This is a genomic window from Pseudacidovorax sp. DMC4, assembly GCF_056314265.1.
Map to the genome: position 1 here is coordinate 278506 of NZ_JBQUYR010000003.1, position 108176 is coordinate 386681.

Sequence of the window (108176 nt, forward strand, 5' to 3'; positions counted from 1 at the left end):
TGGTGGTGGTCGACAGCCAGCGGATGCCGGCCCGGCGCATCATGGCCTCGGCCTCGCTCACCTCGTAGCGGCAGTTCTCGATGCTGGCGTAACGCGAATTGGGCCGCCGCTCGTTGCGGATCTCGGCCAGCCGCTCGGGCTGGATGGTCAGCCCGAAGATTTTCTTGCGGAAGGCGATCAGCGCCGGCGGCAACTGCCGGCGGTCGAAGTCCTCGGGGATCAGCGGATAGTTGGCCGCCTTCAACCCGTGCTGCATGGCCAGGTAGAGCGAGGTCGGCGTCTTGCCGCTGCGGCTCACGCCCACGAGGATGACGTCCGCCGCCTCCAGATCCGCATGGCTCTGGCCATCGTCGTGCTGCAGACTGAAGTCGATGGCGGCGATGCGGTCGTGGTATTCCTTGCTCTTGCTGATGTCCGAGAAGCGGCCGATGCGGTGGTTGGACTTCATCGCCAGCTCGATCTCCAGCGGCCGCACGAAGGTGCCGAAGAGGTCGAGCAGCATGCCCTTGCAGCCGGTCTCGATCACCTCCAGCACCTCCATGTTGGCCAGGGTGGTGAAGACGATGGGCCGATAGCCTTCGAGCTCGGCCGTGTGATTGATCTGCCGCACCGCCTGGTGGGCCTTGTCGACCGTGTCGGTGAAGGGCATGCGCACGTGGCGTGCCTTGAGTTCGAACTGGTTGAGCACGGCATTGCCGAAGGTCTCGGCGGTGATGCCGGTGCCGTCCGAAACGAAGAAAACGGTGCGCTTGTGCATGGGGGCGGCCTGTAGTTTCTGTCCTGCGGCGGCGGTCCGGACCGCCGCCTACAATCCCGCAGATTATCGGCGCGTGCCCTCCGCGCGCCGCACCCGCATCCCTTCCCATGCAGTCGCCCCGCGCACCCAGAGCAAGAAGAACGATCGCGCCCGGCTGCCTGCTGCATGGAACGCACCGCTTTTTAAACTCCGGAGTCTTCCCATGTCTGCCCTGTTCGAAGCGACCGCCCTGGTCGTGCCCTTCGAAAACCTGAGGATGAGCGATGTCGAGGCCGTTGGCGGCAAGAACGCCAGCCTCGGCGAGATGATTTCCCAGCTGCCCGAGGGCGTGCGCGTGCCCACCGGCTTCGCCACCACCGCCCATGCCTTCCGCGAGTTCCTCGCGCACGAAGGCCTGACGCAGCGCATCAGCCAGCGCCTGGCTACCCTGGACATCGAGGACGTGCGCGCCCTGGCCGCCGCCGGCGCCGAGATCCGCGGCTGGATCGAGGCGCAGCCCTTCCCCGCCGACCTCGAAAGGGCCGTGCGCGAGCACTTCGCCAAGCTGAGCGCGGGCAATGACCAAGCCAGCTTCGCGGTGCGTTCCTCGGCCACTGCCGAGGATCTCCCCGACGCTTCCTTCGCCGGCCAGCAGGAGACCTTCCTGAACGTCGTCGGCATCGAGGACGTGCTGCACAAGATGAAGGAGGTGTTCGCCTCTCTCTACAACGACCGTGCCATCAGCTACCGCGTCCACAAGGGCTTTGCCCACGACGTGGTGGCCCTGTCGGCCGGCGTACAGCGCATGGTCCGCTCCGACCTGGGTGCCGCAGGCGTGATGTTCACCATCGACACCGAATCGGGCTTCGACCAGGTCGTCTTCATCACCTCCAGCTACGGTCTGGGTGAGACGGTGGTGCAGGGCGCCGTCAACCCCGACGAGTTCTACGTCCACAAGCCGATGCTCGAAGCCGGCAAACGCGCGGTGATCCGCCGCAACCTGGGCTCCAAGCTGATCCAGATGGAATTCGCCACGCCCGAGGAGAAGAAGGCCTCGGGCAAGCTGGTCAAGACCACCGACGTCAAGACCGAACTGCGCAACCGCTATTCGCTGACCGATGCCGAGGTGGAGCAACTGGCGAAGTACGCCATGGTCATCGAGAAGCACTACGGCCGCCCGATGGACATCGAGTGGGGCAAGGACGGCACCGACGGCCAGCTCTACATCCTGCAGGCCCGTCCCGAGACGGTGAAGAGCCAGCAGCAGGGCAAGGTCGAGCAGCGCTTCAAGCTCAAGGGCAAGAGTGCCGTGCTGGCGGAAGGCCGCGCCATCGGCCAGAAGATCGGGACCGGCCCCGTGCGCCTGGTGCACAGCATCAGCGAGATGGACAAGGTGCAGGCCGGCGACGTGCTGGTCACCGACATGACCGACCCCAACTGGGAGCCGGTGATGAAGCGCGCCAGCGCCATCGTCACCAACCGCGGCGGCCGCACCTGCCATGCGGCGATCATCGCGCGCGAACTGGGCATTCCGGCCGTTGTGGGCTGCGGCGACGCCACCAGCCTGCTCAAGGACGGCACGCTGGTCACCGTGAGCTGCGCTGAGGGCGACACCGGCCACATCTACGACGGCCTGCTGGAGACCGAGGTCACCGAGGTCCAGCGCGGCGAGATGCCCAAGATCCCGACCAAGATCATGATGAACGTGGGCAACCCGCAGCTCGCCTTCGACTTCGCCCAGCTGCCCAACGAAGGCGTGGGCCTGGCGCGGCTGGAATTCATCATCAACAACAACATCGGCGTGCATCCCAAGGCCATCCTGGACTATCCGCAGGTCGATCCCGACCTGAAGAAGGCCGTGGAATCGGTGGCCCGCGGCCATGCCTCGCCCAAGGCCTTCTACGTCGACAAGGTGGCCGAGGGCGTGGCCACCATCGCGGCGGCCTTCTGGCCCAAGCCGGTGATCGTGCGCCTGTCGGACTTTAAGTCCAACGAGTACCGCAAGCTGATCGGTGGCAGCCGCTACGAGCCGGAGGAAGAGAACCCCATGCTGGGCTTCCGCGGCGCGGCGCGCTACATCAGCGCCGAGTTCGGCGAGGCCTTCGCCATGGAGTGCGAGGCGCTCAAGCGCGTGCGCAACGAGATGGGCCTGACCAACGTGCAGATCATGGTGCCCTTCGTGCGCACGCTGAAGCAGGCCGAGCGCGTGACCACGCTGCTGGGCGAGCACGGCCTCAAGCGCGGCGAGAACGAGCTCAAGATCATCATGATGTGCGAGGTTCCCAGCAACGCCATCCTGGCGGACGAGTTCCTGCAGTACTTCGACGGCTTCTCGATCGGCTCGAACGACCTGACGCAGCTCACCCTGGGCCTGGACCGCGATTCCGGCCTGGAACTGCTGGCGGCGGACTTCGACGAACGCGACCCGGCGGTGCAGGCCATGCTGTCGCGCGCCATCGAGGCCTGCAAGAAGCAGGGCAAGTACGTGGGCATCTGCGGCCAGGGCCCCAGTGACCATCCCGACTTCGCCCTGTGGCTGGCGGACCAGGGCATCGCATCGATCTCGCTCAACCCGGACAGCGTGATCGAGACTTGGCAGCGACTGGCGCAGCGCTGATCGCAGCCTTCAGCGCTGCGAGACCGACCCGGCATGTCGCCGGGACGGACGCACATTGAAAAGGGCGGCCCGTCTGTGCGGGCCGCCTTTGTCTTTGCAGGTTCTGGAACTAAGCTGGCGAGGTTGGCCTGTTCCGGTATATACTCGTGGGCTTTCCCTTGCCACACTGCCTGGACGCGGCGGGTGGCTTTTCTGGACCTCGCGCATGCGCGCCTGGTCCGCAAACCCCCAAGGAGTGTCATGCGTCACTACGAAATCATTCTGCTGATCCATCCGGATCAAAGCGAGCAGGTTCCGGCCATGCTGGAGCGTTACAAGGGCATGATCGCCGCCGGCAACGGCAAGGTGCATCGTGTCGAAGACTGGGGCCGCCGCCAGCTGGCCTACCAGATCAACAAGCTGAACAAGGCCCACTACCTGTGCGTCAACATCGAGGCCGACCAGGCCGTGATGTCCGAACTGGAGCATGCCTTCAAGTTCAACGACGCCGTGCTGCGCCACCTGACCGTGCTGAAGAAGAAGGCCGACACCGGCCCCTCCTCGATGATGAAGACCGTCGAGCGCGAGGAAGCCCGCAAGGCCCAGCAGGCCGAGTACGCCGCCAACAACAGCAGCAACTGATGTGGCTGCGCCTGCGGCGGCCAACCATCTGCTCCTGACGGCCTGCATCGAAGAGATCGCCGCCTTGCGTTTCACCCCGGCCGGGCTCCCGGCCATCGACCTGCGGCTCGACCATGAGTCGACCCAGGACGAAGCCGGACAGACCCGGCAGGTGAAGGCGGCACTCAAGGCAGTGGCCTTTGGCGCAGTGGCCGAGCGGCTCGCGCGGCAGGCGCTGGGCAGCCAGTGGCGGTTCCAGGGTTTCCTGGCCAACCCCCGCAACGGCAAGCACCCGGTGCTCCACGTCACGGATTTTCAGCAAGATTAATTTTCGACAGAGGTCCCTCCATGGCCACGTTCAAGAAATTCAACAAGGACAAGCGTCCGAAGCGCAACACCCAGTCGCTGCTGTTCAAGCGCAAGCGTTTCTGCCGCTTCACCGTCGCCGGTGTCGAAGAGATCGACTACAAGGACATCGACACCCTGCGCGACTTCGTTGGCGAGAACGGCAAGATCGTCCCCGCCCGCCTGACCGGCACCCGCGCCATCTACCAGCGTCAGCTGAACACCGCGATCAAGCGCGCCCGCTTCCTCGCGATGCTGCCGTACAGCGACCAGCACCGCGTCTGAGCCGGAAGGAGTACATCCCATGCAAGTCATTCTTCTGGACAAGATCGTCAACCTCGGTGCGCTTGGCGACATCGTCAAGGTCAAGGACGGTTACGCCCGCAACTTCCTGATCCCCACCGGCCGTGCCCGCCGCGCCACCGAATCGGCCAAGGCCGAGTTCGAAGCCAAGCGTGTCGAGCTGGAAAAGGCTGCCGCCGCCAAGCTGGCTGAAGCCCAGTCCCAAGGTGAGAAGCTGTCTGGCTCCACCGTCAAGCTGACCCAGAAGGCCGGCGTCGATGGCCGCCTGTTCGGCTCGGTGACCAACCACGACATCGCCGACGAACTGAAGAAGTCCGGCTACGACGTGGCCAAGTCGCAGGTCCGCCTGCCCAACGGCCCGATCAAGACCGTTGGCGACACCACGGTGAGCGTGGCCCTGCACACGGACGTGGTCGTCGAGATCACCGTCACGGTCTACGGCGAAACCGCCTGATCCCCCTGCGAACGGCCGGCGGATTTCCGCTCGCCTTCACATCCCAAGGCCGCCTCCGGGCGGCCTTCTCATTGGCGCACCGGCCAGTTGTCCCGGCCTGCGCACCGGAAGCCCACGGGTTGTCCCCAGACTTATCCCGTGACTCGGCTGCCATGGCGGCCTAGCATCGCCGCCTGCACTGCACGCCATGTCCGCTGTCTTTTCTCCCTTTGCTCCCAACGATCCTTCCGGTGACCGCCAGGTGGCGCAGCTGCGCGTGCCGCCGAACTCGGTGGAAGCCGAATCCAGCGTGCTGGGCGGCCTGCTGCTCGACAACAGCGCCTGGGACCGCGTGGGCGACCTGCTCACCGATGGCGACTTCTACCGTCACGAGCACAAGCTGATCTTTGGCGCCGTCGGCCAGCTGATCAACGGCAACAAGCCGGCGGACGTGATCACGGTGCACGAGCACCTGCAGAACCTCGGGCAGTCCGAGGAAACGGGCGGCTTGGCCTACCTCAACTCGCTGGCCCAATTCGTGCCCAGCGCGAGCAACATCCGCCGCTACGCCGAGATCGTGCGCGAGCGGGCAGTGCTGCGAAAGCTGATCTCCGCCGCCGACGAGATCTCCACCGCCGCCTTCAATCCGCAGGGCAAGGCCGTCGACAAGATCCTGGACGAGGCCGAGCAGAAGATCTTCAACATCGGCGAAGAGGGCTCGCGCAACAAGCAGGGCTTCCACAGCATGGACTCGCTGGTGGTCGAGCTGCTGGATCGCGTGACCGAGATGGCCGACAACCCCAACGACATCACTGGGGTGCCGACCGGCTTCTACGACTTCGACCGCATGACCTCGGGCATGCAGGCTGGCGACATGATCGTGCTGGCAGCGCGCCCGTCCATGGGCAAGACCTCGCTGGCCATCAACATCGCCGAGCACGTGGCGCTCAACGAGGGCTTGCCGGTGGCGGTGTTCTCGATGGAAATGGGTGCCGCTCAGCTGGCCATCCGTATCGTGGGCTCCATCGGCCGCATCGACCAGGGGCACCTGCGCACAGGCAAGCTGACCGACGAGGAATGGCCGCGCCTGACCGAGGCCATCGAGAAGCTGCGTAACATCTCGCTGCACATCGATGAGACCCCGGGCCTGTCCACGAGCGAGTTGCGTGCCAATGCGCGACGCCTCGCGCGCCAGTGCGGCCAACTGGGCCTGATCGTGGTCGACTACCTGCAGCTGATGAGCGTGTCGGGCGGCATGGCCGACGAGAACCGCGCGACGGCCGTGGGCGAGATCTCGCGTGGCCTCAAGATGCTGGCCAAGGAACTCAAGTGCCCGGTGATCGCGTTGTCGCAGTTGTCGCGCGGCGTGGAAAGCCGCACTGACAAGCGTCCGATGATGAGCGACCTGCGCGAATCGGGCGCCATCGAGCAGGATGCGGACGTGATCATGTTCATCTACCGCGACGACTACTACAACAAGGACTCCAAGGAGCCCGGCGTCGCCGAAGTGATCATCGCCAAGCAGCGGAACGGCCCGACCGGCACGGTGAAGCTGGCCTTCCTGAAGCCGTTGACCAAGTTCGAGAACCTGGCAGGCGGCTTCGGGGGCGATGACTTCTGAGTAGGAGCGACCGCCGACTCGCTGGTGAATGCGCACGTCGGGAGGTCGGCGTGGCTGGAGGCGCTCCCGATGCTGCATATGCGGCGCGCCGTCGTGGCAATCGGCACGCTCTATTTCTTGAACGTCGCCGGTCGGCCGCTCAGATGCTGCGGTCGTCCGCGCAGTTGGCTTCGATCCGGCGGCGCAGGTCGGCCAGTGTGCGACCGGGCTCGTCCCTGAAGCCTTCCTCCAGCATCCGCGCATCGCGGATCCGGTCCATGCGGAAGGCGCGGAAGTCCTGCCTCAGCTCGCACCAGGCGGCCAGCGTCCAGACCTTGCCCCAATAGAAGCAGCCCAGCGGACGCACCTGGCGCTCGCTGGGCTTGCCGCCCTCGTCGCGATAGTCGAGCCAGAGCTTGCGGCGCGCCTGCGCCGCCTCGCGCAAGGTGCGCAGGTGGATCCGGGTCACGTCGTCCAGGGCAATGGCAGGCGCGTACAGCGCGAGCGATTCGGCGGCCGCCCGCGCCGTTGGCGGCAGCACCGACAGGATCTTGCCCAACGCACTGTCTATGTTGTCGCCCAGCGCCGGATCGACCCAGCTTTGGGCCAGCCGTGCCGCAGCCACCAGCGCCCGGGCCTCGTCCTGCGTGAACATCAGCGGCGGCAGATCGAAACCCTGGCCCAGCCGGTAGCCGATGCCCGCTTCGCCCTCGAGTGGCACACCTTGGCGCTGCAGGTCGGCGATGTCGCGGTAGACGGTGCGCTCCGACACCTCCAGCCGCCCGGCCAGGAAGGCGGCGGTGGTCAGCCGACGGCCGCGGATCAGTTGGACGATCTGGAACAGGCGGTCGGCACGGCGCATGGGGCAAACGGATCAGGTGGGATCGGCGGTGGGAAGGCGGGCCTGCATGGCGGCGGCGATACGTCGCATGTCGTCCGCGCCGATTTCGAACAGGCCGAAGCGCAGCTTATAGCCCCATCCGCGGCGGTCTCGGGTGAAGTCCAGCTGGTCCACCAAGCCGGCGATGGGCACCTCGCAGGCCTCGGCATAGTGCACGTCGCGCCGCCAGGGCACGAAGCCACCGCCCATGTCGGCCTGGTAGGGGGCCGACGGCGCCACCGTGCCCACCGAGACGAAGGCCTGCAGCCGGTCACGCGCGCCGAAGCGCTCGGCGGGCGCGTAGTAGGCCACGCAGTCGCCCGCCGCCAGGCGCCGCAGCGGCGCGCCGCGGCCATGGCAGACCTGCATGAAGCCGGCGGGCCGGTGATCGCGGCCCAGGCGGGCATGTTCGGCGCTGGCCACGGCGATCCAGTGGCGGGCCGGCCGGGCGGACGCGCTGCACGGCGGCATGAGCAGGCCGAAAGGTGGGGGCGGCACGGCGTCAGTCCAGGGCATGCAGACCGACCACATTGCCCTCGGGATCGCGCACCAGGGCGAAATAGCCGATGCCGGGGGCGATGAGCGTGCGCGGCGTGACGACCTGGCCGCCGGCTTGCATGGCGCGGTCGAGCGCGCCTTGCACGCCTGGCTCGCAGTCGAGGTAGACGACGGTGCCGCCTTCGGCCGGACGATGCCCCTCGCGGCGCACCAGGCAGCCGCCCGCGCCGGGCTTGTCGTGGGCGAACACGGCCATGGTGTCGCCGCCCATGTCCTCCGTGCCGCGCATCGCGCGGTCGAGCATGCGTTCGTAGAAGCGCTGGGCAGCAGCAAGGTCGGTGACGGGGATCTCGAACCAGGTGTTGGCGTTGCGCATGGAAAGCTCCTTTCGGTGGTGATGAACAGGAGCGTGATGCTGCGCCGGGGCTCCTGACAGCGTGTTGTCAGGAGGCCGGCGGTGGTACGCGTTCGGCCGGTGAGCGCCCAGGAAAAAGCCCGCGCGGCCTGGCGGCGGCGCGGGCAGTGACGACGATGCGGCCGTCGATGGACGAGCGTCAGAGCACGTCGCTGGCGAAGTCGGCCAGCCGCGAGCGCTCGCCGCGCGCCAGCGTGATGTGGCCGCTGTGCGGCCAGCCCTTGAAGCGGTCGACCGCGAAGGTGAGGCCCGAGGAGCCTTCGGTCAGGTAGGGCGTGTCGATCTGCGCGAGGTTGCCCATGCAGATGATCTTGGTGCCCGGGCCGGCGCGGGTGATCAGCGTCTTCATCTGCTTGGGCGTCAGGTTCTGCGCCTCGTCGATGATCACGTACTTGTTGAGGAAGGTGCGGCCGCGCATGAAGTTCATGCTCTTGATCTTGATCTTGGAGCGGATCAGTTCATTGGTGGCCGCACGGCCCCATTCGCCGGCGCCGCCGTTTTCGCCCTTGGCCAGGAACTCCAGGTTGTCGTCCAGGGCGCCCATCCAGGGGCCCATCTTCTCCTCCTCGGTACCGGGCAGGAAGCCGATGTCCTCGCCCACGCTCACGGTGGCGCGGGTCATGATGATCTCGGTGTAGCGCCTGTCGTCGAGCACCTGCGTCAGGCCCGAGGCCAGGGCCATCAGCGTCTTGCCCGTGCCAGCGGTGCCGGTCAGGGTGACGAAGTCGATGTCCGGGTCCATGAGCAGGTTCATGGCGAAGTTCTGTTCGCGGTTGCGCGTGGTCACGCCCCAGACGGCGTTCTTGCCCGAGCTGTAGTCCTTCAGCGTCTTGAGCACCGCCGTCTTGTCGCGCACCTCGGTCACACGGGCGTACATGCTCGGCTCGCCGGGGGCTTCGAAGTAGACGAACTGGTTGATGTAGAGGCTGGGCACCAGCGGCCCCGTGATGCGGTAGAAGGTGCTGCTGCCCGACTGCCAGCTTTCCACCGCCTTGCTCTGGCGCGTCCAGAAGTCGGCCGGCAGCGCGAGCGAGCCCGAATACAGCAGGTCGCCGTCCTCGAGCGCCTTGTCGTTCTGGTAGTCGTCGGCGGCCAGGCCCAGGGCGCGCGCCTTGACGCGCATGTTGATGTCCTTGGACACCAGCACCACCTCGCGCCGGTCCGCGCCCTTGTTCTTCTCGTGCAGCGCGCGCAGGGCCTGCACCACACCCAGGATCTGGTTGTCCGCCTTGCCCTGGGGCAGGCTGGTGGGCAACTGGTAATCGAGCGGCTGGGTCTGGAAGAACAGCCGGCCACCCGCTTCCTTGTGGCCGGTGGTGTCGAGCTTGAGCCCCTCGCTCATGTCGGCGCCCTGCGCGGCGGCCAGGGCGTCGAGCGTGCGGCTGGCCTGGCGGCCATTGCGCGCGACTTCGGTCGTGCCTTTCTTGTGGCCGTCCAGTTCCTCCAGCACGATCATCGGCAGGTAGATGTCGTGCTCCTCGAAGCGGAACAGACAGGTCGGGTCGTGCAGCAGCACGTTGGTGTCGAGCACGAACAGGCGCTTGGGGCCGGTCTTTTTCACGCTGCGCTTGCGGCGATCCTGGGCCGGCTCCTCGGCGGCACGGCTGGCCAGGGGTGCCGGGGGCAGCGGGGCGACGACCGGCTCCGCCAGGCGAGCCGTGATCGGCGCCGCGACGGGCGCGAGCGCCACGGCTGGCGAGGCGCCGCCTGCATCGGGCAACTGGCGGTCGTCGAACAGCGTGGGGGATTCTTTCCGCGCGTCCGTCTGCCGTTCAGCCGAAGTACGGCGCGCCTTGGGGGCGGCGCGCGCCGGTGCGTCGAGCGCTTCCGGCGAAAGCAGGGCTGCACGCTTGGTCGGGGCGGGGGGCAGGGGCATGGAGGAACAGGCTCGCTGAAAAGTCGCGCGCAAAGGCGCAGGGGCCGAAAAACGAAAAAGCCGCCTGGAGACCAGGGCGGCTTCTTTCGGGGGATGCTGTCGTCGGGCTCAACGGCATGGGGCCATTATGCACACCGACCGGGCTCCCTCTCGTGACGGACGGCGCCGCTTGGCGATGACCGTCACCAGGGCGTCAGGCGGCCTTCTTGAGCGCCTTGACTTCCTTGAGGACCTCGTCCACATGGCCGGGCACCTTGAGTCCGCGCCATTCGGCCTTGAGCACGCCGTCGGGGCCGATCAGGAAGGTGCTGCGCTCGATGCCCTTGACCTTCTTGCCATACATGATCTTGTTCTTGACCACGCCGAACATGTGGCACATCTTTTCTTCGGTGTCGGCGATTAGTTCGAAGGGCAGCTCGAGCTTGGCCTTGAACTCGTCATGGGACTTCATGTTGTCGCGCGACACCCCGAAGACCACCGCGCCGGCCTTCACGAAATCCTTGTAGTGGTCGCGGAACTGCATGGCCTCGGTGGTGCAGCCGGGCGTGTTGTCCTTGGGGTAGAAGTACAGCACGACGGTCTGGCCGATGTGGGACGTGTTCGAGACCTTGATTCCGCCGGTGGCGCTGGCATCGAATTCGGGAATGGGTTTGTTGACAACGATCGCCATGAAACTTGTAATCTCCGCTCTGGGTTCCCGAGAAATGACGCGAAACCGGGATCCCTTGATGCAACGTGGTTGCGTTCCACGACGCAAGCATGTGCAAATTCTTCGAGGGAACGCGGTCCGGTCTGCAACCGCAGATTTTATCCCGATTGCCAATCAGCGGATAGCCGTCCGTGCTTCCAAAAGGAGGGCGGCGACCACATGGCGTCCTTCGCCGGCCAGGATGTTGTAGGTGCGGCAGGCGGCGGCGGTGTCCATGGTCTCCACCCCGGTGCCCGCCGCGATCAGCGGGGCAAGCCATGCAGGCTTGGGAAAACGGATCCGCTCCCCGCTGCCGAAGATCACCACCTCCGCCTTCAACTCGGCCAGCTGTGCGAAGTGCGCGGGCGTCAGCGCCTCGAACCGGTCGCAGGGCCAGTCGAAACGCTCGTCGCGCGAGCCGACGACCACGCTCGCATCCACCCGCTGACCATTGATGGCCACCCATCCAGGCCCCGTCGCGGTGACGGTCTGGACGTCGTGTTTGTCGGGCTGGAGCTTCATCGGGAGGGGGCTTTCATCTGTGTTCCAATTGTAGGTTTCCCCTTTTGGCGGGCCCCTCGGAGGGACTTTGAAAGCGATCAAGAAATCGGCCAAGCTGGCCCATGTGCTGTACGACATCCGCGGTCCCATCATGGACGCGGCCAAGCAGATGGAGGAAGAGGGCCAGAAGATCATCAAGCTGAACATCGGCAACCTTGCGCCCTTCGGCTTCGATGCGCCCGAAGAGGTGCAGCAGGACATGATCCGCCACCTGCCGGCGTCGGCGGGCTATTCCGACAGCAAGGGCATCTTCGCCGCACGCAAGGCGGTGATGCACTACACCCAGCAGCAGGGCATCGCGGGCGTCACGCTCGAGGACATCTACCTGGGCAATGGCGCCAGCGAGCTGATCGCGATGGCCACCAACGCGCTACTGGACGACGGCGACGAACTGCTGCTGCCCGCGCCCGACTATCCGCTGTGGACGGCGGTCACCAGCCTGTCGGGGGGCAAGCCGGTCCACTACCTGTGCGACGAGGCCAACCAGTGGATGCCCGACCTGGACGACATCCGCGCCAAGATCACGCCGCGCACCAAGGGCATCGTGGTCATCAACCCCAACAACCCGACGGGTGTCGTCTACAGCGACGCGTTGCTCAAGGGCCTGGTCGAGATCGCCCGCGAGCACGAGCTGGTGCTGCTGGCCGACGAGGTCTACGACAAGGTGCTGTACGACGGCGTCAAGCACACGGCGCTGGGCAGCCTGTCCACCGACGTGCTGACGCTGACCTTCAACTCGCTGTCCAAGAGCTACCGCTCCTGCGGTTACCGCGCGGGCTGGATGGTGGTGTCCGGCGACAAGCGCGCCGCCAGCGACTACATCGAAGGCCTGAACATGCTGGCCAACATGAAGCTGTGCTCCAACGTGCCGGGCCAGTGGGCCATCCAGACGGCGCTGGGCGGCTATCAAAGCATCAACGAGCTGGTCGGCCCCGGTGGCCGGCTGCGCCGCCAGCGCGACCTAGCCTATGACCTGATCACCTCGATCCCCGGCGTGAGCTGCGTCAAGCCGCAGGCGGCGCTGTACATGTTCCCGCGGCTCGACCCCAAGGTCTATCCCATCGCGGACGACCGGCAGTTCTTCCTCGAACTGCTCAAGGAAACCCGCGTGATGCTGGTGCAGGGCACCGGCTTCAACTTCCCCGACCAGCAGCACTTCCGCATCGTCTTCCTGCCGCACGAGGACGACCTGCGAGAGGCCATCGCCCGCATCGAACGCTTCCTTGCGCGCTACCGCCAGCGCCACGCCTGATTCCCGAGCATCCCGATTGACTGACGAGTGATCCGCTATGACGACTGAATCCATGAAACCCATCCAGGTCGGCCTGCTCGGCATCGGCACCGTGGGCAGCGGCACCTTCGAAGTGCTGCGCCGCAACCAGGAAGAGATCCGCCGCCGCGCCGGCCGCGGCATCGAGATCGCGATGGTGGCCGACCTCGACACCGAGCGTGCCCGACGCGTGGTGGGCGACGGCGTGAAGGTGGTGGGCGACGCCCGCGAGGTGATCGCCAATCCCGAGATCGACATCGTGATCGAGCTGATCGGCGGCTACGGCATCGCCAAGGCGCTGGTGCTCGAGGCCATCGCGGCCGGCAAGCACGTGGTCACCGCCAACAAGGCCCTGCTGGCCGTGCATGGCACCGAGATCTTCGCGGCCGCCCACCAGCGCGGCGTGATGGTGGCCTTCGAGGCCGCAGTGGCCGGCGGCATCCCGATCATCAAGGCGCTGCGCGAGGGCCTGACGGCCAACCGCATCGAGTGGATCGCCGGCATCATCAACGGCACCACCAACTTCATCCTGTCGGAGATGCGGGACAAGGGCCTGGACTTCGGCACCGTGCTCAAGGAAGCACAGCGCCTGGGCTATGCCGAGGCCGACCCCACCTTCGACATCGAAGGCGTGGACGCCGCCCACAAGCTCACGCTGATGAGTGCCATCGCCTTCGGCGTGCCTGTGCAGTTCGACAAGGCCTATGTCGAAGGCATCACGCAGCTGGCCGCGCAGGACATCAAGTACGCCGAGCAACTGGGTTACCGCATCAAGCTGCTGGGCGTGACGCGCCGGACGGCCAAGGGCATCGAGCTGCGCGTGCACCCCACCCTGGTGCCGACCAAGCGGCTGCTGGCCAATGTGGAGGGCGCCATGAACGCCGTGGTCGTGCACGGCGACGCCGTCGGTACCACGCTGTACTACGGCAAGGGCGCGGGCAGCGAGCCCACGGCCAGCGCCGTGATCGCCGACCTGGTGGACATCACCCGCCTGCATTCGGCCGACGTGCAGCACCGCGTGCCGTACCTCGCCTTCCATCCGCAGTCGATGAGCGACCTGCCCGTGCTGCCCATGAGCGAGGTCACCAGCAGCTACTACCTGCGCCTGCGCGTCGCCGACCAGGCCGGCGTGCTCGCCAAGGTGACGGGCCTGCTGGCCACCGCTGGCATCAGCATCGACGCCGTGCTGCAGCGCGAGGCTGAAGATGTGGGCGGGGAAGGTTCGACCGACACCGACCTGATCATCCTGACGCACGACGCGCGTGAAGGCGCCGTCGACAGCGTGATCGCCGAGCTGCAGGCGCTGCCCACGGTGCTGGCGCCGGTGGTGCGCCTGCGCAAGGAAGAGCTGCGCTGACCACGACGCGATGAACTACCTCTCCACCCGAGGCGACCCGACGCCCCGCAAGTTCTGCGAGATCCTGCTCGAAGGCCTGGCCCCCGACGGCGGCCTGTACCTGCCCGAGCGCTATCCGCAGGTCGATGCCACCATGCTGGCGCGCTGGCGCACGCTGGCCTACCACGAACTGGCCTTCGAGATCCTGTCGCTCTACATCGACGACATCCCGGCCGACGACCTGCGCACCCTGTGCGCGAAGACGTATACCGAAGAGGTCTTCGGCACGGCCGACATCACGCCGCTGCGCGAACTGGAAGACGGCGTCTACCTTGAAGGGCTGTCCAACGGCCCCACGCTCGCCTTCAAGGACATGGCGATGCAACTGCTGGGCAATCTGTTCGAGTACGAACTGGGTCGCCGCGGCGAACAACTGAACATCCTGGGCGCGACCAGCGGCGACACCGGCAGCGCGGCCGAGTACGCCATGAAGGGCAAGAGGGGCGTGCGCGTCTTCATGACCTCGCCCGACGGCCGGATGAGCCCCTTTCAGCAGGCGCAGATGTTCAGCCTGCAGGACGCCAACATCCACAACATCGCCATCACCGGCGTGTTCGACGATTGCCAGGACATCGTCAAGGCGGTGAGCAACGACCTGGTCTTCAAGCGCCAATACCGCATCGGCACTGTCAACTCGATCAACTGGGCGCGGCTGCTGGCCCAGGTCGTCTACTACTTCAAAGGCTGGATCGAGGCCACGGGACCGCAGGGCGGCGAGGTGAGCTTCACCGTGCCTTCCGGCAACTTCGGCAACGTCTGCGCCGGCCACGTGGCACGCATGATGGGCCTGCCGATCCGCAAGCTGGTCGTGGCCACCAACGAGAACGACGTGCTCGACGAGTTCTTCCGCACCGGCGTCTACCGCGTGCGCGGCGCGGCCGACACGCACGAGACCTCCAGCCCGTCCATGGACATCAGCAAGGCCAGCAACTTCGAGCGCTTCGTCTTCGACCTGCTGGGCCGCGACGGTGCGCGCACCAAGGCGCTGTTCCAGGACGCGCTGGCGCGCGAAGGCCGCTTCGACCTGAGCGCCGACCCGGTCTTCGCCGATGCGGCGGGCCGCTTTGGCTTCCGCTCGGGCCGCAGCACGCATGCCGACCGCCTGGCCACCATCCGCGACACCGACGAGCGCTTCGCCGTGCTCATCGACACCCACACGGCCGATGGCCTGAAGGTGGCGCGCGAGCACATCGAGCCCGGCGTGCCGATGGTCGTGCTCGAGACGGCACTGCCCATCAAGTTCGCCGCCACCATCGTCGAGGCCCTGGGCCGTGAGCCCGAGCGGCCCGCCAGGTTCGAGGGCATCGAATCGCTGCCCAAGCGCGTGGTGCGGCTGCCGGCCGATGCCGAGCGGGTCAAGCGCTACATCGCCGAGCACTGCGCCGCATGAAGGTCGTGGTCTTTGCCGGCTACTCTGGGGCGGGCAAGACCACCCTGGTCGAGCGGGTGATCGCCGAGTTGCGCCAGGAGGGCCAGCGGGTGTCGGTCATCAAGCATGCCCACCACAAGTTCGACATCGACCATCCCGGCAAGGACAGCTGGCGCCATCGCCAGGCGGGCGCCTTCGAGGTGGTGGTCGCCTCCGACCGGCGCATGGCGCTGATGCGCGAATTCGAGCAGCCGACGGAGCCCGACGTGCACCACCTGCTGGCCGAACTGTGGGACGGCGTGGACTGGGTGCTGGTCGAAGGCTTCAAGCACTGCGACCTGCACAAGGTCGAGGTCATGCGCCGCATCGAGCCGGGCCAGGAACCGCGCCCGGCGCTCTATCCGCTGGACGATTCCGTCTGCGCCATCGCCACCGACACGACCGAGAACCTGCCCCAGCCCACCGGCCTGCCAGTCTTCGACCTGGACGATGCCGCGGGTGTGGCGCAGTGGCTGCTGCAGAGCGGCGAACGCTTCGTCTACCACCCCGAGCACCATGTCTGACGCAACCGCTGCCCCGGCGCCCGCTGCGCGCCGCCCGCTGATGCCCCTGGACGACGCCCTGGCCCGGCTGATGGCCCAGGCGCAGCCGCTGGCGGGCATCGAGGACTGCAACACCTTCGACGCCGATGGCCGCGTGCTGGCGCGTGACCTGGTCGCGGCGCTCACCGTGCCGCCGGCGGACAACAGCGCTATGGACGGCTATGCCGTGCGCGTGGCCGACTGCACCGCGCCGGGTGCCGAACTGCGGGTGGCGCAGCGCATCCCGGCCGGCAGCACCGGCGAGCCGCTCGCCGCCGACACGGCGGCGCGCATCTTCACCGGCGCGCCCATCCCGCCCGGTGCCGATGCCGTGGTCATGCAGGAAGACGCCGAGGCCCTGCCCGACGACGGCAGCCTGGGCCGGGTGCGCGTGACGACCGTGCCGCAGGCCGGGCAGTGGATCCGCCGTGCCGGCGAAGACGTCGAGCGCGGCAGCGTGGTGCTCGCCGCCGGCCAGCGCCTCACGCCGCAGGCCCTGGGCCTGGCCGCCAGCATCGGTTTCGCCAGCCTGCCGGTGCGCCGCCGGCCGCGCGTGGCGATGCTTTCCACCGGCGATGAGCTGGTCATGCCCGGCACCATCGCGCCCGAGGCCATGCCGCCCGGCGCCATCTACAACTCCAACCGCTTCTTCCTGCGCGCGCTGCTGCTGCGCATGGGGTGTGAGGTGCAGGACCTCGGGCTGGTGCCCGACCGGCTGGAGGCCACCATCGACGGCCTGCGCGCTGCGGCCTCGCAGAACGACCTGATCATCACCACCGGCGGCGTGTCGGTGGGGGAGGAAGACCATGTGAAGGCCGCCGTGCAGTCGCTCGGCACGCTGGAGCACTGGGCGCTGGCCATCAAGCCGGGCAAGCCGTTCGCGTACGGCACCATCGCGCGGCCGGCGCTCGAAGAGGGCGGCATCGAGCGATGCCATGTCTGCGGACTGCCGGGCAATCCGGTCTCCAGCTTCATGACCTTTCTGCTGCTGGTGCGGCCCTTCCTGATGGCGCTGCTGGGCGCCACCCAGGCCGTGCCGGCCGCGGTGCAGATGACGGCGGGCTTCGACTGGCCGCGGCCCGACCGGCGGCGCGAGTTCCTGCGCGCGCGCATCGGTGCAGACGGGCGGCTCGACCTCTTCGCCAACCAGAGCTCGGGCGTGCTGACGTCGACCGTCTGGGGCGACGGCGTGATCGACAACCCGGGCGGCCAGGCCATCGCCGCGGGCGACACGGTGCGCTTCATCCCCTTCGGCGCCTGGCTGGCATGACGAAGACGATCCGCGTCCGCTATTTCGCTTCGATCCGCGAGGCCCTGGGCACCGGCGAAGAAGCTGTCATTACACAGGCCGAGACGCTCGTCGCCCTGCGCGACGAACTCATCGCACGGGGTGGGCCGCATGCCGCCGCGCTGGCCCGCGGCCGCGCCGTGCGGCTGGCGCTGGACCAGGTGATGGCCAAGGACGACGCCGCGCTGCGCGACGGCGCCGAGGTCGCCTTCTTTCCGCCCGTGACAGGCGGCTAGGGTCGGGGAACGGCCCCTGGGCGTCTGCCGCGGTCCTCTGCGTCGTCGGCCCGGCGATGCTGTGTCCCGATGATGCTGATCGACCTCAGCCGCCGCTGGACAGCGCCGCATCCAACGCCAGCAGGCGCGCCGTCAACGCCCCACCGGCGCTGGTCATCGGTGCGCGCAACTCACCGGCCATCTCGGCACGGCCGCTCAGCACCGCCTTGATCGGCGCCGGGTTGGGTGCCTCGAACAGCCCCTCGATCAGCGGCAGCAGCGGCTGCCACAGCGCCCGGGCCTCCAGCAGCCGGCCCTGGCGCAGCAGCGTGATGACGCGGGCCAGCCGTGCCGTCTGCACATGGGCGCAGGCTGCGATGGCGCCGCAGCCGCCTTCGGCGACGGTGGGGAAGATCTGGGCGTCCTCGCCCGCCAGCACCTGCAGCCGGCCGTCGGCGATCAGGGCGCGGGTCTTGCCGAAGTCCCCGCCGCAGTCCTTGATGCCGACGATGCGCGGGTGGGCGGCCAGGGCCAGCAGCGTGTCGCGGGCCAGCGTGCTGCCCGTGCGATATGGGATGTCGTAGACGAGCACCGGCACCGGGCTGGCATCGGCCAGTTGCTGGAACCAGTCGAGCAGGCCGGCCTGCGAAGGGCGGATGTACAGCGGTGCGGGCAGCAGCACGCCGGCCAGGTCTGCACCGACGAGTGCGCGCAGCCGCTGGGCGGTGTCGCCCAGGTGGTAGCCGGAGATGCCGAGCACCCGACGCACGCCGGGTGCCACGTCGGCAACAGTGGCCAGCACGGCCTGCTGCTCCGCATCGCCCAGGGACGCGGCTTCGCCGGTGGAGCCGCAGACCACGAAGCCGGCGATCGGCTCGGCGGCCAGGCGCAGGGCCAGCGCTGCCAGGGCCGCATGGTCCACGGCCCCGTCACGGAAGGGCGTGACGAGCGGCACCCAGAGGCCGGAGAAGTCGCGGCTCGGCGAAACATGGGGCGATGCGCCGACGGCGTCCGATGCCGGATCGGTGGAGAGGCGGGGGGAGAAAGAGGACACGCGTTTTCCTTGAACAACAGGCTTCGACCGACGACGAGGCCGTCGGCGGATGCAGGCAACAGGGGAAACGCAAGGGCGGCTGCTGCCGCCCGGAGGCTGCCGTGTCGCTCATCCGACGACGGCAGCCGCAGCTCCGGTCAGATGAGCTGGACTTTCTTGGCTTTGGCCGCAGCCGCCGGCTGCATGACGACCGCCTGGGCGCGATGCCGGGCGGAGAGCGTGTGCAGGAAGCGGGTGGCCATGGGGCGCGAGTGTAGCGACCCCGAGCCCGCCCGAGCCCGCCCGCGCCTGCCCGGGGCCAGCCACAGCGGCCGCGGACATCGGGCGCGGCAGAATGGGCGGATGACTGCCCCATCGCGTGTTCGCATCCAGACCGAGGACTTCGACCTGACCACCGAGGTGGCCCTGCTGCGTGCGGGCAATGCCGGCGTCGGCGCCGTGTGCGCCTTCATCGGCACCGTGCGCGACCACAGCGAGGGCGCCACTGTGGCGGCCATGGAGCTGGAGCACTATCCCGGCATGACCGAATCGTCCATCGAGGCCATGATCGACGAGGCGCATCGGCGCTTCGACATCCTCGGCGCACGGGTGGTGCACCGGGTCGGCCCGCTGCAGCCGACGGACCAGATCATGATGGTGGCGGTGGTCTCGGCCCACCGGGGCCAGAGCTTCGAGGCCTGCGAGTTCCTGATGGACTACCTCAAGACCCAGGCGCCGTTCTGGAAGAAGGAGTCGACGCCCGATGGTGCCCGCTGGGTCGACGCACGGGTGAGCGACGACCGGGCGTTGGCGCGGTGGGGGCTGGACCTGCCGAACGCCTGAGCGCCACGCGGGCGTCGGTCGTGCAACGGACCGGCCCGGCTCGCCTGTCCGCGTCCACGCCTCTCAGGAGCCGTCCTGCAGCCGCCGCCAGGAGATGCGGCGGGTGCCGGCCGCGGTGGTGGAGGTGGGCACCGTCGTGATCTTCACTGCGCCGGTCGAGTCCTTGGTGGTGGCCACGATCCGGCCCGACGGCGTGATCGAGAGCGTCGCCGCGCTCGACACGCCGGCGCTCGACAGCAGCGCCCCCACGTTGGTGGTCCCCGTCACCGCCAGGCCGGTGGCGAAGTTCACGTAGTTGATGAAGCTCGAGCCGCCCGTGGTGCAGGCGCCTGCATTGCTGGGCGTGTTCGACACGTAGACCAGCGTGCCCGCGTACAGGATCGGATCCACATCCACCCGCTCGCCGGAGCGCGGCAGGTCGGCATACCAGCCGTTCATCGTGCGGAAGTCCATCGTCGTGTTCGCCAAGCTGCTGGCCGTGCGCGTGCCGGCGTTGTCGGTCAGCGTGATCGGCATGAAGCAGTTGGTGGTGGAACCCGTGGTGCAGGCGTTGGTGCGCGGCGTGTTGAACAGGGCGCTGGTGCTCGTGGTCAGCGGGTCCTTGATGGCGTACATGGTCTGCGCCTGCGTGGTGGTGACGTCGGTCACGCCCAGGTAGGCGCCAGTGCCGACGAAGACCACGTGCTGCCCGGCCGCCAGGCCCAGTTCGGGCGTGGTCGTGACGGGTTGGCGGGTGTTGGCGGCATCGGTCAGCACGGCCAGAAGCTGCACGGGCGCGGTGCCGCCGCTGGCGGTCAGGCTCCGCAGGTCGAAGCGCCAGAGATTGCCGTAGAGGTCGCCGCCGTAGACCTGCGTGGCGGTGTTGTCGACGGTGCTGTCTGTCCAGGCGCTGATCTGCGACAGGCCGCTGGGACAGGGCGCTGCCGAGCAGCCGGTGACCGTGCCGGTGCCGCTGGTGCCCAGGCCGTTGCCGATCTTCTTGATGAGCGCGCCGGTCACGGCGTTGAGCACCCAGATCGTGCCCTGGCCACTGCCGGGCGACAGGTTGTTGTAGCCCGAGCTGACGATGGCGACCCAGGTGCCGTCCGACAGCTTGGTCACCACCGGTGCACCGTAGGTGAAGCCCACGTCGTCGTCGCGGCGGCTGGTGGGCAGCACGCTGCTGCTGCCGAATTCCCACAGCACCGAGGGCGAGGCCGGGTTGGTCACGTCCAGTGCCCAATAGGCACGGCCGCCGCCGCCCAGCCCGCCCACCAGGATCGTGCGCCAACTGCCGCTGGCGTACACATCTGCCTGCGTGATCTGGCCATCGACGAAATAGCTGTGGTTGGCGGCGTAGTTCTTGTCGGCGAGCTTGTACAGGTTGGGCAGCAGCACGGAAGGGATGTAGGCCCAGGCCTCGGCGCCGGTGCCGGCATTGATGGCGTGCAGCATGCCGTCGTTGGCACCCACGTAGACCATGCCGGTGCGCGAGGCCTGGGCGGACTTGTAGGCCGCGTAGCCCGTGTCGGCATAGTTGCGGATGGGGGCCTGCACGTACACCGGCGCCGAGTTGACGATGTCGCCCAGCACATGCGTGCGCGAGCGGTAGTAGCGGGTGCGGGGCGTGCCCTCGTTGCTGCGGTCGCCGCGCAGGTAGTTGACGAGGTTGAGGCCGCCCGCGCCGGTGGTCGTGCCGGCCTGCGTGCTGTCCACCCGCTGGTCCGCCGGCAGGCAGCTGGTGCCGGCGGTGCACAGCTGCGACATCGACGAGATGGACGCGATCTGGAAGTAGCCCTGCATGGTGGTCGTGAGCGAACTCCAGTCGAAGCTCACGCGCGCGCTGTTGGCCGCGTCGTAGGTGAAGATGGTGCGGGCGGTGTAGGCCGTGTTGTCCAGCAGCGGCGCCGTGGTGAGGGCGCCGGAGTTGCTCGCGCAGTCGCTGCCCGCGCCCGAGAGCGACCAATCGGGTGTGGTGCCGGTTGCGCCCGTGGTGGCATCCACGGGGTAGCGTGCCAGGTCGCCGAACCACTTGCCGGAGCAGAAGGTCGCCGAGTAGGTGTAGCTGCTGGTGCTGGTGCTCAGCACCTGGGCGCTCTGCGCCACGGCCGCCGAGCTGGCGGTGGTGGCGTCCACCGTGTTCAGGAAGTTGCTCAGTCCGGCCTTGATGTCGGCGGCGTTGGCGGCGCTGTAGTAGGTGCCGCGGCCGTTGACGGCGGCGTGCCAGAGGTCGTCGATGGCCGTCTGCGTGTCGCCCACCGGCGCGGGCCAGGTGCAGCGGCCCGAGCTTTGCCAGATGCAGGTGCCGGCGGTCTGGGTGCTGCTGCTCGTGAGCGTGCCGTTGGCCACGGCGAAGTAATCGCCGCTGGTGGCGTTGGCGTAGTCCGGGTCGTAGAGCATGAAGCCCGAGGCCCCCAGCCCGATGGTGGACGTAACCATGTTCTGCAACTTGTTGGAATAGGCATTGCTCGAGACGTCGGTGCCGGCGCTGTTGGTGGTGTTGCCGAAGGCCGAGGCGCGCAGGTCGGTGACGTAGTAGTACTCGGCCACGTCGGCCAGAGTGTCGGCGATGGCATTGCCGTCGAGGAAGGGGCGCGACTCGGCGCCGTCCCGGTCGCCGATGGCGCCGCCTGTGACGGTCACCCCCAACTGGCCGGTGGCGGTCGAGGCGTTCCAGTAGCCGTCGGTGGACAGCAGCGTGTAGTTGCGCTGGCAGGCGTACTGCATCGGGTCGGTGGTGGTCACGCCGTTGATGCTGCTCACCTTGGCCGCGTAGTACTGCCCGGCCTGCGACAGCGCGAAGCGCAGCGGCGTGCCGCCGCCGGGCAGGGCGGTGGTCAGGCGGCTGTACCACAGCTGCTTCTGCCCGCCGCTGCCCGCGTTGTTGTCCGCCACGTTCAGGAAGTTGGTGGTGCCGCTGCTGTTGTTGATGCTCATGTACCCCAGGCGGTAGTTGGCCGTCAGGGTGTTGAAGGCGATGCTGGTAGCGCTCTTCATGGCCTGCATCCGCGTGCGGTAGTACGCCCACCAGTTGGCGAAGTTGGTCATCTCCTCCGCGTAGGTGCAGGTGGTGGTGTTGGTGGTGCAGTCGGTGCGGGTGCTGGCGCGGGTCGTGGTGCCGGGGTAGGTGTAGCTGGCCGTGCTGGACGTGATCGTCGTCAGCAGGTTGCTGCCGGGCGTGCCGCCGCTGAAGGCGGTGGGCGTGACCGAGAAGGCCCCGGCGCGCGTGACCACCGGCGTGGCCGTCGTGCTGCCGTCCGGCGCCGTGACGGTCACCGTGCTGCCGCTGGCGCTCGCGCTGTAGCCGGCGGTCTGGCAGTTGCCGGTCGCGGCGTCCGTGCAGTTGTTGATGTTGCTGGCGATGCGGGAGGCCACGGTCGAGGTGCTGGTGCTGCCCGAGGTGGTGCCCGACAGGATCTCCAGGCCGTTGACCTTGATGCTGCTGACGGTGGTGTTGGTGAACAGCGTGAAGCCCGAGACGGAGATCGTGGCCGTGGCCGGCATGCCCGCAGGCCGCTCGAAGGTGTAGGTGGCCGGCGCACTGCTGCTGTCGATGCGCGAGGCCTGGCAGTTGGTCAGCGACGCCGAGGTGCACCAGCGCAGGTAGGCCGGAAAGGGGTAGGTCGTCGAGGGCGCGTTCTGCGTGTTGCAGGTGCGCAGGTTGGCAGCGGTGCAGTACTCGCCGGGCACGAAGGTGTAGTAGTAGGCCTGGCTGGTGAGGTTCTGTGTGCTGCCCGAGTTCGAGTTGGTGAAGAGGTTGGTGGTGCCGGTGTTCGGGATGTTGCTCGTCGACATGGCGCCGAAGCCGTCGTAGGGCACCCGCGTCCAGCTCGACGTGTTGGCCGCCGTCATGCTGGGATAGCTGCTGCCGTCGTAGTAGAGCGGCGGCGAGTAGGTGATGGCTGGGTCGTAGTACACGCCGTTGAAGCGGCTGTTGCGCACCAGCGGATCGTTGCCGGCATAGTCGCCCGCCCAGTCGGGCATGAAGTCCCACACCATGCTCCCGGAGTTGTCGAGCACGTACAGGATGTTGGGCTTGACCAGCGTGGCGCTCGATGTTTCCAGCGGGGCCGTGGCCAGGTCGGTCACCGCGCCGAGCGCCGGCGCCACCAGGCCGAGCGCCAGCAGGCCCAGTTGCACCCGCCAGCTGCGGGCGCGCGCGACGTGACGGCGAAGGGATGCATTCATAGCGCCACCATGGCTTGGATGAAGGAGATGGTGTTGCGCGGCCCCGCCACGCGCACGGTGATGCGGTAGTACACCTGGGCGTTGGTCGGAGGCGCCAGGCTGCCCGCCTTGCGGCTGCTGGAGGTGTCCAGCGCCAGCGGCGACGCGCTGCAGCCGTTGGTGCTGGAGGCATCGCCGGCCGTGCTGCACATGCGCTGGATCAGGTAGGCGGGGGTGTTGCCCGCACTGTCCTGCGCGGGGCTCAGCGTGACGGCGGTGTAGCCGGCCGCGACGAGGGTGTTCCAGACGGTGGTCCAGGTCTGGCCGCTGGCCGGGTCGGTGCGCACCGCCGCATAGCCGGCGGCCTTCTGGTCGCAGGCGAGCACGGTGGTGCCGGTGCTGCAGGTGCCCAGGCCCGACACGCTGGCCTTGCCGGTGCTGTTCTCCAGCCACGCGATGGCCGCCTCGACGGCGCGGTCGGCCGACGTCGCGGCCGCTTGTTCGAAGGCGAGGTTGCCCGCGATGGTGGCCGAGGTGGAGACGGTGCGCATCAGGCCCAGGGCCGCCAGCGTCATGATGACCAGCGCCACCAGCGCGATCACCATGATGAAGCCGCGCTGGCCGCGGCGTGGCCGGCGCGTGCTCAGCATTTGACGTTGCCCCCCTGGTAGCTCTGCTGGTTGCCGTTCCAGATGATGTTGCGCAGCGGGATGCTCACCTCGATGGTCTTGTAGCGGTAGTGCTGCCATTCGCTGTTGCCGCTCAGGTCGATGGGGGCGGCCGTGGGCGTGACGGTGGTGAGGGCGGTGGTGGTGCTGGTGTTGGCCGTGGAACCCGACCAGGTCGGCGCTGCCGTGGTGACGAGCGCCTTGTCGTACTGCTGGCTGCGCGCCACCAGCGCCAGGCGCAGCCCGATCACGCGCAGCCAGCCGCAGTACAGCGGCACGGTGCCGCCGCTCGCCGGCGTCGTCTGGTCGAAGGTGTCGACCACGCCGTCCATGGCCGAGGCGGCCAGGCCGCTCGTGTCGCGCCCGTACTGCGCACGCAGGCTCACTACGTTGCTGGTGACCGGCACCCACACGGCGCTGTTCGACACGTTGCTGCTGCTGCCGCAGTTGTTGACCAGGTAGTCGCACATGGTCAGGTTGCCGTTGCGCACGGCAAAGGCATGGATGCTCGGCTGCGCGCCCAGGTTGTAGGCGCCGCTGTTCAGCGGCAGGCTGGCGGTGGCCGAGGTCAGCGTCAGGGCTGAGCCGGAGATCGCCGTCACCCGGCCCAGGCGCAGGGCGCAGGCCGAGCTGCTGTCGCGCGTGGTGCCGGCCGCCACCACCCAGTCACCGACGGCGAAGCTGGCCGGCGTGCTGACCGTGAGGCTGGTCGATGTGCTCACGGCCAGGGTCGCGTCGCCCTCGGACGGGCTGCCGGAGGCGCCGCCGATGACCAGCAGCGTGTCGGTGTTCGCGTCGCCCGCCGGCACCAGCGAGGTGGCGGGATTGACCGTCACGGGCGCCAGCGCGCCCAGCGTCACGGCCGCGCCATCGCCGGTCGTGGTGTAGCCCAGCGAGCAGCCCAGCAGCGTGTAGGCGCTCAGGCCCAGGCCGGCCTGTGTCAGCTCACGGCTGAGCAGGTGCGAGGCGAGGGCGCCGTTGATCTGCGCGTCGCCGCTGCTGCCGGCCAGCCGCTGCTGCGTGCTGGCGGAGGACAGCAACTGCAGGATCACCAGCACGGCGAACATGCCGATCAGGATGCCCACCATGATCTCGACCAGGCTGAAGCCGCGCTGGCGGCTGCGGCGCCCGGCGCTGGGGGCGGGGACGGTAGGACGCGTGGCGGTCATGGCTTCATCTGCGCCAGGGCGACGTACTGGTGGGCGGTGGCGTCGCCGGGCCCCTTCCAGAAGATGGTGATGGTGGCCAGGCTGGTACTGACGGGCGACGTGCCGCCACCGCTCACGGTGCTGAAGGTGACGGTGGGGGCCAGCGTGCTGCTGTCCGCCCCGGGCAGGCCCGCGTTGGTGACCGCGGCGCGCCAGCTGGCGTAGCCGGCGCCGTTGCCGCTGCTGCCGTAGTTGCCCTGCAGCGTGGCGGCGGTGCGGTCGCTCATCCACATGCGGCCGATCAGGTCGTTGGCCAGCATGGCCGCGGTGGTGCGGTACTCGGCACCCGAGGCTTGGCGCACGGCCGTGGCATAGAGGCCGGCGATGCCCAGCATGCCGATGGCGAAGATGGCCAGCGCGACCAGCACTTCGATGATGGTGGCGCCCTGCTGCGGCCGAGCGCAGCGGGCGCGGGTGTGCACCTGGGTCAGCATTTCATGGGGTCGTTGGTGGTGGTGCGGGTCAGGTCGCACAGGCGCGCGTCGCCGCTGACGCTCACGGCGATGCGCAGGCAGCGCACGTTGCCGCCCTGGGCGATGCAGCTGCCGCCGCTGCTGCCCAGGTCGACCGTGAACTGCGCCGGCGTCGCGACGGTAGGGTTGGTGGTGCCCGTCATGCGGCCCAGCGGATCGAAGGCGATCACGCCGCTGCCGCTGGCGGTCAGGGTGATGTCGCTGGTCGCATTGCTCACCACCGGACTCTTCTGGATCAGGAAGGGCGAGACGGTCGTGCTGATGGCGCCGGCGCAACCCGAGGCCGGCGACACGGAGGCGCCGGCGTTGCTCACCCAGAAGGGCCCGCTGGTGCTCAGCGCGCAGCCGTTGTCCAGGGTGGTCACGAGCTGGAAGCGCACGTTGGCATTGCGGCGGATGGCCTCGGCGCGCGCCTGCTGCAGCCCGGCGCGCAGCGACTCGGCCGTGGTGCGCACCCGGGCGTTGCGCATCCAGTCGCCGAAGGCGGGCACCGCGAGCGCCAGCAGGATGGCCAGCAGGGCCACGCCCACCATCAGCTCGATCAGGCTCATGCCCCCCGCGCCCCGCCGACGCCCCCGCTGCATCAGCAGATCCCGCCCTTGTTGGTGACCCAGCAGTTGTTGGGCGTGGCGGCCGTCCAGCCGGAGACGCCGGTGATGGTGCTCGTCTTGTTGCCGTCCTGGTCGACGGTGTAGGTGAAGCCAGCCATGCTGCCGGAGCCCGTGGCGGTGAGGGTGTAGGTGGTGGTCGAGCCGTTCGTGTTGGCCGCGCCCGGCGTGCAGCTCAGGCCGAAGTACTTCAGCGTGACCGCCGCCTGCATGGCGCCGCAGACCGTGGCGGAACCGGGCGCGGAGTAGGTCTTGGCGTCCTGGAACCATTGCTCCATGCGCCCCTGGTAGGCGGCGAGGTTCGAGGTGGCCTCGGGGATGCGCCCGCGGCGGACGTAGTCCGAGTAGGCGGGCAGGGCGATCGCCGCCAGGATGCCGACGATGGCCACGACGATCATCACCTCGATGAGGGTGAAGCCCGCCGACGCGGGGCGCCGTGGGCGGCCGGAGGAGGAGAGGGGGCAGTGCGAGGAGGTCACGTCAAGATTCTTCATATTGCAAACAAATGCAATATTCCTCGAACTTAACGTGGAGCCGGGCGGGTGTTAACGCTTTCGGTTGACGTTTATTAACATTTCCGACGAGCGGTTTTCAAGGCGCGACGAGTGGCACGGGCTGCGCTCGGCTTTGGCAGACGGGCGGGACACGTCCCCCGTGCATCGGTGGGCGTGCCCGGCAGCCCGCGGCCGTCCCGTCCGAGGGCGGACATGAAAAAGCCCCGGGACCGGAAGCCGCGGGGCAAGTGGGACGTCGGCCGCGCCAGGGCGGCCCACCGGCTCACTGGGGCTGGAAGCCGCTGTCCTTGATGATGCGTTCCCAGGTCTGGGTGTAGCTGCGGACGCGGCCGGCGAACTGGCCCTGCGGCTCGTAGTTCACATGCAGGCCCATGTCGACCAGCTTCTTCTTGGTCTCGGGCTGCGCCAGCACTTTCTGCAGCGCCGCGCTGAACTTGTCGATGACCGGCTGGGGCGTGCCCACGGGAGCGAAGACGCCATACCAGGGATAGTCGTCGAGGTTCTCGAAGCCCAGTTCTGTGAAGGTCGGCACCTGCGGCAGCAGCGGATCGCGCTTGGCGCCGATGGCGGCCACCACGCGGACCTTGCCGGTGCGCTGCAGTTCCATCAGGTCGGGCACGCCCGCGATGCCGGCGGCGATCTGGTTGCCCATCATGTCGGCCAGCAGGGGCGCGCCGCCGCGGTAGGGTGCGGCCTGCACGTCGATGCCGTACTTCTTGCCGATCAGCTGCGTCAGGAAGACCGGGATCGAACCCGGCGCGGGCACGCCGATGGAGTCCTTGCCGTCCTTCTTGGTCTTCACCCACTGGACGTATTCCTGGATCGTCTTGGCGGGCGTGCCGCCCGAGACGGCCAGCACGTTGGAGAAGGTGGCGATGCCGGCCACGGGCGTGAAGTCGGCCGCGGGGTTGAAGCCGGGGTTCTTGGTCACGGCCGGCAGGATCGAGATCGTGTGGTCGTGCGACACGAAGAAGACGTGGCCGTCGGCCGGCGCGGTCTTCAGGTACTGCGCGGCGATCTGTCCGCCCGCGCCGGCGCGGTTCTCCACCACCACGGGAGCGCCCAGCTCGTCCTTGAGCTTGTCGGCGATGGTGCGGGCCAGCGCGTCGGTGCCGGCACCGGCCGGGAAACCGACCAGCAGGCGGATCGGACCGGTCGACTGGGCCTGGGCCAGACCGGCGGCGACCAGCAGCGCGCCCAGTGCGAAGGTGCGGCGCATCAGGCCCGGACGAAAGACAGAAGGCAGGGACATGGGGCAGAACTCCGAGGAAAAAAGCGAGCGTACCCGCAACGGGGGCAGGGGACCGACTCGTTTGTTGAAGGAATGATCCATGGTTTCACCAATGGATCATGCGAGAGGTTTGAGCCAACGCAAGAGATGTGCCCGCGCTGGTCTTGAATCGTCCGCGGCCAGCCCAATCTCCCCGTCAACCCGGAGGTTTTTCACCACCATGCGCCAAGACAAACTCACCACCAAGTTCCAGGAAGCCCTGGTCGACGCCCAATCGCTCGCCCTGGGCAATGACAACGCCTACATCGAACCCGCCCACCTGCTGCTGGCCATGCTGCGCCAGAGCGACGGCCCGCGCCCGCTGCTGGAGCGCGCCGGCGTCAACGTGCCGGGCCTGAGCCAGGCGGCCGAGCAGGCCGTCAAGAACCTGCCGCAGGTGCAGGGCGGCGACGGCGTGCAGGTCGGCCCCGAACTCGGCCGCCTGCTTCAGGCCACCGAGAAGGAATCCATCAAGCGCGGCGACCAGTTCATCGCCAGCGAGCTCTACCTGCTGGCCGTGGCCGATGCCAAGGGCAGCGTGGGCGACATCGCCCGCCAGAACGGCCTGACGCGCAAGTCGCTCGAAGCGGCCATCGACGCCGTGCGCGGCGGGCAGTCGGTCAACAGCGCCGACGCCGAGGGCCAGCGCGAGGCCCTCAAGAAGTACACGCTGGACCTCACCGAGCGCGCCCGCATCGGCAAGCTCGACCCGGTGATCGGCCGCGACGAGGAGATCCGCCGCGCCATCCAGGTGCTGCAGCGCCGCAGCAAGAACAACCCCGTGCTGATCGGCGAGCCCGGCGTGGGCAAGACCGCCATCGTCGAAGGCCTGGCCCAGCGCATCGTGGCCGGCGAGGTGCCGGACTCGCTCAAGGGCAAGCGCGTGCTGTCGCTCGACCTGGCGGCGCTGCTGGCCGGCGCCAAGTTCCGCGGCGAGTTCGAAGAGCGGCTCAAGAACGTGCTCAACGAGCTGGCCAAGGAAGAAGGCCAGGTTATCGTCTTCATCGACGAGATCCACACCATGGTGGGCGCCGGCAAGGCCGAGGGCGCCATGGACGCGGGCAACATGCTCAAGCCCGCCCTGGCGCGCGGCGAGCTGCACTGCATCGGTGCCACCACGCTGGACGAATACCGCAAGTACATCGAGAAGGACGCCGCGCTGGAGCGCCGCTTCCAGAAGATCCTGGTGGGCGAGCCCAGCGTGGAGGACACCATCGCCATCCTGCGCGGCCTGCAGGAGAAGTACGAGGTGCACCACGGCGTGGAGATCACCGACGCGGCCATCGTCGCGGCGGCCGAGCTGTCCAACCGCTACATCACCGACCGCTTCCTGCCCGACAAGGCCATCGACCTGATCGACGAGGCCGCGGCCAAGATCAAGATCGAGATCGACTCCAAGCCCGAGCAGATGGACCGGCTGGACCGGCGCCTGATCCAGCTCAAGATCGAGCGCGAGGCCATGAAGAAGGAGACCGACGAGGCCTCCATGCGCCGGCTCGAACTGCTCGACCAGGAAGTGGCCAAGGTGCAGAAGGAATATTCCGACCTCGAAGAGATCTGGAAGTCCGAGAAGGCCGCGGCCCAGGGCTCGGCCCAGATCAAGGAAGAGATCGACAAGCTGCGCTTCCAGATCGAGGAATCGACCCGCAAGGGCGACTTCAACAAGGTCGCCGAGATCCAGTACGGCCGCCTGCCGGAGCTGGAGAAGCGCCTGAAGGAAGCGCAGGCCAAGGAGGCCGGCGCCGACGGCAAGGGCAGTGGCAACCGCCTGCTGCGCACCGAAGTGGGCGCGGAAGAGATTGCGGAAGTGGTGTCGCGCTCGACCGGCATCCCCGTGTCCAAGATGATGCAGGGCGAGCGCGAGAAGCTGCTGCGCATGGAAGACAAGCTGCACGAGCGCGTGGTGGGCCAGGACGAGGCCATCACCGCCGTGGCCAATGCCATCCGGCGCTCGCGCTCGGGCCTGTCGGACCCCAACCGGCCGACCGGCTCCTTCCTCTTCCTGGGCCCCACGGGCGTGGGCAAGACCGAGCTGTGCAAGGCGCTGGCGGGCTTCCTCTTCGACAGCGAGGACCACCTGATCCGCATCGACATGAGCGAGTTCATGGAGAAGCATTCAGTGAGCCGGCTGATCGGCGCGCCCCCCGGCTACGTGGGCTACGACGAAGGCGGCTACCTCACCGAGGCCGTGCGCCGCAAGCCCTACAGCGTGGTGCTGCTGGACGAGATGGAGAAGGCCCATCCGGACGTGTTCAACATCCTGCTGCAGGTGCTGGACGACGGCCGCCTGACCGACGGCCAGGGCCGCACCGTGGACTTCAAGAACACGGTGATCGTGATGACCAGCAACATCGGCTCGCCCATCATCCAGGCGATGGCGGGGCGCGACCAGCAGGAGGTGAAGGACGCGGTGTGGGACGAACTGCGCAACCACTTCCGCCCCGAGTTCCTGAACCGGATCGACGAGACGGTGGTGTTCCACGGCCTGGACGCGAAGAACATCGAGGCCATCGCCGCCATCCAGCTGCAGGTGCTCAAGGCACGCCTGGCCAAGCTGGAGATCGGCCTGGACGTGGCGCCGGCCGCGCTGGCCGAAGTGGCCAAGGTCGGCTTCGACCCGGTGTTCGGTGCGCGGCCGCTCAAGCGGGCGATCCAGCAGCGCATCGAAAACCCGCTGTCGAAGCTGCTGCTGGAAGGCCGCTTCGGGCCGAAGGACGAAGTGCGCGTCACCGTGGACCCGATCCGCGAGCCGGGCGCCTTCCACTTCGCCAAAGCGGGCGAGAGCGCCGAGGCGGCTGCCTGATCGCAGCGCCTGGCGTCCCCACGAGGCCTGCGCCCTTTGAAGGCGCAGGCCTTCGTGCTTCTGCGCCCTGCGCGCACGCGGGTTTCCTGCCGCTTCTTTTCAATTCGTATCGATGCGGAACCCCTGGGTGCCGCCTTCGCCTAAGCTTTCATGATGAACTTCCTGATCCGAATCGTCCTCGTGCTCATCGGCCTCGTGTTTGCGGCGAGCCTCGCCGTGGCAGCGCTGCTGCTGGCGGCCGTGCTGATGGTTCGGAGCCTGTGGGCGCGGCTGACGGGTAAACCGGTGTCGCCTCTGGGGGCGGCGGTGTTCGGCAGCCGCTTCGATCCGCGGGCCGGCTTCGAGCGCTTCCGCGCCGCGGCCGAGGCCCGCAAGCCCGAGCGCACCGCGGCCGACGAGATGGCTGCGCGGGCCCGCGGCGAGCTGGTGCCTGCCGGCCGTCGCGGCTTCAACGCCGACGTGAGCGACGTCAGCGCCCGTCCGGTCGGCCGCGACGACTGAGCATTCTTGCGGGCGTGCGGCCCGCCGCCGGGGCGTGCTAGAAACGCCCGCATGACCACCGCGCTTCCTCCCATTACCGAACTGCGCCGGCGCATCGCTGGCGGCGCCCTGACGCACACGTCGCTGGTCGAGCAGGTGCTCGAAGGCGCCTTGGCGCCGGCCGCCGGTCACGTCTTCACCCGCCTCTATCCCGACGCCGCGCGGGCGGCCGCGCACCATGCCGATGCCATGCAGGCCGCCGGCGTGCCGATGCCCCCGCTGGCCGGGCTGCCGGTGTCGATCAAGGACCTGTACGACGTGGCCGGCGAGGTCACGCTGGCCGGCTCGGTGGCCTGCCAGGGCGAGCCGCCAGCCACCCGCGATGCAGCGGCAGTGGCCAGGCTGCGGCTTCAGGGCGCCGCCATCGTCGGCAAGACCAACATGACCGAGTTCGCCTTCTCCGGCGTGGGCATCAATCCGCACTACGGCACGCCGCGCAATCCGGCGGATGCGCAGGTGGCGCGCATTCCCGGCGGCTCCTCCAGCGGCGCGGCGGTGTCGGTGGCGCTTGGGCTGTCGGTGGGCGCGCTGGGCTCGGACACTGGCGGTTCGATCCGCATCCCGGCCGCGTTGTGTGGGCTGGTGGGCTTCAAGAGCACGCAGTCGCGCACGCCGCGCGACGGAGCCTTCGAGCTGGCGCGGTCACTGGACACCGTCTGCGCCATGGCGCGCACGGTCGAGGACTGCCTGACCCTGGACGCCGCCCTCGCCGACACGCCGCTCGTCGTGCATCGGCGCGACAGCGTGGCAGGGCTGCGCTTCGCCGTGCCTGCGTCGCTCATGTTCGATGGCGTCGAGCCCGCGGTGGCACGCGCCTTCGACCAGGCGCTGTCGCGCCTGTCGGCTGCAGGCGCGCTTGTGACGGAATTGCCGCTGAATGAATTGACCGAGATCTCCCGCATCAACGCGCCCGGGGGCTTTTCGCCGGTGGAGGCCGCGGCGGTGCACCGCCGCCGCATCGGCGCCCGGCGTGCCGAGTACGACCCCCGCGTGGCGGCCCGCATCGACCTGGGCATGTCGGTGGGCGCGGCCGACTACATCGCCATGCAGGACGCGCGCCGCGACTGGATCGTGCGCATGGAGGCGGCCGTGCAGGGCTTCGACGCACTGGTCTGCCCGACCGTGCCGATCACCGCGCCGGCCATCGACGAACTGCTGGCCAGCGACGAGGCCTTCTTCAAGGCGAATGGCCTGCTGCTGCGCAACACCTTCGCCATCAACTTCCTCGACGGCTGCGCCTTCAGCCTGCCCTGCCAGGCGCCGGGCGAATTGCCGGTGGGGCTGATGCTGGCCTCGGTGCGCGGCGACGACGCGCGGCTGGCGGCGGCCGCGCTGGCGGTGGAGGCCGTGCTGGCTCAGCCTTGAGCCAGGCCCGCCCTCACTTCAGCCATTTTTCGGCGGCTTGCTTGAGCGCTCCGCGCGTCTCCATCTGGTCCCAGACGAAGTTCATCACGCGCAGGTAGTCGGCGTCATCGGCCGGCAGCATGAAGCCCAGCTTGCTCGGCGGCGTCAACGGCGCGTCGATGAAGGCCGCATGCAGGCGCGGATCGGCCTTGGCGTAGACCAGGGCCTCGTAGGTCTCGGTGATCATGACGTCGCCCTTGCCCTCGGCGATCAGCGCGGGGATCTCGGCGTTCTTCTCGTGCGTGCTGACCTGGGCCGCCTTGAGGTTCTCCAGCACGAAGGCCTCGTTGGTGCCGCCGGGGTTCTTGATGACGCGCACACCGGGCTGGTTGAGCGATTCGAGCGTGGTGAACCTGGCCTTGTCGGCCGCGCGCACCAGCGCCACCTTGCCGAAGGGCGCATAGCCCGGGAGCATCGCCACCACGCGCATGCGCGCCACGTTGCGGGTGATGCCGCCCACAGCCAGGTCGTACTTGTCGGCCTGCATGTCCTTGAGCAGGTTGGGCCAGGTGGTGGGCACCCATTCGATGCGCACGCCCAGTTCCTTGGCCATGCGCTCGACCAGGTCGATGTCGTGGCCCGAATAGCCGCTGTCGGTCTTGATGGCGAAGGGCCGGTAGTCGCCCGGCGTGCCGACGCGCAGCACCTTGGTGTCCAGCACGCGGTCCAGGCGCGGGCCGGCGTGGGCGGTCGAGATCAGGGTGAGGCCGGCCACCAGGGCGGTGGCCGCGAAGGAGAAGAAACGACGGGTGAGCATGGGCGGTGGCTCTTTGGGGAAGTGGAAGTGCGCGCATTGTGCGGCGCTCCCGCCGCGCGCCGCAGGAGCCCGTCCCTAGAATCCGGCGGCCCGCGCGTGCATCGCCGGCAGCGGGCGTCCTTCATCGGAGACAAACGAGCATGAGTGACGACACCTCCCCCCTGCTGCTCTCGCGCGAAGGCGCGGTGGCCATCCTCCGCTTCAACCGGCCCCAGGCGCTCAATGCCATCGACGTGTCCATGGCCCAGGCCTTCCTGGCGGCCGTGCGGGGGTTGGCCGCCGATCCGGGCGTGCGAGCCCTGCTGCTGTGCGGCGAGGGCAAGGGCTTCATGGCGGGCGGCGACCTGGCGGTGCTGTCGGCCGATCCGCAGGGCGGCGCCGCCGCGTTGATCGGGCCGCTGCACGAGGCCCTGCAACTGCTCGCCACGCTCGACCTGCCCGTCATCGCCCAGGTGCATGGGGTGGCGGCCGGTGCGGGCCTCAGCCTGATGCTGCAGGCCGACTTCGTGCTCGCCGCCAAGGGCACCCGCTTCAACCTCGCCTACGTCAACATCGGCGCCAGCTGCGACGTCGGCGCGTCGTGGGCACTGCCCCGCTGGGTGGGCCTGCGCCGTGCGCTGGAGATCGCCCTGCTGGGCGACATGCTCGACGCGGAGGCTGCCGAGCGCATGGGCCTGATCAACCGCGTCGTCGCTGCCGACGCCCTGCCGGCCGAGGCCCTGGCGCTGGCGCAGCGGCTGGCCGCCGGCCCCACCCGGGCGCTGGGCCAGCTGCGGCGTCTCCTGCGCGGCAGCGTGGAGCGCGATCTTCCGGCACAGTTGGCGGCCGAGGAGGCCGCCTTCCAGGCCTGTGCCGCCACGGCCGATTTCCGCGAGGGCGTCGACGCCTTCTTCGCGCGGCGCAAGCCCGCCTTCCAGGGCCGCTGATCGCGGCACCGCTCCCTTTTCACGACGAGGACCTCACCATGACCCCACGCGACATCTACGTCGTCGGCACCGCTCGCACGGCCATCGGCACCTTCGGCGGCGCGCTCAAGGACGTGCCCAACACCCAGCTCGCCACCACCGCCGTGAAGGCCGCTCTCACGCGCAGCGGCGTGGCGCCGGACGCCATCGGTCATGTGGTGATGGGCAACGTGATTCCCACCGACACCAAGGATGCGTACCTCAGCCGCGTGGCCGCCATCGATGCCGGCTGCCCCATCGAGACGCCGGCCTTCAACGTCAACCGGCTGTGCGGCTCGGGCCTGCAGGCCATCATCTCGGCGGCGCAGGCCATCGCGCTGGGCGACTGCGACATCGCCATCGGCGCCGGCTCCGAGTCGATGAGCCGCGGCCCCTACTTCGACACCGCCGCCCGCTACGGCGCCCGCATGGGCGACGTGCAACTGGTGGACTACATGCTGGGCATCCTGCACGACCCCTGGCAGAAGATCCACATGGGCATCACGGCCGAGAACGTGGCCGAGCGCCACGGCATCACGCGCGAGCAGCAGGACGCGCTGGCCGCCGAGAGCCATCGGCGCGCGGCCGCGGCAATCGCTGCCGGTCGGTTCAAGGACCAGATCGTCCCGGTCGAGATCAAGACCCGCAAGGGCGTGGTGGTCTTCGACACCGACGAGCATGTCAAGGCGTCCACCACCGTCGAGGTGCTGGCCGGCATGAAGCCCGCCTTCAAGAAGGAGGGCGGCACGGTCACGGCCGGCAACGCCTCGGGCATCAACGACGGGGCCGGCGCGGTGGTGCTGGCCGAGGGCGAGCGCGTCAAGGCGCTGGGGCTCAAGCCGCTGGCGCGCCTGGTGGGTTATGCCCATGCAGGCGTGGAGCCGGCCTACATGGGCATCGGCCCGGTGCCGGCCACGCGCAAGGTGCTGGCACGCACCGGCCTGAAGGTGAGTGACCTGGACGTCATCGAGTCCAACGAGGCCTTCGCCGCCCAGGCCTGCGCCGTGATGAAGGAGCTGGACTTCGACCCGGCCAAGGTCAACCCCAACGGCTCGGGCATTTCGCTGGGTCATCCGGTGGGTGCGACGGGTGCCATCATCACCGTCAAGGCACTGGCCGAGCTGCACCGGGTGCAGGGCCGCTATGCGCTGGTGACCATGTGCATCGGCGGTGGCCAGGGCATCGCCGCGATCTTCGAGCGCGTGTGAGAGACGCCCGCGTGGCCGCTTCCAAGGGCATCTGCATACAGGGCGCGCTCATGGCGTCCAGGCACAGCAGGCGAGGGCCGGTGCGATGCCGGGACTGATCACCAGCCCGGCGGCCGAGCGCAACAAGGGCCCCATCCTGGCCGAACTGCTGCGCCTGCTGCCGGTGCGCGGCCATCTGCTGGAAGTGGCCGCCGGCACGGGCCAGCATGCGGCGCACTTTGCTGCGGCCCTGCCGGAATGGACCTGGTTGCCCACCGAGCCCGACGCCACCATGCTCTCCGCCATCGCGGCGCGCACGGCCGATCTGCCGCAGGTCGCGGCGCCGGTGGCGCTGGATGTGCGCGAGGCCTGGCCCGTCGCCCCGGCCAGCCTGGACGCGGTGTACTGCGCCAACATGGTCCACATCTCCCCCTGGGGCTGCACCGAAGGACTGATGCACGGCGCGGGCCGGGCGCTGCGGCCGGGCGGGCTGCTGGTGCTCTATGGACCCTATGTGGTCGAGGGCGAGCCGCTGGCGCCCAGCAATGCGGCGTTCGACGCCGACCTGCGCCGCCGCAACCCCGCGTGGGGACTGCGGACGCTGGCCGATGTGACCGCGCAGGCGGCCGAAGCCGGACTCGATCCGATGGAGCGGTTGGACATGCCGGCCAACAACCTGTTGCTGGCTTTCAGGCGGCGGGGGTGAGGCGCACGGCGTGCTTCGCGGCCCGCCGACGGCGGCAGGCGAGGGCGGGTTGCAATCCTACGCAGCGGCACGCCGGCGTCCCTCGCGCCTTCCCCTGGCGCGGATTCATAGTGCATGCGCAAACTGCTCAGACACCCATGCGCATCACCAACATGCTGGCCGGCGTGGCCGTGAAGGACCTGGATCAATCCATTGCCTGGTATGCGCTGCTCATCGGCAGCGCGCCCGTGCGCCGCGACGCCGAGATCGCCGAATGGCGTTTCGAGGGTGGTTGCTGCCTTCGTCTTGTGCGGCAGTCCGCCGGCGGTACGGGCGCGTCGGTCACGATGGTGGTCGACGACCTGGACCAGCAGCTGGAACAGATGGATGGCGCTGGCGTGCGCCCCACCCGGCGCCAGGATGCCGACGCCGTCCGCATCGCCTTCCTGCGCGATCCCGATGGCAACCAGCTGGTGCTGGCGCAGGTGTTGAGCGCGGCGCTGGCGTGCTGAGCGCTTCTTCCAACCTTTTGAACTTCCGGTCGGTGCTTCGTCAACCGCGCTGACGGGCGTGCGCCTCGATCTGCTGGACGAGGGGATGGTGCTGCCCTCGCCGTGACCGGATCAGATGGATTTCTTCCTGAAGTTCGTCACTGCGACCGAGCAGCCGGAGCCCCCGCATCAGCCCCAGGTCTCCAGCCCCTAGCCGGCTGACGGGAAACACCCCCAGTCCGCGGGCCGCGAACACCGCCAGCAACGCCGAATCCTCGAACTCGCCCGCGACGCGCGGGCGCATGCCATGGCGCTCGAACCAGCGCTCCAGCTGCGGGCGCAGCGCGGAATGTGCGGTCGGCAGCAGCACGGGCAGATCGCCCAGGCTCTGCGGAAACTCGCGCATGGCGGCGGCGCGCACCAGCGCCGCCGGCCCCCACCAGTCGACCGGTGCCTCGGCGATGCGATGGCTGCTCAGCCGCAGGGCCGGCCTGGAGGGCGCCGGCTGGCCAGCCAGCACCATGTCGAGGTGGTGCATGGCCAGCTCGCCCAGCAGCTGTTCGAGCTCGCCCTCATGGCAGACCAGGCGCAGCGCGGGGGTCTGCAGCACCGGCTCCACCATCGCATGGGCGGCCAGCTTGGAGATGCCGTCCGACAGCCCGATGGCCAGGCGCACCGCCGGCTCCGTGGCGGCCTGGCGGACCAGCTCGGGCAGCTCCTGGCCAAGCTGGAAGATCTCCTCGGCCCGCTGCAGCGCGGCCATGCCCGCTTCGGTCAGCGCGACGCTGCGGCCCTCGGGCTTGAGCAGCTGGTGACCCAGCGACTTCTCCAGCTCGCGCACCTGGGCGCTCACCGTCTGCACCGCCACGCCCAGCCGGGCGGCCGCCTTGGAGAAGCCGCCCTCGCGCGCCACGGTCCAGAAGTAGTGCAGGTGCCGGTAGTTGAAGTCGTAGGACGCCATGCCTTGAAGTTTCGTAAAAACCGAAGAGTCGTTCCACCTCCGGCTGGTTTTTCTTGAGCGGACGGCTGGGCATCATCGCCGCCAGTTCCACTCCATCACCACCGACACCATGGAAACCCTGCTCTCCTTCCTTGCGGCCGACTTCCTCGGCCGGCCGGCCGGCCTCTGGCTGGCCTTCATGGCCATCGTGGTCACCCTGCTGGCGCTCGACCTGGGCGTGCTGCACAAGGGCGACCGCGAGATCGGCGTGCGCGAAAGCCTGCTGCTCTCAGGCGGCTACATCAGCGTGGCCCTGCTCTTCGGCGGCTGGGTCTGGTGGAGCCTGGGTGCGCAGAGCGGCATGGAATACCTCACCGGCTTCATGATCGAGAAGTCGCTGTCGATGGACAACGTCTTCGTCATCGCGCTGATCTTCAGCTTCTTCGCCATTCCGCGGCAGTACCAGCACCGGGTGCTGTTCTGGGGCATCCTGGGCGTGATCGTGCTGCGGGCGCTGCTCATCGGCGCAGGCGCGGCCCTGGTGACGAACTTCAGCTGGGTGCTGTACTTCTTCGGCGCCTTCCTGGTGTTCACCGGCATCAAGATGTGGCGCATGGCCGATGCCGAGCCTGACATCGCCAGCAACCCGGTGCTGCGCTTCCTTCGCGGCCGCATGCGGGTGACCGAGGGCCTTCGTGGCAATGCCTTCACGGTGAAGGAGGTCGACCCCAAGACCGGCCGCGTCGCCCGCTTCGCCACGCCGCTGCTGCTGGCCCTGGTGCTGATCGAGATCGTGGACCTGGTGTTCGCCGTGGACTCGGTACCGGCCATCTTCGCCATCACCACCGACCCGTTCATCGTCTACACCAGCAACATCTTCGCCATCCTGGGCCTGCGTGCGCTGTACTTCGCGCTGGCCGCGATGATCCATCGATTCCACTACCTCAAGTACGCGCTGGCCCTGGTGCTGGTGTTCATCGGCACCAAGATCTTCCTGGTGAACTTCATCGGCAAGTTCCCGCCGGTGATCTCGCTGGCGGTGACCTTCGGGCTGATCGCGGGTGGCGTGCTGTACTCGCTCTACCGGACGCGCGGCCAGCAGGCCGAGACGCCGCAGTTGCCCGGCCCGTCCGCCGCGCGCTGACCGTCTGCAGTCCCGCACGAAGCGGCCGGGATGGGCGCCCCGGCCGCTTTTTTTTTGGGCGGCGTCGGGCGCTCAGCCGCCGGACTGCATCTGCTGCAGCGCCTGCTGCCCTGCATAGAGCGCCGACATCATGGTGGGGAAGGTGCCGAGCGATTCGCACAGCGGCACGTCCTCCTCGTCCAGGCGTTCGACGATCAGCCAGGCATAGCGGCGGTAGGGTGGTGGCGTCTGCGCGGCGAGGACGGCGAACTGCTGGGAAGGCGACATGGCCGGCAGCTTGGCGGGCTTTCAAGTCGGCCTCATGAAGGCGCCGGTGGCGGCCCTGCGGCCGGGAGCGCCATGTCCGCCGGGTAAGCTCGCGCCCCATGAAGCGCAGCAGCCCCGCCCGACCGTCCAACGCCAAGACCCCTGCGCCTGCGCCCCAGCCGGTCGCAGCCGGCGGGCAGGCCCTGGCGGTGCTCGCGCGCATCGAGACGCTGTGGTCCTCGCTCGGGCCGGTGGGGCAGCGCATCGCCAGCTTCATCGCCAACCATCCGCGCGAGGTGGTGCACATGTCGGTGAGCGAGGTGGCCGAGCGAACCGGCTCCAGCGAAGGCAGCGTGGTGGGCCTGTGCAAGAACCTGGGCGCCACCGGCTTCCAGCAGGTCAAGATCGCCCTGGCGCAGGAGATCGTGCGGCCGGTGCAGTTCATCCATGAGGACCTCGACCCGCAGGACACGGCGGCGGCCGTGATCCGCAAGATCTTCCAGAGCAACATCCAGACGCTGCACGACACCCAGGCCTCGCTCGACGCGGCGGCGCTGGAGCGTGCGGTCAGGCTATTGCGCCAGGCCGAGCGCATCGAGATCTACGGCATCGGCAGCTCGGCCACCATTGCCGAGGATGCGCACTACCGCATGCTGCGCATCGGCCTGAATGCCAAGGTGGTGGTCGACTCGCATGTGCAGGCGATCTGCGCCTCGCTCACCGATGCGAAGGTGGCGGTGCTGACCATCTCGCATTCGGGCAGCACGCACGAGACGGTGACGGCCACGCGGCTGGCCAAGGAGGCGGGCGCCTCTACCGTGTGCATCACCAACTTCGGCAAGTCGCCGCTGCAGGCCTTCGCCGACGTGGTGCTGTTCACCATGGCACGCGAGACCCATTTCCGCACCGAGGCCATGACCAGCCGGCTTGCGCAACTGGCCATCATCGATGTGCTGATCGCGTGCCTGGCGCTGTCGGACTACGACACCGCCGTGCGCACACTGCGCCAGACCTTCGACGTGCTGTCGATCAAGCGCTACTGAGCCGTATCGGCGCCAGGGGCAGGGCCGCCAGTTCCGCCACGGAGGCGGCCTCGGCGCCGGCGGCATCGCCCACCAGCACGCAGGACAGTCCGAGCCGTGCCGCGCCGGCGGCGTCGGTGGCGGGGTTGTCGCCCACCACCAGCGTGCGGGCCGGATCGGCGCCGAGGCAACGCAGCCCCTTTTCGAAGAGAAGCGGCTCGGGCTTGCCCACGACGTACCAGGGCCGCACGCCGCTGGCGGCCTCCACGGCGGCCAGCAGGGCGCCTGTCTCCGGCACCAGCCGCCCCTGCGGGCCCGGATGGCTGGTGTCCGCATTGGCCACCAGCAGGCGAGCGCCGCTGCGCAGCTCGTGCACCACGGCCGACAGGCGGGCATGGCTGAAGCGCAGGTCCAGCGCCAGCAGCACCACCTCGGCTTCGGCGGTCACCGGCCGCAATCCGCGGCCCGTCGCGAGCCGCTGCAGGGCCGCGCTGCCGACCACCATCACGCGCGCGCCGGGCTGCTGACGCGCCAGCAGCTCCACGGCGCATTCGCCGGCCAGCACGATGCGCCCGGGCGGCACGCGCAGGCCCAGCCGCCGCAGGCGAAGCGACAGGCCCTGGGCCGTGTGCGTGGAGTTGTTGGAGACGATCGCGAAGCGGCCCTCGAAGCGTGCGAGCAGCTCGGCCGCGCCATCGACGGCCTCGTTCTGCCGCACCAGCGTGCCGTCGAGGTCCAGCAACAGGTGGCTGGCCTGCGCCAGGGTGTCCCAGGCGGACGCGATGTTCTCTTTCTGTTTGCGCTGCGGCGGGTGGGCGAGGGAGGCCAAGATGTTCATGAATCGTCGTGAGGGCAGGCGGCGAGCGGAGAGGGCGTCGGCGTGGGGCGCGATTCTATTGAACAAAGCTCAGTCTTTTTGATTTTTTAAAATGAGCTAATTTCATTTCTCTGTCATCTTGGATTCCTAAGCTCACCGGCATCCGAGCGGCACCGGCCCTCGTCCCCCCTCAGCAACGAAGGAATCCACCATGAAGAAGCTCCTGGCCCTTGCGGCTGCCGCCGTCTCGCTCGCCGCCGTGCTGGCCTTGCCCGCAGCAGCGCAGACCGTCGCCGACGGCTCGCGCGAGCATCCGCTGCGCGTGCTGCTGATTCCCGCGGATGGCGGCACCGAATCGGGCACCAAGGCCGACTACGCGCCGGTCTTCAACGCCGTGAGCCGGGCCACCGGCCTGAACTTCGACCTCAAGGTGGGCCAGTCCTACGGTGCCGTGGTGGAGGGCATGTGCAACCAGCTGGCCGACATCGCCTTCTTCGGGCCGGTGTCGTACGTGCAGGCCCACAAGCGCGGCTGCGCGCAACTGCTGGCCGTGGGCGTTGAGAAGGGCGCCTCGGTCTACTACGCCGGCATGTTCGCGAAGGCCGATGCGCCCATCGCCACCATCGCGGACGTCAAGGGCCGGCGCGTGGCCTTCGGTGACGTCAACTCGGCCTCCAGCTTCACCTTCCAGGTTGCGATGCTGCTGGATGCGGGCATCGATCCGGCGCGCGACCTGGCCGCCATCCGCATGACCGGCAGCCATGCCAGCAGCCTGGCGGCGCTGGTCCAGGGCCAAGTGGACGTGGCCTCGCTCTCCTTCGATTCCTACGAGAAGGCGGTCAAGCAAGGCGCCGTCGATCCGAAGACCATCAAGGTCGTCGCCCGCAGCATGGCCATTCCCTATCCGCCGCTGGCCCTCAACGCCCGCCTGCCAGAGGCGATGAAGACCCGGCTCAAGGAGGCCTTCCAGACCGTCAACAAGGCGCCGGGCGTGACGCCGGAAATGATCCGCGGCTACGGCGGCGCACGCATCGACGGCTACGACACCCGCTTCTCGGAGGACGAGTTCAATGTGGCGGCCGAGAAGCTGGGCCTGCTGACCGACGACCTCAAGGGCCGCATCCTCGCCAAGGCGGCCGAGCGTTGAGCGCCGGCGCCCGCACCACGATCCACGCTGCCGAAGGCCCAACCATGCTGTGCTTCGACTCGGTCGCCCTGCGCCACGCCGATGGCACCCAGGCGCTGGACGGTGTCTCGCTCGACGTGCCCGCCGGCCAGTTCTGCGTGGTGCTGGGGGCGTCGGGTGCGGGCAAGTCCACGCTGCTGCGCACGGTCAACGGCCTGGCCCGGCCCACCGTGGGCGAGGTGCGGGTGCAAGGCACGCCAGTGGTGCCGCGCAACCTGGCCCGCCTGCGTCCGTGCATCGGCATGATTCACCAGCAGTTCAACCTGGTGGCGCGGGCCACGGTGGCGCAGAACGTGCTGTGCGGCGCGCTGCCGGCCATGCCGCTCTGGCGCATGCTGCCGGGGCTGTTCACCGACGAGGCCCGGCGCAAGGCCTGTGCGCTGATCGAGGCCGTCGGCCTCGGCGAGGAGCATCTGCTGCGCCGGGTGAGCGAACTCTCCGGCGGGCAGCAACAGCGCGTCGGCATCGCGCGCGCCTTCATGCGCGATCCGCCGCTGGTGCTGGCCGACGAGCCGGTCGCCAGCCTCGATCCGCAGACCAGCCACGACGTGCTCGACCTGCTGCGCCGACAGGCGCGCGAGCGCGGCGCCACCGTGCTGTGCAGCCTGCATCAACTCGATCTGGCGCGCGAGTTCGCCGACCGCATCGTGGCGCTGCGCGGAGGCCGCGTGGTGTTCGACGGCGTGCCGCAGGCGTTCGGGCAGGGCGCCTTCGAGGCGGTGTACGGGCGCGCGGCCGACGCGCCTCCTGCGACCGGGGTAGCGGCAGGCAGCTGCGCGTCCCCTGCGCCGGCCCTGTCGCCGGCGCCGCAGCCCGCGTTGCCGGTCGGTCTTCTGGAGCTTGCGCCATGACCCTCCCCGCATCCCTCGCGACCGACGCGCAGGCGCCCGTGCGCCCCGCGGCGCAGTGGGCCCTGCCGCAGCCCTTCGGCCTGCGCACGCTGCTGGTCCTGGCGCTGGTGCTCGCCGGCGGGCTCTGGGCCGGGCAGCGTGTGGAACTGGGCCGGATGCTCTCGCTCACCGGCGAAGGCATGCTCGCCGCCGTCGGCCTGCGCGAGCAGTCGCAGGTGCTGAACGGGCTGGGCACCATCGCCCGCTCGCTCTTTCCGCCGCAGATTTCCGAGCGCACCGAAGTCGCCCGCATCGAGGGCTTCGATCGCCAGCAGCTGCCCTGGCTTTCGCACATCGAGACCGTGGAGATGCACGAGCCGCGGCTCAATCCGCAGACCCTCGCCATGGAGGACCGGGTGGTGCGCCAGGAGGTGCTGGTCGAGCCGCTGGGCTACCTGTGGCATGTGGCGGCCAAGATGCTGGAGACCTTCGAGATCGCCGCCTGGGCCACGTTGATCGCCATCGTGCTGAGCGCGCCGCTGGCCTGGTGCAGCGCCCGCAACTACGCGCCCAACCGGCTTGTCTACGGCGCTGCGCGGGCCGTGGTCGGCCTGCTGCGCGCGGTCCCCGAGCTGGTGAGTGCGCTCTTCCTGGTGCTGGCCTACGGCTTCGGTCCCATCGCCGGCGTGCTGGCGTTGGCCCTGCACGCGGCCGGCTTCCTCGGCAAGTTCTACGCCGAGGACATCGAGACCGCCGACGACCGCCCGCAGGAGGCGCTGCGTGCCATCGGCGCCGGCCCACTGGCGGTGATGCGCTTTGCCGTGCTGCCGCAGGTGATGCCGGGCTTCATCGCCTACACGCTCTACGTGCTGGACCGCAACGTGCGGATGGCGACCGTGGTGGGCCTGGTGGGCGCAGGCGGAATCGGGCAGGAGCTCAAGGGCCGCTACGACATGTACAACTATGCGCACGTCGGGACGATCCTGATCGCGATCTTCCTGACCGTGCTCCTGCTCGACCGCGTCGCCGCCCGGCTGCGCAGCCGCTATGGCTGAGCCCTGATCCCGCCCCGGCCGCCTCGACGCGCGGCTGTCCGCGCGCCGGCCTGCCTCCGCATTCCGCTTTCCTCGTCCGCCCGATTCCGTGGAGGCTGCCTGGCCCTGCGGATCGGCCCTGGCCGCGCCCTGCGCGCGCCTCCTTCTCCCCTCGTGTCCTTCGATCCAAAGGAAACCCCATGAAGACAGCATCTTCCCGGTACGGCCTCGCTGCGGCGGGCCTTCTCCTGTGCCTGACCCTCGGCGCCTGCGGCGGTGGCAGCGGCGGTGGTGGCGGCCTGGCCTTCCTGCCCGGGCAGGGTGCGCCGGCCGGCAACGGCAGTGGCGGTGGCACACCGCCCGCCGCGGGCGGCGGCACGGCCGCCGAGCCTGCGCTCAAGTGCGCGCCCTGAGCCCCCGGCGCACCGCCTTCTTCACCGAACCCCCTGTCGTCCCTGGCGTTGAAAGAACCCCATGAACTCCTCTTCCCGTCGCGATTTCTTCCGCAAGTCGGCCGGCGCGCTCGGCGCGGCCTCGGCCCTGAGCGTGCTGCCGCCCGCCATCCGCAAGGCCCTGGCCGTCGAGGCCGCTGTCGACAAGGGCACCATCGATGACGTCAAGCACATCGTCATCCTGATGCAGGAGAACCGCAGCTTCGACCATTACTTCGGCACCCTGCGCGGGGTGCGCGGCTTCGGCGACCGCTTCCCGCTGCCGCTGTCCACCGGCAAGCCGGTGTTCTACCAACCCAACCCGAGCGGCGGCGCGGACATCCCACCCTTCCGTCGCGACTCGCGCATCGCCAATGCGCTGATCGGCTCGGGCACGCCGCACAACTTTCCCGACCAGCAGGCCGCCTGGAACCAGGGAAAGATGGACCGCTGGATCCAGTTCAAGAACCAGGCCACGATGGGCTACTACCTGCGCGACGACATCCCGTTCCAGTTCGCGCTGGCCGATGCCTTCACGCTGTGCGATGGCTACCACTGCTCCATCCTCACCGGCACCGATCCCAACCGGATCATTTTCTGGTCGGGCTCCAACTTCAATCCGGAGCTGCGCAAGAAGGGCATCAACAGCACCGATGCCGATTCGGAGCCCGTCAACTCGCGCTGCTGGCCCAGTCCCTCCAACTGGGTCGCCGGCCGCGCGCAGCAGGCGGACGGCTCCGGCCAGGTCGATCCCGGAACGGGCGCCTACAACTACAAGTACGTCAACACCGCCTTCAAATGGGACACGCTCCCCGACGTGCTGCAGCGGGCCGGCATCAGCTGGCACATCTACCAGAACATGAACAACAACTGGACCGGCGCCATGCACGGCTGCCTGGCCTTCCAGAGCTTCCGCACCGCGCAGCCGGGCTCGCCCATCTACGAGCACGGCCTCACGGGCGGCCCGGCCACCGCCGATGGCGCGACCAACTTCCTGGCCCAGCTCAGGCAGGACGTGATCAACAACACGCTGCCGCAGGTCTCGTGGGTGCTGCCCACGCAGGCCCTGGCCGAGCACCCGGGCAGCAGCGAGGGTGTGGCCGGCGCGGCCGACTTCATCGCCGATGTGCTGGACGCGCTCACCGCCAATCCGGCCGTGTGGAGCAAGACGGTGCTGTTCGTCACCTTCGACGAGAACGATGGCTTCTTCGACCACGCGGCCATGCCCGCCGTGCCGTCGTACGACGCCAGTGGCAATCTGATGGGCAAGTCCACCGTGTCGCTGGAGGGCGAGTACTTCGACGCCTCGGTCGGCAGCTACCTCAAGGCCGAGGACACCACCAGCGGCAAGACCCGCCCCTGGGGCCTGAGCTCGCGTGTGCCGATGTACGTGGTCTCGCCCTGGAGCAAGGGTGGCTGGGTCAACTCGCAGGTGTTCGACCACACCTCGGTGGCCCGCTTCCTGGAACAGCGCTTCCGCATCAGCGTGGACGCCATCAGCCCCTGGCACCGTGCGGTGTGCGGCGACCTGACCTCGTGTTTCGACTTCGCCACGCCCAACGACCCGGTGGTGCCCAGGCTGCCCGACACCAGCAACTACGCGGCGATCAATGCCGCGCAGCGCCTGCTGCCCACCTCGCCCGTGACCACGGCGCCGGCCACGCCGCAGCCGCTCTACCAGGAGACCGGCACGCGGCCCTCGCGTGCGCTGCCGTACGAGCTGCACACCAGCGCGCGCGTGGAATCGCGCGGCATGGTGCAGCTGATCTTCAGCAACACGGGCAACCAGGGCGCCGTGTTCCATGTCTACGACAAGCTGCACCTGGACCGCATTCCGCGCCGCTACACGGTGGAGGCCGGCAAGCAGCTGTCGGACTACTGGGACGCCGGGGCCACCGATGGCGGCAAGTACGAGCTGTGGGTCTACAGCAGCAATGGCTTCGTGCGCACCTTCAAGGGCGATGCGCTCGCCCAGGACGCGGCCGGCTTCAAGCCCGAGGTGCAGGTCTGCTACGAGCCGGCGGGCGGGCAGGTCTACGTCAAGGTGCGCAACGCCGGCAAGGCCGCCGGCAGCGTCACCGTGACGTCCAACGCCTACCGCAACGACGGGCCGTGGACGCTGGCCGTGGACCCCGGCGCCACCGGCATGCTGCACTGGAACCTGGACGGCAGCGGCTGCTGGTACGACTTCACGGTCGCCGCCGCCGGCATGGAGCGCCGCTTTGCCGGTCGGGTCGAGACCGGCAAGCCCAGCGTGAGCGACCCGGCCATGGCCCTGCACTTGGCCAAGCTCTGAAGCCGGCCACCGCGTCGGAAGAACAAGAGGGGAAGCAGCGTATGAACATGCGACACGACCCACGGCGCGCGGCGCGCCGTGCCGCTCCGCTGGGCCTGGCCCTGGTTCTGGCTGCAGGTGGCGGCCTCGCCGCCGCGCAGCCGGTGGCCTGGGACCCGACCAAGGGAAACCTGGGCATCGGCGACGGCGCCGGCACGACCGGCGTCACCGGCAGCAACAACCAGGCGATCGGCAAGGGCGCCGGCAACGGCGTCGGCACCAACTGGAACCTGGCCATCGGCGAGGCCGCGGGCACCAACGTGAGTGGCGGCAATGCCAACGTGGCCATCGGCTTCAATGCGGGGCAGGGCGTGCTGGGCGGCTGGAACCAGGCCATCGGACGCAGCGCTGGCCAGAACGTGACGGGCAACTACAACAACGCCACCGGCTTCTGGGCCGGCACCGGCGTGACGGGCTCGTACAACAACGCCTATGGCACCAATGCGGGCCGCACGGTCACCGGCAGCAACAACCAGGCCCTGGGCAATGGCGCCGGCAACAACGTGGGCACCAACTGGAACCTGGCCGTCGGCGAGGGCGCCGGCTCCAACGTGTCGGGCAAGAACGCCAACCAGGCCATCGGCTACTACGCCGGCACCAACGTCAATGGGGGCTGGAACCAGTCGATGGGTCGCAGCGCCGGCCAGAACGTGACGGGCGACTACAACAACGCCCTTGGCTTCTGGGCTGGAACCAACGTGACCGGCAGCAACAACGAGGCCTACGGCAGCAACGCCGGCCGCGACGTGGTGGGCAGCGGAAACCAGGCCTACGGCGGCGGCGCGGGCGTGGGCGTGAACGGCAGCAACAACCTGGCGACCGGGCAGGACGCGGGCGTCGGCGTGCGCGGCTCGGGCAACCAGGCCGCGGGCACCATGGCCGGTGCGCAGGTCTCGGGCAGCAACAACCTGGCCATGGGGACGGGCGCCGGCGGCGGTGTGCAGGGCAACCGCAACCAGGCTTTGGGCACCGGCGCGGGCCAGGGTGTCGTGGGCGACGGCAACCTGGCGCAGGGCAGTGGTGCCGGCCGCAATGTGAGCGGCGCCAACAACATCGCCATCGGCACGGAGGCGGGCGCCTATGTGCGCGCCAACCAGGCGGTCTCCATCGGCATCGCGGCACGGGCCAGTGCCGACGACGCCCTGGCGTTGGGCGCCAATGCCACGGCGGCCCATGCTGGCAGCGTGGCGCTGGGTGCGGGCAGCGCGACCACGCGGGGCGCGCAGTCCGGCTATGCGGCGGCCGGCCTGGCCGAGGCGCAGGCGTCGAGCGGCGAAGTGGCCGTGGGCAACCGGCAGATCACCGGCGTGGCTGCGGGCAGCGCGCCCAGCGACGCCACCAACGTCGGGCAGGTGCAGGGCATGGTCGGCGACGGGGTGGCCACGGCCAACGCGCATGCCGACAACGCCGCGGCGCAGAGCCTGGGGGCCGCGCGGGCCTACACCGATCTGGCCGCCAGCCGCCTGCAGAGCCAGATCGACGACAACGCGCGCCGTGCCTACGCGGGCATCGCAGGCGTGGCGGCGATGGAGGCCGCGCCCGCCGTGCCGGGCAAGACCAGCTACGCCGTGGGCCTGGGCAACTACCGCAGCGAGAGCGCCATCGGCGGCTCACTGCGGCACACCACGCGGGACGGCCGCTACAGCGTCACCGTGGGCGTGGGCGCGACCAGCTCGGGCGTGGTGACACGGGTGGCGCTGACGGGCCTGTTCGACTGATCGGATCGAGCGGAGCGCCAACCCGGGGCGCGCGCATTCAGTGCGTGCGCTCGCTGCCCGATGCCGGGCGCTGCCGCTTGTGCCGGTACATGGCCCGGTCCGCATCCTGGAGCAGGTCGTGGATGTCGGTACCGTCGCGCGGCGACCAGCGGGCCAGGCCCGCGCTGTAGCGCAGGGCCATGGCCGGCGGCCGACCCGCGTTGCAGTCGTCGATGACGGCGCGCAGCCGGCCGAGCGCGGCCTCGGCGGCATCGTCGTCGGCATTGCTCATGAGCACGACGAATTCGTCGCCTCCCAGGCGAGCCCCCACGTCGGCCGCGCGGAAGACCCGCCGCAGCGCCTCGGCAAAACGCTGCAGCGCGGCATCGCCCTCGGCATGGCCGAAGCGGTCGTTGATCTGTTTGAAGCCGTTCAGGTCGAGGAAGAGCAGCCGCGCGGGCATGGCCAGCCGTTCGCACACTTTCAGCACATGGCCGCCCAGCAGCTCCAGGCCGCGCCGGTTGCTGAGCTGGGTCAGATGGTCGGTGGTGGCCGCGTGGGCGGCGATCAGTTCCTCGCGCACCATGTCGGCCAGGTCGCGCAGCAGGGCGCGATCCTCCTCGCTGAGGCGGCGCGGCTTGTGGTCGAGGATGCACAAGGTGCCCAGGCGCTGGCCCTGCCTGTCCACCAGCGGCGCCCCGGCGTAGAAGCGCACATGGGGCGCCTCGATGACCAGCGGGTTGTCGTGGAATCGCTCGTCGCAGGTGGCGTCGGGGACCTCCGTGACCTCATCCTGCAGGATGGCATGGCTGCAGAAGGAGATGTCGCGCGGCGTCTGCGGCGTGTCGAGACCCTGGCAGGACTTGAACCACTGGCGTTCGGTATCGACCAGCGAAACGAGGGCAATGGGCACCTGGAACATGCGGCGCGCCAGGCGGGTGACGCGGTCGAAGCGTTCCTCGGGCGGCGTGTCCAGCACGCCCAGGGCGTGGAGGGCGCGCACGCGGGCGGCGTCATCGGGGGGAATGGGGGCAGCAATCATGGCGCGGGTCGAAGGCGCGGCGCGGCGGCCATGGCGGGCGGGCAGACGCCGGCGGGCTTCGCGCGTTGGGATGTCTCCAGGGAGAAGGGCGGCGGCCGGCCGGGGACGGGCCACGAAGCGGTCCATTCTGCGTGCCGTGTCCCGCACGGGGCAAGATCAGCCGAAAGCGCTACTTCCGAGGCTGGCGCCGGCGCCTCAGCGCCAGCCCTTGGCCAGGGCCATCACCTTGCCCAGGTCCATCTGGCTGGCCTGCTGCTGCATCTGCGGCAGGTAGCGGCCCTGCAGGCCCTTGCCCTGTTCGAGGATGCTGGCGTAGCTGTCCTTGAGCATCTGGGGCGAGAAGCTGCGGCCGCCGGCGTAGTAGCGCCGCGCCAGGTGACCCAGCGCATAGGTGGTGGCGAAGCTCATGCCCGAGCTCACGGCCTGTTTGCCGACCCCGCCCAGCAGCCCGCCGCCCATCTTGCCCAGCAGCCCGCCGATCAGCTTGCGGCCGGCCTGCTCCAGGTACTGCGAGGTCAGGCCGACCCCGGCGGTGGCCAGGAAGTCCTTGATGTGGCCGCGGTCGAGTTCGTAGCCGTGGGCCTGCCCGATGGTGTAGACCAGCCTCATCTGCAGCGGAATGATGGCCAGCGTGGACAGGGTCTCGGGCAGCAGTTCCAGCGCGCCACAGGTGATGGCGGCCTTGAGGATGCGGTCGTCCAGTTCGGCGGAGTCCACCGCGGCGGCCGGTCGTGCGGCGGGTTCATCGAGCGGTGTGGGCGCGAGGGCCGCGGCGCCCGCGGCGGCGGCCGGCACCAGGGCGGTCGGGCCGGCCAGGGGCGCCTCGGCCAGCGTGCGGGCTTCGGACTCGAAGGCTTCTGCCGTGCCGTCCAGCGCCAGGACGCGGCGGGCCTCGGCCAGGAAGGCCTGCTCGCGGGGGGACAGGGCGCCGTCGGCATCGCATACGCACACGGCCATCTCGTAGGCCAGTTGCCGGGCGCCGCGCTCGGGCAGTCCCTGTGCCACGTCGGCCAGCGTCACACGCTGCAGCAGCACGTCCTGGTAGAGCGTGGGCAGGTGCACGGCGCCCTCGGCGCCCAGGCCCTGGGCGATGCGGCGGATCTCTTCGCGCTCGCGCTCGTGCTTGTCGCCATCGGCAAAGGCCGCCATCAGGCTGAGCGACAGGGTGGCGCGCAGGGCGGAGGTGTCCATGAAGGCATCCTTTCTGGGTGAAGAACGCCAGTCAGGTAATGGTCAGGCGGAAAAGTTTCCGCCAGGCCAAGGGCGGGCCTTGCGGGCAAGCGGCCCGGCGCCCGGCGAAGGCGACCGGGCCGCCCAAACCGCGCGCCGGCATGTCGCTCAGAACCGGAAGTCCAGGTTGCCGCGCAGGCCCTGGCTGCGGGCGTGGCTGCCGAACTGCCCGGTGTAGGACAGGCGCAGCGAGGCATTGCGCGCGATCTGCGTGGACACGCCGGCCTCGACGAGGGCGGCGTTCTTCGCGATGGGCACGCCGCTCACGCCGAAGGCGTCCGAGCCGAGGAAGCGGAAGCTGGCCTGCGGCGTGGTGTCGCCGAAGGCATGGCGCCAGGCGAGCGAGGCGCTGGCGGTCAGGGTGCGCCCGCCCAGGTTGAACTCGCCCGAGCCGCGCAGTCCCAGGGTGGAGAAGTTGACGTCGGTGTTGCTGCTGCCGGAGCTCAGGGCCGCCACGCCGCCGCGCTCGGTGAAGCCGTCGGTGCGCACCGCCACATGCGCCAGGCCGCCGAAGGGCTCGAGCGCCACCGCGCCGGCGTCGATGCGGTAGCCCGCCTCGGCGAAGGCCTGGAAGGTGCGGGCGTCGTACTTGGCCGACAGGCCATTGGCCAGGCCGCTGAAGACGACGTCGCGGCGGGTGCTCACGTCGCTCCAGGTGTAGGCCGTGCCCAGCCGCACGCCGACGTCGCCGACCTGCGTGCCGCCGTAGGCGCCCAGGGTGTAGCCGTTGGACGAGCCCGACGCGTTGCGCCCGTCGCTGTCGTAAGAGGCATGGCCATAGCCCAGCAGCACGCCGGCCCGGGCCGTGTCGAAGACGGGCAGGTCCGCACCGCCGACGAAGCCACCCGTGTCGTGCGAGAGCGAGGCGGCATTGCCGTTGCCGCTCGTCTTGCCCCAGGTGCCGTAGACGTGGGACCACACGGCCAGGCCGTTGGCGTCGGCACTGGCGCCCGCCGGCGCGGTCGCAGCGCCGGAGGCGGCGCGCAGCCGGTCGATGGCGGCCGTGCGCACGAAGCGGCTGTCCTCCACCATGGCGCCGCGGAGGGAGGCGTGGATCTCGCCCGAGAGCTGGTCCAAGGCGACGCGGGCCTGGGCGTCGTCCGGCAGGTAGCCGATGGCGGTGCGCAGGGCGCCGCCGGCGGCCAGGCTCTGCAGCGCGCCGGCCGTGGTCATCTGGTTGGCCGTGAGCGCCGCGCTGGTGAAGGCACGCACCTGCTGGGCGGCGACGTAGACGCTGCCCGCGTCGGTGCCGGTCGTGAGGGCGTAGAAGGTGGAGATGCTGGTGTCGCCGGTCAGCACGTAGCGGCCGGTGACGCCGCCGTCGGCGGTCAGCACGGTGTAGCGGTCGGTGAGGCTGAAGGGCGCCGTGCTGCCGTAGCGCGAGACCCGCAGCACGGCACCATCGGCGATCTGGGCCGTGCCCTTGACGGCGATGCGGTCGGAGGTGGCAGTGCCGGGCACGAACTCGGCCTCGTAGGTGGAGCCGGCGGCCTGGGTGTAGTTGCCGGCGACCGTGAGCGTGCCCGGGCTGTTGCCGGGCGCCACGGTGGCACCCGACTGCAGGCTCAGGCTGCCCACCGTGCCGTTGCCCGACAGGCGCGCGCCGCTGCCCACCGTCACCGCGGAGCCGGCCAGCGAGCCGTTGACCCGCAGCTCGCCACCCTTGACAGCGGTGCTGCCCGTGAAGGCCGAGCTGTCGCCGCTCAGGATCGTGGTGCCTGCCAGCGCCTTGAGCGTGCCGTTGCCGCTCAGCGTGCTGCCGAACAGCAGGCCCGTGCCCGTGTGGTTGAAGACCAGCTCGCCCGCGCCGTCGCCGAAGACGATGCCGTTGGCCGCGATCACGTTGCCGGGTGCGGCCGCGGCCTGGCCTTCCTGCGCGCCGATCACCAGCTTGCCGGAGCCGCTGTCGTAGGCGATGCGCACCTCGTTGTCGGCCTTGATGGTGCCGCCGTCCGAGACCACGACCAGTGCGTCGCCCGCGTAGCCGACGTAGAAGTTGCCGCGCGTCGGCGTGGTCAGCGCCGTGTTGGCCTTGGCCCAGAGCTGCGAGCCGTTGCCGGTCACCACGGCCACGCCCTTGGAATGGGGGTCCATGCCCACGCCCACCGTGCCGCCCCACGCGGTGGCGCCGTCCGCGATGGTCAGCAGGCCATTGCCGTTGACCGGATCGACGTCGCGCGAGCCGTTCTGCCCGCCGACATAGATGCGCTGCTCGCCGATGAAGCTGGTGCCCTGGCCCGTCACGGTCATGGTGGTGGCCCAGGCGCCGCTCGCACCGACGTAGGTGCCGCTCGTGTAGAGGCTGGCGCCGCCCGAGACCTGGATGTTGCCGCCATCGGCGCTCAGCCAGCCCGAGGACGTGGCCTGCAGATCGTTGGGGTCGGTGGGGTCGCCGATCTCGACGCGGGTGCCGGCGCCCGTGAAGTTGAGCGTGGCCCCCGCGCCGGTGTAGACGCCCGTGCTGCGGATGCGTGCCGTGGCACCGTCCGAGATGGTCAGGGTGCCGGTGGACCCCGGGCTTTCGTTGCGCGCGACGTCGACGCCGGCGGTGTTCTCCCACAGCGTGCCGGCACCGCTCACGGTGAGCGAGCCCGAGCCGCCTGCGGGCGTGCCGCCGGCCACCTCCCAGGTCGGCGTGCCGAGGGCCAGCCGGCGCGACACCAGGTGCGCGCCGTCGATGACGGTGAGCGAGCCGGTGCCGTTGCGGCCGATGGTGATTTCCGAGGTGTTGGTCAGCATCGAGCCGGGGCCGCTGACCACGACGCTGCCGCTGCCGCCCGTGGCGCCGATCACCCCGAGGGCGACGGTCAGGCGGCCACCGCCGCTGATCGTGAGGCGCGTCGTGTCCGCGAGGCTGGTGGCCAGCGAGAAGGCATTGAGGGTGACCGATTGGTCGGCGATCCGGATGCTGCCCGTGCCGTTGAGCACGGCCGTGTCGGTGCTGCCGGGGGCCGCGCCGCCGATCCAGTTGCCGGCCGTGGACCAGTTGCTGCCGCTGGCGCCTGACCAGCTGATGTCGGCGGCATGGGCTGGCAGCCCCCAGATGGACGCCAGCAGCAACGGAAGAGCGAGGCGTTTTGGCAGCCGCACGAATACTTTTTTCCGCAGGGCGTATTTCGTGTTTCCCGGGTGCGGCGGGCGCTTTGCTGAATGTGGGGCCATGGGTGTCATCTCCTTGGTGAAGATCGGACATTGGCGTTGGGTCCGATCAATTGGCTGGGAAATTGAATTGGCAGGCACACCGAGCCGCGGCGCAAAGGCAATGGCTCGCGCGAAATGGATTCAAAAGGAATTGCCCTGCTGCCAAGCGGCATCGGGGCCCGCGACTCAGGGCGCTGCGGCCATGCGTACCGCTTTCAGGACTTGCCGAGGTGTGCCTGCCCCGGTATCGGCGGGTGTGTTTGTCCAGGGAAGAACGCTCGCTTCATGGCGAGGTGGGATGCAGCTTTCAAGCACTGCAGATCGACGGCTCATGCCCCCTCCGGAGACGCATTGTTTTTGATTCGTGGATCGTCGGGATCCGCCATGGAACTGGCGGCCCGCATCCCGGTGAGCGAATAAATCGGCTTTCAATCCGAGAGCGCCATAGCGTATGTTGTCGGCGCGCAGGAGGCAAATATTTTTTCCCGCTTGTTGTTCACGGTCAATTTCACAATTGATCGTGATTAATTGAAACGGTGAATTTGAATCGGAATTTCTGGCAAAGCGGTGCAAGATTTCGAGCCAGAAATCCGAGCAGGATGGCGAGGCCCAGGCGCAGGGGTTTGAGAGAGGAGGGAGTCTGGGAGGCGCGCTTCGGGCCGCCACCTGCGCAGCGCACAGTGCGGACCAGACGAGCCTGGGGCCGCCGCTGGCTCGCACTGGGCCCGGCTGACCAGAGGGCGGGCGAGGCTGTAGTCGAAAAGAAAAAAGCACCTGGATCTTTCGATCCAGGTGCTTGATTCGTTTGTCTGGTGGGCCCTGAGTGACTCGAACACTCGACCTACGGATTAAGAGTCCGCTGCTCTACCAACTGAGCTAAGAGCCCGCTTGCATCGATCTGTCGATCAACTCAGCGAAGAACGCGATTATAGGCAGGCTTTTTCGGCATGGTCAACACCCCTCGCAAAAATTTTTGCCGGGGTGCGGTCGCCCCGTGATCCGGCTCGGTCGCGGCCGGCAAGGCAGCCCCAAACACGCGCGAAGCCGCGCTCCAGACGCGGGCGGGCACCAGCGAAGGGAGAGCGGCAATTAAGTTGACAACTAAACCAATCAAAAGTAATGTTTATATGGCCTCGGCAGACCCTCGTCCGCCAGCCACACCAGGAGCAGACATGAGGATTGCGGTATTGGGTGGAGGGCACGGCTGCTACGCCGCGGCCGCCGATCTGTCGGAGGCCGGCCACGAAGTGCGGCTGTGGCGCCGGGGCGCGCAGGCGCTGCAGCCGGTGGTCGAGGCGGGGAGCATCCGCCTGAAGGACGCGGCCGGGGCACGCGACGTGCCCATCGCCCTGGCCACGGCCGACATCGGCGAGGCCCTGCGCGACGCCGAGCTGATCGTGGTGCCGGTGCCGGCCACCGCCCAGGCCGACATCGCCCGCGCCATGGCGCCGCATCTGGTCGATGGCCAGGTGGTCTTTCTGCCGCCGGGCACCTTCGGCAGCGTGGTCATGGCGCGTATCGTGCGCGAGGCCGGCAACCGCGCGGATGTGGCCTGGGCCGAGACCGGCACGCTGCCCTACCTCGCGCGCAAGCATGGCGAGCGCGAGGTCAACGTCACCATCCGCGCGATCCGCCTGCCGACGGGCGTCTATCCGGCGCGCCATGCCGAGCGGGCCATCGACGTGATCCGCGGCGCCTATCCCGCGGTGCACGGCTGCGGCGATGCGCTCTCGGGCGCGCTGATGAACGCGGGGCCGATCATTCACCCGCCGCTGATGGTGATGAATGCCGCGCCTCTGCAGCACTTCGAGCGGTGGGACATCCACAACGAAGGCACGCAGCGCGCCGTGCGCGAGGTGACCGATCGCCTGGACCAGGAGCGCATCGCCGTGCGCGAGGCCTTCGGCCAGGGCGCGCCGCACTATCCGTTGGCCGACCACTACAACAACGACCGCTGGATGTACGGCGATGCGCATAAGCAGCTGGTGAAGTCCGGCGACTGGCGCGAGAACATCGACCTTTACGGCCACCGCTACATCACCGAGGACACCGAGCTCGGCCTGGCCTTCCTGGCCTCGGCTGCGCGGCATGCGGGTGTGGATGCACCCATCGCGCATGGGCTGCTGGCCATCGTCGGCGGCTTCCTGGGGCGCGACCTGCGGCAGGGGCCGCGCAGCTTCGAGGCGCTGGGTCTGGCGTCGCTGTCCCGTAAGGCGCTGACGCAGCGGCTGCACGATGGCGAATGAGCCGACGCCCATCGCGTCTGCCCGCGAGTCCACCGCGACGGCGCCACTGCCACGTTTCGTCGCCGTCGGCGCCGGCCGCATGGGCCGCGGCATCGCCATCGCCTTCGCCTACGCCGGCCACCGCATCGCCCTCGTCGACCTGCGCCCGCGCAGCGACGAAGCCTGGGCGCGCCTGACGGCCGAAGCCACGGCCGAGATCGAGGGCGCCCTGCGCGGCCTGGCCCGCCAGGGCGTGTTGCGCGAAGCGCAGGTCGCGCCCATCGCCGCCCGCGTGCAACTGGTGCGCGTGGACGAAGCGCCCGCCGCCCTTGCTGCCGCCGAGCTGGTCTTCGAGGGCGTGCCCGAGACGATGGAGGCCAAACGCGAGGCCTTTGACTGGCTCAACCGCCATTGCCGGGACGACGCCATACTCACCTCCACCACCAGCAGCATCCTGGTGACGCAGCTGGCGGCGCTGGTGCGTCGGCCGCAGCGCTTCCTCAACATGCACTGGCTCAATCCGGCCTATGTGATCCCGGTGGTGGAGCTGAGCTGCCACGACGGCACCGACGCCGAAGTGCTGGCCCGCACCAAGGCACTGCTGGAGGCCATCGGCAAGCTGCCCGTGGTCTGCGGCCCCACACCGGGCTACATCGTGCCGCGCCTGCAGGCGCTGGTGATGAACGAGGCGGCCCGCATGGTGGAGGAGGGCGCCGCCACCGCCGAGGAGATCGACAAGGCCACCCGCTTCGGCCTGGGCCTGCGCTTCGCAGCACTGGGCGTGGTGGAGTTCATCGACTTCGGCGGCTGCGACATCCTGCACCACGCCAGCCGCGAGATGTCGCAGACCATCGACCCGGCACGCTATGCCGCGCCTGCCATCGTCGAGGACATGGTGCGCCAGCAGCGCCTGGGCCTGAAGACCGGCAGTGGCTTCTATGCCTATGAAGGCCGCGACCTGGCCGCCTACCGTGCCGACGTGCTCGCCCGCACGCTGGCCCAGTTGCGCAGCGCCGGCCTGTGGCGCGGGCCGCAGGACGAGACGCTGGCATGAGCCCTGTGATCCGCCGCGCCTTCACCGACCTGTCGGTGGGCCAGGTGCACCATGCCGCCTGCGGCGACCCGGCCGCACCCGCGGTGCTGCTGCTGCACCAGTCGCCGCGCAGCTGGCGCGAGTACGCGGGGGTGCTGCCGCTGCTGGGCCGGCACTGGCATGCGATCGCCATGGATACGGCCGGGTTCGGGGACTCGGCGGCGGGCGAGGGGCCGGCCTCCATCGAACACTTCGCGCGCGTCGCGCGCGAGCTGATCGACGCGCTGCAGTTGCCGCGTGTGCATGTGGTCGGCCATCACACCGGCGGTGTGGTCGCCATCGAGCTGGCAGCGCTGGCGCCTGCGCGTGTGGCGTCGCTCGTGCTGTCGTCCACGCCATTCACCGATGCGGCCTTTCGCCAGGCGCGCGCCGCGCGCCCGCCCATCGACGAGGTGGCGCCCAGCACCGACGGCAGCCACCTGATGGCGCTGTGGCAGCGGCGCCAGGGCTTCTATCCGCCAGGCCGACCCGAGCTGCTCGAAGCCTTCGTGCGCGACGCGCTGGCCGTGGCCGACCCCGAGGCCGGGCACCGCGCCGTGGCCGCATACCGCATGGAGGACCGCATCGGCCTGCTCACGCAGGCCGTGTGCATCCTGCGTGCGACGGCCGATCCCTTCGCTGCGCCGCATGCGCAGGAATGGATGCATCACCTGCCCCGCGCCACGCTGCTCGAGATCGAAGGCGGCATGGTCCCGCTGCCCGATCAGATGCCCGAGGCCTTCGCGGCGGCGGTCCATGGCTTCCTCTCCGGGTTGCCGGCATGAAGGCCTGGCGCGTCCATGCCTGGGGCCAGCCGCCGGTGCTGGAAGAGGTGGCCGATCCGCAGCCGCGCGCCGGCCACACGCTGGTGCGGACGGCGGCTGCGACCGTGGCCCATGTGGACCGCACCGTAATGGGCGGCGGCTTCCTGTCGCCGCCGCCGCTGCCCTACACGCCGGGCGTGGAGGCCGCGGGTGTGGTCGTGCAATCGGAACACTTTGCGCCCGGCGCGAGCGTGTGGCTGCGCGGTGGCGGACTTGGCACGCGGCGCGACGGGACGTGGTGCGAACTGATCGACGCGCCGGACGAGGCCATCGGCCTGCTGCCGGAAGGCATGGACATGGCGCTGGGTTCCGCCTTCTTCTCGCCCTGCACCTCGGCCTGGGTGGCGCTGCGCCATGTGGCGGACATGCAGGCTGGCGAGCGCGTGGGCGTCATGGGCGCCAGCGGCGCCGTCGGCAGCATCACGCTGCAACTGGCGCGCGCATGGGGTGCCGACATCGTCGATGCGCCCAGCGCCCAGGAGCCGGTGGATCTGCTGGTCGATACCGTCGGCGGCCCGGTGCTGGAGCAGGCGCTGTCGGCTGTCACGCCAGGTGGGCGCATCGTGCTCGTGGGCTACACGGCGGGCGAGCAGGTGGGCCTGTCGCTGCCGCTTCTGATGCAGCGCGATGTGCGGCTGTTGCCGCTCAACATGTACCGCCGCGAGGCGCAGGGCCGGGCGGCGGCGCCGCAGCTGCTCGAGTTGTTGCGAGACGGCATGTTGACCTTGGCCACGCAGCGCTTCGCGCTTGAACGGGCAGTGCAAGCGCTGGCATGGATCGCCCAGCGCGGACATCGGGGCACGGCGGTGCTGGCCTTCGACTGAAGACGCCGGCGTGCGCGGCCCACGGCGCGCATGCCGAGCCGGCGCGGCGCCCCCGGCACTCAGCGTCAGTCATTCCGCGTCTTCGCCGTCCTCGGCCTGGTCGGCATGCAGCGCGATCATCTGCCGTAGCGTCTTCTTCAGCTCCTCCGCCCGCTCCAGCCCGAAGGGCTCCAACACGCGGTGTTCATGCTCGCGCGCGAGCTTCATGAGATGGGCCACGGCCTCCGCGCCCTGGGGCGTGATGCGCACCAGCGTGATGCGGCGGTCACTCTCATGGGGCAGGCGCTCCACCTGGCCCTTGGCCTCCATGCGGTCGAGCAGGCGCGTCACCGTGGGCTGCTTGGTCACCGTCACCTGCGCCAGGTCGCCGATGCTGATGGCCTCGCCATCCGCCAGCGAGGCCATCACCCGCCATTCGGACACCGAAAACCCGTGTTGCCGCGCGACCTTGTGGAACTCGCCGGAGATCAGCTGGCTCGCCTGCGCCAGCAGGGCGGGCAGGTAGTCGTCGACGAACAGGCGCGATTCGGGGGCGTGCAATGTCATGGCCGGAATGATCCTCTCGCTGGCATACCGATTGCTTGGCTAGGGTAATGCATGATTGTGAATAGATTCAGGTCTAAATAGAGTTGGATCTTGCCACCCCACGATTGGAAGCGCCGTACGCGTTTCCCAGGAGAGCAGTCACATGGCCGAGCGTTCATTCGTCGAAGAAGTGAAGAAGCTGCGTCTTGCCGAAGGCGAGACCTTTCGCGGTGAGGGCATTCTGGCCGTCACCAAGGCGCTGCTGGAGTCGGGTGTCTCGTACGTCGCCGGCTATCAGGGCGCACCCATCTCGCACCTGATGGACGTGCTGGCCGATGCGCAGGACATCCTCGCCGACCACGGCATCCGCTTCGAGAACAGCGCCAGCGAGGCGACGGCCGCAGCAACGCTGGCCGCTTCGGTCAACTATCCGCTGCGCGGCGCCGTGACCTTCAAGGCCACGGTGGGCACCAATGTGGCGTCCGACGCGCTGGCCAACCTGGCCTCGGGCGGCGTCACCGGCGGCGCGCTCATCATCGTGGGCGAGGACTACGGCGAAGGGTCCTCCATCATGCAGGAGCGCAGCCATGCCTTCGCCATGAAGTCGCAGATGTGGATGCTCGATCCGCGGCCCAACCTGCCGAGCATCGTGCAAGCCGTCAAGACCGGCTTCGAGCTCTCGGAAGCGAGTAACACGCCGGTGATGCTGCAGCTGCGCATCCGCGCGTGCCATGTGCACGGCCAGTTCACCGCCTCCGACAACCGCCGCGCCAGCTTCACGCTGAAGGAGGCGCTGGAGAACCCGCAGCGCGACGTCGACCGCATCGTGCTGCCTCCTGCGAGCTTCCTGCACGAGCAGGAGAAGATCAAGAAGCGCTGGCCCGCGGCCGTGCGATTCATCGAGGAGCGCGGCCTCAACGAGTTCTTCGCCGAGGGCGCCGACGACATCGGCATCATCGTGCAGGGCGGTTGCTACAACACGCAGGTACGGGCGCTGGAGCGCCTGGGCCTGGCCGACGTGTATGGCCGCTCCAGGGTGCCGCTGTACGTGATGAACGTGGCCTACCCGGTCATCGACAGCGAGGTGCGGCGCTTCTGCGAAGGCAAGCGCGCCGTGCTGGTGGTCGAAGAAGGCCAGCCCAACTTCGTCGAGCAGAACATCGCCACCATCCTGCGCCAGGCCGGCAGCAGCACCGCGCTGCATGGCAAGGACCTGCTGCCCGTGGCGGGCGAGTACACGGCCCAGGCCGTGATGGCCGGCACGCGCGCCTTCTGCGAGCGCTACGGCCGCCTCGCGCCCAAGGCCGCGTCCGCCGAGGTGGTGCCCGCCAGGCCGCGCAAGATCATCCCGCTCATCAGCGAGGCGCAGCTCATGCCGCTGGAGCGCAGCGTGCATGCGCGACCGCCGGGCTTCTGCACCGGCTGTCCCGAGCGGCCCATCTTCAGCGCCATGAAGCTGGTGCAGCGCGAGCTGGGCCAGCACCATGTGTCGGCCGATATCGGCTGCCACCTGTTCTCCATCCTGCCGCCGTTCAACATCGGCAACACCACCATGGGCTACGGCCTGGGGGCGGCCGGCGCGGCGGCGCTCAACACCCAGGCCGACAAGCGCGCCATCGCGGTGATGGGCGACGGCGGCTTCTGGCACAACGGCCTGACCAGCGGCATCGCCAATGCGGTGTTCAACCAGAGCGACAACCTCACGGTGGTGGTCGACAACAACTACACCTCGGCCACTGGCGGGCAGGACATCCTGTCGTCCAAGGCCGTCAACGCCACGCGCAGCACCGGCCACGAGATCGAGCAGGCGGTGCGCGGGGTGGGCGTCAAATGGGTCAGGACGCTGCGCCGCACCTACGACGTGGCCGGCATGCGCGACACGCTCAAGGAAGCGCTGACCACGAAGGACAAGGGCCCGAAGGTCATCATTGCCCAGTCCGAGTGCATGCTCAACCGCCAGCGGCGCGAAAAGCCGCTGGTGCGCAAGGCCATCGCCGACGGCAAGCGCATGGTGCGCGAGAAGTTCGGCGTCGACCCGGACACCTGCACCGGCGACCATTCCTGCATCCGCCTGTCGGGCTGCCCGTCGCTGTCGATCAAGCCCAACCCCGATCCGCTGCGCCAGGAGCCCGTGGCCGCCGTGATGGACAGCTGCGTGGGCTGCGGCGTGTGCGGCGAGGTGTCGCATGCGGCGGTGCTGTGCCCCTCCTTCTACAAGGCGCAGGTGGTGAGCAACCCCACCGGCTGGGACCGGCTGCGCGAGCGCGTGCGCGGTGCCGTCATCGGCTGGATGCAGCGCCGCGACGCCGAGCGCCGGGCGCGCCTGGCGTTCTGATGCGAAGCAGGAGTTCGACATGACGCAACAGCAGCAACCCATCAAGATCGCCATCCTCGCCATGGGCGGCGAGGGCGGCGGCGTGCTGGCCGACTGGCTGGTGGACCTGGGCGAGGCCAACGGCTGGATCGCGCAGACCACCTCGGTGCCGGGCGTGGCGCAGCGCACCGGCGCCACCATCTACTACGTGGAGATGTACCCCGAGGCGCAGGCCCATGCCGACGGCGGCCAGCCCGTGCTGGCGCTGATGCCGCTGCCGGGCGACGTCGATGTGGTGCTGTGCTCCGAGCTGATGGAAGCCGGCCGCGCCGTGCAGCGCGGGCTGGTCACGCCCGACCGCACCACGCTGGTCGCCTCCACGCACCGCGTCTATTCCATCGCCGAGAAAAGTGCCATGGGCGACGGCCGGGTCGACAGCACGCAGCTGCTGGCCCATGCCGAGCAGGCCGCGCAGCGCTTCGTGCGCTTCGACATGGCCGAAGCCGCGGCGCAGAACGGCAGCGTGATCAGCGCGGTGCTCTTCGGCGCGCTGGCGGGCACCGGCGTGCTGCCCTTCGCCCGCGAACAGTTCGAGGCCACCATCGAGCGGGGCGGTGTTGGCGTGAAGCCCAGTCTCAAGGCCTTCGGCGCGGCTTTCGCCCGGGCGCAGGCCGGCGAAATGCCTGCCCAGACTGAGGCGGCAGCGCCGGCCACGCCGCGCGCGGACTCCTCCGATCCGGCCATCCAGGCGCTGTTGACGCGCCTCTATGGCGAGTTTCCGGTCCAGGCCCAGCCGCTGATGCTCGAAGGCCTGCGCCGCCTGGTCGACTACCAGGATGTGGCCTATGCCGCGCTCTATCTCGACCGCATGGCCGAGGTCTGCCAACTGCCCGACGACGCAGCCCGCACGCTGGCCTGCGAGACGGCGCGCCACCTGGCCCTGTGGATGAGCTACGAGGACACGGCCCGCGTCGCCCAGCTCAAGACCCGCTCCAGCCGCTTCGCCCGCGTGAAGCAGGAAACCGGCGTCAACGCAGACCAGGTCATCGCCATCAACGAGTACATGCACCCGGGCCTGCGCGAGATCTGCGAGACGCTGCCTGGCGGCCTGGGCCGCTGGCTCATGGGCTCGGGCGCACCGCGCCGGTTGGTGGAAGGCATGACGAAGAAGGGCCGCGTGGTGCAGACCAGCTCGGTGCACGGCTTCCTGCTGCTGTCGGCTGTGGCCTTCGCCCGCCGCTGGCGCCGCAGCACCATCCGCTATGCGGAGGAGAACGGCCGCATCGCGCAATGGCTACAGGGCCTGCGCGACGCGGCCGCCGCCTCGCCGGAACTCGCGGTGGAACTGGCCCGCTGCCAGAAGCTGGTGAAGGGCTACAGCGACACCCACGAGCGTGGCGTGCGCAACTACGACACCGTGATCGCTGCCTGGCGCGAAGCCGGTCCTACGCTCGCGCCCGCCACGCTGCGCGCATGGCGCGAGGCCGCGCTGGCCGACGAGCATGGCCATGCGCTCAACGCTGCGTTGGCGAAGCATGCGGCGACCACGAGCACGGCGACCGGCCAGGCCACGCCGCCGGTCGCTGCCATGGCCCTGCCGGCCTGACGCGGAGCGCGCATGACCGCATCGCCCGCCATCGCGACCCTGCCGCTGCGCGTGACTGAGGCCCGCCTGCTCAACCCGCTGATCCGCCTGCTGCGCCTCGAACATGCCGAGGGCGCCGCCTTGCCCGGCTGGACGCCCGGCGCCCACATCCAGGTGCAGGTGCGCTTGCCCGACGGCCAGGCCGACTGGCGCCACTATTCGCTGATCGACCTGGAAGGCGTGGCCGGCACGCCGGGCTTCGCGCCCGCGGCCTACACCATCGCCGTGCGGCGGGAGGAGGGCGGCCGTGGCGGCTCGCGCTTCATGCACCAGGCGCTGCAGCCCGGCGACGCGATCAACGTGCAGCCGCCGCGCAACGACTTTCCCCTGGATGACAGCCCGGCCCGCGCCGTGCTGCTGGCCGGTGGCATCGGCATCACGCCACTGGCCAGCATGGCCGCACGCTGTCGTGCCGAGGGCCGGCCCGTCGCACTGCACTACGCCGGCCGCAGCCGCACGCTGCTGGCTTTCGCCGACGAGCTTCAGACGCTGCTGGGCGAGGGCCTGCGCCTGCATGCCGACGACGAGGCGGGCGGCGCGACCTTCGACATCGGCACGCTGCTGGACGGCATGGCCGCCGACGAGCCGCTCTACGTCTGCGGCCCCAAGCCGCTGCTCGACGCCGTGCTGGCCGCCACGCAAGCCCGCGGCTGGGCGCCGGGCCGCGTGCACTTCGAGCTGTTCAGCGCGCCGGTGGTGGAAGCGGGCGACCAGCCCTTTGAGGTCGAGCTGGCGCAATCGGGCCAGCGCTTCACCGTGCCCGCTGACCAGACCCTGCTGGACTGCCTGATCGAACACGGCTGCGACCCGTTGTACGACTGCAAGCGGGGCGAATGCGGCGTGTGCGCCGTGCCGGTGATCGAGGGCGAGATCGACCACCGCGACTATGTGCTGTCGCAGGCCGAGAAGGACGGCGGCCAGGTGATGCAAATCTGCATCTCCCGCGCCAGGGGCCCGCGCCTGGTGATCGACCTGTAGGCACTGCACGACCCACAAGAGAAAGGCCTGCCATGACACGCTACCGAGACAACCCCGATGCGATCCGTGCGCTGGTGCAGCCGCAGCAGGTGCACCGCGACCTCTACATCAGCCCCGAGCTCTTCGAGCTGGAGCAGGAACACTTCTTCGCCAACACCTGGAACTACGCCGGCCACGACAGCCAGGTGCCCAAGCCCGGCGACTACATCACCGTGGACATCGCCGGTCGGCCGCTGATCGTGGTGCGCCACACCGACGGCGCGGTCAAGGTGCTCATGAACCGCTGCGCCCACAAGGGCTCGCGCGTGGTCAACGGCGCCTGCGGCAACACGGGCAAGTTCTTCCGCTGCCCCTACCACGCCTGGACCTTCAAGACCGACGGCGCGCCGCTGGCCATTCCGCTCAAGAACGGCTACGAGGGCACGGCGCTGAAGGACTGCGATGCGTCCAAGGGGCTGGTGCCGGTGCGGCATGTGCGGCTCTACCGCGGCTTCATCTTCGTCAAGCTCAATGACGTGGGGCAGGACTTCGAGGAGTACTTCGGCGATTCGCTCTCCTCCATCGACAACATGGCCGACCGCTCGCCGGAGGGCGAGCTGGAGGTGGCGGGCGGCTGCCTGCGCTTCATGCACCAGTGCAACTGGAAGATGTTCGTCGAGAACCTCAACGACACCATGCACCCGATGGTGGCGCACGAGTCCTCGGCCGGCACGGCCAAGGCCATGTGGGCGGGCCAGCCGGCCGATGCGCCCAAGCCCATGGCCATCGAGCAGTTCGTGCCCTTCATGTCCGACTACCAGTTCTTCGACGGCATGGGCGTGCGGGTCTACGACAACGGCCACAGCTTCTCGGGCGTGCACTTCAGCATCCACAGCAAGTACTCGGGCATCCCGGGTTATGAAGAGGCGATGAAGGCCCGCTACGGGGACGAGCGCACGGCGCAGATCCTGGGCATGGCGCGGCACAACACCGTGTATTACCCCAATCTCACGATCAAGGGCGCGATCCAGGCCATTCGCGTGGCGCGGCCCATCGCGGTGGACCGCACGCTGGTCGAGAGCTGGACCTTCCGCCTCAAGGGCGCGCCGGACGAGCTGCTGCAGCGCACCACCACCTACAGCCGCCTCATCAACTCGCCCTTCTCGGTGGTGGGCCACGACGACCTTCAGGCCTACCGCGGCATCCAGGCCGGCCTGCATGCCAGCGGCAACGACTGGGTCAGCCTGCACCGCAACTACGACGAGAACGAAGGCCGCGCTTCCGAAGAGACCAGCAACGGCACCAACGAGCTGCCCATGCGCAACCAGTACCGGTCGTGGCTCAAGCACATGACTATGACGATGGGAGCATGACCATGGCCGAACTCACGCCCGCCACCGTCACCCGTGACCAACTGATCGACTTCGTCATGCACGAGGCCCGTCTGCTCGACGAGAAGCGCTTCGACGAATGGAATGCGCTGTTCACCGACGACGCCATCTACTGGGTGCCGCTCACGCCGGGCCAGCCCGACGGCCTGAACCACACCTCGCACCTCTATGAGGACAAGCTGCTGCGCGACCTGCGCATCGAACGCTTCAAGAGCCCGCGCGCCTTCTCGCAGCAGCCGCCCAGCCGCTGCCAGCACGTGCTGCAGCTGCCCGGCCTGGAGTCGCGCGACGAGGCCGCCAACCGCTTCGTGCTGCGCACGCCCTTCCACTACAGCGAGGCGCAGGCGGACGAGATGCTCTTCCTCACCGGCGTGGCCTGGCACCACCTGTGCGTGCATGATGGGGCCCTGCGCATGGTGCTCAAGCGCGTGGACCTGATCAACAGCGATGCCGCGCTGCCGGCGGTTCAGCTCTTTCTCTGAAGTGAAGCCCGGCATGGACCACCGCACCATCCACGACGCCTTCGCGGCCAGCGCCGCGCGCACGCCGCAGGCGGACTTCCTCTACACCGAGCCGGTCACGGCCGAGGTCTATGGCATCGCATCCGGCCCCATCGCCTGGGCCGCAGCCGCCGCCGAGGTCGACCGCCTGCGCCTGGCCTATGCGCATGCCGGCTGGGGCCACGGGCACCGGGTCGGCCTGCTGCTGGAAAACCGGCCGGCCTTCCTGTATCACTGGTTCGCGCTCAATGCGCTGGGCGTGAGCGTGGTGCCCATCAATGCCGAGATGCGCTCGGCCGAGCTGGCCTACCTGATCGGCCACAGCGAGATCGGCCTGGCCGTCACGCTGCCGCAGCGTGTCCGCGACCTGGAAGCCGCTGCAGCCCAGGCCGGCCGAATGCTGCACACCATGGGGGCCGACGCCGCGGACGTGCCCGCACCCTCCGAGCCCGCGCCCCGCGCCAACGAGGTCGTGGGCCTGGGCACCGAATGCGCGCTGCTCTACACCTCGGGCACCACCGGCCGGCCCAAGGGCTGCATGCTGAGCAACGCCTACTTCCTGCGCGCGGGCGAGTGGTATGCAGGCCTGGACGGCGTGTGCGCCTTCCGCCGCGACCAGGAGCGGCTGATGACGCCGCTGCCGCTGAACCATGTCAATGCCATGGCCTTCTCGACCATGGTGGTGCTGGTGGCCGGCGGCTGCCTGGTGCAGCTGGACCGCTTCCATCCCCGCAGCTGGCTGCAGAGCGCGCGCGACAGCGGCGCCACCATCGTCCATTACCTGGGCGTGATGCCGGCCATGCTGCTGGCCGCCGCCGAGACGCCGGCCGACCGCGACCATGCGATCCGCTGGGCCTTCGGGGCCGGCGTGGACCGCAAGAACCACGCGCCCTTCGAGGCCCGCTTCGGCTTTCCGCTGGTAGAGGCCTGGGCCATGACCGAGACTGGCGCGGCCGCCTGCATCATGGCCAACCACGAGCCGCGCCACGTGGGCACCAGCTGCTTCGGCCGGGCTGAGGATTTCGTCGAGGTGCGCCTGGTTGACGACGAGGGACAGGACGTGCCCGCCGGCACGCCCGGCGAACTGCTGGTGCGTTCCAACGGCAGCGATCCCCGCCGCCACTTCTTCGGCGGCTACTTGAAGGACCAGACGGCCACCGACGAAGCCTGGCAGGGCGGCTGGTTCCACACCGGCGACATGGTCCGGCGCGACGAGTCAGGCAGCCTCTATTTCGTCGACCGCAAGAAGAACGTCATCCGCCGCAGCGGCGAGAACATCTCGGCGGTGGAGGTCGAGAGCGTGCTCAACCAGCACCCGGCCGTGAAGGTGTCGGCGGTGGCCGCCACGCCCGATGCGGTGCGCGGCGACGAGGTGCTGGCCTGCATCGTCATCGACCCCGACGCCGCGGTTGAGCCGGGCGAGGCGTTGGCCGCGGACATCGCGCGCCATGCCCTGGCCCAGCTGGCCTACTACAAGGCGCCGGGCCATGTGGCCTTCGTCGATGCGCTGCCGCTCACGGCCTCGCAGAAGATCCAGCGCGGCGAGCTGCGGCAAATGGCACAGGCGCTGCCCGGCACTGCGGCCTGCTTCGACACCCGCGCCATGAAGAAGAGGCAGGACTGATGGGCCGCAGACAGCGCAGCAACTACGACGGCGTGGCCGTGGCCGTGCCGGTGACGGTGCCCTACCAGCGCTATTCCACCGAGGGCGCACATTTCTTCCTGGGCAGGGCCGTGCGCGCGCTGCTGGAAGCCAGCGGCATCGCCAAGGACGACATCGACGGCCTGTGCCTGTCGAGCTTCTCGCTGGCCCCCGACACCGCCGTCGGCGTCACGCAGCACCTGGGCCTGTCGCCGCGCTGGCTGGACCATGTGCCCACCGGCGGCGCCTCGGGCGTGATGTGCCTGCGCCGCGCTGCGCGCGCGGTGCAGTGCGGCGATGCGGACGTGGTGGCCTGCGTGGCGGCCGACACCAACCATGTCGACTCGTTCCGCCAGACGTTGGGCGCCTTCAGCAACTTCGCGCGCGACGCGACCTACCCCTATGGCTCGGGTGGACCGAACTCTATCTTCGCGATGATCACCGCGCATTACATGCGGCAGTTCGGCGCGCGGCGGGAGGACTTCGGCCGCATCTGCGTGGCGCAGCGGCAGAACGCGCTGGGCAACCCCAACGCCATGTTCAAGAAGGCGCTGACGCTCGACGAGTACATGGCGGCGCGGCCCATCTCCGACCCGCTGCACCTGTTCGACTGCGTCATGCCCTGTGCCGGCGCCGAGGCCTTCCTGGTAATGACGGCCGAGCGGGCCCGCGACCTGGGTCTGCCGTACGCCACGGTGCGCGGCAGCATCGAGCGCCACAACGCCTTCGCCGATGACCCGATCATGGTGCGCGGCGGCTGGGCGCGCGACCGCGACGACCTGTATGCGCAGGCCGGCGTGCAGCCGAAGGACATCGACTTCATCCAGACCTACGACGACTACCCGGTCATCGTGATGATGCACTTCGAGGACCTGGGCTTCTGCGACAAGGGAGAAGGCCCGGCCTTCGTGCAGTCGCACACGCTCACGCACGACGGCAGCTTTCCCAACAACACCAGCGGTGGCCAGCTTTCGGCCGGCCAGGCGGGCGCCGCGGGCGGCTTCCTGGGCATGACAGAGACGCTGCGCCAGCTCACCGGCCAGGCCGGGCCGCGCACCGTGCCCGACGCGCAACTGGGCCTGGTGGCGGGCTTCGGCATGGTCACCTACGACCGCTGCCTGTGCACGGGCGCCGTGATCCTTGGGAGACAGGAATGAACCGCCCATCCGCCATGAGAAGGGAGGCGCCATGACCATGCCCCTGATGCGCCCCAAGCGCAAGAACCCCGTCCTGCGCACCCGCCAGATGAACCTGCCGCCCTGGGCGCGCGGGCGCGAGGCGCTGGGCATCACCGCCGCGGCCGCCGAAGGCCGATTCGAGCTGCAGGTGTGCGAGGAATGCGGCACCGTGCAATACCCGCCGCGCGGCGCCTGCAAGCAGTGCCTCTCGACCGAACTGCGCTGGCGACTCCAGACCGGCGAGGGCGAACTGCTCAGCGCCACCACGCTGCACCACAGCAACGACCTGTTCTTCCGCGAGCGCCTGCCCTGGCGCCTGGGCATGGTCAAGCTGGACAGCGGCCCCTCCCTCATGGTCCACCTGCATGGCGAGGTGGGCGAGGCACCGCAGCGCGTGCGCGTGGGTGCCCGGCTCGACCGCGCCGGACAGGCGGTACTGATCGGATTCCCTTTTGAAGGAAGCACACACATGGCCGACGACCCGATGCTGCGCGAGATGACCAGCGACCCCAAGTTCCGCAAGGTGCTGGTGACGGACGGCAAGACGCCCGCCGGCCAGGCCCTGGTGCGCGCCCTGGTCAAGGCCGGCGCCGACATCGTCTGGGTCGGCCATGCCGAACCCTGGAAGCAGCTGGGTGGCCTGGAGGACATCAGCGCGCTGCCGCAGGTGACGCTGGTGCCGCTGGATCTGACCAATGGCCGCGCCATCACCGAGCTGGCCGGCTCGATCGGCGGCAAGGTGGACATCGTCATCAACAATGCGGAGGTGCACCGCACCTTCGGCATCGGCGCGCGGCGCGGCACCAACGTGGCCAAGCTGGAGATGGACATCAACTACTTCGGCCTGCTGCGGCTGGCACAGGAGTTCGGCCCGGCGCTCAAGGGCCGCTCGGCCGATGGCGCGATCGGGGCCACCGCCTGGGTCAATCTGCTGTCGATCTACGCGCTGTCCAACTTCCCGCCGCACGGCACCTTCAGCGCCAGCAAGGCCGCGGCCTACTCGCTGGCGCAGTGCCTGCGGGCCGAGATGCGGCCGGCCGGCATCCGCGTCATCAATGTCTTTCCGGGCCCCATCGACGACGAATGGAACCAGCACATGCCGCCCCCCAAGCTGGGCCCCGACGCGCTGGCCAATGCCATCGTGAAGGCGCTGCGCGACGGCGTGGAGGACGTCTACCCCGGCGACGTGGCGCAGGAATGGCTGCAGCGCTGGCGTGACAACCCCAAGGTGCTCGAACGCGAGCTGGCGACGAATGGTGGATGAGGTCACTGGCAAGGAGACACCCATGAGCAATGCAACCCTGCCTCCCGCTCCGGCACCCACCGGCCTCGACGCCCTGGCCGGCCTGGTGAGCGCCCTGGCCACCGGCCGCATCCGCGTGGTCGACCTTACGCAGACGCTGACCCCCGAGTTCCCGCAGATCGCGCTGCCGCCCGAAATGGGCCAGTGCTGGCCCTTCCGCATCGAGGAGGTGTCGCGCTACGACGAGCGCGGCCCGGGCTGGTACTGGAACAACTTCTCCTGCGGCGAGCACACGGGCACGCACTTCGACGCGCCCATCCACTGGATCTCGGGCCGCGACCTGCCCAACAACGCGGTGGACACCATCCCCGTGCAGAACTTCGTGGCGCCGGCCTGCGTGATCGACTGCTCGCCGCAGGTCAAGGACGACCCGGACTACCTGCTCACGCTGGAGGACATCGCCAAATGGGAGGCCGCGCATGGCCGCATCCCGAAGGGCGCCTGGGTGCTGATGCGGACCGACTGGTCCAAGCGCACCGACCCGGCCGAGTACCAGAACTTCGACGAGACGGGCCAGCACACGCCCGGCCCAAGCACGGCGGCGGTGCGCTTCCTGGTGGAAGAGCGCGACGTGCTGGGCTTCGGCTCCGAGGCCATCGGCACCGATGCCGGTCAGGGCTACCACCTGCGCCCGCCGTACCCCTGCCACTACTACATGCACGGCGCAGGCCGCTACGGCCTGCAATGCCTCTGCAACCTGGACCTGCTGCCGCCGGCCGGCGCGGTGCTCATCTGCCCGCCGCTGAAGATCGAGAAGGGCAGCGGCAGCCCGCTGCGCGTGCTGGCGCTGGTGGGGGCGGCATGAGCGCCGTGCAGGACCGCGGCGTCGCCGTCGTCACCGGCGGCAGCGCGGGCATCGGCAAAGCGATCTGCCAGGACCTGCTGGATGGCGGCTGGGAGGTGGTCAGCCTCGCGCGACGGCCCGCCGACATCGCCCATGCGCGGCTGCACAGCATCGAGGTGGACCTGAGCGACCGCGCCGCCACGGCCCAGGCAGTGGCCGAGGTCGCGTCGCGCTGGCAGGTGACGACCGTGGTGCACAACGCTGGCGTGATCCGCGCCGCCTTGCTGCCGCAGGTGCAGCTGACGGACCTCGACGCGCTGGTGGACCTGCACCTGGGCTGCGCCGTGCAACTGGTGCAGGCCGCGCTGCCGGCCATGCGCGCCGCCGGCTTCGGCCGGGTGGTGCTGCTCTCTTCGCGCGCGGCCCTCGGTCTGGCCACGCGCACCAGCTATTCGGCCACCAAGGCCGGCATGCTGGGCATGGCCCGCACCTGGGCGCTGGAGCTGGGCGGCGAGGGCATCACCGTCAACGTGGTCGCGCCCGGGCCCATTCGCACCGACATGTTCTACGACGTGGTCGATGCGGGCAGCGAGAAGGAAAAGGCGCTCGCGGCCAGCGTGCCCGTCAAGCGCCTGGGCGAGGCCGCCGATGTGGCACGGGCCGTGCGTTTCTTCGTGGAGCCGGCCAACAGTTTCGTGACCGGACAGGTGCTCTACGTGTGCGGAGGCACCAGCGTGGGGAGCCTGACGCTCTAGGGCGTGCATCGGCGCACCATGCTGCGCCGCGGCTTTCCACCATGAGGACAGTCCCCTTGCAACGCCTGGATGTGCTCGCTAGGATTGTTTAAGACTAAATAATTGATAAGTCATGTGCCAGTGCGGCAGCCGCAGGAGCGTGGAAGAGGCGGCCCGTCGACATCGGCGTTGTTCCACCGTGTTGCCACCGAATCAGATGGAGTTCGCGATGAAGATGATGAAGTCACTACGTCCCCTGCGCAGCCTGGCTGCCCTGGCCTGCGCCACGCTGCTGGGCGCCGCGGCGCCCGCCGCCATGGCCGCCGACTACAAGGTCGGCTTCATCACCTCGCTGTCGGGGCCCGTCTCGTCGCTGGGCATTCCCTACCAGAAGGGCATGGCCGCGGCGCAGGCCTTCAAGGGCGAGATCGACGGCAAGAAGGTGCAGGTCATCCAGCTCGACGACGCATCGGACCCGAGCACCGCGGCCCGCAATGCCCGCAAGCTGATCGACGAGGACAAGGTCGACGTCATCATCGGCACGGCCGGCTCGCCCGGCGCGCTGGCCATCGCCGCCGTGGCGCGCGAGACCAAGACGCCGCTCATTTCCATCGCCAATGCCAACCTGCCGGGCGAGGAGGGCGCCTGGATGGTCACGCTGCCGCAGCCGGCGCCGCTGATGGTCAGCGCGGTGGTGGACCGCATGAAGAAGTCCGGCGTCAAGACGGTGGGCTACATCGGCTTCTCCGACGCCTGGGGCGACCTGGTGTACGACGCGCTGCAGAAGAGCGCCGAGCCGGCCGGCATCAAGGTGGTCTCCAATGAACGCTATGCACGCGCCGATTCGTCGGTGACGGGCCAGGTGCTCAAGATCGTCGCGCTGCGGCCGGATGCGGTGCTCACCGGCACCTCGGGCACGCCCGGCGCGCTGCCCTACCTGGCGCTGGCCGAGCGCGGCTACAAGGGCCAGATCTACGGCATGCATGCGCTGATCAACCCCGACTTCGTGCGTGTGGGCGGAGCGTCCGTCGAAGGCCTGCTGGCGCCTACCGGCCCGGTGATCGTGGCCGAACAGCTGCCGGCCGACAACCCGATCCGCAAGGTATCGATGGACTTCCGCGCCGCCTACCAGAAGGCCAATGGCGCGGCGCCCACCGATGCCTTCTCGGCCTACAGCTTCGACGCCTGGCTGATCTTCCTGGACGCCGCCAAGCGCGCCTCGGCCAAGGCCGAGCCGGGCACGCCGCAGTTCCGCGTGGCCTTGCGCGATGCCATCACCAGCACGAAGGAGCTGGCCGGCACCCACAGCGTCTACAACTTCACGCCCAACGACCGCTACGGTTCGGACGAGCGCTCGCGCGTGGTCGTGCGGCTCGAAAAGGGCCAGTGGAAGCTGGTGCCCTGAGCCGCTTTCAGCTGCCCGGCATTTGGGCGACCGCTTTCGCACTTCGTTGAGCGGATGCCGGCGGCAGCCGCTCCGCCCGGCCGCTTCTTTGCTCCTTCCTTTTCTTTCCATTTTTCGGAGTCCCTCCCGATGGCCTCTCGTGTGCTTCGTCCCCTCGCCCTGCTGGCCGCCTCGGCCTTCGCCGTCGGCGCCTTCGCGGCCGACCTCAAGGTGGGCGTCATCAGCTCGCTCTCCGGCCCGGTGTCGGCGCTGGGCATCCCGTACGAGAAGGGCATCCGCGCCGCCCATGCGCAGATGCCCACCATCGGCGGCCGCAAGGTCGAGCTGATCGTGCTGGACGATGCCTCCGACCCGACCACGGCCGGCCGCAATGCCCGCAAGCTGGCCACCGAGGACAAGGTGGACGTGCTCATCGGCACCTCCGGCGTGCCGGGTGCCATGGCCATCGCCGCCGTGGCGCGCGAGCTGAACGTGCCACTGATCTCGCCGACGCCGGTGTCGCTGCCGGGCGCCGAGAACGGCTGGACGGTGTCGGTGTCGCAGCCCTTCGAGTTGATGGTCGCCGCGGTGGTCGAGAAGATGAAGGCGGCGGGCGTCAAGACGGTGGCCTTCATCGGCTTCTCCGACGCACTGGGCGACCTGGCCTACGACTCGCTGGTCAAGAGCGCGGGCGAGGCCGGCATCAAGGTGGTGGCCAACGAGCGCTATGCGCGCACCGACAGCTCGGTGGCGGGCCAGGTGCTCAAGATCGTCGCGCAGCGGCCCGACGCGGTGTTCGCCGGCAACTCGGGCACGCCCGGCGCGCTGCCCTACCTGGCGCTGGCCGAGCGCAACTACAAGGGGCGCATCTACGGCACGCACGGCCTGATCAATGCCGACTTCGTGCGCGTTGGCGGCAAGTCCATCGAGGGCCTGGAAGTGCCCAGCGGCCCGGTGCTGGTGGCCGAGCAGCTGCCGGCCGACAACCCGATCCGCAAGGTGTCGATGGACTTCCGTGCCGCCTACCAGAAGGCCAATGGCGCGCCGCCGGTCGATGCCTTCTCGTCGTACACCTACGACGCCTACCTGCTGCTGGCCAATGCCGCGGCGCGCGCGAAGGGCGAGCCCGGCACGCCGGCCTACCGCCAGTCGCTCAAGGACGCCATCGTCGCCACCCGTGAGCTGGTGGGCACGCATGGCATCTACAACTTCACGCCCGACAGCCGCTATGGCTCAGACAAGCGCGCGGTCGTGATCGTGCGCATGGAAAAGGGCCAATGGAAGCTGGTGCCCTGAGCCTCGGCTGACGACGCCCGGCCATGACCGCCTACCGCCACGACCCCGCCGCGATCCAGGCCCTGGTGCAGGACCGGCGCGTTCACCGCGACCTGTACCTGAGCCAGGAGCTCTTCGCGCTGGAGCAGGAGCGCTTCTTCGCCCGCACCTGGCAGTTTGCCGGCCACGCGAGCGAGGTGCCGGCTGCCGGCGACTACTGCACGCGGGAGATCGCGGGCCGGCCGCTCCTCATGGTGCGGCAGGCCGATGGCGGCGTGGGCGTCTTCTACAACCGCTGCGCTCACAAGGGCGCCCAACTGGTCACCGAAGAGCGCGGCAACACCGGCCGCTTCTTCCGCTGCCCCTACCACGCCTGGACCTACAAGCTGGACGGCGCGGCGCTGGCCCTGCCACTGAAGGCGGGCTACGAGGGCACGGGTCTGGCGCAGTGCGAATCGGGCCAGGGCCTACAGCCCGTGGCAGGCCTCGCCGTGTACCGGGACTTCGTCTTCGTGCGGCTGGCGAAGCAGGGCCCCGCCTTCGACGACTACTTCGGCGACATCCTGCAGGTGATCGACAACATGGTCGACCGCTCGCCCGAGCGGCGGTTGACGGTGGCGGGTGGGGTGCTGCGCAACGTCATCCACTGCAACTGGAAGATGTACCTGGAGAACATCAACGACACGGTGCATCCCATGTCCACGCATGAGTCGGCCACCCAGGCGGCCAACGCACTGTGGAAGGACCAGCCGGCCGATGCGCCCAAGCCCATGGCCATGGAGCAGATCCTGCCCTTCGGCTCGGGCTACGACTTCTTCGACCGCATGGGCGGGCGCGTGTACCCCAACGGCCACAGCGTGCTGGGCACGCGCTTCAGCATCCATTCCAGCTACGCGCAGCTGCAGGACTATGAGGACGCGCTGCGCGCCGCTCTGGGCGAAGAGCGCGCCAACGAGGTGCTGCAGCGCTCGCCGCAGAACGCGGTGCTCTTTCCCAGCCTGTCGGTCAAGGGCTCGCCGCAGGCCATCCGCGTGATCCGCCCGTTGGCGGCGGACCGCACGCTGGTGGAGGCCTGGAGCTTCCGCGCCGAGGGCGCCCCCGAGCTGCTGCTGCAACGTTCGATGAACTACAACCGGCTGGTGTTCTCGCCCATGTCGGTGGTGGCGCATGACGACGTGCACCTGTTCGAGAGCATGCAGCAGGGCCTGCGCGGCGAGGGCAACGAATGGGTCAGCCTGCACCGCGGCTTTGCCGAGGGCGAGCGCAGCGACGTGGTGGAAGAGACCAGCGGCACCGACGAGCGCCTCATGCGCAACCAGTTCCGCGCGTGGGCACGGTGGATGGGGGAGGCCGCATGACGCTTTCTGCCGAGGACTTCGTCGTCCACGAAGCCGAGCTGATCGACGACCGCTGCTGGGACGACTGGCTGGCCCTCTTCGCGCCCGATGGCCGTTACTGGATCCCGCTGCAGGGCGCTGCGCAGGCCGACGACCAGACCCACAACGCGCTGGCGCTCGAAGACCGGCTGCTGCTCGAACTGCGCGTCAAGCGACTGCACAGCCCGCGTGCCCATTCGCAGCATCCGGCCAGCCGTTGCCAGCATGTGCTGCAGGCACCTCGGCGTCTGTCCGCCACACCGGCCGGCGGCGAGTCCATCCGCCTGCGCACCGCCTTCCTCTACATCGAATCTCGCGGCCCGCAGCAGGTGCTGCTCGCCGGCCACTGCATCCACACGCTCGTGCCCGGCGGTCCGCTGGGCTGGCTGATCCGCGAGAAGCGGGTCAACCTGCTCGATGCGGGCCAGCCGCTGCCGGCCATCCAGTTGTTCGTCTAGTCCCTTCCGTCCCTGCCTCTCCCAACCAGGAGTTCCTCCATGAAGAAGAAGCTGATGTCCCTCGGCCGCGGTGCGCTGGCTGCCGGTGCCCTGGTCGCGGCCGCGGTTGCCGCCCAGGCGGCCGACCTCAAGGTCGGCCTGAGCGTGTCGCTCTCCGGCCCGAACTCCTCGCTGGGCGTGCCCTATGCCAAGGGCATGCAGGCCGCGCTGGCCTACAAGGGCGAGATTGCCGGGCGCAAGGTGCAGCTCATCGTGCTGGACGACGGCTCCGACCCCACCACTGCCGGCCGCAACGCCCGCAAGCTGGTGGAAGAGGACAAGGTCGACGTGCTGATGGGCACCTCGGGCGTGCCCGCCGCCATCGCCATGGCGCAGGTGGGCCGCGATGCCAAGGTGCCGATGATCGGCCTCACGCCCATCCTGCTGAACCCGGCGGACAACGCCTGGGTGATGACGGTGGCCCAGCCCACGCAGCTGATGATCGACGCGGTGGTACAGCGCATGAAGAAGGACGGCGTGCGCAGCGTGGGCTACATCGGCTTCTCGGACGCCTGGGGTGACCTGGTGTTCAGCGCCCTCAACCAGGCGGCCAAGGATGCCGGCATTCAGGTGCTGGGCAACGAGCGCTATGCACGCTCCGACCAGTCGGTCACCGGCCAGGTGCTCAAGCTGCTGGCCATGCGGCCCGACGCGGTGATGACCGGGGGTGCCGGCACGCCGGGTGCCTTGCCCTTCCTGGCCCTGGCCGAGCGCGGCTTCAAGGGCAAGGTCTATGGCCAGCACGGGCTGATCAACCCCGACTTCGTGCGCGTGGTCGGCGCGGCGGGGCAGGGCGCGCTGATGCCCACCGGCCCCGTCATCGTGGCCGAGCAGCTGCCGGCCGACCATCCGACCCGCAAGATGGGCCTGGCCTTCCGAGACATCTACCAGAAGGTCAACAACGCGCCCACCAGCGATGCCTTCTCGGCCTATTCCTTCGACGGCTGGCTGGTGTTCGCCGACGCCGCCCAGCGCGTGCTGGCGGCCGGCAAGGGCGAGCCCGGCACGCCCGAGTTCCGCGCCGCCCTGCGCGATGCCATCTTCAGCACCCGCGAGGTGGTGGGCACGCACGGCGTCTACAACTTCAAGCCCGGCGACCTGTACGGCGTGGACGAGCGCGCCCGCGTGATCGTCACGCTCGACAAGGGCCAGTGGAAGCTGGCGCCCTGAGCGCCCGCGGACGCATCCGACACATGGGAAAGAACGCAATGACGCAAAGGACCGCCAGACCATGACCTGGGACGTCGCCCTCATCCTGGGCATCGACGGTTTGGCCAACGGTGCCATCTATCTGCTGGCCGGCATCGGACTGGTGCTGATCTTCTCGGTCACGCGGGTGGTGTTCGTGCCTTTCGGCGACATCGCGGCTTTTTCCGCGCTGACGCTGGCCGCCTTCGAGACCGGCAAGCTGCCGCCCACCATCGGCATGGTGATCTTCCTGGCCGCGCTGGCGCTGCTCACCGAGGTGGGCAGCCTGCTGCGCAAGGGCGAGTCGCGGCACATTCCGAAGGCACTGCTTTTGTGGGGCGTGCTGCCGCTGGTGCCCTGCGCCATCGCCTGGGCCGCCGCGCGCGCCGGCGTGCCGGTCGCGCTGCAGATCGTGGCCTCGGTGCTGTTGGTGGTGCCGGTCGCACCGCTGCTGGCGCGGGTGGTCTTCCAGCCCATCGCCGATGCCTCGGGGCTGGTGCTGCTGATCGTCTCGCTGGCGCTGCATTTCCTGCTGTCGGGCCTGGGCCTGCTGTTCTTCGGGCCCGAGGGCTCGCGCACCAGCGCCTTGACCTCAGCCACGTTCACGCTCGGCGACGGCTTCACCGTCAGTGGCCAGGTGGTGCTGATGGTGAGTGCGGCCATCGTGCTCAGCGGCCTGTTCTTCCTGGTGTTCGAGCGCACCGTGACCGGCAAGGCGCTGCGGGCCACCGCGGTCAACCGCACGGGTGCGCGGCTGGTGGGCATCCGGCCCGCGCGCACCGCGCTGCTGGCCTATGGCTGCGCCTCGCTGCTGGCGGGGCTGATCGGCGTGCTGATCGCGCCCGTCACTACGATGTACTACGACTCGGGCTTCATCATCGGCCTGAAGGCCTTCGTGGCCGCCATCATTGGCGGGCTGGTGAGCTACCCGGTGACGGCCATCGGCGCGCTGGCCGTCGGCATCATCGAAAGCTTTGCCTCCTTCTGGAGCGGGGCGCTCAAGGACGTGATCGTGTTCAGCCTGCTGATCCCGGTGCTGATGGCGCGCTCGTACATGGCGCGCCACCACGAGGAAGAAGCCGAGGAGATCGACCAATGAAGCGCGGCACTTCCGCATTCGTCATCGCGGCGGTGGTCGTCGTGCTGGCCCTGCTGCCGGCGGTGGCCGGCAGCTTCACCGTCTCGTTGCTCAACGACATCGGCATCGGCGCGCTGGTGGCGCTGGGGCTGGTGCTGCTGACCGGCGTGGGCGGTGCCACGTCGTTCGGACAGGCAGCCTTCGTGGGCATTGCGGCCTACTCGACGGCCTGGCTCACCACGGCGCAGGGCCTGTCGCCCTGGCTGGGGCTGCCCTTCGCGCTGCTGCTGACGGGCCTTTCGGCCTTGGCCATCGGCGCGCTCACGCTGCGGCTGGGCGGGCACTTCCTGCCGCTGTCCACCATCGCGTGGGGGCTGTCGATCGCGCTGCTCTTCGGCAACGTGGACGGGCTGGGGCGGCATACGGGCCTGTCCAACATTCCGCCGCTGCGAATCGGCGGCTGGGCCTTGTCGGATCCGCGCTCCATCTACTACCTGATCTGGGCCATCGTGGGCCTGGCCTGCCTGTTCAGCCACAACCTGCTCAATTCGCGACCCGGCCGCGCCATCCGCGGGCTGCGCGGCGGCGCCACGCTGCTGGCGAGCGTGGGAGCCGATGCCTACCGCGTCAAGCTCACGCTCTTCGTCACGGCCGCGCTGTTCGCGGGGCTGGCGGGCTGGCTCTATGCGCACATGAACCGCTTCGTCAGCCCTTCGCCCTTCGACGTGCGGGCCAGCATCGAGTACCTGCTGATGGCCCTGGCCGGCGGCCTGGGCAGCCTGGCGGGCGCGCTGGTGGGCGCGGGCCTGGTGCTGGTGCTCAAGAACGTGCTGCAGGACGTGCTGCCGCTGGTCACCCAATGGGCCGGCCAGCTGGAAGCCGTGACCTTCGCGGCCCTGTTCATCGCGCTGCTGCACTTCGCGCGCGGCGGCGTGATGGGCTATGTGCGCCGCTGGCGCCTTCGCCGCGGTGCACGCGCGCCCGTCGCCGTGCCCGAACTGGCCGCACCGGTGCCGCCCCTGGCGCAGCGCGCCATGCCGGCGCGCGGCACGCCGCTGCTGTCGGTGCAGGGCGCCGTGAAGCGCTTCGGCGGGCTGGTGGCGGTCAACGACGTGAGCTTCGACGTGCAGGCCGGCGAGATCGTGGGCCTGATCGGGCCCAACGGCGCGGGCAAGTCGACCATGTTCAACCTGCTCACGCGCACGGCGCAGATGACCTCGGGCCGGGTGCAGTTCCTGGGCCAGGACATCAGCACGATGCAGCAGCGCGACGTGGCCCGGCTGGGCCTGGCGCGCACCTTCCAGCACGTCAAGCTGCGTCCGCACATGAGCCTGCTGGACAACGTGGCCCTGGGTGCCCATGCGCGTGCCGGAGCCGGCGTGCTGCGCGCCGGCCTGCGGCTGGACCGGCAGGAAGAGCGCCAGATCCTGCAGGAGGCCCAGCGCCAGCTGGACCGCATCGGCCTGGGCGACCGGGCGCACGAGATGGCCGGCGCCCTGCCGCTGGGCACTCAGCGCATCCTGGAGATCGCCCGCGCCCTGGCGGCCGACCCGGTGCTGCTGGTGCTGGACGAGCCCGCCGCGGGCCTGCGCCGCAAGGAGAAGATGGCCCTGGGCGACCTGCTGCGCAAGCTGCGTGACGAGGGCGTGACCATCCTGATCGTGGAACATGACATGGACTTCGTGATGAAGCTGGTGGACCGCCTGGTGGTCATGAACTTCGGCTCCAAGCTGGTCGAGGGCGTGCCCGCCGCGGTGCGCGCCGACGAGCGGGTGCAGGCGGCCTACCTGGGGAGCACGGTATGAGCGATACGCCCATGCTGGAGATCGCCGACCTGCACGTGGGCTACGGCCAGGTCGAGGCGGTGCGCGGTGTCTCGCTGGCCTTGCAGCCGGGGCAGATCATCTCGGTCATCGGGCCCAACGGCGCGGGCAAGACCACGCTGCTGGCGGCGGCCATGGGCCTGCTGCCTTCGCGCGGCACGATCCGCTTCGAGGGCGAGGACCTGGCCGGGCTCGACGTCGAATCGCGTGTCGAGCGCGGCCTGTGCCTGGTGCCCGAGAAGCGCGAACTCTTCGGCGAACTCACCGTGCTGGACAACCTGCGCCTGGGCGCCTACTCGCGCCGCCTGCGTTCGGACGCGCTGCGCCAGCGCCTCGACGGCGTGTACGCGCGCTTTCCGCGCCTGGCGGAGCGCCGCGGGCAGCGGGCCGACACGCTCTCGGGCGGCGAGCGGCAGATGCTGGCCGTGGGCCGCGCGCTGATGTCCGCGCCGCGCCTCCTGATGCTCGACGAGCCCAGCCTGGGGCTGGCGCCGCTCATCGTGCAGGAGATCCTGTCCATCGTGCGGCAGCTGCGCGAGGACGGCGTCTCGATCCTGCTGGTGGAACAGAACGCCCGCGCCGCGCTGGAAAGCTCGGACTTCGGCTACGTGCTGGAGACGGGCGAGGTGGCGCTGTCGGGCGACTCGGCGGCGCTCGCCGACGACGAGCGCGTGCGTGCGACCTACCTGGGCGGCGGCACCCATGACGACGACTGAGGCCGACGCCCTGCTGCCGGTGGCGCAGCGCACGCTGCCGCAGATGCTGCGGCGGCAGGCCGAGCGCTTCGGCGACGCGCCGGGGGTGCGCATCGGCGGCCAGCGCTGGGGGCATGGCGAGGTGCCGCACCGCGCCGCGGCCCGGGCGGGCGCGCTGCAGGCTGCCGGCATCGAACGCGGCGACCGTGTGGCCATCCTCGCGGGCAACCGGCCGGAGTTTCTGGAAGCCTTTCTCGGCTGCGGCTGGGCCGGCGCGGTGGCCGTGCCGGTCAACACGGCGTCCATGGGGCCGCAGATCGAATACTTCCTGGCCAACAGCCAGGCGAAGCTGCTGGTCATCGAGGCGCAGTACCTGCTACGGCTGGCCACGGCCGACCTGGCGCGCACGTCGCTGCAGCGCGTCTGGGTGCTGGAAGGCGAGGGCGATGGCATCGACCTGCCGGGCGTGACCGTCGAGGCCTGGCCCGCGCCCGGCGAAGAAGTCGCCGCGGCAGAGACCGGCCCGGCCGACACGCTCGCCATCCTCTACACCTCGGGCACCACCGGCCCCTCCAAGGGCGTGCTGTGCCCGCATGCCCAGTACCACTGGTGGGGCGTCAACAGCCTGCGCGTGCTGGGCGTGCGCGCCGACGATGTGCTGTGCACCACGCTGCCGCTGTTCCATATCAATGCCCTCAACACCTTTGCCCAGGCCTGTTTGTCGGGCGCCGAGGTGGTCTTCGAAGGCCGCTTCTCGGCCTCGGGCTTCTGGCCTTCGATGCGGTCCTGCGGCGCCACGGTGGTCTACCTGCTGGGCGCCATGGTGCCGATCCTGCTTGCGCAGCCCGAAGGCGCCGCCGAACGCGAGCACCGCGTGCGCATCGGACTGGGCCCGGGCGTGCCAGGCGCCGCGGGCCAGGCCTTCGCGGCCCGCACCGGCGTGCGCCTGCTCGAAGGCTATGGCTCCACCGAGACCAACTTCGTCATCGCCACCGCGCCCGATTCGCCGCGCGGTGGCGTGATGGGCTGGGTGCTGCCCGGCTTCGAGGCCCGCGTGGCCGACGAGCACGATGCCGAGTTGCCCGACGGCCAGGCCGGCGAGCTGCTGCTGCGCGCGCATGAGCCGCATGCCTTCGCGAGCGGCTACTTCAACATGCCCGAAAAGACCGTCGAGGCCTGGCGCAACCTCTGGTTCCACACCGGGGACCGCGTGGTGCGCGAGCCCGATGGCGCCCTGCGCTTCGTGGACCGAATCAAGGACGCGATCCGCCGCCGGGGCGAGAACATCTCTTCCTTCGAGGTCGAGCAGGTGCTGCAGAGCCATCCGGCCGTTGCGACCGTGGCGGTGTACCCCGTGCGCTCCGAGCTGGCCGAGGACGAGGTGATGGCCGCGCTGATCCTGCGCGAGGGCCAGGCCCCGGCGTCGCAGGAACTGGCCGAATGGTGCGAAGCGCGCCTGCCGTACTTTGCGGTGCCGCGCTGGTTCGACATCGTCGACGACCTGCCGCGCACCGAGAACGGCAAGGTGCAGAAGTACAAGCTGCGCGAGCGTGGCGTCACGCCCACCGCGTGGGAGCGGCCGCCGCAGGCGCGCGCCCGCCGGGCCTGAGCATGCCGGTGCCACCTTCCGCCCCCGTGCTGGCCGGCCGCGTGGCCCTGGTCACCGGCGCGGCGCAGGGGCTGGGCCTGGCCATGGCCCATGCGCTGGGACAGGCCGGTGCGCGCGTGCTGATGGCCGACGCGCAGGCGGCGGTGCACGACGCTGCCGCACCACTGCGGGCCGAAGGGCTGGAGGTGCGGGCCGTGGTGGCGGACGTCGCGGCGGAGGCCGGCTGGCAGCACATGCTGCAGGCCGGCTGCAACGCGTGGGGCTTCGTCGACGTGCTCGTCAACAACGCGGCGCGCACCGCCTCCACTCCGCTGTGGGACATCGCGGTGGAGGAATGGGACGCCCTCATGGCCGTCAACCTGCGCGGCTGCTTCCTGGGTTGCCGTGCCTTGGGTGCGCACATGCGCTTGCGGGGGCAGGGCGGTCGGATCATCAACCTGGCGTCGCTCGCCGGTCAGCAGGCGAGCGCGGCCACGGGCCTCCATTACGCCGCCTCCAAGGCCGGCATCCTGGCGCTCACGCGCGGCTTGGCCACGGAACTGGCGGCCGACCGGATCACCGTCAATGCCTTGGCCCCGGCGGCCATCCGCAGTCCGGCGCTGGAGGCCCTGGCGCCCGACCGGCAGGAAGGACTGTTGAGCGCCATTCCCCTGGGCCGTTTCGGCGAGCCCGAGGAGGTCGGCGCGGCGGCGGTCTTTCTGGCATCGGACGCGGGGGCCTTCATCACGGGCGCCACGCTGGACATCAATGGCGGGCGGCTGATGCGTTGATGGCCCATTGCGCGACACACGGTCTTCCTTCACCGGACACCCATCGGCGTGCAGCCGGCGAACGGCTCGCGTGGGCGAGGTGATGGGCACGCCCGGCGCCGACAGCCGAAGGCGGACCTGCCGGCTATGCTCGGCGGCAGGGAGCCGGCGTGCGCTGGCCGGCGGGTTCGGGCGTGCTGGGGCGCTGCGGACCCACGAGCGTGAGTGAAGACACAACAACAGGACAACCCGAATGGCCACCCATTCCAAGCATTTCCGCCTCGTCGAGTCGCTGGGCGACGAACACATCGGCCTGGAGGCCCGTGCCCAGGTCGACGACCACCTGGACACCAAGATCTGGCTGCGCCTCCTGGCCTGCAGCACACAGATCGAGCAGCAGATCCGCCAGCAGTTGCGCACCCGTTTCGGCACCACGCTGCCGCGCTTCGACTATCTGGCCCAGCTCGACCGCTATCCGGAGGGGCTGCGCATGAATGTGCTGTCGCGCTACCTGATGGTGACCGGCGGCAATGTGACGGGCCTGACCGATCAGTTGGTGAAAGAGGGTCTGGTCGAGCGCATCGACGACCCCGAAGACCGCCGGTCCTGGCGCGTGTGCCTGACCGACAAGGGCCGCACCGAATTCGCCGCCATGGCGGCCGAGCACGAGAAATGGCTGATCGCCATGTTCCAGGGCCTGCCCGCTGGCAACAAGGAAGCCCTGTACGAGCACCTGGGCCGCCTGCGGGTGCATCTGGTGCAGAAGCCCGCCGAGGCGGAAGGCGGCGCGGGGGCCGAGAAGCGCGCGGCGCGCAAGCCGCGCAAATGAAAACGCCCGCAGTGGCCGAAGTCACTGCGGGCATTCGCATGGATTGGTCGGAACGGCGGGATTCGAACTCGCGACCCTCTGCTCCCAAAGCAGCAACGCAAACTAACGGCATCAACGACTTACCTGCTGATTTTCTAACGGTACCATGCGATTTCCACCCACTATTAAGTGGGTTTACGCAGGGATCGTTAGAAACGTTCATCGGGTCGCCGAGGTCTTCTTTGCCGTGCGATGGCGCACGTAGGTGGCCGTCTGGTTCGGCGTGCTGTGGCCGCCCATCGTGCGCGCCTGCTCCATGCCTTCGCGGAAGTCTTTGTCCGTCAGCGCCTTGGCTCGGATGTCGTGGAAGTGGCAGTCCTTCACGCCGGCCCGCTCCAGGGCTCGCGCCCACGCGCTGTTGACACCCCGGTAGCTGTACTTCTGCCCGTCCTGGGTGGTGAACACCCATCGCAGGTTGACGCGCTTCATCGCCTTGATCCGCGCGACCAGCTCCTCCAGCTTCGGCGTCCACTCCACGGTGATGCGCACGCCTGTGCTCTTCGCCGTCTTGCCAGGCTGGAAGTGAATGCCGGCGCGGTCGATGTGCGCCCACTCCAGCTTGATCAAGTCACCGACCCGCTGGCCGGTCAGGTAGGCCATGTCGATCAGCGCGCAGATCATCGGGCCCGACCGGTTGCGCGTACGCTGGCGCTGGCCAGGGCCGCCGTACATGGCGCCCACCTTGATTCGTCGGAGTTCACTGTCCGTGATGTACCGATCCCGCGGCTTGATGCTGATGGTCTTGAGCGACGCGACAGGGTTGCTGCCGGGCGGCCGGTAGCCCTTTTCTTCGGCGAAGCGCATCAGCTCGCGCATGAGGGACCGGTATGCGTTGTACGAACGCCCACGGTCCTTGTAGTACCGCAGGAACTCGATCACGTCCGGCGGCGTGACCTCGGACGCACGGAAGCCCTTGAACGATGCCGCGATGGCGCGGGCCTTGTAGGCGTCGTTCTCCTGGGTCTTCTGGGTGTGCCGGGATGACACCTCTTCCAGCCAGTCGGCCACCACCTTCGGCATGGCGTCATCCATACCCCGGATCGCCTCCACGTCCGCGAGTTTGCGGTACATGGTCGGCAGCCCCTCGGCTACCCGGCAGAGCTTCGTCCATATCCTGCGCTCACCGACGGCCCGGACGTGCCAGTAGCTGCCGGCCTTCTCATAGACCCTGGGCGGCAACTCTCGGGCCATGGCGTCTCGCGTTGGGTGGGGGTTGGACCTTCGGGCGCGCGGCCTCGACCTTTCCGCTGCACACCGCCTCGTAGTGGGCGCGCTCCAAGATCACGCCTTCGCGATTCTCGGACATGCGGGCACGGAAGAAGCCGGCCCGATGCAGCACGTCCAATTGCTTGGCTGGGCGCCGATACCCGGTCAGCGTGATCAGGTCGTCGTCGGAGAGGGTCAGGCCGCTCATCGATGCTCCTCCGCTGGCGCGTTGGCCCGCTCGGCTGGGTCTTCGTGGCGGACAAAGACGGTTGCTGCCAGCTCCAGGCGCCGGATTGCGGAGACGAGCATGCACACCTCCGCGGTGCGGTTGGCCGGCTTGAGCGCCGGCTTCACGACTTCGCGCACCTGATACTGGTGAATGTCCAGCAGGCCCCAGCCTTCAGGCATGTCCTCGGGCTTGAGCAGGCCGCGCGGCGCGGCGAAGTAGCGCAGCTGGCCCACGCCCAGCTCCTCGTAGCGCCGGAACGACTTGTGCCTGTCGGCCAGGAAGTCGGAGCGGCTGACCTTGACTTCCACAAGGATCGACTCTCCGCGCGTCGACCAAGCAATCGCGTCCGGCGTCTCGGTCTGGCTGGTGACGACGCGCTCGGCCATCACGACGGCCATGCGCTTCGTGCCTGTCAGCCAGGCCGCAATGCGCTTCACGCCGATCTTGTGCGTGCATGTGAATGCCTCAATGTCGAGCACAGGCTTCTCGGTGCGCATGGTGGTCATCCCTCGTCCTCCTCAGGTTCAGGCGGCCCGACCTTTTCGGACAGCCGGCGCAGGCGCTCAATCTCGCGCGTCAGAGCAAACTCCACGCTCCCGAAATGTTTGCCGTCGCGGCGGTATTCATCCGAGAAGCGGGCGATCTCATTCGCGCGGCGGCCCAGGATCTCGGCGATCTGCTTGCGCTCGCCGAGCGTGAGTTCAACAGTGGTCATGGTGGTCATGGCTGGCCTCCCTTGATGACGCGGAAGCTGACGGCCCACACGAACGGGTTGGCATCCCAACTGCCGGCGCCGTTGATGCTTTCCCACAAAGCGGCGTAGGCATCCTGCGGACGGCCCCAATGCGGTTCATCACCCGGCCAGCGCTCCAGCCCGAGCGTGCGACCGGTCGGTCGTGCATCCTTGTCGTGCTCAGGCATCGTTTCAATGCCTTCGGCCACCGCATCCGCGTCGCTGATGTCGTTCAGCCGTTCCGCGCGCACTTCGGTCACCTCAAGCAAGATGCGAGACGCTGCGCGAGGCATGAATATGCTTGGGCGCCAAAGCGCATCGCTCCAGATCGGGCTGCCGCCTATCGAGGCCGGGAAGTGCGTGTCCGCTCGGTAGTAGTACACGCCATCGTCCCCGCCTGGGTTCGTGCGGTTCCATGTTTCCCGCACCCATAGTCGGTCACCGGGCTGGCCGTATGGGCATGGCTGACACCAGTTTGAGCAAGCGCATGTGTCGCGCGGCGGGTCGCTGTCCACCCACGCATAGAAGTGCTGGCGCGGATCAGGATGATGGTAGGGCAGGACTTTGTAAGTACGTTCAGGCGGCTGTGGCTTCACAACCCGCCGAGTCTGCGTCTTCGTGCCGGCCAGCAATGCACGCACCATCGGCGCGCTGAAAAGGATCGGACGTTCTTTCATCTCTTCTCCAGCATGTCGGGGGAGGGGGAGGCGGCGAGCATGGCGTCCCATACCGACCGCATGTCGTCACCGTCTGCTCCGGAATGCTCACCGCAGGAGCCTGCGCCAATGCCGCCGCACTCCTTCATGGCGTTGGCAACCATTTCCGGCGTGGGCTCAACCGGCACCAGCTTCCAGCCCTCTGGCGCCGCCTCCCTGGCGCGCTTTTCGCCGTATGCGCGGAGCTGGTCGGCCTCCAGCGATCCGCGGTCTCGCCAAGCAGCCCACAGCATGCGCGTCAGCATGGCTTGCTGATTCACGCGCGAGCCGTCCTCGTCGGAGGCCTTGTACTGCTTGCCGTTCCAGGCGCCGCCAATGGCCCAGCAGTGGCCGCCCATCCAGGCCTCGAACAGGAGGCGCTCCGATTCCCTCGCAGGTGAGCCTTTCTCGCCAAGCTGGCGCGCTTGATCGATGGTGGGCTCGGGCAGATCAGCGGTGCTCATGGTGGCCTTTCTGTGCCTTGGACTTGCCGACTTTGATGGCGAAGCGCATCGCGGCCTCTCGAACTGCCTTGCATGGGTCCGAATAGTCGTGCGCCCGGGTCTTCACATCAACGGAATAGTCGTCAATCACTGCCCATCCATCGTTGAACTCGGGGAACATCAGGCGGAGTGCCTTGGTCCGATAAGAGATCGCAGCCAGCATCCGCAGTGCATCGCCGTCGTCCCACGCAGGATCCCAAGCCATGCCATCCACTTCCGCGAGATCAGTGCAATCAACCTCGGTATCTCCAACGATGGATGCGGTGCCCCATGTGATGGTGAGCCCCGCAGCCCTTGCCGCGTGCTCGTAGTCCTCGCGCGTGAATTCACCGGGCATTGCTGGGCTCCTTGGCGTGCAGGCCGTAGGCGGTGGCGAAGGCGTGCTGGTCGGCGTAGGACTCCGTGAGCACGGCAGCCTCACGGTCCGCGTTGAAGACGACCACGGCGCCGGTTGACTTTTCGTAAGCGCCGACCAAGCCTGGCAACTGGATCGAAGCGCGACCACCCGCGCTGTTGAGCGCGCACATGGCGCTGTAGACAGCCTGGGCCTGGGCCTGGGTCAGGATTCGTTCACTGGGCATCGCACATCTCCTTCTTCGTCGTCTCGATGATCCGGTGATCCAGGCTGACAGAGCGGGCGATGCTCAGCAGCACGTCGCGGAACGCCGGTGGGGTCGCGTTGCGGATGCGGGTTTTGTCCTTGCCGCCGACCATGGCCATCATTCCGATGCGCCGGGCCTTCTCGTACCCATAGCGCTCCAGGGCCACGGGGTGGATGCGCTGCTCGGTCTTGCCCCAGCGCAGCGCCGGCAGGGCCTCAAGTCGCACGCCGGACACCAGCAGCCACGTCGCCTTGCCCGACAGGTGCCCGTAGTGGCCCTGGTAGACGCAGCACGTCCACATGCCCGGAGCGGCCTCGACCCATCCACCAGTGCGCGGCGGCTTGGCCAGCCCAAAGTGCGCCCAGGCATGCGAGTCGCACGGATGCTCCAGCACGCCACCGAAGCGGCGCAGGGCACATAGCGCAGCGGAGAAGCACCCGCCATCGTCGCCGAGCTTGTGCATGTGCGGCTTGCGCGTGCTGCCGTGCCAGTACCTACCCCAGCGCTGGCACGGCGGGTGCGCAACGACCGGATGCGGGCCGGCGTACTTGCGGGCATCGCGTGCCTCGTCCCACGGATCGACACCCTCGACGCCGAAGTAGCAGCCACCGGTTTCCACGTAGAGCGCTGCCACCTTGCGCGGAGCTTCGGCCTTCCTCCGCATGCATCCCTGGCATCCCAGGCGGTAGAAGGGCTCTCCTGTGCGGCAGTGGGGGCAGACTGGGGCGTAGGTCATGGCTTGGCCCGTGCTGCGTCGATAGCGGCTCGGCATGATGCCGGCATGCGTGCGTTGGCATCGTTCAGGTCGATGTGACCTTTGCGGCCTTCAGCGTGGTGCTCCGCCAGCAGGCGCACGATGTTCGGGCTGAGGATCAGCTTCCACCCGTACACCGTGCCGTTTCGCTTGTTGAGGGCGGCATTCATGCTGTCCAGCCAGTCCAGGCGCTCAGCGTCGGCACGCAGCGACTCGACGGCGGCGGTCAACACTGCATTGGCATCGCGCTCGGATTGCAGCGTGGCGATGGCCTCGCGGTGCTTGTCGGCCAGTTGCGCCGCGTTGGAAAGCCGCGCCTCCTGCGCCTTGATGACCGACTGTGCTGCGGCAAGCTGCCGTCGCAGCTTCGTGATTTCCTCGGCGTCACTCATGGCCAGCCTCCGCATTGCTGGAGCCGACAGGGGCTGACTCGTCCCTGATGGAGCGCAGGGCGTCGCGCACCGCATTGCAGATGCGGCAGAGGTAGTCGTATTCGGGGTTGAGCTCCTGAGACTCGGGACCGAGGGCATACCACCACTCGTCGCCGAAAATCATGGTCAGCAACCGCGACTCGTCCCAGCACGAATCTGGGGTCTCGCAGGATTCCAGATCCTCAGCCTCATCGAACAGATCACGGGCCGCATCACGATCCAGACGTTCGTATTTGGCGCGCGTGCTTCGATCCCGCCACCGGCGGCGCCGGCAGATGGTCTTGCGCGCGAATGCGGCCAGCGCTTCACCGCTGTACCGATGCCGCTCAACCCGCTGGCCGCTGGTGAGGTTCTGAATCAGGTAGTCGTTGTCGCACGAGGTGAAGAACTGCGCGATGGTGCGCGAGCCCATGCCGCCCCAGTAGCTCGCCCAGGCCTTGCCCCAGCACTCGATGGTGATGCGGCCCTTGCCGGGCTCGATGTCGTCCAGCGTGACGCGGATCGGGTCCAAGAAGTAGGGCTTGCCCATGATGTCGCCGATCCGCACGATGGTGACTTTGCCGGTCTCGACCTTCACACCCCGTCCCCGCCTTCCTTGCTGGAGCCGATGCCGTGCTCACGTTCGATGGCGCGGGCGAAGCCGAGCGCGTCGAACTCATCGAACGTCGTGCCGGCGTGCATGTACTGGGAGCGGAAGTCGTCGGCGACGTCCAGCAGCCGCTCATCCGTCAGCGGTTTCGGCTCCACGGCGGCCGGTGCTGCGAGCGGCGGGTCTCCTTTGACGGTGTAGCGGCACGCGACGCGGCGCGCGAGGTACAGGGCATCGCGCACATCACCCGGCAACTTTGCCACGCCCTCCCGGATCACGGTGTCCAGCAGAATGGCGATGCGGTTCGCATCCGGGCCGGGTATGGCCTCGTGTACGTTGGTCGCAGGCACAGTGCTCGCGGCGGGCTGCATAGCCTCGAAGTACGACTGCACGGCTCGATCCAGGCTCTCGGTGCGAACTGCTGGGTATGCGGCCCGAATCGCCGCGTGCGCTTCGTCTGCGAGCCAGCCGATGAGCGCATTGAAGTCCGGGGGGAACATTTTGTTGAGGTCAACAAGATGATCGGGCCGCACCATTTTGTTGGCGTCAACAACATGCTCTGCCGCGGCGGGCTGCGATAGCACTGCGCGGACGGTTCGCAGATCATCGGGCAGGCCCATCGCCGCAGCTTCATCGCTTGCGTACAGCGTGCGCACTGCTTGTGCGATTTGTGTGTCGCTGATCGCGGCGGGCTGCGGTGCTGCCAACGCCCCGCAGGGCAACGCATCGTCCAGGCCCTCCGTGTCCGCGAGCATTTGCCGATACCACTCGGCCGAGGGGCGGTGCGGGCTGGTTCCGGCTGACGTATCGGCGGCGGGCTGCGGTGCTGCTGCGCGCGATTCATCCAGCAGGTCCATGAGGGCCGCATCACGCTCGGCCTGACCGGGTAGCTTGCTCCGCAGGTTGCGGTTCTCGCGCTCCAGTTGCTGCACCTTCTCTTCGCTCCAGCGGAGACGGGTGCGCAGACTGTCCTCGACGGTGATCGCTCCGCCCTCTTCCTGCTGCGGTGCTGATGCGAGTGCTGCGCGCTCGATTTCGTCGGCAAGCTGAAGCAGGTGCTCGGCGTTGAAGCGCGCCTGGCCCTCTGCGGGCCGCGGATACTGCGCGAGGTATCGCAGCGCCTCGGGCACAGTGCGGCTGCAACCGTTGGGCCACGCATCCCCGCCCGCCCGTGCGGGCTGTGCAGCGCAGAGGGGCATCACCTGCATGCCGTTCTCGCGCGCGCTGTCGGCCAGGTCGCGGTCGGTGGTGAAAGCCACGTCTTTAGGGAATGCCGCGGAAGTGCGCCACATCCACGCCACCGGCTCGGCCGCGGGCTGTGCAGCGTCAATCGCGGCCTGGATGCACGCCAGCACCAGCTCGCGCGAGTAGTACGCATTGAGGCCAGTGTCCTCGGCCGGCACGTCGGGGGCTTCGATGAACCGCTCGGCATTCAGGGGCATGCCCTCTGGCGAGGCAATGCAGGAGCAGGGCTCGACACGGCCGACGCACGAATGCTCGTCGCCGTTCAGCGCGCACAGATCATCGTGGCAGGTATCAGCGTGGGCCAGCACTTCGCCCGTGCCGTCGCAGTGCTTGCACGTCGGCTCGGCTGCGGGCTGTGCAGCCACCAAAGCCAGCAGACGACGACGCAGCGTGCCCCAGGGCTCGGCATTGCTGCCGCTGCCGTCGTCCTTGCCGTCGAGGATCTGTGTCACTGCACGAATGCAGCCGCTGACACCCTCATCGTAGACCGCCAATTCGCCGGCCGTGGCCGCCTCCAGGATGAAACCCATGTCGGTCAGGCCGGTGGCTGCGGGCTGTGCAGCCAGGGCGTCGCGCAGTGCGCCAGCCGCGGCCAAGCGATCTTGTTCCGTGGCATGTGCGGTGCGCTCCAGCGCGGCCAGTGCAATGTGTGCTGCTGCGATGAGTCGTTCAGTCATGGGCAGCCTCCACGATGGGGCGGGTCTTGGAGCGGTCCAGCACGGCCTGGATGCCTTCATCGGTGTCGCTCGACACCAGCACATCGGCCTCGGGGTTGTCGGGATAGCGCGCCATGAGCGTCAGCTTGACGCCAGGCTTGAACAGGGGTGCCACGCGCCTGTCCAGAATGTCCGCAAGGTCCTCGGTGAGCCGGACGACAGCGGGCGACGTCGGTTGCTTGTTGGTGCTCATTTGGATTCTTCCTGTGGTGCAGGGGATGTGGGAGCGAGAAACGCGTCGGCTTCATCGAGCAACGCGCCGACGTGTACGGTTTCGCCTTCGATCCGCACGGTGTCGGTGTCGTCGCAGCGCGCCTGGACGATTGCGGCGAGGCGACGCAGCAGCACCATGGGTGCCTCTGCCTTGGGCGCCGCGAGGGCGGCACTGCAGGACGTCCATGCCGCCTGCCAGATTTCCCAGCTCAGCACGGCTTTGCCGCTTGCCCGCGCTTCGGCTGCGAATGCTTCAAACGCCGCCCGCTCTTCGGACGCTGCGGGGATGGAGCCGGGGCGGGGAGCGTCATGCATGGCTAATCCCTTGTCTTTGCATTGGAGGGTGTGGAGCATGGTCAGAAGGGCGGTTCATCGCTTCCGAAGTCATTGCCGCGCGGCGCTTGGCGACCCTGGCCGCGCTGATGCGTCTGCTGCCCTTCCTTAGCCTTGGGCTCGTTGAGGTAAGCCCAGCCGTCCCATCCAACTGGAACCGCCTCCAGCTTGAGCATCAGCCCGTTGCGCGTCTCGATGACGGCGCCGATGGTGAGGTAGCGGCTCTTCTCGTTGCCGTTGTTGTCCTGGTACTTGCCGGTGACGGCGGTGACTTCAAATTTGCGGCTCATGCTGCGAGTTCCTCGGTATGGGGTTGGTGCGTGCGGTCGAACTCGGCAACGACCTGCGCAAAGTACGCACGGGCGGCCTCGACCTTCTGTTGAATCAGTGCCTCTTTGTCGGCGTCGCGCTTGATGACCCAGGAGGTCAGGCGCAAGTGCTCAGGGATGTGAGACACCACGTGAAGCTGGAGCGGCTCGTAGCCGATCAGGTCATCCGGCGTGTCCAGCATGGCCCAGTTCACTTCCCACTCGTCGGCATCCCAAAGGGCCATGTAGCCCCGGCATTGCCACTCGTAGAGCTTGTCTTCGCAGTCAGCCTGGAATGCGCGGAACGTCTTTAGGGACCACGCGGTCTTGAGGTCGTGTCCGCGACGATGGGCAGCGTCGAACAAATCGCACTCGCCGGTAATCAGGCCATTGGTGCGGCGCTCGGTGTTCTTGACCAGCGATAGGCCGCGAACACTGTTGAGCAGCGCAATAGCGTCGGGCTCCAGACGGATGCCTTTTTCCATCTCGCGGCTGCTGGCCTCGAACTCGACGCCATAAATCTCTTGCTGGGCAAGCTCGCGGATGTAGGTCTTGGCGCCTACGGATAGGACGCCTTCGGCCTTGCTCTTGGGCTCCGTCATCAGGCGGCCCAGGCTGGAGCAGCGGAATAGGATGTCCTTCATTCCTGCGTCTCCTTCGGGAACTTGGCACCGGCCTCCTTCACGGCCTTGGCAAAGGTTTGGTAGCCCTCTTTGTCGCGCGCCTTGTTGAAGACCGCCACGCCATCTTTCCAAACCTTCTCAAGGTCGGCCCGCGTCTCGGCCTTGGCCGCTTTCCCGGCCCACTCGTCGCGCAAGCCCTGCAGATGGGCTACCTGCTCGTCTTCGGCTAAGTGGCGCACTAGCTCGGCGTCCAGGTCTTCCAGGTCTTGACTGAACATGTCCGATGCGGCCGTGACGTTCAGGACCATAGCGATCTTGGCGCGCTTGCAGGCCATCTTGAGCACGGTATTCGCAAGGTCCGCAGGCTCGGTGCGAATCTGGCGGATCTTCTCGACGTTGCCGTACTTGCGCACGAACTTGATGCGTCGCAAATCCGGGTTCGTGACCTCGAATTCCTCATCGCACACGGCACGCCGCCAGCGGTACTTTTCTTCGTCGGTGGAGCACTCGCCCAGGCCAGAGCCAAGAATCTCGCCGGTCGTCTGATGGACTGCTACGCACGACACGCGGTAGCGGATCGCGCCAGGCTGCGACAGGTCCGCAACCTCGTACTTGTCGGCGATGCGGAAGGTCATGCACAGCACTTCCGCGCCGGACTTGAGCAGCACTGGCTTGTCACCAGCCCCAGGAATCTTTCCGTAGTGCACCTCTGCTTTCATGACGGACTTCATGACCTCTTGGACGGTCTTGGCGTGCGTCAGAACCAGGGCGGCAGGGCTGGCAGAGCCAGATGGAACGGGCTGCAGCTTGGGCAGCTCGACAACAGCGTTCATGTGAAGTTCTCCAGCGCCAAGAGCGCAAGAAGGCAGATGAATGCGAGGCAGGAGCCCCACAACACGATCAGGTCTTGTCGATGCATGCGATCAGGACCAGGACGACGCAGACGATGAATGGGGCGGCTAGCCAGTCAGAGAGGCGGGGCATGGTCAAACCTCGCTTCAAATGCCGCATCAGCGCGCGCCTGCTCCAGCTTGACGGCGTGCCGGTCAGCGAAGTACCTTGCTGCAGCCATGCGGACATCGCGCAGTGCTTCGGGGTGGTTGATGAGCGCGAGCAGGAAGGCTTGCGCAGCCTCTTTCTCGCCCAGAGCCTCCAGGACCACGTCTGCAGGCGTCAGGTGGTTTTCGATGCCGAACGTCTCGCTGAAGTACGGCACGCACTTCAGCGAGACCTCTGCGTTCGTCACCAGGTCAAGGATCTCGTCGCGGGCGTTGCTGGGCACTGGCGCCGACTGCAGGTTGTCGAAGCGGACCTGCAGGCCGCGCAATGCATGGTGCTGGGCGAGGGCGCTCATGCCTGGGCTCCCGTGGCCTTGCCCTCGGCCGCCTCGACGTCCTGGATGAAGGCGGTCAGCGCGAGAGACGGGGCGGCGGCTTGGCCGGCCTCGACCATCGCCGCGTAGATCGCTCGCACCTCGCTGGGGTACAGCGAGCGCAGCACCGGGTCGAGTGCTGCCGCAGCGGCGATGCCGGCCGCTACCTGCTCGTCGGTTGCCTGGGGCGCCGGCCGCGCCGCTTCCTGTGTCTTGTCCATGTCTGTGCTCCAGAAAGAAGAAAGCCCGCATGTAGCGGGCTCTTGTGTGGGCGGGCGGGGTCAGGTCGCAGCGCTTGCGAGTTCAGTCTCATCAATGCTTGAGCCTTCTTCATCGGCCCACTCGTACCAGCCCGGCTTGCCATGCCCATCGTCGGCCTCGTAGACCTCCAAACCGGCCGCATTGCAGTAGTCCGGCTTGATGCGGTTGCGGTACTGGAACAGGTCGTAGTCGGCGAGGATGGCCAACACCTTCTTTGCCTCTGCCGGCGAGGCAACAGGCACATGAAAGGGCTTGCCCGGCACTTGCGGGATGTGCCAGACGCGCAGGTCGCCGATGTTGGGTTTTGTCTTCATGCTCACTCCTTATGTAGATAGAGAGGGTCCGGGGTTGTTGCCCAACATTGGGCGTGCGTCTGAAAAGCTCCTGTGAAGATGTCCGGACCCTCGCATCAGCACTCGGGCGAGTGTTGGTGTGAAGGCCCTCCGTAGAGGGCGTCCCCGAAAAAGTTCTCGCACTAACCGTAGGACGACGGGCGTTGTTCAGGGCGCCTTTCGGCAAGCTCCAGAACGGCGCTCAGGCGGCCATCACCTTCGGGGGTCGGTTGTGTGAGAAGACAAGCAAGCGCAAGGATTGCGAGCATTCGGTCTCCTCTTGGGTGTTGGGCTTGTTGGCGTGAAGGCCCCGAAGGGCCGGGCGGTTAAGGAAGGCCGTACGCATCAGTGAAGTCGCTGGGGCCATCAAACGACTCCTTCGCCTTCCCGTTACGCGACACCTCTATGCTCCCGTTGGGCTTGAGGAGGACAATCTTGGTGTCTCCTTGCCCATCCTCGAGAGCGACACTGAGGTGTTTGACGTCTTTCCAAAGAACGTCCATCAGGCTCCAGATAGACGCAGCTTCATTTGCGGTTAGGACCATCATCTTTCTCCTTGTAGAAACCACAGCCCCGACCCGCGAGGCTGTGGCTTCGGCCCTCGTGAGAAGGCCGGGTGGTTAGGCGCACACAGCTTGCAGCGCGCGGATGACGGAGCGCTCATGTTCGGCGCGAGCCGCCTTGGCCAAGTAGTCAAAGGTCGGATGGAAGTACGCTTCCGGCCTGTGCCCATCTTTCTTCATGTGCCCAAGCTCACCAGCCTTGACCGCAGCATTCAGCGTCTTGCGCACATCGGCGGGGATGCGCCCAGTGCACAGCTGCACACGCTTCATGCGAACCAACTGCACGTTGGCTTGAGCCACTGTCAGCTTGCCCTGCTGCATCTGATCCCTGATGAATTCCAGGTCGTTTTGATTGAGGTTCATGCAGGTCTCCTTGTCAATCCGAAACGCACTCCCCATGAATGCGCTTTGGATTGGTCGCCAGACACCCGCCTGACTCACGCTTGCTGCTCTTGGGAGTGACCCTCACCGGTGGGTAGGCTTGCAACCGGGCGCCCCGGGACTGAGTCCCTTCGACCCCCTGCTGTGCAGTGAGTCGATGGGGATGATTAAAGCATGCCTTCATCCGTTGTGCAAGCATGCTTTCAAAAAAGTTTGTTTTTTGGGCAAACCCTTACACGCCACGCGCGTTTCAGAGTTCTGGACTGTCAGGAGAGGGGTCGCCACGCCCCGGGCGTGTACACGCCACAGGAGTGACACACGCAAGACACAAAGCTGTCAGCTTGGTGAAGGAAAGCTGCCAACAATGCACAGCTTTTGTGCGCAAAATTTGGAGACGGAATGGGCACCCAAGCGGACCCGCATATGGCGGCGCGCCTGACCAGGGCGCGAGAACAAGCGGGACTCACTCAGTCCGATGTGGGCAGGGCTTTGGGTGTAACGCAACAAACCGTCTCCCGATGGGAGGCCGGAACTCAGTCGATGCTGGCGATGCAGCTACGAGACATTTGCCTGGAGCTAGGCGTTACGTCGGACTTCATCCTCTTTGGGACGACGCGCCATCCTGAGTGCCCTCCCGCTGGGCGCTCAGACTGCGCATTCCTCAAGGTGTATCGGGGGCAAGCGCCAGACTCAAGATGGTCCAAGCCAGGCTAGCCTGCATCCTCAATCACCTGATGCACTTTGGCTGAAACGGGTTCAGAGGAGCGGACGTCTGGCAGACCCGCGCGCCGTCTGCGCGGTGAAGGTAATACCTTGGAATCCGCCCCTGCCCTGGAACCAGATCGTCTGAGTAGAGGATGATCGACCACCCGTCGCGCACGCTATCCCCACTTCCCCACTCAACCCATCCTCTTCCCACGAATCGCGGTGCCACGGGCTCAGACCAATCCGATACCGGGAGGCGGATCATCCATACGGCGGAATTGGTGGCATAGGCTGGCGTTTCGAAGAACAAGGCTCCGGCCTGCTCGTCGAACCAAGAGATCTGAAAGCGGTCAATGCTGCGCTCGGGCGCATTGGCATGTTGCGATTGGACCAGCAACTGTCGCTGCAAGTTGCCCCGCTGGTCCTCGTACACCCTCACCAAGTAAGAGGGCTGGTCAACCGAAGCGGACAAAGCCTCAATGATTCCTTCGGCTTTTCCATAGGGCAGCAGCAGACCTGAAGCCACTCGGCGCCCGGGGCCGGCCGCCCAGTCGGTGACGTCTCGACCTCGAAAGCAAACACGCCCTTTCACATACATGTCTGCTCCGCGTGGCGACTTGCCCTGATAGGTGCTAGGTATGGTCAGCCCGGGGTTGGTCTTCGCTGTTTCGGTGCACGTTTCAAATTCAGCGGAGAAGGCACTCCCGCCTAGCGCGTAGGCGGCTGCCGCGACTACAACCAATTCTGCAATCTTCACAGCTTTTCCTTAGAGAGCTTCAGTCCGCGCATCCTTAGGATTGCTCCAGCCAAGCGATCCTCCGCCTCGATGCGCAAGGCTTCATCAAGCGCGTAGTAGTCCGATGGACCAAAGGACAGGAACGGCCAGCCACTTCCTTGCGGGCGGGGCACTCCTTCGCCAGTCGCCAGCCAGTAAGGGTCCACGCGAAGGAATCTGGCCGCCCTTGCGTTGTTCTCCGCGGTGAACGCCTTCGTGACGCCGGTGATGACTTGCCCCACGGACTGAACGCTGATCTCAAGCGCGTCAGCCAGCTCCTTCCGATCCTTGCCCGCCTCTTGAAGCGCTTGTTCTAAACGGACGCCATAGGTCATCCCCGGATGGTGCAATGACGATTGAAGGCATGCTTGCAAACTAGGTTGAAGGCATGCTTTAATCTGACCCATGCTCAAGTCAGTAGCCATCCAACACCTTGGCGGTTCGATTGCCACCGCAGCAGAAGCCATCGGCATCACGTACCAGGCCGTCACGGATTGGCCGGAGGTGCTTCCGCAGCGCATCGCAGACCGAGTGATTGCCGCGCTGGTCCGCCAGGGCAAGAAGGTCCCCAAAGAGCTTCTGTCCACCGACCCCGTCGCACAAGGGGTGCAGTGATGGCACAGCGCACGCTGACGGCGACCTTGGACTGCCACCTGTTGGCGCTGCAGGCGCAGCAACTGGGTGCGCTGGTCGCGCTACTTCCGAAGCGCCGTGCGCAGCGCTTCGAGCGCAAGGCGCTTCGCATGCTCCAGACCCTGCGGTGCTGCGAGATCCCGCGCAACCGCCTTCAGTCCACACGAGGCGCAGGTGATCTCCGATTCCAGGTTCGCGCCCTCGGGATGGATGAACTGATCGCCGCCGCACTGCGGGCATTGGATGGCAAACGTGCCGCCCTTTTTCTCGGTCATGGAGGTCCCCATGCGAAGTGAAGTTGTGACGAACCCATCTTCGCATGGGGCTCTCTCCATGAGTCTGTCCACCGAGCCCGCCACTCAAGGGGCGTGAGATGAAGCCCATCAAGCCCACCTGCAGGCAGGCCCAGAAGGCTCGCGATGAAGTCACCAAGCGCATGGCGGCACGACTGCGGTCCATGCACCTCATGGCGGATGGCTTCCCGACTCTCAAGCTCAAAGGATCAGCGATGAACACCACGATCACCCAGGCCGAAGCAGCCGACATCCGCGATGCCGTGTTGCATGCGGCAAGCCAAGGGTCGCTGACGCCGGAGTGTCTGGCACTGTCCCTGATCAAGGCGTTCGACCTCATCCGCGAGGCCACGGAGCCCGCCCAGCCGACGGGGCAAGCATGACCGCCTACATCGTCACGCAGATGGTGCTTAGCGCCCTGGTCATCTTCGGGGCGGCCGTAGCCCTTGCTCGACCAAAGTCCTCCGCGCCCGGCTTTGGTTCTCAGATGCTCAACGTGGCGATCAACGTCGGCCTTCTTTGCTGGGGCGCTTGGCTGCTGGCCAAGGTGTAGGCCATGCCCCTGCGCTACTCCTTTTCCATCCTTTTTGCTGGCGTCGCCTTGGTGGCATATGGCGCGGCAGCGGAGACGCCTTCCATCGCATGCATGCAGATCGGGGTAATCGCTTCGATCTTCGGCGTGCTGAGCATGTTCGACATCGCCAAGGAGTGATCCATGACCGTCACCGCCATTGCCATCGGCATGACCGTTTACGCGGTCCTCGTCTTTCTTCTCGTGCTCTTCATGCGTGGCCGCGACGTTCGCCGCCCCGGTGAATACGACGAGTGATCCCAAGGCCACTAGAGCCGCATCAAACACGCTTATCCAACAACTACGAGGGGACTCCGAGCCCTCCGGGGCCAGTTCAACCAACCGACCAGATCCACCATGTACGCCAACCCCGCCCACATCCGCAAACACCGCGTCAACCTCTCGATCAACGACGAGCACCGAGCGCTTTTCACTGACGAGGCCGAGGCCCGAGGAATGCAGATCACTCCTGTGATCCTGCAGCTGGCCTTGGAGGCTTTGGCATGGAGGCGTAGTCATGCCGCGGATTCTGTGGAAGTGGCTCCCCAAATGCGACGCGCTAACGCGTAACCAAGGAGTAGCCCTTGCCTGAAATCACAGAGCAGCCGCCCAGTGCTGAGCTGCCGGAAGACAAGTACCGCGCCCTCGTGGAGTACGCAATGGCGAGCGGGCTTGAGTTCGACCAGGCGGTGATGCGCCTGGCGTTGGAACGTCTGGACGAAGTGACCCTTGGGCGCCGGCTCAAGGTCCGTACTTTGATCCAGGGAAATGCGTAACGCATTTGTGCCTAGGTTGTGTCTTAAGAGCACGGATTAGGAGCGAACGATGCCTCTCAGTTATGTCAACTTTCGCGGCGACAAGGTGTTGATTGCCTCGCTCGGAGGTCCAGCCAAAAAGGCCGCACCGAAGAAGAAGGCGGCGGAGTACCACAAAGGATGGGTCGTGCTGGGGGTTGATCCCGAGCGCGTCATCAAGGCGCAGGAAGAGCACGAATACCACAGGCTGCGCCAACGGCGTGAAGGCGCGTTTGATGCCGACAAGTGGATCAAGGATGCCTCGCTCAAGCCTGCGCGCACGAAGCCTTTCGAGGTGGAGTCGTCCGCCTATCAATGCGCCGAGTTGGCCCGCAAAGCCGGCTGGCACCGCGTCACTGTCCGTTGCCTTTCGAGCGCCGCATGAGCACATCCCCCTTCAACTGGCGCTCCACGCCCATCCAAACCCCCCTGCGCAAGCTGGACCAGGCCAAGCGCATTCAGATGGGCGCCTCCCGCGCTGCACGGGCTCGCGGCACTGCTGCTCACTACCGCGTGCGGCCGATTGATCCTGTTCGCGCCGAGCCGTATTTCAAGAGGGCTGAGTAAGTGGCTCGTATCCGCACCATCAAGCCCGAGTTCTTCACCAGCGAAGACATCGTGAACCTGTCTCCACTGGCTCGTCTGCTCTACATCGCCATTTGGTGCGAGGCAGACAAGGAAGGCCGGTTGGTGTGGAAGCCCGTCACGTTCAAGCTGCGGTACTTCCCGGGCGACAACTGCGATATCCAGGCGCTGTGCGACGAGATCGTGTCTACGGGTCTCGTGGTGCTGTATGGCCAGGGCTATGCCCATATCCCTGCCTTCAAGGCTCACCAGCACATCAACCCGCGTGAGTCTGCTTCGCAACTGCCCGATCCACAAGAACAAACGACGCGTCAACCACGCGTCGGCACGCGTCAACCACGTGACAGTGACGCACAGGGAGGAAGGGAAGGGAAGGGAAAGGAAGGAATACGCGACGCGTCGCGTGACGAGCCTGACGGCTTCGTTCGTTTTTGGAAAGCATGGCCGGATACCGACCGGAAACAAGCCAAGGGCAAGTGCCTGGAGGCTTGGAAAAAGGCGAGCGCTGAGCGTGACGCTGCGGTGATCCTGGCTCATGTCGAGCGAATGAAGACCTCGCCAAGCTGGACGAAAGACGCCGGGCAGTTCGTTCCTGCGCCGCTGGTGTACCTCAACCAAAAACGGTGGGAGGGTGCCAACGACGACACCACCCCCGCCCAGCAGGTGAGCTTCGTATGACCGGCGAGAAGCCTTTGCTTCAACTCCGCCGTGCTGGGCACAAGCCCCGTGCCGTGTGGGTCGTGGATGGCGAGGGCTTTTCGGCTCGGTCGTGGCACGAACACCCGCAAAGCTGGACGCGGGAGTGGCAGCCCGAGATCGAGATTGCAGAGGACGACATCCCGGAGGCGCTGGATCTTCGCGTTGTCGTCGGCATGGTTGTGTTGGCTCAGTGCTTCCGCAGCCCGAGCCGGGCAAGGCGTCTGCATCAGGCCCTGATCGCGGCCAATGCGAAGACGGTGGTGACAACGATTCACACGCAGGAGGGCGTGGAAATGCTGACTCATGGGGTGACGAATGGCTGAGATTTTCAGCACCGAGGACGTGGACTTCGCGCAGTACGAGCGCGAGACCGACGCGCAGCAGAAGGTCAAGCCCGCATCCGTTTGGATGCAGGAGCTGATCGAACGCATCAAGAACCCCGTGCGGCCGAAGCGCACGCTGATGCCCTGGCGCAAGACGCACGGCCTGATTGCGTTCCGCCCGGGCGAGGTGACGCTGTGGGGTGGCGCGAACGGCAACGGGAAGTCGCTGGTGACTGGGCAGGTTGCTTTGTCGCTGTGCGCGCAGATGCAGCGCGTCTGTGTGGCCAGCTTCGAGATGAAGCCCATGAAGACGCTGGAGCGCATGGCCAGGCAGTATGCGGGAGAGAACCCGGACCACCCCGCGTTCCGCGGCAACGCCGACGCAATCGAGCTGCTGGTGGGCGCCTATGGCGAGTTCTCTGCGTGGTCCACCGACAAGCTGTGGCTGTACGACCAGCAGGGCACCGTGACCGCAGATCAGGTCTGTGCAGTGGCGCGCTACTTCGCGAAGGAGAAGCAGGGTCAGCACTTCTTCATCGACTCGCTGATGAAGTGCGTCAGCGGGGAAGACGACTACAACGGCCAGAAGGCGTTCGTGGATCAGCTCACGTCCATCGCGCGGGATTACGGCATGCACATCCACCTCGTGCACCACATCCGCAAGCCGCAGAGCGAGGACCACAAGCCTAACAAGTACGACTACAAGGGTTCGGGCTCGATCACCGATCAGGTGGACAACGTGATCAGCGTGTGGCGCAACAAAGCCAAGGAGCGCGACCGCGAAGCCGGCAAGGAGGTGGACGAGGCTAAGAACCCCGACACGCTGCTGATTTGCGACAAGCAGAGAAATGGCGAGTGGGAAGGAAACATCGGCCTCTGGTTCCACCGCGACAGCCAGCAATTCGTGGGCATGGCCAATGACGAGCCCATTAAGTTGTTCCTCCACCCCGAGGACTGCTGACCGCCTACAGCGTCAGCTAAATCACATGGTCCACATGCTCAAGGTCTGCCCCTACCAAGGAGCCAAGGTCTACATGTGGAGCAAGGCAAAGAACCTGGCTCATGAAGAGCCGGATGTGTACGGGGAGCTTCCCCGGTTGCTTGAGAACGCGATGAAGGAGAAGTGAGATGCAAAAGAAGGTTCCGACCGTTTTTATCGGAGTGCGTGTTGAAGCCGAAGTGCTGGCTGAAGAAATTTTCACAAGCCTTGAACGTGAGGACTTGTTCAGCCTGATCGTCCAACTGGATGAGCGAGTGGCTGACTATGAGTTCACCGAATCACTGGTGAAGCACTTCACCGAAGCGCTTGCCAGGGAAGACGAAGCCGCAAGGGAGTTGTGATGGCAAAGATCAAGTGGAAGGTGCAGTACCGCAAGAGCCGGAAAGGTCGCTGGCTCAACATCTGGCCGATGCATGCCACCCGCAAGCAGGCGCGCGCTTCTGGCGTCTTTGAGCGCCAGTTTCACGGCTTCGGTAACACCCGCGTCGTAGCGGTGAGGGGGAAGAAGTGATGGGCGCCGAACTTGCTGATCTTGAACTGGCCATGCATGCGTTTCGCATGATGCGCAGCGGTCGGTACAAGAAGGCCGACCAGCTCTTCAACGACCTCAAGGGCGAGTTTCCCGACATTCCTCCTGAGCGTCTGCGCGCGGTGTTGGCTCGGCTCGCGCGAAAGCTGCTGGACGTGGAATGACCGACTCCACCTACACCCACCGCACTGTGGTCCTGATGGCAGAGCAGGCAGCCAAGGCCGGACTGCCGCATATCGGCGCATGCCCGTTCTCGTGGAAGTTCCAGCCCGAGAACATGAAGCTGTGGATGGATACCTACACGGCCAAGAGGGCAGAGATGGAGGCGGAGAAGGAGCTATGACCGAGACCGTAAAGCTCACCCTCTTCAACGCCCAGCAAGGCCACCAGGCATTCACAAGGGCATGGGAATGGGCCAAGGCTCATCTCATGGCAGAGCACCGCCTGACGCTGGAGGTGAAGCCGGAGAAGCGCTCCGATGCGCAAAACCGCAGGCTATGGGCGATGCTGACCGACATCAGTGAACAGGTCGAGTGGTACGGCCAGAAGCTCACGCCCTTGGAGTGGAAGCACGTTTTCAGTGCAGCCCTTAACAAGCAAAAGGTCGTCCCGGGCCTGGACGGCGGGTTCGTGGTGCTGGGCCTGTCCACGTCAAAGATGACGAAGGGCGAAATGAGCGACATGCAGGAGCTGATGACTGCATTTGGCGCTGAGCGTGGCGTCGTGTTCAAGGATGGGGAAGAGTGATGGCAACAGTAACTGTTTGGCTATTGCTTGGCATTGGTGGCACACAGGGCATGGCAATGGTTCCGACGGTGCCAATTGAGCGTTTCGCTACGGTCGATGAGTGCCAACGGATTCTGAGAGTGATTCAAGAGACGGGCTACAACGCCCGCCTGCGCTGCATTCAGGCGACCGTGCTGCGCCCATGACCCCCTTCAACCCAAAGCCCCGCCCCTGCAAGCACTGCGGCAAGCCCTTTGCCCCAGTCCGCCCCATGCAGTCTGTCTGCTCCCCACGCTGCGCCGCGCAGAAGGTCAAGGCCGACAAAGCCCAGGAGCGCGCACAGATCAGGACGCGCAAGGAGGCGATCAAGACCATTCCCGTGCTGCTGCGCGAGGCCCAAATCGTCTTCAACGCATGGATCAGGGAGCGCGACAAGCACAGGCCCTGCATCTCGTGCGATGCGCCTCCGCCCGATCTGTCCGGGTTGCATTCGGGGCGTGATGCTGGGCACTACAGAAGCGTTGGCAGCGCAAGCCATCTTCGATTCCACGAAGACAACGTGCACGGCCAGTGCGTCGAGTGCAACCAGTGGAAGTCGGGCAACGCCGTCGATTACCGCATTGGCCTTGTGAAGCGCATTGGCATCAATCGCGTTGATGCACTCGAAAGCAACAACGAGCCCCACAAGTGGACACACGACGAGCTGCGCGCCATCCGCGACACCTACCGCCAGAAGCTGAAGGAGATGAAGAAATGCTAATTGATTGCAAAGACGAGTTGACTCCCTGGTTTCGCCCCGATGTGACGCCGGCGCGTAAGGGTGTCTATCTCACTCGATGTAACTGGGGTGGCGGTGAGTGGTTTCAGTACTGGACAGGCCGCCGTTGGTCGGTAATTGCCTTCAATCCCGCCGACGCGCATGAAGATAGATCGCGCCCATCTACTGTCAACCAAAAACCGTACTGGCGCGGCCTCGCAAAGGAGTCCAAGAAATGCTGACCCGCACAGAACGAATCCTTCTGGCCCTTCAAAACGGCCCCATGACCGTCAAAGACGCCATGGCCCACCTCGGATGCGAGGAGAAGGAGGCAAGAAATGCCCTGGCCAACCTGCAGGAGAACGGCCGGGCGCGAGCTGAGCGAAAAGGCAGGGTGTGCGAATACCGGATCACAGAGACAGGGCGGCAAAAGATAGAGGACTTGCAGCACGACCAGGCCGACAAGACGCGACGCACTGCGGCGCTGTTCAAGACGGCTGAGCGGCCGAGGTTCATTGGAGGGATGCGATGATGATGGCGCACGAGTTCGACGTCCTGGACGATCTTCTGTCCCGCTGGCACCATTGGATGAAGGGCAAGCCCCTCAACGGCGCCGATCACGTCGCTGATCCAACGTTCAAGGAGGCCAATACCCGAGGGACATGGGACTCGGCATCGGAGATCCTCGACCGCGAGCAGGAAGCCAAGATCATGGCTACGGTGGATTTCCAGGTCAGCGGGGACTCACGAGGGCAGGGCGGAATGGCTGAGCCCTATCGCTCGGCGATCTACTGCTTGGCGCGGAACTGCTACACCGGCCGCAAGGTGTGGATGAGCCCCAGGCTCCCGAAGGACGCCCAGGAGCGGGGAGTGGTGATTCTGGAGGCCCGGAACATCCTCACGCGCCGGCTGATGGCTGCCGGTGTCATGTAGTGCTTGCGCGGCGACAAATTTCTGATATTCTCCGCGCCGTGGTGGGCGTGGTGCGTCCAGAAAAAGCCGCTCGGGAGTGATCCGGACGGCTTTTTGCTTGAGAGGAACCCATGACGACGATCACCATCTGGCTTCTTGTTGCAATGGGGCCGAACTTTGCCCCAGCTCAACCTATTGAGCGGTTTGCCGAGGCGGCTCCGTGTCAAGCTGCCGCGAATGCGCTGAACAGCTTGACCGGGCTGAAAAATCCGCTGCACCACTGTGTGCGCATGGATCGGGTTGTGGCAGCCTCGCGCAATGAATAGGCTGTCACGCCGCTAGTTGTCTCCTCATCCCTTTCTCTGGGGTTGCCCGGCTGTCTCACGATGGCCGGGCTTTTCTATTTATGGCTCGTCCAAGCTCTTACACCGAAGAGATCGCCCAGCGCGTGATTGACGGACTGTCGGATGGGCAGAGCCTGCGCAAGGTGTGCTCCGCCGACGACATGCCGGATCGCACCACCATCATGCGATGGATGGACGAGCGGGCTGAATTCGCCGCCAAGTGCGCGCGCGCGAGGGAGGTCGGCACCGATGGCATTCATGACGACATGGAAGACATCGAGGATCGCACGCTGTCTGGCGAGATCGATCCGCGTGTTGCCAACGTAGTGTTGTCTTCCAAGCAATGGCGGGCATCGAAGCTGGCCCCGAAGAAATGGGGCACCAAGGTTGACCTAACCTCCAGCGATGGAAGCATGAGCCCGCGAGGCGCCAAAGAACTGACCGATGACGAACTCGCGCGTATCGCCGCAGGAGGCAGCCCAGGAGCTGCTGATCAGGCGTAAGGCCCGAGCCGACATCCTCCGATACGTCAGTGCGATAGACGTTCCCGGCCGTCCGGTAGGCGATGACCAAGACGGTGAAGTGTTCAGGCCGGTGGAATCGGTCCTGGCGCATCACCACCGTATCCTGTTGCAGGAGCTGATCGAGGTTAGCAAGACGCCGCACGGCCGGATGATGGTCTTCATGCCCCCGGGTAGTGCGAAGAGCACGTATGCCTCGGTGGTGTTCCCCTCCTACTACCTGGGCGGGAACGAGAAGCGCAGGCTGATCCTGGCGAGTTATGGAGATGACCTGGCCCGCAAGATGGGCCGGCGCACGAGGTCGATCATCAAGCAACCCCGATACGCCGGGGTGTTCGGCTGTGGATTGACCTCCGAATCTCAGGCGGCGCAAGAGTTCGCGCTGACCAATGAGAGCGAATACATGGCCTGCGGCATCCTCTCTGGGATCACAGGCAATCGCGCTCACGGCATCATCATTGATGACCCTATCAAGGGGCGCGAGCAAGCGGACTCGGAAACGATCAGGCAGAAGACCTGGGACGCCTACGAGGACGATCTAAAGACGCGTTTGATTCCTGGCGGGTGGATCGTGTTGATCCAGACGCGCTGGCATGAAAACGACTTGGCCGGCCGCATCCTGCCTGAGGGCTGGAATGGTGAGTCGGGCGTCATCCGATGCAGGGATGGCAACGATTGGCGGGTGTTGTGCCTGCAGGCCAAGTGCGAGGTTGATAACGACCCGCTTGGACGAACGAGGGGCCAGTACCTCTGGCCGGAGTGGTTTGACGCCAAACACTGGGCGCAGTTCGAGCAGAACCCCAGGACGTGGAACGCGCTGTATCAGCAGCGTCCGAGTCCTCTGGACGGCGACCTGTTCAAGCCCGATCAGATCAAGGTGATCGACGCCATTCCGGCCGGGAATATCAAGTGGGTGCGCGGCTGGGACTTGGCCAGCACCACGGACGGGGATTGGACCGTCGGCCTGAAGTTGGGCCGCACGGACGATGGGCGTTTCATCATCGGCGATATCCGGCGCATGCGTGTCGGACCTGATGAGCGAGACGCCGCGATGGTCAACACCTCCTCAATGGATGGCCGGTCGGTCAAGCAGTCGATCCCGCAAGACCCAGGGCAGGC

Annotated in this window: 124 protein-coding genes and 1 tRNA gene (2 of these 125 only partly in view); 78 read left to right on the forward strand and 47 right to left on the reverse strand. The window is 67.9% G+C overall.

Features of this window, described 5'->3' with window-relative positions:
- On the reverse strand, positions 1-757 hold the 5' portion of the coding sequence (gene ppsR / locus ACT54X_RS07835) for a posphoenolpyruvate synthetase regulatory kinase/phosphorylase PpsR (protein WP_017757862.1). Its footprint begins 65 nt before the window's first position; 757 of the gene's 822 nt are visible here — the first part of the coding sequence; its start codon is at positions 755-757; the stop codon falls past the left edge of the window.
- A gap of 202 nt (positions 758-959) precedes the next feature.
- Between ppsR and ppsA the strand changes: the two genes are divergently transcribed.
- From ppsA to dnaB, 6 genes are all read left to right on the forward strand, one after another.
- Positions 960-3353, forward strand: a complete 2394-nt coding sequence (ppsA, locus tag ACT54X_RS07840; protein WP_294371769.1) for a phosphoenolpyruvate synthase — start codon at positions 960-962, stop codon at positions 3351-3353.
- Positions 3354-3593: 240 nt separating this feature from the next.
- A complete protein-coding gene (gene rpsF / locus ACT54X_RS07845) occupies positions 3594-3974 on the forward strand; it encodes a 30S ribosomal protein S6 (protein WP_017757860.1) in 381 nt (126 codons plus the stop codon).
- A gap of 1 nt (position 3975) precedes the next feature.
- Positions 3976-4281, forward strand: coding sequence for a primosomal replication protein N (gene priB, locus ACT54X_RS07850; RefSeq protein WP_234197001.1), 306 nt, complete (start codon positions 3976-3978; stop codon positions 4279-4281).
- Between the two features lie 20 nt (positions 4282-4301).
- Entirely contained in the window at positions 4302-4583 is a 282-nt protein-coding gene (gene rpsR, locus ACT54X_RS07855; protein WP_017757858.1) for a 30S ribosomal protein S18, read from the forward strand.
- Between the two features lie 19 nt (positions 4584-4602).
- On the forward strand, positions 4603-5055 hold the full coding sequence (gene rplI, locus ACT54X_RS07860; RefSeq protein ID WP_294371745.1) for a 50S ribosomal protein L9: 453 nt from the start codon (positions 4603-4605) through the stop codon (positions 5053-5055).
- 187 nt (positions 5056-5242) lie between these two features.
- On the forward strand, positions 5243-6655 hold the full coding sequence (gene dnaB / locus ACT54X_RS07865; RefSeq protein ID WP_294371743.1) for a replicative DNA helicase: 1413 nt from the start codon (positions 5243-5245) through the stop codon (positions 6653-6655).
- Positions 6656-6794: 139 nt separating this feature from the next.
- Here dnaB and ACT54X_RS07870 read toward each other — a convergent pair whose 3' ends face one another.
- The 6 genes from ACT54X_RS07870 to ACT54X_RS07895 form a co-directional block, all read right to left on the reverse strand.
- Positions 6795-7496, reverse strand: coding sequence for a helix-turn-helix transcriptional regulator (locus ACT54X_RS07870; RefSeq protein WP_294371741.1), 702 nt, complete (start codon positions 7494-7496; stop codon positions 6795-6797).
- Positions 7497-7508: 12 nt separating this feature from the next.
- Positions 7509-8012 carry an EVE domain-containing protein gene (locus ACT54X_RS07875; RefSeq protein ID WP_366934714.1) on the reverse strand — a complete coding sequence of 168 codons (504 nt, stop codon included), beginning with the start codon at positions 8010-8012 and terminating at the stop codon, positions 7509-7511.
- Between the two features lie 4 nt (positions 8013-8016).
- Entirely contained in the window at positions 8017-8388 is a 372-nt protein-coding gene (locus tag ACT54X_RS07880) for a VOC family protein (protein ID WP_294371739.1), read from the reverse strand.
- A gap of 178 nt (positions 8389-8566) precedes the next feature.
- The gene (locus ACT54X_RS07885; RefSeq protein ID WP_476345855.1) at positions 8567-10303 is read right to left on the reverse strand and encodes a PhoH family protein; all 1737 of its coding nucleotides are present in this window, start codon (positions 10301-10303) and stop codon (positions 8567-8569) included.
- A 193-nt stretch (positions 10304-10496) separates the two neighbouring features.
- The gene (locus tag ACT54X_RS07890) at positions 10497-10973 is read right to left on the reverse strand and encodes a peroxiredoxin (protein WP_476345857.1); all 477 of its coding nucleotides are present in this window, start codon (positions 10971-10973) and stop codon (positions 10497-10499) included.
- A gap of 153 nt (positions 10974-11126) precedes the next feature.
- On the reverse strand, positions 11127-11513 hold the full coding sequence (locus ACT54X_RS07895) for an Mth938-like domain-containing protein (protein ID WP_294371733.1): 387 nt from the start codon (positions 11511-11513) through the stop codon (positions 11127-11129).
- Positions 11514-11580: 67 nt separating this feature from the next.
- Between ACT54X_RS07895 and ACT54X_RS07900 the strand changes: the two genes are divergently transcribed.
- The 6 genes from ACT54X_RS07900 to moaD are packed head-to-tail and all read left to right on the forward strand — an operon-like array spanning position 11581 to position 17692.
- Complete coding sequence (locus ACT54X_RS07900) at positions 11581-12804, forward strand: pyridoxal phosphate-dependent aminotransferase (RefSeq protein WP_017757303.1); 1224 nt, start codon at positions 11581-11583, stop codon at positions 12802-12804.
- 52 nt (positions 12805-12856) lie between these two features.
- Entirely contained in the window at positions 12857-14179 is a 1323-nt protein-coding gene (locus tag ACT54X_RS07905; RefSeq protein ID WP_476345860.1) for a homoserine dehydrogenase, read from the forward strand.
- Between the two features lie 10 nt (positions 14180-14189).
- Positions 14190-15608 (forward strand): threonine synthase, encoded by a 1419-nt coding sequence (gene thrC / locus ACT54X_RS07910; protein WP_476345862.1) that lies wholly within the window; start codon positions 14190-14192, stop codon positions 15606-15608.
- Complete coding sequence (gene mobB, locus ACT54X_RS07915; protein WP_476345864.1) at positions 15605-16150, forward strand: molybdopterin-guanine dinucleotide biosynthesis protein B; 546 nt, start codon at positions 15605-15607, stop codon at positions 16148-16150. The genes thrC and mobB overlap by 4 nt, the downstream gene beginning before the upstream one ends.
- A complete protein-coding gene (locus tag ACT54X_RS07920) occupies positions 16143-17438 on the forward strand; it encodes a molybdopterin molybdotransferase MoeA (protein ID WP_476345866.1) in 1296 nt (431 codons plus the stop codon). Before mobB ends, ACT54X_RS07920 begins: the two co-directional genes overlap by 8 nt.
- A complete protein-coding gene (moaD, locus tag ACT54X_RS07925; RefSeq protein ID WP_476345868.1) occupies positions 17435-17692 on the forward strand; it encodes a molybdopterin converting factor subunit 1 in 258 nt (85 codons plus the stop codon). The genes ACT54X_RS07920 and moaD overlap by 4 nt, the downstream gene beginning before the upstream one ends.
- 85 nt (positions 17693-17777) lie before the next feature.
- Here the strand turns inward: moaD and ACT54X_RS07930 are convergent, their stop codons facing one another.
- Complete coding sequence (locus ACT54X_RS07930; protein WP_476345869.1) at positions 17778-18725, reverse strand: dihydrodipicolinate synthase family protein; 948 nt, start codon at positions 18723-18725, stop codon at positions 17778-17780.
- Between the two features lie 342 nt (positions 18726-19067).
- Between ACT54X_RS07930 and ACT54X_RS07935 the strand changes: the two genes are divergently transcribed.
- Entirely contained in the window at positions 19068-19547 is a 480-nt protein-coding gene (locus ACT54X_RS07935; RefSeq protein ID WP_354319629.1) for a molybdenum cofactor biosynthesis protein MoaE, read from the forward strand.
- 63 nt (positions 19548-19610) lie between these two features.
- On the opposite strand, the gene ACT54X_RS07940 is transcribed toward ACT54X_RS07935, so the two are convergent.
- The 7 genes from ACT54X_RS07940 to ACT54X_RS07970 form a co-directional block, all read right to left on the reverse strand.
- Positions 19611-23714 (reverse strand): pilus assembly protein, encoded by a 4104-nt coding sequence (locus ACT54X_RS07940; protein WP_476345870.1) that lies wholly within the window; start codon positions 23712-23714, stop codon positions 19611-19613.
- Positions 23711-24343, reverse strand: coding sequence for a pilus assembly PilX family protein (locus ACT54X_RS07945; RefSeq protein WP_476345871.1), 633 nt, complete (start codon positions 24341-24343; stop codon positions 23711-23713). Before ACT54X_RS07945 ends, ACT54X_RS07940 begins: the two co-directional genes overlap by 4 nt.
- Positions 24337-25530 (reverse strand): PilW family protein, encoded by a 1194-nt coding sequence (locus ACT54X_RS07950; protein WP_354319631.1) that lies wholly within the window; start codon positions 25528-25530, stop codon positions 24337-24339. Before ACT54X_RS07950 ends, ACT54X_RS07945 begins: the two co-directional genes overlap by 7 nt.
- Complete coding sequence (pilV, locus tag ACT54X_RS07955; protein ID WP_476345873.1) at positions 25527-26003, reverse strand: type IV pilus modification protein PilV; 477 nt, start codon at positions 26001-26003, stop codon at positions 25527-25529. The genes ACT54X_RS07950 and pilV overlap by 4 nt, the downstream gene beginning before the upstream one ends.
- Complete coding sequence (locus tag ACT54X_RS07960) at positions 25997-26626, reverse strand: GspH/FimT family pseudopilin (RefSeq protein ID WP_354319633.1); 630 nt, start codon at positions 26624-26626, stop codon at positions 25997-25999. Before ACT54X_RS07960 ends, pilV begins: the two co-directional genes overlap by 7 nt.
- Positions 26626-27129 (reverse strand): type IV pilin protein, encoded by a 504-nt coding sequence (locus ACT54X_RS07965; protein WP_295378945.1) that lies wholly within the window; start codon positions 27127-27129, stop codon positions 26626-26628. The genes ACT54X_RS07960 and ACT54X_RS07965 overlap by 1 nt, the downstream gene beginning before the upstream one ends.
- Positions 27130-27427: 298 nt before the next feature.
- Positions 27428-28384 carry a Bug family tripartite tricarboxylate transporter substrate binding protein gene (locus tag ACT54X_RS07970; RefSeq protein WP_294371838.1) on the reverse strand — a complete coding sequence of 319 codons (957 nt, stop codon included), beginning with the start codon at positions 28382-28384 and terminating at the stop codon, positions 27428-27430.
- Positions 28385-28616: 232 nt separating this feature from the next.
- Between ACT54X_RS07970 and clpB the strand changes: the two genes are divergently transcribed.
- The 3 genes from clpB to ACT54X_RS07985 all read left to right on the forward strand — a co-directional run bounded on the left by clpB (position 28617) and on the right by ACT54X_RS07985 (position 33143).
- Positions 28617-31238, forward strand: coding sequence for an ATP-dependent chaperone ClpB (clpB, locus tag ACT54X_RS07975; protein ID WP_294371700.1), 2622 nt, complete (start codon positions 28617-28619; stop codon positions 31236-31238).
- 153 nt (positions 31239-31391) lie between these two features.
- Entirely contained in the window at positions 31392-31739 is a 348-nt protein-coding gene (locus ACT54X_RS07980) for a hypothetical protein (protein WP_234197022.1), read from the forward strand.
- Between the two features lie 51 nt (positions 31740-31790).
- On the forward strand, positions 31791-33143 hold the full coding sequence (locus ACT54X_RS07985) for an amidase (protein WP_476345876.1): 1353 nt from the start codon (positions 31791-31793) through the stop codon (positions 33141-33143).
- Between the two features lie 13 nt (positions 33144-33156).
- Here ACT54X_RS07985 and ACT54X_RS07990 read toward each other — a convergent pair whose 3' ends face one another.
- Complete coding sequence (locus ACT54X_RS07990) at positions 33157-33939, reverse strand: transporter substrate-binding domain-containing protein (RefSeq protein ID WP_476345878.1); 783 nt, start codon at positions 33937-33939, stop codon at positions 33157-33159.
- Positions 33940-34079: 140 nt separating this feature from the next.
- On the opposite strand from ACT54X_RS07990, the gene ACT54X_RS07995 reads away from it, so the two are divergent.
- The 4 genes from ACT54X_RS07995 (at position 34080) to ACT54X_RS08010 (ending at position 37267) form a co-directional block, all read left to right on the forward strand.
- A complete protein-coding gene (locus tag ACT54X_RS07995; protein ID WP_476345880.1) occupies positions 34080-34865 on the forward strand; it encodes an enoyl-CoA hydratase/isomerase family protein in 786 nt (261 codons plus the stop codon).
- A 38-nt stretch (positions 34866-34903) separates the two neighbouring features.
- Positions 34904-36091: an acetyl-CoA C-acyltransferase family protein gene (locus ACT54X_RS08000; RefSeq protein ID WP_294371685.1), complete on the forward strand. Its 1188-nt coding sequence runs from the start codon at positions 34904-34906 to the stop codon at positions 36089-36091.
- 85 nt (positions 36092-36176) lie between these two features.
- Complete coding sequence (locus ACT54X_RS08005) at positions 36177-36776, forward strand: DUF938 domain-containing protein (protein WP_476345882.1); 600 nt, start codon at positions 36177-36179, stop codon at positions 36774-36776.
- Between the two features lie 137 nt (positions 36777-36913).
- A complete protein-coding gene (locus tag ACT54X_RS08010; protein WP_354319639.1) occupies positions 36914-37267 on the forward strand; it encodes a VOC family protein in 354 nt (117 codons plus the stop codon).
- 40 nt (positions 37268-37307) lie between these two features.
- On the opposite strand, the gene ACT54X_RS08015 is transcribed toward ACT54X_RS08010, so the two are convergent.
- A complete protein-coding gene (locus ACT54X_RS08015) occupies positions 37308-38207 on the reverse strand; it encodes a LysR family transcriptional regulator (RefSeq protein ID WP_294371677.1) in 900 nt (299 codons plus the stop codon).
- Between the two features lie 109 nt (positions 38208-38316).
- Between ACT54X_RS08015 and ACT54X_RS08020 the strand changes: the two genes are divergently transcribed.
- Positions 38317-39330 (forward strand): TerC family protein, encoded by a 1014-nt coding sequence (locus ACT54X_RS08020; RefSeq protein WP_294371674.1) that lies wholly within the window; start codon positions 38317-38319, stop codon positions 39328-39330.
- A gap of 72 nt (positions 39331-39402) precedes the next feature.
- On the opposite strand, the gene ACT54X_RS08025 is transcribed toward ACT54X_RS08020, so the two are convergent.
- Entirely contained in the window at positions 39403-39597 is a 195-nt protein-coding gene (locus tag ACT54X_RS08025; protein WP_354319640.1) for a hypothetical protein, read from the reverse strand.
- A 98-nt stretch (positions 39598-39695) separates the two neighbouring features.
- Between ACT54X_RS08025 and ACT54X_RS08030 the strand changes: the two genes are divergently transcribed.
- Positions 39696-40619 (forward strand): MurR/RpiR family transcriptional regulator, encoded by a 924-nt coding sequence (locus tag ACT54X_RS08030; RefSeq protein ID WP_294371670.1) that lies wholly within the window; start codon positions 39696-39698, stop codon positions 40617-40619.
- Here the strand turns inward: ACT54X_RS08030 and ACT54X_RS08035 are convergent.
- A complete protein-coding gene (locus ACT54X_RS08035) occupies positions 40606-41436 on the reverse strand; it encodes an HAD-IIA family hydrolase (protein WP_476345886.1) in 831 nt (276 codons plus the stop codon). The two genes, ACT54X_RS08030 and ACT54X_RS08035, sit on opposite strands and share 14 nt — an antisense overlap.
- A gap of 190 nt (positions 41437-41626) precedes the next feature.
- Between ACT54X_RS08035 and ACT54X_RS08040 the strand changes: the two genes are divergently transcribed.
- The 6 genes from ACT54X_RS08040 to ACT54X_RS08065 all read left to right on the forward strand — a co-directional run bounded on the left by ACT54X_RS08040 (position 41627) and on the right by ACT54X_RS08065 (position 48949).
- Positions 41627-42562 (forward strand): phosphate/phosphite/phosphonate ABC transporter substrate-binding protein, encoded by a 936-nt coding sequence (locus ACT54X_RS08040; RefSeq protein ID WP_114803084.1) that lies wholly within the window; start codon positions 41627-41629, stop codon positions 42560-42562.
- A 44-nt stretch (positions 42563-42606) separates the two neighbouring features.
- On the forward strand, positions 42607-43452 hold the full coding sequence (locus ACT54X_RS08045) for a phosphonate ABC transporter ATP-binding protein (protein WP_476345888.1): 846 nt from the start codon (positions 42607-42609) through the stop codon (positions 43450-43452).
- Positions 43449-44486, forward strand: coding sequence for a phosphonate ABC transporter, permease protein PhnE (gene phnE, locus ACT54X_RS08050; protein ID WP_354319645.1), 1038 nt, complete (start codon positions 43449-43451; stop codon positions 44484-44486). The genes ACT54X_RS08045 and phnE overlap by 4 nt, the downstream gene beginning before the upstream one ends.
- Before the next feature lie 179 nt (positions 44487-44665).
- Positions 44666-44878, forward strand: coding sequence for a hypothetical protein (locus ACT54X_RS08055; RefSeq protein ID WP_294371655.1), 213 nt, complete (start codon positions 44666-44668; stop codon positions 44876-44878).
- Between the two features lie 61 nt (positions 44879-44939).
- On the forward strand, positions 44940-47192 hold the full coding sequence (locus ACT54X_RS08060) for a phosphocholine-specific phospholipase C (protein ID WP_476345890.1): 2253 nt from the start codon (positions 44940-44942) through the stop codon (positions 47190-47192).
- A 41-nt stretch (positions 47193-47233) separates the two neighbouring features.
- Positions 47234-48949 carry a YadA family autotransporter adhesin gene (locus ACT54X_RS08065; protein ID WP_476345892.1) on the forward strand — a complete coding sequence of 572 codons (1716 nt, stop codon included), beginning with the start codon at positions 47234-47236 and terminating at the stop codon, positions 48947-48949.
- Positions 48950-48986: 37 nt separating this feature from the next.
- Here the strand turns inward: ACT54X_RS08065 and ACT54X_RS08070 are convergent, their stop codons facing one another.
- The 4 genes from ACT54X_RS08070 to ACT54X_RS08085 form a co-directional block, all read right to left on the reverse strand.
- Positions 48987-49970, reverse strand: a complete 984-nt coding sequence (locus tag ACT54X_RS08070) for a sensor domain-containing diguanylate cyclase (protein ID WP_294371649.1) — start codon at positions 49968-49970, stop codon at positions 48987-48989.
- A 195-nt stretch (positions 49971-50165) separates the two neighbouring features.
- Positions 50166-51161, reverse strand: coding sequence for a YcjF family protein (locus ACT54X_RS08075; protein ID WP_294371648.1), 996 nt, complete (start codon positions 51159-51161; stop codon positions 50166-50168).
- Between the two features lie 147 nt (positions 51162-51308).
- The gene (locus ACT54X_RS08080) at positions 51309-54260 is read right to left on the reverse strand and encodes an autotransporter outer membrane beta-barrel domain-containing protein (protein WP_476345894.1); all 2952 of its coding nucleotides are present in this window, start codon (positions 54258-54260) and stop codon (positions 51309-51311) included.
- 891 nt (positions 54261-55151) lie between these two features.
- Positions 55152-55227, reverse strand: a tRNA-Lys gene (locus tag ACT54X_RS08085).
- A gap of 286 nt (positions 55228-55513) precedes the next feature.
- Here ACT54X_RS08085 and ACT54X_RS08090 point away from each other — a divergent pair.
- From ACT54X_RS08090 to ACT54X_RS08105, 4 genes are read left to right on the forward strand one after another with little or no spacing between them, the layout of a single operon-like run.
- Positions 55514-56587: an NAD/NADP-dependent octopine/nopaline dehydrogenase family protein gene (locus ACT54X_RS08090; protein ID WP_294371481.1), complete on the forward strand. Its 1074-nt coding sequence runs from the start codon at positions 55514-55516 to the stop codon at positions 56585-56587.
- Positions 56577-57620 (forward strand): 3-hydroxybutyryl-CoA dehydrogenase, encoded by a 1044-nt coding sequence (locus tag ACT54X_RS08095; RefSeq protein WP_294371480.1) that lies wholly within the window; start codon positions 56577-56579, stop codon positions 57618-57620. Before ACT54X_RS08090 ends, ACT54X_RS08095 begins: the two co-directional genes overlap by 11 nt.
- Entirely contained in the window at positions 57617-58423 is an 807-nt protein-coding gene (locus tag ACT54X_RS08100) for an alpha/beta fold hydrolase (protein WP_294371478.1), read from the forward strand. Before ACT54X_RS08095 ends, ACT54X_RS08100 begins: the two co-directional genes overlap by 4 nt.
- A complete protein-coding gene (locus ACT54X_RS08105; RefSeq protein ID WP_476345897.1) occupies positions 58420-59286 on the forward strand; it encodes a quinone oxidoreductase family protein in 867 nt (288 codons plus the stop codon). The genes ACT54X_RS08100 and ACT54X_RS08105 overlap by 4 nt, the downstream gene beginning before the upstream one ends.
- A 69-nt stretch (positions 59287-59355) precedes the next feature.
- Here the strand turns inward: ACT54X_RS08105 and ACT54X_RS08110 are convergent, their stop codons facing one another.
- Positions 59356-59832 carry a MarR family winged helix-turn-helix transcriptional regulator gene (locus tag ACT54X_RS08110; protein ID WP_476345899.1) on the reverse strand — a complete coding sequence of 159 codons (477 nt, stop codon included), beginning with the start codon at positions 59830-59832 and terminating at the stop codon, positions 59356-59358.
- Positions 59833-59974: 142 nt separating this feature from the next.
- On the opposite strand from ACT54X_RS08110, the gene ACT54X_RS08115 reads away from it, so the two are divergent.
- The 21 genes from ACT54X_RS08115 (at position 59975) to ACT54X_RS08215 (ending at position 84762) form a co-directional block, all read left to right on the forward strand.
- Positions 59975-62146 (forward strand): thiamine pyrophosphate-dependent enzyme, encoded by a 2172-nt coding sequence (locus tag ACT54X_RS08115; protein ID WP_294371473.1) that lies wholly within the window; start codon positions 59975-59977, stop codon positions 62144-62146.
- 19 nt (positions 62147-62165) lie between these two features.
- Positions 62166-63731, forward strand: a complete 1566-nt coding sequence (locus ACT54X_RS08120; protein WP_476345901.1) for an indolepyruvate oxidoreductase subunit beta family protein — start codon at positions 62166-62168, stop codon at positions 63729-63731.
- Positions 63732-63743: 12 nt separating this feature from the next.
- Positions 63744-64748 (forward strand): PDR/VanB family oxidoreductase, encoded by a 1005-nt coding sequence (locus tag ACT54X_RS08125; protein ID WP_294371469.1) that lies wholly within the window; start codon positions 63744-63746, stop codon positions 64746-64748.
- A 32-nt stretch (positions 64749-64780) separates the two neighbouring features.
- On the forward strand, positions 64781-66100 hold the full coding sequence (locus tag ACT54X_RS08130; RefSeq protein WP_476345903.1) for an aromatic ring-hydroxylating dioxygenase subunit alpha: 1320 nt from the start codon (positions 64781-64783) through the stop codon (positions 66098-66100).
- A gap of 2 nt (positions 66101-66102) precedes the next feature.
- Positions 66103-66600 (forward strand): aromatic-ring-hydroxylating dioxygenase subunit beta, encoded by a 498-nt coding sequence (locus ACT54X_RS08135; RefSeq protein WP_294371464.1) that lies wholly within the window; start codon positions 66103-66105, stop codon positions 66598-66600.
- Between the two features lie 13 nt (positions 66601-66613).
- The gene (locus ACT54X_RS08140) at positions 66614-68242 is read left to right on the forward strand and encodes an AMP-binding protein (RefSeq protein ID WP_476345906.1); all 1629 of its coding nucleotides are present in this window, start codon (positions 66614-66616) and stop codon (positions 68240-68242) included.
- Positions 68242-69417, forward strand: a complete 1176-nt coding sequence (locus ACT54X_RS08145; RefSeq protein WP_354319656.1) for a thiolase family protein — start codon at positions 68242-68244, stop codon at positions 69415-69417. The genes ACT54X_RS08140 and ACT54X_RS08145 overlap by 1 nt, the downstream gene beginning before the upstream one ends.
- A 31-nt stretch (positions 69418-69448) precedes the next feature.
- The gene (locus tag ACT54X_RS08150) at positions 69449-70702 is read left to right on the forward strand and encodes an SDR family NAD(P)-dependent oxidoreductase (protein WP_476345908.1); all 1254 of its coding nucleotides are present in this window, start codon (positions 69449-69451) and stop codon (positions 70700-70702) included.
- A gap of 22 nt (positions 70703-70724) precedes the next feature.
- Positions 70725-71546: a cyclase family protein gene (locus tag ACT54X_RS08155; protein WP_476345909.1), complete on the forward strand. Its 822-nt coding sequence runs from the start codon at positions 70725-70727 to the stop codon at positions 71544-71546.
- Positions 71543-72280 carry an SDR family NAD(P)-dependent oxidoreductase gene (locus ACT54X_RS08160; protein ID WP_354319659.1) on the forward strand — a complete coding sequence of 246 codons (738 nt, stop codon included), beginning with the start codon at positions 71543-71545 and terminating at the stop codon, positions 72278-72280. The genes ACT54X_RS08155 and ACT54X_RS08160 overlap by 4 nt, the downstream gene beginning before the upstream one ends.
- Positions 72281-72497: 217 nt before the next feature.
- Positions 72498-73664: an ABC transporter substrate-binding protein gene (locus ACT54X_RS08165; RefSeq protein WP_294371823.1), complete on the forward strand. Its 1167-nt coding sequence runs from the start codon at positions 72498-72500 to the stop codon at positions 73662-73664.
- A 129-nt stretch (positions 73665-73793) separates the two neighbouring features.
- Positions 73794-74939 (forward strand): ABC transporter substrate-binding protein, encoded by a 1146-nt coding sequence (locus ACT54X_RS08170; protein WP_476345912.1) that lies wholly within the window; start codon positions 73794-73796, stop codon positions 74937-74939.
- Between the two features lie 23 nt (positions 74940-74962).
- Positions 74963-76276 (forward strand): aromatic ring-hydroxylating dioxygenase subunit alpha, encoded by a 1314-nt coding sequence (locus tag ACT54X_RS08175; protein WP_476345914.1) that lies wholly within the window; start codon positions 74963-74965, stop codon positions 76274-76276.
- Positions 76273-76752 carry an aromatic-ring-hydroxylating dioxygenase subunit beta gene (locus ACT54X_RS08180; protein WP_476345916.1) on the forward strand — a complete coding sequence of 160 codons (480 nt, stop codon included), beginning with the start codon at positions 76273-76275 and terminating at the stop codon, positions 76750-76752. The genes ACT54X_RS08175 and ACT54X_RS08180 overlap by 4 nt, the downstream gene beginning before the upstream one ends.
- Positions 76753-76791: 39 nt before the next feature.
- Positions 76792-77961 carry an ABC transporter substrate-binding protein gene (locus tag ACT54X_RS08185; protein WP_114803048.1) on the forward strand — a complete coding sequence of 390 codons (1170 nt, stop codon included), beginning with the start codon at positions 76792-76794 and terminating at the stop codon, positions 77959-77961.
- 61 nt (positions 77962-78022) lie between these two features.
- Positions 78023-79078 carry a branched-chain amino acid ABC transporter permease gene (locus ACT54X_RS08190; protein ID WP_354319661.1) on the forward strand — a complete coding sequence of 352 codons (1056 nt, stop codon included), beginning with the start codon at positions 78023-78025 and terminating at the stop codon, positions 79076-79078.
- Entirely contained in the window at positions 79075-80862 is a 1788-nt protein-coding gene (locus ACT54X_RS08195) for a branched-chain amino acid ABC transporter ATP-binding protein/permease (protein ID WP_476345918.1), read from the forward strand. The genes ACT54X_RS08190 and ACT54X_RS08195 overlap by 4 nt, the downstream gene beginning before the upstream one ends.
- The gene (locus tag ACT54X_RS08200) at positions 80859-81596 is read left to right on the forward strand and encodes an ABC transporter ATP-binding protein (RefSeq protein WP_354319662.1); all 738 of its coding nucleotides are present in this window, start codon (positions 80859-80861) and stop codon (positions 81594-81596) included. Before ACT54X_RS08195 ends, ACT54X_RS08200 begins: the two co-directional genes overlap by 4 nt.
- On the forward strand, positions 81583-83184 hold the full coding sequence (locus ACT54X_RS08205; protein ID WP_476345920.1) for an ATP-dependent acyl-CoA ligase: 1602 nt from the start codon (positions 81583-81585) through the stop codon (positions 83182-83184). The genes ACT54X_RS08200 and ACT54X_RS08205 overlap by 14 nt, the downstream gene beginning before the upstream one ends.
- Positions 83185-83186: 2 nt before the next feature.
- A complete protein-coding gene (locus ACT54X_RS08210) occupies positions 83187-83954 on the forward strand; it encodes an SDR family NAD(P)-dependent oxidoreductase (protein ID WP_476345922.1) in 768 nt (255 codons plus the stop codon).
- 232 nt (positions 83955-84186) lie between these two features.
- A complete protein-coding gene (locus ACT54X_RS08215) occupies positions 84187-84762 on the forward strand; it encodes a MarR family winged helix-turn-helix transcriptional regulator (RefSeq protein WP_294371429.1) in 576 nt (191 codons plus the stop codon).
- Between the two features lie 198 nt (positions 84763-84960).
- Here the strand turns inward: ACT54X_RS08215 and ACT54X_RS08220 are convergent, their stop codons facing one another.
- The 21 genes from ACT54X_RS08220 to ACT54X_RS08320 all read right to left on the reverse strand — a co-directional run bounded on the left by ACT54X_RS08220 (position 84961) and on the right by ACT54X_RS08320 (position 96872).
- On the reverse strand, positions 84961-85992 hold the full coding sequence (locus ACT54X_RS08220) for a tyrosine-type recombinase/integrase (protein ID WP_476345924.1): 1032 nt from the start codon (positions 85990-85992) through the stop codon (positions 84961-84963).
- A complete protein-coding gene (locus ACT54X_RS08225; protein ID WP_476345926.1) occupies positions 85961-86215 on the reverse strand; it encodes a DUF4224 domain-containing protein in 255 nt (84 codons plus the stop codon). Before ACT54X_RS08225 ends, ACT54X_RS08220 begins: the two co-directional genes overlap by 32 nt.
- Positions 86212-86742 carry a hypothetical protein gene (locus ACT54X_RS08230; protein WP_476345928.1) on the reverse strand — a complete coding sequence of 177 codons (531 nt, stop codon included), beginning with the start codon at positions 86740-86742 and terminating at the stop codon, positions 86212-86214. Before ACT54X_RS08230 ends, ACT54X_RS08225 begins: the two co-directional genes overlap by 4 nt.
- Positions 86739-86960 carry a hypothetical protein gene (locus tag ACT54X_RS08235; RefSeq protein WP_476345929.1) on the reverse strand — a complete coding sequence of 74 codons (222 nt, stop codon included), beginning with the start codon at positions 86958-86960 and terminating at the stop codon, positions 86739-86741. The genes ACT54X_RS08230 and ACT54X_RS08235 overlap by 4 nt, the downstream gene beginning before the upstream one ends.
- A complete protein-coding gene (locus ACT54X_RS08240) occupies positions 86957-87646 on the reverse strand; it encodes a hypothetical protein (protein WP_476345931.1) in 690 nt (229 codons plus the stop codon). The genes ACT54X_RS08235 and ACT54X_RS08240 overlap by 4 nt, the downstream gene beginning before the upstream one ends.
- Positions 87643-88128 carry a hypothetical protein gene (locus tag ACT54X_RS08245; protein ID WP_476345932.1) on the reverse strand — a complete coding sequence of 162 codons (486 nt, stop codon included), beginning with the start codon at positions 88126-88128 and terminating at the stop codon, positions 87643-87645. Before ACT54X_RS08245 ends, ACT54X_RS08240 begins: the two co-directional genes overlap by 4 nt.
- The gene (locus ACT54X_RS08250) at positions 88115-88504 is read right to left on the reverse strand and encodes a hypothetical protein (protein WP_476345934.1); all 390 of its coding nucleotides are present in this window, start codon (positions 88502-88504) and stop codon (positions 88115-88117) included. The genes ACT54X_RS08245 and ACT54X_RS08250 overlap by 14 nt, the downstream gene beginning before the upstream one ends.
- Positions 88494-88748, reverse strand: coding sequence for a hypothetical protein (locus tag ACT54X_RS08255; protein WP_476345936.1), 255 nt, complete (start codon positions 88746-88748; stop codon positions 88494-88496). Before ACT54X_RS08255 ends, ACT54X_RS08250 begins: the two co-directional genes overlap by 11 nt.
- Positions 88738-89403 carry a hypothetical protein gene (locus ACT54X_RS08260; RefSeq protein ID WP_476345937.1) on the reverse strand — a complete coding sequence of 222 codons (666 nt, stop codon included), beginning with the start codon at positions 89401-89403 and terminating at the stop codon, positions 88738-88740. The genes ACT54X_RS08255 and ACT54X_RS08260 overlap by 11 nt, the downstream gene beginning before the upstream one ends.
- A 98-nt stretch (positions 89404-89501) precedes the next feature.
- Positions 89502-89915, reverse strand: coding sequence for a hypothetical protein (locus ACT54X_RS08265; RefSeq protein ID WP_476345939.1), 414 nt, complete (start codon positions 89913-89915; stop codon positions 89502-89504).
- Complete coding sequence (locus ACT54X_RS08270) at positions 89908-90531, reverse strand: phiTE_072 family protein (RefSeq protein ID WP_476345941.1); 624 nt, start codon at positions 90529-90531, stop codon at positions 89908-89910. The genes ACT54X_RS08265 and ACT54X_RS08270 overlap by 8 nt, the downstream gene beginning before the upstream one ends.
- Positions 90528-92465 carry a hypothetical protein gene (locus tag ACT54X_RS08275; RefSeq protein ID WP_476345943.1) on the reverse strand — a complete coding sequence of 646 codons (1938 nt, stop codon included), beginning with the start codon at positions 92463-92465 and terminating at the stop codon, positions 90528-90530. Before ACT54X_RS08275 ends, ACT54X_RS08270 begins: the two co-directional genes overlap by 4 nt.
- Positions 92458-92697: a hypothetical protein gene (locus ACT54X_RS08280; RefSeq protein WP_476345945.1), complete on the reverse strand. Its 240-nt coding sequence runs from the start codon at positions 92695-92697 to the stop codon at positions 92458-92460. Before ACT54X_RS08280 ends, ACT54X_RS08275 begins: the two co-directional genes overlap by 8 nt.
- Positions 92694-93071 carry a hypothetical protein gene (locus ACT54X_RS08285; protein ID WP_476345947.1) on the reverse strand — a complete coding sequence of 126 codons (378 nt, stop codon included), beginning with the start codon at positions 93069-93071 and terminating at the stop codon, positions 92694-92696. The genes ACT54X_RS08280 and ACT54X_RS08285 overlap by 4 nt, the downstream gene beginning before the upstream one ends.
- A 2-nt stretch (positions 93072-93073) precedes the next feature.
- On the reverse strand, positions 93074-93340 hold the full coding sequence (locus tag ACT54X_RS08290) for a hypothetical protein (protein WP_476345949.1): 267 nt from the start codon (positions 93338-93340) through the stop codon (positions 93074-93076).
- The gene (locus tag ACT54X_RS08295; protein ID WP_476345951.1) at positions 93337-94002 is read right to left on the reverse strand and encodes a hypothetical protein; all 666 of its coding nucleotides are present in this window, start codon (positions 94000-94002) and stop codon (positions 93337-93339) included. Before ACT54X_RS08295 ends, ACT54X_RS08290 begins: the two co-directional genes overlap by 4 nt.
- Complete coding sequence (locus ACT54X_RS08300; protein WP_476345953.1) at positions 93999-94814, reverse strand: hypothetical protein; 816 nt, start codon at positions 94812-94814, stop codon at positions 93999-94001. Before ACT54X_RS08300 ends, ACT54X_RS08295 begins: the two co-directional genes overlap by 4 nt.
- 134 nt (positions 94815-94948) lie before the next feature.
- A complete protein-coding gene (locus tag ACT54X_RS08305; protein ID WP_476345955.1) occupies positions 94949-95335 on the reverse strand; it encodes a hypothetical protein in 387 nt (128 codons plus the stop codon).
- Positions 95332-95574 (reverse strand): hypothetical protein, encoded by a 243-nt coding sequence (locus tag ACT54X_RS08310; RefSeq protein ID WP_476345957.1) that lies wholly within the window; start codon positions 95572-95574, stop codon positions 95332-95334. The genes ACT54X_RS08305 and ACT54X_RS08310 overlap by 4 nt, the downstream gene beginning before the upstream one ends.
- A gap of 60 nt (positions 95575-95634) precedes the next feature.
- Entirely contained in the window at positions 95635-95928 is a 294-nt protein-coding gene (locus tag ACT54X_RS08315) for a hypothetical protein (protein WP_476345959.1), read from the reverse strand.
- A 638-nt stretch (positions 95929-96566) separates the two neighbouring features.
- Positions 96567-96872, reverse strand: a complete 306-nt coding sequence (locus ACT54X_RS08320; protein WP_476345960.1) for a hypothetical protein — start codon at positions 96870-96872, stop codon at positions 96567-96569.
- 441 nt (positions 96873-97313) lie between these two features.
- Here ACT54X_RS08320 and ACT54X_RS08325 point away from each other — a divergent pair, with 441 nt between their 5' ends.
- The gene (locus ACT54X_RS08325) at positions 97314-97604 is read left to right on the forward strand and encodes a helix-turn-helix transcriptional regulator (protein ID WP_476346092.1); all 291 of its coding nucleotides are present in this window, start codon (positions 97314-97316) and stop codon (positions 97602-97604) included.
- Between the two features lie 13 nt (positions 97605-97617).
- Here the strand turns inward: ACT54X_RS08325 and ACT54X_RS08330 are convergent, their stop codons facing one another.
- Positions 97618-98352, reverse strand: a complete 735-nt coding sequence (locus ACT54X_RS08330) for a hypothetical protein (RefSeq protein WP_476345961.1) — start codon at positions 98350-98352, stop codon at positions 97618-97620.
- Positions 98349-98705 (reverse strand): helix-turn-helix domain-containing protein, encoded by a 357-nt coding sequence (locus tag ACT54X_RS08335; RefSeq protein WP_476345963.1) that lies wholly within the window; start codon positions 98703-98705, stop codon positions 98349-98351. Before ACT54X_RS08335 ends, ACT54X_RS08330 begins: the two co-directional genes overlap by 4 nt.
- Positions 98706-98775: 70 nt before the next feature.
- Between ACT54X_RS08335 and ACT54X_RS08340 the strand changes: the two genes are divergently transcribed.
- The 24 genes from ACT54X_RS08340 to terL all read left to right on the forward strand — a co-directional run.
- Positions 98776-98985 (forward strand): helix-turn-helix domain-containing protein, encoded by a 210-nt coding sequence (locus ACT54X_RS08340; RefSeq protein WP_476345965.1) that lies wholly within the window; start codon positions 98776-98778, stop codon positions 98983-98985.
- On the forward strand, positions 98985-99299 hold the full coding sequence (locus tag ACT54X_RS08345; RefSeq protein ID WP_476345967.1) for a hypothetical protein: 315 nt from the start codon (positions 98985-98987) through the stop codon (positions 99297-99299). Before ACT54X_RS08340 ends, ACT54X_RS08345 begins: the two co-directional genes overlap by 1 nt.
- A 77-nt stretch (positions 99300-99376) precedes the next feature.
- Positions 99377-99679: a hypothetical protein gene (locus ACT54X_RS08350; RefSeq protein ID WP_476345969.1), complete on the forward strand. Its 303-nt coding sequence runs from the start codon at positions 99377-99379 to the stop codon at positions 99677-99679.
- Positions 99676-99849 carry a hypothetical protein gene (locus ACT54X_RS08355; RefSeq protein ID WP_476345971.1) on the forward strand — a complete coding sequence of 58 codons (174 nt, stop codon included), beginning with the start codon at positions 99676-99678 and terminating at the stop codon, positions 99847-99849. The genes ACT54X_RS08350 and ACT54X_RS08355 overlap by 4 nt, the downstream gene beginning before the upstream one ends.
- A gap of 3 nt (positions 99850-99852) precedes the next feature.
- A complete protein-coding gene (locus ACT54X_RS08360) occupies positions 99853-100008 on the forward strand; it encodes a hypothetical protein (RefSeq protein ID WP_476345972.1) in 156 nt (51 codons plus the stop codon).
- A 216-nt stretch (positions 100009-100224) separates the two neighbouring features.
- Positions 100225-100437, forward strand: a complete 213-nt coding sequence (locus tag ACT54X_RS08365) for a hypothetical protein (protein WP_476345974.1) — start codon at positions 100225-100227, stop codon at positions 100435-100437.
- A gap of 14 nt (positions 100438-100451) precedes the next feature.
- Positions 100452-100643: a hypothetical protein gene (locus tag ACT54X_RS08370; RefSeq protein ID WP_476345976.1), complete on the forward strand. Its 192-nt coding sequence runs from the start codon at positions 100452-100454 to the stop codon at positions 100641-100643.
- 49 nt (positions 100644-100692) lie between these two features.
- Entirely contained in the window at positions 100693-101046 is a 354-nt protein-coding gene (locus ACT54X_RS08375) for a hypothetical protein (protein ID WP_476345978.1), read from the forward strand.
- Positions 101043-101228 carry a hypothetical protein gene (locus tag ACT54X_RS08380; RefSeq protein WP_476345980.1) on the forward strand — a complete coding sequence of 62 codons (186 nt, stop codon included), beginning with the start codon at positions 101043-101045 and terminating at the stop codon, positions 101226-101228. The genes ACT54X_RS08375 and ACT54X_RS08380 overlap by 4 nt, the downstream gene beginning before the upstream one ends.
- The gene (locus tag ACT54X_RS08385; protein WP_476345982.1) at positions 101229-101924 is read left to right on the forward strand and encodes a hypothetical protein; all 696 of its coding nucleotides are present in this window, start codon (positions 101229-101231) and stop codon (positions 101922-101924) included.
- Entirely contained in the window at positions 101921-102268 is a 348-nt protein-coding gene (locus ACT54X_RS08390) for a hypothetical protein (RefSeq protein ID WP_476345984.1), read from the forward strand. The genes ACT54X_RS08385 and ACT54X_RS08390 overlap by 4 nt, the downstream gene beginning before the upstream one ends.
- Entirely contained in the window at positions 102261-103229 is a 969-nt protein-coding gene (locus ACT54X_RS08395) for a DnaB-like helicase C-terminal domain-containing protein (protein WP_476345986.1), read from the forward strand. Before ACT54X_RS08390 ends, ACT54X_RS08395 begins: the two co-directional genes overlap by 8 nt.
- A 25-nt stretch (positions 103230-103254) precedes the next feature.
- On the forward strand, positions 103255-103395 hold the full coding sequence (locus tag ACT54X_RS08400; protein ID WP_476345988.1) for a hypothetical protein: 141 nt from the start codon (positions 103255-103257) through the stop codon (positions 103393-103395).
- A gap of 1 nt (position 103396) precedes the next feature.
- Complete coding sequence (locus tag ACT54X_RS08405) at positions 103397-103609, forward strand: hypothetical protein (RefSeq protein WP_476345990.1); 213 nt, start codon at positions 103397-103399, stop codon at positions 103607-103609.
- On the forward strand, positions 103609-103779 hold the full coding sequence (locus tag ACT54X_RS08410; protein WP_476345992.1) for a hypothetical protein: 171 nt from the start codon (positions 103609-103611) through the stop codon (positions 103777-103779). The genes ACT54X_RS08405 and ACT54X_RS08410 overlap by 1 nt, the downstream gene beginning before the upstream one ends.
- Positions 103779-103961 carry a hypothetical protein gene (locus ACT54X_RS08415; protein ID WP_476345994.1) on the forward strand — a complete coding sequence of 61 codons (183 nt, stop codon included), beginning with the start codon at positions 103779-103781 and terminating at the stop codon, positions 103959-103961. The genes ACT54X_RS08410 and ACT54X_RS08415 overlap by 1 nt, the downstream gene beginning before the upstream one ends.
- Positions 103958-104140, forward strand: coding sequence for a hypothetical protein (locus ACT54X_RS08420; RefSeq protein ID WP_476345996.1), 183 nt, complete (start codon positions 103958-103960; stop codon positions 104138-104140). Before ACT54X_RS08415 ends, ACT54X_RS08420 begins: the two co-directional genes overlap by 4 nt.
- Positions 104137-104544, forward strand: a complete 408-nt coding sequence (locus ACT54X_RS08425; RefSeq protein ID WP_476345998.1) for a recombination protein NinB — start codon at positions 104137-104139, stop codon at positions 104542-104544. Before ACT54X_RS08420 ends, ACT54X_RS08425 begins: the two co-directional genes overlap by 4 nt.
- Before the next feature lie 181 nt (positions 104545-104725).
- On the forward strand, positions 104726-105283 hold the full coding sequence (locus tag ACT54X_RS08430) for a recombination protein NinG (RefSeq protein WP_476346000.1): 558 nt from the start codon (positions 104726-104728) through the stop codon (positions 105281-105283).
- Positions 105284-105515: 232 nt separating this feature from the next.
- Positions 105516-105812: a hypothetical protein gene (locus ACT54X_RS08435; protein ID WP_476346001.1), complete on the forward strand. Its 297-nt coding sequence runs from the start codon at positions 105516-105518 to the stop codon at positions 105810-105812.
- The gene (locus ACT54X_RS08440) at positions 105809-106213 is read left to right on the forward strand and encodes a hypothetical protein (RefSeq protein WP_476346003.1); all 405 of its coding nucleotides are present in this window, start codon (positions 105809-105811) and stop codon (positions 106211-106213) included. Before ACT54X_RS08435 ends, ACT54X_RS08440 begins: the two co-directional genes overlap by 4 nt.
- 110 nt (positions 106214-106323) lie before the next feature.
- A complete protein-coding gene (locus ACT54X_RS08445; RefSeq protein ID WP_476346005.1) occupies positions 106324-106518 on the forward strand; it encodes a hypothetical protein in 195 nt (64 codons plus the stop codon).
- An 80-nt stretch (positions 106519-106598) separates the two neighbouring features.
- Positions 106599-107039, forward strand: a complete 441-nt coding sequence (locus ACT54X_RS08450; protein ID WP_476346007.1) for a terminase small subunit-like protein — start codon at positions 106599-106601, stop codon at positions 107037-107039.
- Positions 106981-108176 carry the 5' portion of a phage terminase large subunit gene (terL, locus tag ACT54X_RS08455; RefSeq protein ID WP_476346009.1) on the forward strand. The gene runs 268 nt beyond the window's last position, so the window shows 1196 of its 1464 coding nt (coding positions 1-1196); the start codon lies at positions 106981-106983; the stop codon falls past the right edge of the window. The genes ACT54X_RS08450 and terL overlap by 59 nt, the downstream gene beginning before the upstream one ends.

What these genes read in the sequence shown, in the direction of transcription:
- rplI (WP_294371745.1), top strand. Translation starts at nt 4,603, where the DNA reads ATGCAAGTCATTCTTCTGGACAAGATCGTCAACCTCGGTGCGCTTGGC.
- rpsR (WP_017757858.1), top strand. Translation starts at nt 4,302, where the DNA reads ATGGCCACGTTCAAGAAATTCAACAAGGACAAGCGTCCGAAGCGCAAC.
- ACT54X_RS08170 (WP_476345912.1), top strand. Translation starts at nt 73,794, where the DNA reads ATGGCCTCTCGTGTGCTTCGTCCCCTCGCCCTGCTGGCCGCCTCGGCC.
- ACT54X_RS08125 (WP_294371469.1), top strand. Translation starts at nt 63,744, where the DNA reads ATGACCGCATCGCCCGCCATCGCGACCCTGCCGCTGCGCGTGACTGAG.
- ACT54X_RS08160 (WP_354319659.1), top strand. Translation starts at nt 71,543, where the DNA reads ATGAGCGCCGTGCAGGACCGCGGCGTCGCCGTCGTCACCGGCGGCAGC.
- ACT54X_RS08220 (WP_476345924.1), bottom strand. Translation starts at nt 85,992, where the DNA reads ATGGCCCGAGAGTTGCCGCCCAGGGTCTATGAGAAGGCCGGCAGCTAC.
- ACT54X_RS08445 (WP_476346005.1), top strand. Translation starts at nt 106,324, where the DNA reads ATGACGACGATCACCATCTGGCTTCTTGTTGCAATGGGGCCGAACTTT.
- thrC (WP_476345862.1), top strand. Translation starts at nt 14,190, where the DNA reads ATGAACTACCTCTCCACCCGAGGCGACCCGACGCCCCGCAAGTTCTGC.
- ACT54X_RS07895 (WP_294371733.1), bottom strand. Translation starts at nt 11,513, where the DNA reads ATGAAGCTCCAGCCCGACAAACACGACGTCCAGACCGTCACCGCGACG.
- ACT54X_RS08240 (WP_476345931.1), bottom strand. Translation starts at nt 87,646, where the DNA reads ATGAAAGAACGTCCGATCCTTTTCAGCGCGCCGATGGTGCGTGCATTG.
- ACT54X_RS08235 (WP_476345929.1), bottom strand. Translation starts at nt 86,960, where the DNA reads ATGACCACCATGACCACTGTTGAACTCACGCTCGGCGAGCGCAAGCAG.
- ACT54X_RS08060 (WP_476345890.1), top strand. Translation starts at nt 44,940, where the DNA reads ATGAACTCCTCTTCCCGTCGCGATTTCTTCCGCAAGTCGGCCGGCGCG.
- ACT54X_RS07980 (WP_234197022.1), top strand. Translation starts at nt 31,392, where the DNA reads ATGAACTTCCTGATCCGAATCGTCCTCGTGCTCATCGGCCTCGTGTTT.
- ACT54X_RS08255 (WP_476345936.1), bottom strand. Translation starts at nt 88,748, where the DNA reads ATGCCCAGTGAACGAATCCTGACCCAGGCCCAGGCCCAGGCTGTCTAC.
- ACT54X_RS07995 (WP_476345880.1), top strand. Translation starts at nt 34,080, where the DNA reads ATGAGTGACGACACCTCCCCCCTGCTGCTCTCGCGCGAAGGCGCGGTG.
- ACT54X_RS08300 (WP_476345953.1), bottom strand. Translation starts at nt 94,814, where the DNA reads ATGAACGCTGTTGTCGAGCTGCCCAAGCTGCAGCCCGTTCCATCTGGC.
- ACT54X_RS08320 (WP_476345960.1), bottom strand. Translation starts at nt 96,872, where the DNA reads ATGAACCTCAATCAAAACGACCTGGAATTCATCAGGGATCAGATGCAG.
- ACT54X_RS07920 (WP_476345866.1), top strand. Translation starts at nt 16,143, where the DNA reads ATGTCTGACGCAACCGCTGCCCCGGCGCCCGCTGCGCGCCGCCCGCTG.
- ACT54X_RS08350 (WP_476345969.1), top strand. Translation starts at nt 99,377, where the DNA reads ATGAAGCCCATCAAGCCCACCTGCAGGCAGGCCCAGAAGGCTCGCGAT.
- ACT54X_RS08065 (WP_476345892.1), top strand. Translation starts at nt 47,234, where the DNA reads ATGAACATGCGACACGACCCACGGCGCGCGGCGCGCCGTGCCGCTCCG.
- ACT54X_RS08035 (WP_476345886.1), bottom strand. Translation starts at nt 41,436, where the DNA reads ATGAACATCTTGGCCTCCCTCGCCCACCCGCCGCAGCGCAAACAGAAA.
- ACT54X_RS07970 (WP_294371838.1), bottom strand. Translation starts at nt 28,384, where the DNA reads ATGCGCCGCACCTTCGCACTGGGCGCGCTGCTGGTCGCCGCCGGTCTG.
- ACT54X_RS08250 (WP_476345934.1), bottom strand. Translation starts at nt 88,504, where the DNA reads ATGCCCGGTGAATTCACGCGCGAGGACTACGAGCACGCGGCAAGGGCT.
- ACT54X_RS07950 (WP_354319631.1), bottom strand. Translation starts at nt 25,530, where the DNA reads ATGACCGCCACGCGTCCTACCGTCCCCGCCCCCAGCGCCGGGCGCCGC.
- dnaB (WP_294371743.1), top strand. Translation starts at nt 5,243, where the DNA reads ATGTCCGCTGTCTTTTCTCCCTTTGCTCCCAACGATCCTTCCGGTGAC.
- ACT54X_RS08190 (WP_354319661.1), top strand. Translation starts at nt 78,023, where the DNA reads ATGACCTGGGACGTCGCCCTCATCCTGGGCATCGACGGTTTGGCCAAC.
- ACT54X_RS08225 (WP_476345926.1), bottom strand. Translation starts at nt 86,215, where the DNA reads ATGAGCGGCCTGACCCTCTCCGACGACGACCTGATCACGCTGACCGGG.
- ACT54X_RS08105 (WP_476345897.1), top strand. Translation starts at nt 58,420, where the DNA reads ATGAAGGCCTGGCGCGTCCATGCCTGGGGCCAGCCGCCGGTGCTGGAA.
- ACT54X_RS08420 (WP_476345996.1), top strand. Translation starts at nt 103,958, where the DNA reads ATGACCGACTCCACCTACACCCACCGCACTGTGGTCCTGATGGCAGAG.
- ACT54X_RS08115 (WP_294371473.1), top strand. Translation starts at nt 59,975, where the DNA reads ATGGCCGAGCGTTCATTCGTCGAAGAAGTGAAGAAGCTGCGTCTTGCC.
- ACT54X_RS08210 (WP_476345922.1), top strand. Translation starts at nt 83,187, where the DNA reads ATGCCGGTGCCACCTTCCGCCCCCGTGCTGGCCGGCCGCGTGGCCCTG.
- ACT54X_RS08045 (WP_476345888.1), top strand. Translation starts at nt 42,607, where the DNA reads ATGCTGTGCTTCGACTCGGTCGCCCTGCGCCACGCCGATGGCACCCAG.
- ACT54X_RS08335 (WP_476345963.1), bottom strand. Translation starts at nt 98,705, where the DNA reads ATGACCTATGGCGTCCGTTTAGAACAAGCGCTTCAAGAGGCGGGCAAG.
- ACT54X_RS07870 (WP_294371741.1), bottom strand. Translation starts at nt 7,496, where the DNA reads ATGCGCCGTGCCGACCGCCTGTTCCAGATCGTCCAACTGATCCGCGGC.
- ACT54X_RS08120 (WP_476345901.1), top strand. Translation starts at nt 62,166, where the DNA reads ATGACGCAACAGCAGCAACCCATCAAGATCGCCATCCTCGCCATGGGC.
- ACT54X_RS08340 (WP_476345965.1), top strand. Translation starts at nt 98,776, where the DNA reads ATGCTCAAGTCAGTAGCCATCCAACACCTTGGCGGTTCGATTGCCACC.
- ACT54X_RS07960 (WP_354319633.1), bottom strand. Translation starts at nt 26,626, where the DNA reads ATGCAGCGGGGGCGTCGGCGGGGCGCGGGGGGCATGAGCCTGATCGAG.
- pilV (WP_476345873.1), bottom strand. Translation starts at nt 26,003, where the DNA reads ATGCTGACCCAGGTGCACACCCGCGCCCGCTGCGCTCGGCCGCAGCAG.
- ACT54X_RS08195 (WP_476345918.1), top strand. Translation starts at nt 79,075, where the DNA reads ATGAAGCGCGGCACTTCCGCATTCGTCATCGCGGCGGTGGTCGTCGTG.
- ACT54X_RS08380 (WP_476345980.1), top strand. Translation starts at nt 101,043, where the DNA reads ATGAGCACATCCCCCTTCAACTGGCGCTCCACGCCCATCCAAACCCCC.
- ACT54X_RS08140 (WP_476345906.1), top strand. Translation starts at nt 66,614, where the DNA reads ATGGACCACCGCACCATCCACGACGCCTTCGCGGCCAGCGCCGCGCGC.
- ACT54X_RS08175 (WP_476345914.1), top strand. Translation starts at nt 74,963, where the DNA reads ATGACCGCCTACCGCCACGACCCCGCCGCGATCCAGGCCCTGGTGCAG.
- rpsF (WP_017757860.1), top strand. Translation starts at nt 3,594, where the DNA reads ATGCGTCACTACGAAATCATTCTGCTGATCCATCCGGATCAAAGCGAG.
- ACT54X_RS08100 (WP_294371478.1), top strand. Translation starts at nt 57,617, where the DNA reads ATGAGCCCTGTGATCCGCCGCGCCTTCACCGACCTGTCGGTGGGCCAG.
- ACT54X_RS08325 (WP_476346092.1), top strand. Translation starts at nt 97,314, where the DNA reads ATGGCGGCGCGCCTGACCAGGGCGCGAGAACAAGCGGGACTCACTCAG.
- ACT54X_RS07935 (WP_354319629.1), top strand. Translation starts at nt 19,068, where the DNA reads ATGACTGCCCCATCGCGTGTTCGCATCCAGACCGAGGACTTCGACCTG.
- ACT54X_RS08150 (WP_476345908.1), top strand. Translation starts at nt 69,449, where the DNA reads ATGACCATGCCCCTGATGCGCCCCAAGCGCAAGAACCCCGTCCTGCGC.
- ACT54X_RS08405 (WP_476345990.1), top strand. Translation starts at nt 103,397, where the DNA reads ATGCAAAAGAAGGTTCCGACCGTTTTTATCGGAGTGCGTGTTGAAGCC.
- ACT54X_RS08285 (WP_476345947.1), bottom strand. Translation starts at nt 93,071, where the DNA reads ATGCTCCACACCCTCCAATGCAAAGACAAGGGATTAGCCATGCATGAC.
- ACT54X_RS08365 (WP_476345974.1), top strand. Translation starts at nt 100,225, where the DNA reads ATGTACGCCAACCCCGCCCACATCCGCAAACACCGCGTCAACCTCTCG.
- ACT54X_RS08055 (WP_294371655.1), top strand. Translation starts at nt 44,666, where the DNA reads ATGAAGACAGCATCTTCCCGGTACGGCCTCGCTGCGGCGGGCCTTCTC.
- ACT54X_RS08180 (WP_476345916.1), top strand. Translation starts at nt 76,273, where the DNA reads ATGACGCTTTCTGCCGAGGACTTCGTCGTCCACGAAGCCGAGCTGATC.
- ACT54X_RS08295 (WP_476345951.1), bottom strand. Translation starts at nt 94,002, where the DNA reads ATGAAGGACATCCTATTCCGCTGCTCCAGCCTGGGCCGCCTGATGACG.
- ACT54X_RS08025 (WP_354319640.1), bottom strand. Translation starts at nt 39,597, where the DNA reads ATGTCGCCTTCCCAGCAGTTCGCCGTCCTCGCCGCGCAGACGCCACCA.
- ACT54X_RS08310 (WP_476345957.1), bottom strand. Translation starts at nt 95,574, where the DNA reads ATGGACAAGACACAGGAAGCGGCGCGGCCGGCGCCCCAGGCAACCGAC.
- ACT54X_RS08200 (WP_354319662.1), top strand. Translation starts at nt 80,859, where the DNA reads ATGAGCGATACGCCCATGCTGGAGATCGCCGACCTGCACGTGGGCTAC.
- ACT54X_RS07985 (WP_476345876.1), top strand. Translation starts at nt 31,791, where the DNA reads ATGACCACCGCGCTTCCTCCCATTACCGAACTGCGCCGGCGCATCGCT.
- ACT54X_RS08450 (WP_476346007.1), top strand. Translation starts at nt 106,599, where the DNA reads ATGGCTCGTCCAAGCTCTTACACCGAAGAGATCGCCCAGCGCGTGATT.
- ACT54X_RS08205 (WP_476345920.1), top strand. Translation starts at nt 81,583, where the DNA reads ATGACGACGACTGAGGCCGACGCCCTGCTGCCGGTGGCGCAGCGCACG.
- ACT54X_RS07940 (WP_476345870.1), bottom strand. Translation starts at nt 23,714, where the DNA reads ATGAATGCATCCCTTCGCCGTCACGTCGCGCGCGCCCGCAGCTGGCGG.
- mobB (WP_476345864.1), top strand. Translation starts at nt 15,605, where the DNA reads ATGAAGGTCGTGGTCTTTGCCGGCTACTCTGGGGCGGGCAAGACCACC.
- ACT54X_RS08290 (WP_476345949.1), bottom strand. Translation starts at nt 93,340, where the DNA reads ATGAGCCGCAAATTTGAAGTCACCGCCGTCACCGGCAAGTACCAGGAC.
- ACT54X_RS08230 (WP_476345928.1), bottom strand. Translation starts at nt 86,742, where the DNA reads ATGACCACCATGCGCACCGAGAAGCCTGTGCTCGACATTGAGGCATTC.
- ACT54X_RS08375 (WP_476345978.1), top strand. Translation starts at nt 100,693, where the DNA reads ATGCCTCTCAGTTATGTCAACTTTCGCGGCGACAAGGTGTTGATTGCC.
- ACT54X_RS08430 (WP_476346000.1), top strand. Translation starts at nt 104,726, where the DNA reads ATGACCCCCTTCAACCCAAAGCCCCGCCCCTGCAAGCACTGCGGCAAG.
- ACT54X_RS08075 (WP_294371648.1), bottom strand. Translation starts at nt 51,161, where the DNA reads ATGGACACCTCCGCCCTGCGCGCCACCCTGTCGCTCAGCCTGATGGCG.
- ACT54X_RS08185 (WP_114803048.1), top strand. Translation starts at nt 76,792, where the DNA reads ATGAAGAAGAAGCTGATGTCCCTCGGCCGCGGTGCGCTGGCTGCCGGT.
- ACT54X_RS07885 (WP_476345855.1), bottom strand. Translation starts at nt 10,303, where the DNA reads ATGCCCCTGCCCCCCGCCCCGACCAAGCGTGCAGCCCTGCTTTCGCCG.
- ACT54X_RS07905 (WP_476345860.1), top strand. Translation starts at nt 12,857, where the DNA reads ATGAAACCCATCCAGGTCGGCCTGCTCGGCATCGGCACCGTGGGCAGC.
- ACT54X_RS08265 (WP_476345939.1), bottom strand. Translation starts at nt 89,915, where the DNA reads ATGAGTGACGCCGAGGAAATCACGAAGCTGCGACGGCAGCTTGCCGCA.
- ACT54X_RS08040 (WP_114803084.1), top strand. Translation starts at nt 41,627, where the DNA reads ATGAAGAAGCTCCTGGCCCTTGCGGCTGCCGCCGTCTCGCTCGCCGCC.
- moaD (WP_476345868.1), top strand. Translation starts at nt 17,435, where the DNA reads ATGACGAAGACGATCCGCGTCCGCTATTTCGCTTCGATCCGCGAGGCC.
- ppsA (WP_294371769.1), top strand. Translation starts at nt 960, where the DNA reads ATGTCTGCCCTGTTCGAAGCGACCGCCCTGGTCGTGCCCTTCGAAAAC.
- ACT54X_RS08245 (WP_476345932.1), bottom strand. Translation starts at nt 88,128, where the DNA reads ATGAGCACCGCTGATCTGCCCGAGCCCACCATCGATCAAGCGCGCCAG.
- ACT54X_RS08070 (WP_294371649.1), bottom strand. Translation starts at nt 49,970, where the DNA reads ATGATTGCTGCCCCCATTCCCCCCGATGACGCCGCCCGCGTGCGCGCC.
- ACT54X_RS08020 (WP_294371674.1), top strand. Translation starts at nt 38,317, where the DNA reads ATGGAAACCCTGCTCTCCTTCCTTGCGGCCGACTTCCTCGGCCGGCCG.
- ACT54X_RS08015 (WP_294371677.1), bottom strand. Translation starts at nt 38,207, where the DNA reads ATGGCGTCCTACGACTTCAACTACCGGCACCTGCACTACTTCTGGACC.
- clpB (WP_294371700.1), top strand. Translation starts at nt 28,617, where the DNA reads ATGCGCCAAGACAAACTCACCACCAAGTTCCAGGAAGCCCTGGTCGAC.
- ACT54X_RS08280 (WP_476345945.1), bottom strand. Translation starts at nt 92,697, where the DNA reads ATGAGCACCAACAAGCAACCGACGTCGCCCGCTGTCGTCCGGCTCACC.
- ACT54X_RS08005 (WP_476345882.1), top strand. Translation starts at nt 36,177, where the DNA reads ATGCCGGGACTGATCACCAGCCCGGCGGCCGAGCGCAACAAGGGCCCC.
- ACT54X_RS08165 (WP_294371823.1), top strand. Translation starts at nt 72,498, where the DNA reads ATGAAGTCACTACGTCCCCTGCGCAGCCTGGCTGCCCTGGCCTGCGCC.
- ACT54X_RS08010 (WP_354319639.1), top strand. Translation starts at nt 36,914, where the DNA reads ATGCGCATCACCAACATGCTGGCCGGCGTGGCCGTGAAGGACCTGGAT.
- ACT54X_RS08395 (WP_476345986.1), top strand. Translation starts at nt 102,261, where the DNA reads ATGGCTGAGATTTTCAGCACCGAGGACGTGGACTTCGCGCAGTACGAG.
- phnE (WP_354319645.1), top strand. Translation starts at nt 43,449, where the DNA reads ATGACCCTCCCCGCATCCCTCGCGACCGACGCGCAGGCGCCCGTGCGC.
- ACT54X_RS08360 (WP_476345972.1), top strand. Translation starts at nt 99,853, where the DNA reads ATGCCCCTGCGCTACTCCTTTTCCATCCTTTTTGCTGGCGTCGCCTTG.
- ACT54X_RS08415 (WP_476345994.1), top strand. Translation starts at nt 103,779, where the DNA reads ATGGGCGCCGAACTTGCTGATCTTGAACTGGCCATGCATGCGTTTCGC.
- ACT54X_RS08435 (WP_476346001.1), top strand. Translation starts at nt 105,516, where the DNA reads ATGCTGACCCGCACAGAACGAATCCTTCTGGCCCTTCAAAACGGCCCC.
- ACT54X_RS08315 (WP_476345959.1), bottom strand. Translation starts at nt 95,928, where the DNA reads ATGAAGACAAAACCCAACATCGGCGACCTGCGCGTCTGGCACATCCCG.
- ACT54X_RS08275 (WP_476345943.1), bottom strand. Translation starts at nt 92,465, where the DNA reads ATGACTGAACGACTCATCGCAGCAGCACACATTGCACTGGCCGCGCTG.
- ACT54X_RS07880 (WP_294371739.1), bottom strand. Translation starts at nt 8,388, where the DNA reads ATGCGCAACGCCAACACCTGGTTCGAGATCCCCGTCACCGACCTTGCT.
- ACT54X_RS08090 (WP_294371481.1), top strand. Translation starts at nt 55,514, where the DNA reads ATGAGGATTGCGGTATTGGGTGGAGGGCACGGCTGCTACGCCGCGGCC.
- ACT54X_RS08355 (WP_476345971.1), top strand. Translation starts at nt 99,676, where the DNA reads ATGACCGCCTACATCGTCACGCAGATGGTGCTTAGCGCCCTGGTCATC.
- ACT54X_RS07890 (WP_476345857.1), bottom strand. Translation starts at nt 10,973, where the DNA reads ATGGCGATCGTTGTCAACAAACCCATTCCCGAATTCGATGCCAGCGCC.
- ACT54X_RS08095 (WP_294371480.1), top strand. Translation starts at nt 56,577, where the DNA reads ATGGCGAATGAGCCGACGCCCATCGCGTCTGCCCGCGAGTCCACCGCG.
- ACT54X_RS08410 (WP_476345992.1), top strand. Translation starts at nt 103,609, where the DNA reads ATGGCAAAGATCAAGTGGAAGGTGCAGTACCGCAAGAGCCGGAAAGGT.
- ACT54X_RS08155 (WP_476345909.1), top strand. Translation starts at nt 70,725, where the DNA reads ATGAGCAATGCAACCCTGCCTCCCGCTCCGGCACCCACCGGCCTCGAC.
- ACT54X_RS08000 (WP_294371685.1), top strand. Translation starts at nt 34,904, where the DNA reads ATGACCCCACGCGACATCTACGTCGTCGGCACCGCTCGCACGGCCATC.
- ACT54X_RS08215 (WP_294371429.1), top strand. Translation starts at nt 84,187, where the DNA reads ATGGCCACCCATTCCAAGCATTTCCGCCTCGTCGAGTCGCTGGGCGAC.
- ACT54X_RS08390 (WP_476345984.1), top strand. Translation starts at nt 101,921, where the DNA reads ATGACCGGCGAGAAGCCTTTGCTTCAACTCCGCCGTGCTGGGCACAAG.
- ACT54X_RS08440 (WP_476346003.1), top strand. Translation starts at nt 105,809, where the DNA reads ATGATGATGGCGCACGAGTTCGACGTCCTGGACGATCTTCTGTCCCGC.
- ACT54X_RS08110 (WP_476345899.1), bottom strand. Translation starts at nt 59,832, where the DNA reads ATGACATTGCACGCCCCCGAATCGCGCCTGTTCGTCGACGACTACCTG.
- ACT54X_RS08030 (WP_294371670.1), top strand. Translation starts at nt 39,696, where the DNA reads ATGAAGCGCAGCAGCCCCGCCCGACCGTCCAACGCCAAGACCCCTGCG.
- ACT54X_RS08400 (WP_476345988.1), top strand. Translation starts at nt 103,255, where the DNA reads ATGGTCCACATGCTCAAGGTCTGCCCCTACCAAGGAGCCAAGGTCTAC.
- ACT54X_RS08345 (WP_476345967.1), top strand. Translation starts at nt 98,985, where the DNA reads ATGGCACAGCGCACGCTGACGGCGACCTTGGACTGCCACCTGTTGGCG.
- ACT54X_RS08130 (WP_476345903.1), top strand. Translation starts at nt 64,781, where the DNA reads ATGACACGCTACCGAGACAACCCCGATGCGATCCGTGCGCTGGTGCAG.
- ACT54X_RS08145 (WP_354319656.1), top strand. Translation starts at nt 68,242, where the DNA reads ATGGGCCGCAGACAGCGCAGCAACTACGACGGCGTGGCCGTGGCCGTG.
- ACT54X_RS08135 (WP_294371464.1), top strand. Translation starts at nt 66,103, where the DNA reads ATGGCCGAACTCACGCCCGCCACCGTCACCCGTGACCAACTGATCGAC.
- ACT54X_RS08305 (WP_476345955.1), bottom strand. Translation starts at nt 95,335, where the DNA reads ATGAGCGCCCTCGCCCAGCACCATGCATTGCGCGGCCTGCAGGTCCGC.
- ACT54X_RS07945 (WP_476345871.1), bottom strand. Translation starts at nt 24,343, where the DNA reads ATGCTGAGCACGCGCCGGCCACGCCGCGGCCAGCGCGGCTTCATCATG.
- ACT54X_RS08425 (WP_476345998.1), top strand. Translation starts at nt 104,137, where the DNA reads ATGACCGAGACCGTAAAGCTCACCCTCTTCAACGCCCAGCAAGGCCAC.
- ACT54X_RS07990 (WP_476345878.1), bottom strand. Translation starts at nt 33,939, where the DNA reads ATGCTCACCCGTCGTTTCTTCTCCTTCGCGGCCACCGCCCTGGTGGCC.